At 69.3% G+C, this 98,941-nt stretch carries 90 protein-coding genes and 1 riboswitch (1 of these 91 running past the window's edge); of the genes, 34 read left to right on the forward strand and 56 right to left on the reverse strand.

What is annotated here, in order from left to right; translation table 11 throughout:
- Positions 1 to 155 carry the 5' portion of a translation initiation factor IF-2 gene (infB, locus tag H5399_RS10655; RefSeq protein ID WP_182783003.1) on the reverse strand. The gene continues 2,776 nt to the left of window position 1, outside the view, so the window shows 155 of its 2,931 coding nt (coding positions 1-155); the start codon lies at positions 153 to 155; its stop codon lies beyond the left edge, outside the window.
- A 198-nt stretch (positions 156 to 353) separates the two neighbouring features.
- Positions 354 to 680: a YlxR family protein gene (locus H5399_RS10660; RefSeq protein ID WP_370585747.1), complete on the reverse strand. Its 327-nt coding sequence runs from the start codon at positions 678 to 680 to the stop codon at positions 354 to 356.
- A 34-nt stretch (positions 681 to 714) separates the two neighbouring features.
- On the opposite strand from H5399_RS10660, the gene H5399_RS10665 reads away from it, so the two are divergent.
- Positions 715 to 1,293, forward strand: coding sequence for a hypothetical protein (locus tag H5399_RS10665; protein WP_182783005.1), 579 nt, complete (start codon positions 715 to 717; stop codon positions 1,291 to 1,293).
- 65 nt (positions 1,294 to 1,358) lie between these two features.
- On the opposite strand, the gene H5399_RS10670 is transcribed toward H5399_RS10665, so the two are convergent.
- The 4 genes from H5399_RS10670 to rimP all read right to left on the reverse strand — a co-directional run bounded on the left by H5399_RS10670 (position 1,359) and on the right by rimP (position 5,940).
- A complete protein-coding gene (locus tag H5399_RS10670; RefSeq protein ID WP_182783006.1) occupies positions 1,359 to 2,501 on the reverse strand; it encodes a resuscitation-promoting factor in 1,143 nt (380 codons plus the stop codon).
- Between the two features lie 92 nt (positions 2,502 to 2,593).
- Positions 2,594 to 4,468 (reverse strand): LTA synthase family protein, encoded by a 1,875-nt coding sequence (locus H5399_RS10675; protein WP_182783007.1) that lies wholly within the window; start codon positions 4,466 to 4,468, stop codon positions 2,594 to 2,596.
- Positions 4,469 to 4,480: 12 nt separating this feature from the next.
- Positions 4,481 to 5,455 carry a transcription termination factor NusA gene (gene nusA / locus H5399_RS10680; protein ID WP_182783122.1) on the reverse strand — a complete coding sequence of 325 codons (975 nt, stop codon included), beginning with the start codon at positions 5,453 to 5,455 and terminating at the stop codon, positions 4,481 to 4,483.
- Complete coding sequence (rimP, locus tag H5399_RS10685; RefSeq protein ID WP_182783008.1) at positions 5,455 to 5,940, reverse strand: ribosome maturation factor RimP; 486 nt, start codon at positions 5,938 to 5,940, stop codon at positions 5,455 to 5,457. Before rimP ends, nusA begins: the two co-directional genes overlap by 1 nt.
- Positions 5,941 to 6,005: 65 nt before the next feature.
- On the opposite strand from rimP, the gene H5399_RS10690 reads away from it, so the two are divergent.
- Entirely contained in the window at positions 6,006 to 6,935 is a 930-nt protein-coding gene (locus tag H5399_RS10690) for a hypothetical protein (protein ID WP_182783009.1), read from the forward strand.
- A 3-nt stretch (positions 6,936 to 6,938) separates the two neighbouring features.
- Here H5399_RS10690 and H5399_RS10695 read toward each other — a convergent pair whose 3' ends face one another.
- The 5 genes from H5399_RS10695 to dxr all read right to left on the reverse strand — a co-directional run bounded on the left by H5399_RS10695 (position 6,939) and on the right by dxr (position 13,466).
- Entirely contained in the window at positions 6,939 to 8,708 is a 1,770-nt protein-coding gene (locus H5399_RS10695; protein ID WP_182783010.1) for a proline--tRNA ligase, read from the reverse strand.
- A 214-nt stretch (positions 8,709 to 8,922) separates the two neighbouring features.
- Entirely contained in the window at positions 8,923 to 9,759 is an 837-nt protein-coding gene (locus H5399_RS10700) for a GNAT family N-acetyltransferase (protein ID WP_182783011.1), read from the reverse strand.
- A gap of 10 nt (positions 9,760 to 9,769) precedes the next feature.
- Positions 9,770 to 10,912: a flavodoxin-dependent (E)-4-hydroxy-3-methylbut-2-enyl-diphosphate synthase gene (gene ispG, locus H5399_RS10705; protein ID WP_182783012.1), complete on the reverse strand. Its 1,143-nt coding sequence runs from the start codon at positions 10,910 to 10,912 to the stop codon at positions 9,770 to 9,772.
- Between the two features lie 71 nt (positions 10,913 to 10,983).
- Positions 10,984 to 12,270: an RIP metalloprotease gene (locus H5399_RS10710; RefSeq protein WP_182783013.1), complete on the reverse strand. Its 1,287-nt coding sequence runs from the start codon at positions 12,268 to 12,270 to the stop codon at positions 10,984 to 10,986.
- Positions 12,267 to 13,466, reverse strand: a complete 1,200-nt coding sequence (dxr, locus tag H5399_RS10715) for a 1-deoxy-D-xylulose-5-phosphate reductoisomerase (RefSeq protein WP_182783014.1) — start codon at positions 13,464 to 13,466, stop codon at positions 12,267 to 12,269. Before dxr ends, H5399_RS10710 begins: the two co-directional genes overlap by 4 nt.
- 64 nt (positions 13,467 to 13,530) lie before the next feature.
- Here dxr and H5399_RS10720 point away from each other — a divergent pair, with 64 nt between their 5' ends.
- The gene (locus H5399_RS10720; protein WP_182783015.1) at positions 13,531 to 14,223 is read left to right on the forward strand and encodes a phosphotransferase; all 693 of its coding nucleotides are present in this window, start codon (positions 13,531 to 13,533) and stop codon (positions 14,221 to 14,223) included.
- 165 nt (positions 14,224 to 14,388) lie between these two features.
- Here the strand turns inward: H5399_RS10720 and gdhA are convergent, their stop codons facing one another.
- The 7 genes from gdhA to rpsB form a co-directional block, all read right to left on the reverse strand.
- On the reverse strand, positions 14,389 to 15,729 hold the full coding sequence (gene gdhA, locus H5399_RS10725; protein WP_182783016.1) for an NADP-specific glutamate dehydrogenase: 1,341 nt from the start codon (positions 15,727 to 15,729) through the stop codon (positions 14,389 to 14,391).
- 85 nt (positions 15,730 to 15,814) lie between these two features.
- A complete protein-coding gene (gene rlmN / locus H5399_RS10730; RefSeq protein WP_182783017.1) occupies positions 15,815 to 16,936 on the reverse strand; it encodes a 23S rRNA (adenine(2503)-C(2))-methyltransferase RlmN in 1,122 nt (373 codons plus the stop codon).
- A 25-nt stretch (positions 16,937 to 16,961) separates the two neighbouring features.
- Positions 16,962 to 17,822, reverse strand: coding sequence for a phosphatidate cytidylyltransferase (locus tag H5399_RS10735; RefSeq protein WP_182783018.1), 861 nt, complete (start codon positions 17,820 to 17,822; stop codon positions 16,962 to 16,964).
- Positions 17,822 to 18,379, reverse strand: coding sequence for a ribosome recycling factor (gene frr / locus H5399_RS10740; protein ID WP_182783019.1), 558 nt, complete (start codon positions 18,377 to 18,379; stop codon positions 17,822 to 17,824). Before frr ends, H5399_RS10735 begins: the two co-directional genes overlap by 1 nt.
- Positions 18,380 to 18,407: 28 nt before the next feature.
- On the reverse strand, positions 18,408 to 19,115 hold the full coding sequence (gene pyrH / locus H5399_RS10745; RefSeq protein ID WP_182783020.1) for a UMP kinase: 708 nt from the start codon (positions 19,113 to 19,115) through the stop codon (positions 18,408 to 18,410).
- A 108-nt stretch (positions 19,116 to 19,223) separates the two neighbouring features.
- Complete coding sequence (tsf, locus tag H5399_RS10750) at positions 19,224 to 20,033, reverse strand: translation elongation factor Ts (protein WP_182783021.1); 810 nt, start codon at positions 20,031 to 20,033, stop codon at positions 19,224 to 19,226.
- 30 nt (positions 20,034 to 20,063) lie between these two features.
- The gene (rpsB, locus tag H5399_RS10755) at positions 20,064 to 21,005 is read right to left on the reverse strand and encodes a 30S ribosomal protein S2 (RefSeq protein ID WP_182783022.1); all 942 of its coding nucleotides are present in this window, start codon (positions 21,003 to 21,005) and stop codon (positions 20,064 to 20,066) included.
- Positions 21,006 to 21,292: 287 nt separating this feature from the next.
- On the opposite strand from rpsB, the gene H5399_RS10760 reads away from it, so the two are divergent.
- Entirely contained in the window at positions 21,293 to 22,207 is a 915-nt protein-coding gene (locus H5399_RS10760; RefSeq protein ID WP_182783023.1) for a M23 family metallopeptidase, read from the forward strand.
- A 23-nt stretch (positions 22,208 to 22,230) separates the two neighbouring features.
- Here the strand turns inward: H5399_RS10760 and H5399_RS10765 are convergent, their stop codons facing one another.
- Positions 22,231 to 23,136 carry a tyrosine recombinase XerC gene (locus H5399_RS10765; RefSeq protein WP_220490947.1) on the reverse strand — a complete coding sequence of 302 codons (906 nt, stop codon included), beginning with the start codon at positions 23,134 to 23,136 and terminating at the stop codon, positions 22,231 to 22,233.
- Between the two features lie 101 nt (positions 23,137 to 23,237).
- On the opposite strand from H5399_RS10765, the gene def reads away from it, so the two are divergent.
- The gene (gene def, locus H5399_RS10770; RefSeq protein ID WP_182783025.1) at positions 23,238 to 23,855 is read left to right on the forward strand and encodes a peptide deformylase; all 618 of its coding nucleotides are present in this window, start codon (positions 23,238 to 23,240) and stop codon (positions 23,853 to 23,855) included.
- Between the two features lie 11 nt (positions 23,856 to 23,866).
- Here def and H5399_RS10775 read toward each other — a convergent pair whose 3' ends face one another.
- Positions 23,867 to 24,718, reverse strand: a complete 852-nt coding sequence (locus tag H5399_RS10775; protein ID WP_182783026.1) for an RNA methyltransferase — start codon at positions 24,716 to 24,718, stop codon at positions 23,867 to 23,869.
- Between H5399_RS10775 and H5399_RS10780 the strand changes: the two genes are divergently transcribed.
- Entirely contained in the window at positions 24,717 to 26,438 is a 1,722-nt protein-coding gene (locus H5399_RS10780; protein ID WP_182783027.1) for a chorismate-binding protein, read from the forward strand. The genes H5399_RS10775 and H5399_RS10780 overlap by 2 nt on opposite strands.
- Complete coding sequence (locus H5399_RS10785) at positions 26,435 to 27,391, forward strand: bile acid:sodium symporter family protein (RefSeq protein ID WP_182783028.1); 957 nt, start codon at positions 26,435 to 26,437, stop codon at positions 27,389 to 27,391. The genes H5399_RS10780 and H5399_RS10785 overlap by 4 nt, the downstream gene beginning before the upstream one ends.
- Here H5399_RS10785 and H5399_RS10790 read toward each other — a convergent pair.
- The 5 genes from H5399_RS10790 to H5399_RS10810 form a co-directional block, all read right to left on the reverse strand.
- On the reverse strand, positions 27,382 to 28,563 hold the full coding sequence (locus H5399_RS10790) for an SPFH domain-containing protein (RefSeq protein WP_370585754.1): 1,182 nt from the start codon (positions 28,561 to 28,563) through the stop codon (positions 27,382 to 27,384). The genes H5399_RS10785 and H5399_RS10790 overlap by 10 nt on opposite strands.
- A 69-nt stretch (positions 28,564 to 28,632) precedes the next feature.
- Positions 28,633 to 29,109, reverse strand: coding sequence for an NfeD family protein (locus H5399_RS10795; protein ID WP_370585748.1), 477 nt, complete (start codon positions 29,107 to 29,109; stop codon positions 28,633 to 28,635).
- Complete coding sequence (locus H5399_RS10800; RefSeq protein WP_182783030.1) at positions 29,106 to 29,891, reverse strand: ABC transporter ATP-binding protein; 786 nt, start codon at positions 29,889 to 29,891, stop codon at positions 29,106 to 29,108. The genes H5399_RS10795 and H5399_RS10800 overlap by 4 nt, the downstream gene beginning before the upstream one ends.
- A 198-nt stretch (positions 29,892 to 30,089) precedes the next feature.
- Positions 30,090 to 30,863: an enoyl-ACP reductase FabI gene (gene fabI / locus H5399_RS10805; protein ID WP_182783031.1), complete on the reverse strand. Its 774-nt coding sequence runs from the start codon at positions 30,861 to 30,863 to the stop codon at positions 30,090 to 30,092.
- Between the two features lie 14 nt (positions 30,864 to 30,877).
- Complete coding sequence (locus H5399_RS10810) at positions 30,878 to 31,591, reverse strand: beta-ketoacyl-ACP reductase (RefSeq protein ID WP_370585749.1); 714 nt, start codon at positions 31,589 to 31,591, stop codon at positions 30,878 to 30,880.
- A 67-nt stretch (positions 31,592 to 31,658) separates the two neighbouring features.
- On the opposite strand from H5399_RS10810, the gene H5399_RS10815 reads away from it, so the two are divergent.
- From H5399_RS10815 to H5399_RS10835, 5 genes are read left to right on the forward strand one after another with little or no spacing between them, the layout of a single operon-like run.
- Positions 31,659 to 31,979 carry a DUF3099 domain-containing protein gene (locus tag H5399_RS10815; RefSeq protein ID WP_182783032.1) on the forward strand — a complete coding sequence of 107 codons (321 nt, stop codon included), beginning with the start codon at positions 31,659 to 31,661 and terminating at the stop codon, positions 31,977 to 31,979.
- Complete coding sequence (locus tag H5399_RS10820) at positions 31,976 to 32,791, forward strand: SURF1 family protein (RefSeq protein WP_182783033.1); 816 nt, start codon at positions 31,976 to 31,978, stop codon at positions 32,789 to 32,791. Before H5399_RS10815 ends, H5399_RS10820 begins: the two co-directional genes overlap by 4 nt.
- Positions 32,788 to 33,579, forward strand: a complete 792-nt coding sequence (locus tag H5399_RS10825) for a putative RNA methyltransferase (RefSeq protein WP_182783034.1) — start codon at positions 32,788 to 32,790, stop codon at positions 33,577 to 33,579. Before H5399_RS10820 ends, H5399_RS10825 begins: the two co-directional genes overlap by 4 nt.
- A 25-nt stretch (positions 33,580 to 33,604) precedes the next feature.
- Positions 33,605 to 34,969, forward strand: coding sequence for a glycoside-pentoside-hexuronide (GPH):cation symporter (locus tag H5399_RS10830; protein ID WP_182783035.1), 1,365 nt, complete (start codon positions 33,605 to 33,607; stop codon positions 34,967 to 34,969).
- Positions 34,947 to 36,914 (forward strand): alpha-glucosidase, encoded by a 1,968-nt coding sequence (locus tag H5399_RS10835; RefSeq protein WP_182783036.1) that lies wholly within the window; start codon positions 34,947 to 34,949, stop codon positions 36,912 to 36,914. Before H5399_RS10830 ends, H5399_RS10835 begins: the two co-directional genes overlap by 23 nt.
- Positions 36,915 to 36,948: 34 nt before the next feature.
- On the opposite strand, the gene H5399_RS10840 is transcribed toward H5399_RS10835, so the two are convergent.
- The 11 genes from H5399_RS10840 to H5399_RS10890 all read right to left on the reverse strand — a co-directional run bounded on the left by H5399_RS10840 (position 36,949) and on the right by H5399_RS10890 (position 47,192).
- The gene (locus H5399_RS10840; protein WP_182783037.1) at positions 36,949 to 38,547 is read right to left on the reverse strand and encodes an ABC-F family ATP-binding cassette domain-containing protein; all 1,599 of its coding nucleotides are present in this window, start codon (positions 38,545 to 38,547) and stop codon (positions 36,949 to 36,951) included.
- Positions 38,548 to 38,593: 46 nt separating this feature from the next.
- Positions 38,594 to 39,472, reverse strand: coding sequence for an EamA family transporter RarD (rarD, locus tag H5399_RS10845; protein WP_182783038.1), 879 nt, complete (start codon positions 39,470 to 39,472; stop codon positions 38,594 to 38,596).
- A gap of 55 nt (positions 39,473 to 39,527) precedes the next feature.
- Positions 39,528 to 40,355 (reverse strand): alpha/beta fold hydrolase, encoded by an 828-nt coding sequence (locus H5399_RS10850; protein ID WP_182783039.1) that lies wholly within the window; start codon positions 40,353 to 40,355, stop codon positions 39,528 to 39,530.
- Between the two features lie 58 nt (positions 40,356 to 40,413).
- The gene (locus tag H5399_RS10855) at positions 40,414 to 40,812 is read right to left on the reverse strand and encodes a metal-sulfur cluster assembly factor (RefSeq protein WP_182783040.1); all 399 of its coding nucleotides are present in this window, start codon (positions 40,810 to 40,812) and stop codon (positions 40,414 to 40,416) included.
- 62 nt (positions 40,813 to 40,874) lie between these two features.
- On the reverse strand, positions 40,875 to 41,321 hold the full coding sequence (gene sufU / locus H5399_RS10860; protein WP_182783041.1) for a Fe-S cluster assembly sulfur transfer protein SufU: 447 nt from the start codon (positions 41,319 to 41,321) through the stop codon (positions 40,875 to 40,877).
- A 1-nt stretch (position 41,322) separates the two neighbouring features.
- Entirely contained in the window at positions 41,323 to 42,573 is a 1,251-nt protein-coding gene (locus tag H5399_RS10865) for a cysteine desulfurase (protein WP_182783042.1), read from the reverse strand.
- A 90-nt stretch (positions 42,574 to 42,663) separates the two neighbouring features.
- Positions 42,664 to 43,428, reverse strand: coding sequence for a Fe-S cluster assembly ATPase SufC (sufC, locus tag H5399_RS10870; RefSeq protein ID WP_182783043.1), 765 nt, complete (start codon positions 43,426 to 43,428; stop codon positions 42,664 to 42,666).
- Positions 43,429 to 43,488: 60 nt separating this feature from the next.
- Entirely contained in the window at positions 43,489 to 43,818 is a 330-nt protein-coding gene (locus H5399_RS10875; RefSeq protein ID WP_182783044.1) for a non-heme iron oxygenase ferredoxin subunit, read from the reverse strand.
- Complete coding sequence (gene sufD / locus H5399_RS10880; RefSeq protein WP_182783045.1) at positions 43,815 to 44,993, reverse strand: Fe-S cluster assembly protein SufD; 1,179 nt, start codon at positions 44,991 to 44,993, stop codon at positions 43,815 to 43,817. Before sufD ends, H5399_RS10875 begins: the two co-directional genes overlap by 4 nt.
- Before the next feature lie 64 nt (positions 44,994 to 45,057).
- On the reverse strand, positions 45,058 to 46,500 hold the full coding sequence (gene sufB, locus H5399_RS10885; RefSeq protein ID WP_182783046.1) for a Fe-S cluster assembly protein SufB: 1,443 nt from the start codon (positions 46,498 to 46,500) through the stop codon (positions 45,058 to 45,060).
- Positions 46,501 to 46,511: 11 nt separating this feature from the next.
- Complete coding sequence (locus H5399_RS10890; RefSeq protein ID WP_182783047.1) at positions 46,512 to 47,192, reverse strand: metalloregulator ArsR/SmtB family transcription factor; 681 nt, start codon at positions 47,190 to 47,192, stop codon at positions 46,512 to 46,514.
- 149 nt (positions 47,193 to 47,341) lie between these two features.
- On the opposite strand from H5399_RS10890, the gene H5399_RS10895 reads away from it, so the two are divergent.
- From H5399_RS10895 to H5399_RS10910, 4 genes are read left to right on the forward strand one after another with little or no spacing between them, the layout of a single operon-like run.
- Positions 47,342 to 48,043, forward strand: coding sequence for an ABC transporter ATP-binding protein (locus H5399_RS10895; protein ID WP_182783048.1), 702 nt, complete (start codon positions 47,342 to 47,344; stop codon positions 48,041 to 48,043).
- Entirely contained in the window at positions 48,040 to 48,798 is a 759-nt protein-coding gene (locus H5399_RS10900) for an ABC transporter permease (protein ID WP_182783049.1), read from the forward strand. The genes H5399_RS10895 and H5399_RS10900 overlap by 4 nt, the downstream gene beginning before the upstream one ends.
- Positions 48,786 to 49,712: a heme A synthase gene (locus H5399_RS10905; protein ID WP_370585750.1), complete on the forward strand. Its 927-nt coding sequence runs from the start codon at positions 48,786 to 48,788 to the stop codon at positions 49,710 to 49,712. Before H5399_RS10900 ends, H5399_RS10905 begins: the two co-directional genes overlap by 13 nt.
- The gene (locus tag H5399_RS10910) at positions 49,663 to 51,639 is read left to right on the forward strand and encodes a M3 family metallopeptidase (RefSeq protein WP_182783050.1); all 1,977 of its coding nucleotides are present in this window, start codon (positions 49,663 to 49,665) and stop codon (positions 51,637 to 51,639) included. The genes H5399_RS10905 and H5399_RS10910 overlap by 50 nt, the downstream gene beginning before the upstream one ends.
- Before the next feature lie 251 nt (positions 51,640 to 51,890).
- On the opposite strand, the gene H5399_RS10915 is transcribed toward H5399_RS10910, so the two are convergent.
- Positions 51,891 to 53,825: an HNH endonuclease signature motif containing protein gene (locus tag H5399_RS10915; RefSeq protein ID WP_182783051.1), complete on the reverse strand. Its 1,935-nt coding sequence runs from the start codon at positions 53,823 to 53,825 to the stop codon at positions 51,891 to 51,893.
- 831 nt (positions 53,826 to 54,656) lie between these two features.
- On the reverse strand, positions 54,657 to 57,083 hold the full coding sequence (locus tag H5399_RS10920) for a PEP/pyruvate-binding domain-containing protein (RefSeq protein WP_182783052.1): 2,427 nt from the start codon (positions 57,081 to 57,083) through the stop codon (positions 54,657 to 54,659).
- A gap of 85 nt (positions 57,084 to 57,168) precedes the next feature.
- Here H5399_RS10920 and H5399_RS10925 point away from each other — a divergent pair, with 85 nt between their 5' ends.
- Positions 57,169 to 57,735 (forward strand): DinB family protein, encoded by a 567-nt coding sequence (locus tag H5399_RS10925; RefSeq protein ID WP_182783053.1) that lies wholly within the window; start codon positions 57,169 to 57,171, stop codon positions 57,733 to 57,735.
- A gap of 10 nt (positions 57,736 to 57,745) precedes the next feature.
- Here the strand turns inward: H5399_RS10925 and H5399_RS10930 are convergent, their stop codons facing one another.
- The 3 genes from H5399_RS10930 to H5399_RS10940 form a co-directional block, all read right to left on the reverse strand.
- The gene (locus H5399_RS10930; protein WP_182783054.1) at positions 57,746 to 59,176 is read right to left on the reverse strand and encodes an MDR family MFS transporter; all 1,431 of its coding nucleotides are present in this window, start codon (positions 59,174 to 59,176) and stop codon (positions 57,746 to 57,748) included.
- 54 nt (positions 59,177 to 59,230) lie between these two features.
- A complete protein-coding gene (locus H5399_RS10935; protein WP_182783055.1) occupies positions 59,231 to 60,556 on the reverse strand; it encodes a DUF4921 family protein in 1,326 nt (441 codons plus the stop codon).
- 130 nt (positions 60,557 to 60,686) lie between these two features.
- Positions 60,687 to 61,613 (reverse strand): heme o synthase, encoded by a 927-nt coding sequence (locus tag H5399_RS10940; RefSeq protein ID WP_182783056.1) that lies wholly within the window; start codon positions 61,611 to 61,613, stop codon positions 60,687 to 60,689.
- A gap of 111 nt (positions 61,614 to 61,724) precedes the next feature.
- On the opposite strand from H5399_RS10940, the gene zwf reads away from it, so the two are divergent.
- From zwf to pgl, 3 genes are read left to right on the forward strand one after another with little or no spacing between them, the layout of a single operon-like run.
- On the forward strand, positions 61,725 to 63,254 hold the full coding sequence (zwf, locus tag H5399_RS10945) for a glucose-6-phosphate dehydrogenase (protein ID WP_220489349.1): 1,530 nt from the start codon (positions 61,725 to 61,727) through the stop codon (positions 63,252 to 63,254).
- A gap of 11 nt (positions 63,255 to 63,265) precedes the next feature.
- Positions 63,266 to 64,168 carry a glucose-6-phosphate dehydrogenase assembly protein OpcA gene (locus H5399_RS10950; protein ID WP_182783058.1) on the forward strand — a complete coding sequence of 301 codons (903 nt, stop codon included), beginning with the start codon at positions 63,266 to 63,268 and terminating at the stop codon, positions 64,166 to 64,168.
- A gap of 1 nt (position 64,169) precedes the next feature.
- A complete protein-coding gene (pgl, locus tag H5399_RS10955; RefSeq protein WP_182783059.1) occupies positions 64,170 to 64,901 on the forward strand; it encodes a 6-phosphogluconolactonase in 732 nt (243 codons plus the stop codon).
- Positions 64,902 to 64,925: 24 nt separating this feature from the next.
- On the opposite strand, the gene H5399_RS10960 is transcribed toward pgl, so the two are convergent.
- The 8 genes from H5399_RS10960 to rapZ form a co-directional block, all read right to left on the reverse strand.
- Positions 64,926 to 65,282, reverse strand: coding sequence for an RNA polymerase-binding protein RbpA (locus H5399_RS10960; protein WP_182783060.1), 357 nt, complete (start codon positions 65,280 to 65,282; stop codon positions 64,926 to 64,928).
- Positions 65,283 to 65,322: 40 nt separating this feature from the next.
- On the reverse strand, positions 65,323 to 65,583 hold the full coding sequence (gene secG, locus H5399_RS10965; protein WP_370585751.1) for a preprotein translocase subunit SecG: 261 nt from the start codon (positions 65,581 to 65,583) through the stop codon (positions 65,323 to 65,325).
- A gap of 132 nt (positions 65,584 to 65,715) precedes the next feature.
- On the reverse strand, positions 65,716 to 66,495 hold the full coding sequence (gene tpiA, locus H5399_RS10970) for a triose-phosphate isomerase (RefSeq protein WP_182783061.1): 780 nt from the start codon (positions 66,493 to 66,495) through the stop codon (positions 65,716 to 65,718).
- Entirely contained in the window at positions 66,495 to 67,709 is a 1,215-nt protein-coding gene (pgk, locus tag H5399_RS10975; protein WP_182783062.1) for a phosphoglycerate kinase, read from the reverse strand. The genes tpiA and pgk overlap by 1 nt, the downstream gene beginning before the upstream one ends.
- 100 nt (positions 67,710 to 67,809) lie before the next feature.
- Positions 67,810 to 68,805, reverse strand: coding sequence for a type I glyceraldehyde-3-phosphate dehydrogenase (gene gap / locus H5399_RS10980; protein WP_182783063.1), 996 nt, complete (start codon positions 68,803 to 68,805; stop codon positions 67,810 to 67,812).
- Positions 68,806 to 68,926: 121 nt separating this feature from the next.
- The gene (gene whiA, locus H5399_RS10985; RefSeq protein ID WP_182783064.1) at positions 68,927 to 69,910 is read right to left on the reverse strand and encodes a DNA-binding protein WhiA; all 984 of its coding nucleotides are present in this window, start codon (positions 69,908 to 69,910) and stop codon (positions 68,927 to 68,929) included.
- A 33-nt stretch (positions 69,911 to 69,943) separates the two neighbouring features.
- Positions 69,944 to 70,891, reverse strand: coding sequence for a uridine diphosphate-N-acetylglucosamine-binding protein YvcK (gene yvcK, locus H5399_RS10990; RefSeq protein ID WP_182783065.1), 948 nt, complete (start codon positions 70,889 to 70,891; stop codon positions 69,944 to 69,946).
- A complete protein-coding gene (rapZ, locus tag H5399_RS10995) occupies positions 70,888 to 71,751 on the reverse strand; it encodes an RNase adapter RapZ (RefSeq protein WP_182783066.1) in 864 nt (287 codons plus the stop codon). The genes yvcK and rapZ overlap by 4 nt, the downstream gene beginning before the upstream one ends.
- Before the next feature lie 72 nt (positions 71,752 to 71,823).
- Between rapZ and H5399_RS11000 the strand changes: the two genes are divergently transcribed.
- Positions 71,824 to 73,125, forward strand: a complete 1,302-nt coding sequence (locus tag H5399_RS11000) for an SWIM zinc finger family protein (RefSeq protein WP_182783067.1) — start codon at positions 71,824 to 71,826, stop codon at positions 73,123 to 73,125.
- Positions 73,122 to 75,629 (forward strand): DUF6493 family protein, encoded by a 2,508-nt coding sequence (locus H5399_RS11005; protein ID WP_182783068.1) that lies wholly within the window; start codon positions 73,122 to 73,124, stop codon positions 75,627 to 75,629. Before H5399_RS11000 ends, H5399_RS11005 begins: the two co-directional genes overlap by 4 nt.
- On the opposite strand, the gene H5399_RS11010 is transcribed toward H5399_RS11005, so the two are convergent.
- From H5399_RS11010 to uvrC, 4 genes are all read right to left on the reverse strand, one after another.
- Positions 75,626 to 76,249, reverse strand: a complete 624-nt coding sequence (locus H5399_RS11010) for a CbiQ family ECF transporter T component (protein WP_182783069.1) — start codon at positions 76,247 to 76,249, stop codon at positions 75,626 to 75,628. The genes H5399_RS11005 and H5399_RS11010 overlap by 4 nt on opposite strands.
- The gene (locus H5399_RS11015; RefSeq protein ID WP_182783070.1) at positions 76,246 to 76,941 is read right to left on the reverse strand and encodes an energy-coupling factor ABC transporter ATP-binding protein; all 696 of its coding nucleotides are present in this window, start codon (positions 76,939 to 76,941) and stop codon (positions 76,246 to 76,248) included. The genes H5399_RS11010 and H5399_RS11015 overlap by 4 nt, the downstream gene beginning before the upstream one ends.
- Positions 76,938 to 77,528: a biotin transporter BioY gene (locus H5399_RS11020; protein ID WP_182783071.1), complete on the reverse strand. Its 591-nt coding sequence runs from the start codon at positions 77,526 to 77,528 to the stop codon at positions 76,938 to 76,940. Before H5399_RS11020 ends, H5399_RS11015 begins: the two co-directional genes overlap by 4 nt.
- Positions 77,529 to 77,593: 65 nt before the next feature.
- Positions 77,594 to 79,513, reverse strand: coding sequence for an excinuclease ABC subunit UvrC (uvrC, locus tag H5399_RS11025; RefSeq protein ID WP_182783072.1), 1,920 nt, complete (start codon positions 79,511 to 79,513; stop codon positions 77,594 to 77,596).
- A 31-nt stretch (positions 79,514 to 79,544) separates the two neighbouring features.
- On the opposite strand from uvrC, the gene H5399_RS11030 reads away from it, so the two are divergent.
- Positions 79,545 to 79,934 (forward strand): Rieske (2Fe-2S) protein, encoded by a 390-nt coding sequence (locus H5399_RS11030; RefSeq protein WP_182783073.1) that lies wholly within the window; start codon positions 79,545 to 79,547, stop codon positions 79,932 to 79,934.
- A 796-nt stretch (positions 79,935 to 80,730) separates the two neighbouring features.
- Here the strand turns inward: H5399_RS11030 and uvrA are convergent.
- The gene (gene uvrA, locus H5399_RS11035; RefSeq protein WP_182783074.1) at positions 80,731 to 83,583 is read right to left on the reverse strand and encodes an excinuclease ABC subunit UvrA; all 2,853 of its coding nucleotides are present in this window, start codon (positions 83,581 to 83,583) and stop codon (positions 80,731 to 80,733) included.
- A gap of 25 nt (positions 83,584 to 83,608) precedes the next feature.
- On the opposite strand from uvrA, the gene H5399_RS11040 reads away from it, so the two are divergent.
- The 9 genes from H5399_RS11040 to gcvP all read left to right on the forward strand — a co-directional run bounded on the left by H5399_RS11040 (position 83,609) and on the right by gcvP (position 95,724).
- Positions 83,609 to 84,298, forward strand: coding sequence for a maleylpyruvate isomerase family mycothiol-dependent enzyme (locus H5399_RS11040; RefSeq protein ID WP_182783075.1), 690 nt, complete (start codon positions 83,609 to 83,611; stop codon positions 84,296 to 84,298).
- A 52-nt stretch (positions 84,299 to 84,350) separates the two neighbouring features.
- Entirely contained in the window at positions 84,351 to 86,405 is a 2,055-nt protein-coding gene (gene uvrB, locus H5399_RS11045; protein ID WP_182783076.1) for an excinuclease ABC subunit UvrB, read from the forward strand.
- Positions 86,406 to 86,465: 60 nt separating this feature from the next.
- The gene (locus H5399_RS11050) at positions 86,466 to 87,461 is read left to right on the forward strand and encodes a Gfo/Idh/MocA family protein (RefSeq protein WP_182783077.1); all 996 of its coding nucleotides are present in this window, start codon (positions 86,466 to 86,468) and stop codon (positions 87,459 to 87,461) included.
- Between the two features lie 100 nt (positions 87,462 to 87,561).
- Positions 87,562 to 88,608, forward strand: coding sequence for an iron ABC transporter substrate-binding protein (locus H5399_RS11055; protein WP_182783078.1), 1,047 nt, complete (start codon positions 87,562 to 87,564; stop codon positions 88,606 to 88,608).
- A gap of 77 nt (positions 88,609 to 88,685) precedes the next feature.
- A complete protein-coding gene (locus H5399_RS11060; protein WP_220490948.1) occupies positions 88,686 to 90,146 on the forward strand; it encodes an iron ABC transporter permease in 1,461 nt (486 codons plus the stop codon).
- Complete coding sequence (locus H5399_RS11065; protein ID WP_182783079.1) at positions 90,143 to 91,141, forward strand: ABC transporter ATP-binding protein; 999 nt, start codon at positions 90,143 to 90,145, stop codon at positions 91,139 to 91,141. Before H5399_RS11060 ends, H5399_RS11065 begins: the two co-directional genes overlap by 4 nt.
- 47 nt (positions 91,142 to 91,188) lie before the next feature.
- Positions 91,189 to 91,275, forward strand: a riboswitch (glycine riboswitch).
- 134 nt (positions 91,276 to 91,409) lie between these two features.
- Positions 91,410 to 92,522, forward strand: coding sequence for a glycine cleavage system aminomethyltransferase GcvT (gene gcvT / locus H5399_RS11070; protein WP_182783080.1), 1,113 nt, complete (start codon positions 91,410 to 91,412; stop codon positions 92,520 to 92,522).
- Between the two features lie 11 nt (positions 92,523 to 92,533).
- On the forward strand, positions 92,534 to 92,896 hold the full coding sequence (gcvH, locus tag H5399_RS11075) for a glycine cleavage system protein GcvH (protein ID WP_182783081.1): 363 nt from the start codon (positions 92,534 to 92,536) through the stop codon (positions 92,894 to 92,896).
- A complete protein-coding gene (gene gcvP, locus H5399_RS11080) occupies positions 92,893 to 95,724 on the forward strand; it encodes an aminomethyl-transferring glycine dehydrogenase (protein WP_182783082.1) in 2,832 nt (943 codons plus the stop codon). The genes gcvH and gcvP overlap by 4 nt, the downstream gene beginning before the upstream one ends.
- Positions 95,725 to 95,734: 10 nt before the next feature.
- On the opposite strand, the gene coaE is transcribed toward gcvP, so the two are convergent.
- A complete protein-coding gene (coaE, locus tag H5399_RS11085; protein WP_182783083.1) occupies positions 95,735 to 96,331 on the reverse strand; it encodes a dephospho-CoA kinase in 597 nt (198 codons plus the stop codon).
- 59 nt (positions 96,332 to 96,390) lie between these two features.
- Here coaE and H5399_RS11090 point away from each other — a divergent pair, with 59 nt between their 5' ends.
- A complete protein-coding gene (locus H5399_RS11090; RefSeq protein ID WP_182783084.1) occupies positions 96,391 to 96,546 on the forward strand; it encodes a lmo0937 family membrane protein in 156 nt (51 codons plus the stop codon).
- 56 nt (positions 96,547 to 96,602) lie between these two features.
- Here H5399_RS11090 and rpsA read toward each other — a convergent pair whose 3' ends face one another.
- Positions 96,603 to 98,042, reverse strand: a complete 1,440-nt coding sequence (rpsA, locus tag H5399_RS11095; RefSeq protein WP_182783085.1) for a 30S ribosomal protein S1 — start codon at positions 98,040 to 98,042, stop codon at positions 96,603 to 96,605.
- Positions 98,043 to 98,245: 203 nt separating this feature from the next.
- On the opposite strand from rpsA, the gene H5399_RS11100 reads away from it, so the two are divergent.
- Positions 98,246 to 98,941, forward strand: a 696-nt coding sequence (locus H5399_RS11100; RefSeq protein ID WP_182783086.1) for a class F sortase, incomplete at its 3' end; no start/stop codon positions are given.

Consider the following 98,941-nt stretch of genomic DNA (forward strand, 5'->3'; position numbering starts at 1 on the left):
CTACCCAGCGCTTCCCGGATGCGGCGCACGACTGGTGCCTCCAGCGTGGAGGACGGTCCGCGAACGTACTCGCCGTTCTCTCCCAGCCAGGCCAGAAGGTCTTTGCTTGTCTTACCGATTTCCTTGGCGATCTCGTGGACGCGAGGCTTTGCCACTACTCTCCTTTGCGGCCCGACCTCCAAGGGGCGAACCTTTAGTTGTGCTGAATCATCGTTGGGTTCTCATCGAGTGGTCATGAGCGTGAGCCCACCTTCTGGTTGTCGCCCTGTCGGGCGTGGAACGATGCGGCCACGACAAAGACGTGGGCCGCTGGACATCATATCCTCCCGAAGAGGCTTGATCCAGCCAGAGTGTCAAGCCGCAGGCCAGTGCGCAGCCGGGTCCAGGTCGACGGCTGCACCGAAGGCCCTCCGGACCGCCCGGCGGCGGATCGCCAGTTCCAGGCAGCCGGCGTGAACGTAGGCTCCGCGTCCCGGGAGGCGCGGTCGGGTGCCGTCGACGGCGAGGTCGCCTCGTCGGACGAGCCGAAGGAGCCGGTCCTGATCGTCACGGCCTCGACAGCCGATGCAGGTGCGTTGGGGAGTCATCGGACCCAAGCCTACGGCCACATTGCCAGCAACACCCCAGGCACCGCACAGCGTCCTGACAGGGGGCGGCGGGAAGGTTGATCCATCGGGCATCAGGCCCGAGATCTACTCACCATCAGGAGGACACATGCAGAACAAACTGATCGCCGGCATTTCCGCCGCCGCCATGGCCGCGGGCCTGGGCTTCGGCGTCTCACAGATCGCCACCGCCGACACCACCACCCCCACCCCGAGCGCGTCGGCATCGGCCAGCGAGGACTCCTCGGCCCCCCTCGGATCACGCGAGGGCAAGGGCCGCCACGGCGACCGCGGAATGCCCGGTGCCGACGCGGCCACCCTCGCCGAGAAGCTCGGCGTGGAGGAGGACGCGCTCGAGGTCGCGATGGATGCGGCCCGCGAGGGCCTGGAGTTCGTCCAACCCTCAACGGATGCCACCGACGAGGAACGCGAGGCGGCGCGGACGGAGCGGCAGGCTGCGTACGTGAGCGCGCTCGCGGGCGAACTCGGCATCGACGAATCGAGGGTGCAGGCCGCCCTCGACGAGATCCAGGCCACCCGCACAGCCGAGCGGGCAGAGGCCGACACTGCGATCCTGGACCAGGCTGTCACGGACGGGAAGCTGACCCAGGCCGAAGCGGACACAGTGCAGAAGGCGATCGACGCCGGCATCGTCTCCACCCGCGGCGGTGGGCACCGGGGCCGCTGATCGACACAGACAAGACCCGGTGGCTCAGGCCACCGGGTCTTGTCTGTGCGCCGAGGCGCAGGGTGTCAGGCGCAGCTCCACGGCTGGGTGCCGCGGATCGCGTAGAGGCGGTTCGCCACGGTGATCTGCTCCGCGCGGCTGGCCTGGTGGGGGTAGGACGCGAAGTCCTGGCCGTTGACCGAGCGCCAGGTGGCAAGGTTGAACTGCAGGCCCCCGTAGTAGCCGTTGCCCGTGTTGATGTCCCAGCGGCCGCCCGACTCGCACTGGGCGATCCGGTCCCACATGTCCGCACGGGCGAGGTTGATGGCACCGCCGGATGACGACGTCGAGGAGGACGTGGACGAGGATGACGTGGACGAGATGGCAGGGGCGGACACCTTGGTGCCCACCGTGGTGACCTGCGTCACGGGCTTACGGGTGACCACCCGCTCGTCGAGGGCGGAGCTGACCAGTGTGCCGTCCTCATACACCTCGGTGTAGGTCTCGCTGGCGAGGCCGTTGACTCCCTTGGTGGTGATCTTGCTGGTTCCCTTGGCCAGGTCCGCGGACTTCACCGAGGTCTTCTCGAAGGGCACCGCCACCTCTTTGGTGGCCTGCTTGACCTCAACAGCGACCACGGTGATGGCTAGTCCGTCCTCCAGAACGGTGCCGGCCGCGGGGGTCACCTTGTCGTCGGAATCCGGCTTGACGCCGGCCTGGGCCAGCGCATCCGCGACAGTACCGGCCACGGTCAGCTGGGCGGGCGTCCCCGCCACCGTCAGCGTGACGTCCTTGGCGGTGGCCAGCTCCATCGTCAGCCCCTGGCGGGAGATCGTGGTGGAACGGGACGTGGAGAGCTTCGAGTCGGCGGCGCCCAGGTTGAGCATCGACAGCGCCTCGCCAACGGTGCGGGCGGTGGTCCAGACGGTCCGCTTCTCGCCGTCGACCGTCACTTCAAGCTCGCGGCCGAAGGCGACGCTGATCTCCATGTCGTCGTCGACCTCGGTGTCCGGCCCGGGCAGGACCACATCATGCCGGCCCAGCTCGATGTTCTCCAGCTGCAGCACCTCGGCGACTGTGTCCTCACGCACCGCAATGGTGCGAGAAACGCCGTCGACGACGAGGGTGACGTCGTTCTTGTGCAGGGCTGTCGCGACTCCCGCCGCGGTCACGAGCGCGAGCGCGCAGCCGCCGGCCGCCACGGGGATCCAGAACTTCTTCGCCTTCAACACGAACTCCTCAAGTTTCAGCAGTGTGCTATCAGGCTAACCCGGAAGTTGAGAGAAAACCAAAAATAACCTGAGATTCTCTCAGTAGTGGGCTACTGTCCGGCGCGGTGTGCCTCGTACATCGCCTCGGTGTCGACGTACCACGCCAGCGCGACGTCGCGGAGCTCGCCCATCCACGCCTCATCCGCCGTCGCGGCGAGGTCGTTGAGCTCGAAGGGGTCCGCCGCGAGGTCGAAGACCTCGTCGCGCCGGTCTCCGAAGTGGTGGATGAGCTTGCGGTCACCGTCGATGACCGCCGTGCAGCGCCCCCGCGCGAGGCAGGTGGCCACCAACGGACCTTGGGGCTCTCCGCTGTAGAGCGACGGCTGATACGCGTGCCCGGAGACCAGGTCGAAGCCGAGAGCGTCGACGGCGGTGGGCAGGACTGCCAGCTGGTTCGCCGGCTGCCCCAGCTGCTCTCCCTCCCGCTGGGGGTCGTGCACCAGGAAGGGGATCCTGACGCCCTCGTCGTAGATCGTGTTGTCGTGCTGGAAGACGCGGTGCTCGCCGAAGCCCTCGCCATGATCGCCTGTCACCACGAAGACGGTGTCCTCGTAGAGTCCGAGCTCCTTGAACATGTCGATCACGCGGCCGACGAAGGCATCCTGGTAGTGGATGCCGTTGAGGTACGAGTTGAGGAGCGGATCCTCCACGAAGTCGATCGGCTCGTGGCCCTCGAGCACGTAGTCGTGGTGCCCCGTGACTGTCAGCATGCCGAGCATGAACGGCTCGCCGTCGGTGGTGGCCAGCCAGTCACGAGCGGGTCCGAGCATGATGTCGTCTTCGTAGCCGAAGTAGTTGGCCTTCCCGAAGCCGACCTTCGGCATGCTGTCCACGGAGCGGAAGAAATCGAAGCCGAGGTTGTCCACCGTCCCGCGCCTGCGCTCGAAGTGTTCGGTGGCCGACTGGAGGAACGCGGTCTCGTAGCCCTGGTCCCCCAGCAGTTCGGCCAGGCACGGCATCGGCATGCTGCCTGCCTCGGCCTCGGTGTTGTCGTGGTCAGGAGGTGCGGCGACCCCGCAGTGGACGGCTGTGAGGGCCTTCGAGGTGTGCGGAAGGAGCGAGTAGCCGCGCGACGGCGTGAGGCTGGACTCCGCAAGCGCATCGAGGACAGGGGTCACGGGTTGGCTCGTGGGAGGCAGCGTCGAGGTGGCGCGCTGCGACTCGAGGGTGATCACCACGAGGTTGCGCCCGGAGGCATCGGGCCGGGGCACCAACCGGGTCTCACCGACAGCCTGAGCGACGGCGACCGCACTGGCCGGCTCCGGATAGGCGTCCGCCTCACGGATCGGGGCGACGACGAGCTGAACGGGCGGCGCGAGCGCGAAGGCGGCCGAGACGGTGGGCGCGCTCCAGGCCGAGGCGGCCAGCAACAGAGCGGCCACTGCCACCACCACGAGCCGACGCACCAGCCGCGAGGGCTTCCTCAGGGCCCGCGAGACCAGGGGCCCCAGCAGCAGGGGCGCGACGAGGGTGTTCACCAGCACCCCGACGGCCAGGGCGATCATGCCGGGGGTGATCTGGGATTCCAGGAGACCGTGCAGCTCTCCCCCGCCGCGCCACGCGTACTCGATCTGCATCCAGGTGAGCGGGTTGCCAGTCGTCATCACATAGCTGTGGCTGACCACCAGGAAGAGCCCCAGCACCAGCGTGGCGGCGTGGGCCAGATAGAACGCGATGGTACGCAACCACCCTGGGCCGACCGCCGACAGCACCCCCCACAGGAGCACCCATGCGGACCCGAAGGCCACATCGGACCACACGCGGGCGGCCACCTCGCCGAGGTCGGCGTCCGGGAAGTACGCGCCGGTGCGCGCGAACTTCAGCCACACCCCCATGAGCGCGACGGGCAGCAGGAGCACGACGAGGCGGCCCCACTTGTGGCGGGGCTTGAGTAAACGGGAACCAAACGGGCGGTGAACAGGCATCGTTGGGACATGTTACGCCCCCGGTGCGGTATCGGGCTGAATGTCGATTCGCCACCCGGTGAGGCGGGCGGCCAACCGCGCGTTCTGCCCCTCGCGCCCGATGGCCAGCGAGAGCTGGTAATCGGGAACGATCGCGCGGCAGGCGCGCGCCTGGAGATCCATCACCGTCACCGACAGGACCTTGGCCGGCGACAGGGCCGCCGCGACAAACTTCGCCGGGTCCTCGGAGTAGTCGACGATGTCGATCTTCTCCTCCCCCAACTCGTTGGTCACGGCGCGGACGCGTTGTCCCATGGGTCCGATGAAGGCGCCCTTGGCGGAGACATCCGGGTGGTTCGAGCGCACCGCGATCTTGGTCCGGTGCCCGGCCTCGCGCGCGATCTCCATGATCTCCACCATCCCCTGCCCGAGCTCGGGCACCTCCATGGCGAAGAGCTTCTTGACCAGGTTGGGGTGCGTGCGCGACACGATCACCTGGGGACCGCGCAGTTCACGGCGGACCGCCACCACGTAGACCCTGAGCCGACGGCCGTGCGAGTAGTCCTCCCCCGGAACCTGCTCGGCCAGCGGCATCATCGCCTCGAGCGAACCGAGGTCCACCCGCACCGCCCTGGTGTCGCGGTCCTGCTGGATGGTGCCCACCACGATGTCGCCCTCGGTGCCGGCGAAGTGGCCGTACTTCTGATCATCCTCGGCCTCCCTGAGCCGCTGGAAGATCACCTGACGAGCAGTGGCCGCCGCGATCCGGCCGAAGTCATCAGGCGTGTCGTCGAAGTAGCCGATGATCTTGTCGTCGTCGTCGAACTCGGGGGCGAGCACACTCACCTTGCCGGTCTTGCGGTTGACCTCGACCTTGACCCCGCGCAGGGCGTGCGGGGTCTTGTTGTACGCGTTGAGCAGTGCGTCTTCAAGGGTCTTGATGAGGTAGTCCTCGGAGATCTCCTTGTCCCGCTCGATTGCGCGCAGCGCTGCCAGATCGACGTCCATCATGCTTCCTCTCCGTCATCGTCGGCCAGGGAGCGGTTGAGCTCCACCTGGACGACGGCCTTCCTGATGTCGCTGAGCGCGACGGTGCGGTGCGTCCCCTCGACGTCCAGAGTGACCCCCTCCTCGGTGACGTCGACGATCCGGCCGGTGGTGTCCCCCTCCGCCAGCCACAGCTTGACGAGCCGGCCGGTGTTTCTGCGGTAGTGCTTGGCGGCGGTGAGGGGGGTGCTGACGCCACGCGAGCTCACCTCGAGGGTGTAGGGACGTGTGCCCACGGCGTCGCTCTCGTCGAGCGCCACCGAGATGGACGAGGCTGCGCGGGCGATGTCGTCGAGCAGCGGTCCCCGACCCAGCGGTCCGTCGCCGTCGACGCTGATCCGTAGTACGGAGCGCTTGCCGAGAGGTGTGACCTCCATGCTGTCGAGCTCGAGTCCGTGCTCCGCGAGGATCGGTTCAATGACCGACGCGAGCGTGTTCTCCTGCATCTTCGGCTCCATATCCGGTTGTTGGCCTAATTGTGAAGACCAAGCATACCGATAGGCTGAAGTCCATGAGATGTGGCAGGCGCGCGGTCCTGGCGGCCCTGCTCGTTGCGGGCTGCGGCCTGGACCCCACCATTTCCCAGCCGTCGCTCCCTGCGCCCGAGCCGGATCCGACCCCCAGCCAGACCGCCGAGGCCGCTGAGGCCGCAGCCGCGGTGGCGGGGCTGGTTGCCGCCATCGAGGCGGGTCGTTCCGCCGAGGGCGCCCCGGCGACTTATCCCGCCTGGGCCGACGCCGCCGTAACCGCTCTGGGCGCCGTGCTGGACCGCCTGCGGGCAGCTGACCCGGTGGCGGGGGGAGAGCCCGTCTTCGACCTGCCACCGCACTCCCCCGCGACCCCGCCGCCCGCGGGGCTTGAGGAGTCGCTGGCGGCGGCGTCGACGGCGGCGGAGACCTCGCTGCGCCGCGCCGCGCTGGCCGCACAGGCCCAGCCGCTCAGGCTGCTGTACGCCTCCGCGGCGTGCACGTCCCGCGGATTGACGACGGTGGGGGCAGCACCCGTCGAAGGCGAGGCGGAGCCGCGTCACTTTCAGGGCACCACCGTGGCCGCGTCGCTCCCCATCGCCCTCAGCCACTCCTGGGCGCTGATCTACGGGCTCGGCGTGGGGATCGGCCGACTCGACGGCGACGACCCCCTGCGCGACCTCGGAACAGCCCGGCTGGCCACCGCGAAGGAGTTGCGCAACGAGCTGCGCAACGCGCTCCCGGGGGTCGCACCTGTGCAGCCCGCGACGTTCGAGCTGCCCACGGCGATGACCACCAGCGAGGAGATCCGGGCGGGATGGGGGGCGCTGGAGCTGGGGCTCCTGGAGGGCCTCGGCCGGCTGGTGGCAGCGGGAGGGCCGGGCCGTGAGCGTTGGCTGGAGCTCATGGTCGGGGCCGCCGATTCCGTGGGGGCCATGGGCCGGCCCCTCCCCCACTGGCCAGGCTGGGTCTGAGGCTCAGCGCCCGGCTGCCAGCAGAACCTGGGCAACGATCTCGGCCACGGGCAGCTCCTGCCGCCCGCCGGTTCGCCGGTCGCGCAGCTCCACCACACCGTCGGCCAGTCCGCGACCCACCACGACGATGATGGGCATCCCCATGATCTCGGCGTCGGCGAACTTCACGCCCGGGCTTGCCTTGCGGTCATCGAGGAGGACGTCGACCCCGCGGCCCGACAGCTCTCCCGCGATCCGCTCGGCCTCGGCGAACACCGCCGCATCCTTGCCTGTGGCCACCACCTGTACCTGGAACGGCGCCAGCGCCAGCGGCCAGCAGAGGCCCTTGTCGTCGCAGGTGGTCTCTGCCACCGCGGCCACGGCTCGCGAGACGCCCACGCCGTAGGAGCCCATCGTGACCGTGACCAGCTTCCCGTTGGAATCCAGGACCTTCAGACCCAGCGCGTCGGCGTACTTGCGCCCGAGCTGGAAGATGTGGCCCATCTCGATTCCCCTGGCCAGGGTCAGCGGCCCGGAGCCGTCCGGCGCGGGATCGCCCTCTCGGACCTCCGCCACGTCCAGGACCCCATCGGCCACGAAGTCGCGGCCCGCGGTGACGCCCACCAGGTGCGTGTCCTTGAGGTTGGCGCCGGTGGCCCAGAACGTGCCCTCCACCACCCGGGGGTCCACGAGGTACTCGATGCCGGTGGCCGAATCCTTGCCGAGCACCCGGGTCCCGTCCAGCGACACCGGGGAGATGTAGCCCACCACCAGGTCTGGGAACTTCGCGAAGTCCTCGGCGCCGAAGGGCTCGGCGACGGACGGCTCGAGGGCTGCGGCCAACCGCTTGAGGTCCACCTCCCGATCCCCGGGGAGCCCGACGGCGAGCGCGCGCGTGGACCCGTCGGCGTCAGTGACCCGGAACAGGATGTTCTTGAGCGTGTCGGCACCGGTCCAGGAGCGATCGGGACGGTCGCGGTTGAGGATGTCGACAACGGCGGCGATCGATCCGGCGTCCGGGGTGTCGATCGGCGCCATGGCGGGTGCGTCCTCGACCGGCAGCGGCGCGGGAGCGGCGAACCGCACGGCCTCCACGTTGGCCGCGTAGCCGGCGGGCGAGCGGACGAAGGTGTCCTCGCCGTTGTCGGCCACTGCCAGGAATTCCTCCGAGCGTGAGCCGCCCATGGCGCCCGCCATGGCGGAGACGATGACGAATTCGAGGCCGAGGCGCTCGAAGATCCGCTGGTAGGCGTCGCGGTGCCGGAGGTAGCTCGCCTCGAGGCCGGCGTCGTCGACATCGAAGGAGTAGGAGTCCTTCATGATGAACTCGCGACCCCGGAGCAGGCCGGCCCGCGGGCGGGCCTCGTCGCGGTACTTGGTCTGGATCTGGTACAGCGACAACGGCAGGTCCTTGTAGGAGCTGTAGAGGTCCTTGACCATGAGGGTGAACATCTCCTCATGCGTGGGGCCGAGCAACAGATCCGCGCCCTTGCGGTCCTGCAGCCGGAACAGGTTGTCGCCGTAGTCAGACCAGCGGCCGGTGAGCTCATAGGGCTCACGGGGCAGCAGCGCCGGGAAGCGGACCTCCTGGGCGCCGATGGCGTCCATCTCCTCCCGGACGACGGCCTCCACCTTCTGCAGCACCTTCAGGCCCAGCGGCAGCCAGGAGTACACCCCGGGGGCGGCCCGGCGGATGTAGCCGGCGCGCACCAGCCAGCGGTGGCTGGGCACCTCTGCGTCGGCTGGGTCGTCGCGGAGGGTGCGGACGAACAGGCTCGACAGGCGAGTGAGCATGGGTGGCGCCTTTCTCGGGGTGGACCGGGGGTCAGCCTAGACCATGGCCCTGGGGAACCACTGACCAATCATGTCCCGGCTGCGGCGCACCGGATCGGGCGATCTGCCACCCCTCCATCTGGATATGGACGTCGAGTACACGCACCAGATGTAGTGGCGCCATCTCTTCCCGCCCGGCACGTCCTCACCGAGAACAGCATTGATCAGTGGATCCCTAGAAGTGGACCGTGGCCAGTGCCCCCACCTCGACGAACCCCAACCGATCGTACGCCCTGATCGCGGGGGTGTTGAAGTCGTTGACGTAGAGGCTGATCCGGGGGAAGCGGCGCATCGCCAGGTGGAGCATGCCGGAGAGGGCGGGAACGCTCAGCCCCTGCCCGCGCAGCGCCGGGTCCACCCACACCCCCTGGAGTTGCGCCTGTCCCCCCAGCTTGGGGCCGAGGTCCGCCTTGAAGATCACCTTGCCACGCTCGTCGACGATGCCGTAGGCGTCTCCCTCGACGAGGCGCTGCCTCACGAAACGCTCATAACCGGATCCGTACTTGAACGGCGAGCTGCCGATCTCGTCGGTGTACATGTGGACCGAGGCGTCGAGATAGCTGGCGTAGTCGTCGACGGTCAGCTTCCGGACCCGCTCATCCGCGGCAACCTGCGGGTCGGCATCCAGCAGCATGAGGGGTTGGCGCGCCCTGATGTTGGCGACGGGGCCCCACGAACCACGCCAGCGCTCGGTCAGGCCGAGGTGGAGCCCGAGCACCGAGATGGCCGGACCCAGAATGGAGGTGCAGCGACGCACCGGGCCGAGCTGCCCCACGAACGCGGGCAGGGCCCCGGGATCGAAGCCGGCGACGAAGACGGTGCCGCCGTCCAGCAAGAGGGCTGAGACCTCTCCGCCGCGCTGATAGGCGTAGACAGTTCCGAGGCGACGGCGGTCTATCCCGTAGGTGGCCACCTTGGAGGCGAGGAACAGGTTCTCCACCGGGCTCCGGGCGAGGAACTCCAGGGCCTCATCCCGGTCGGCGCGGCCCAACGCGCGCACCCGGGAAGCCATGGGCGACAGCTTAGGAGACGGAGACGCTCGGCGCGCCCACCTCGCCCATCTCTGCGGCCAGGCGCTGCGCCTCGATGATCAGGGTCTCGACGATTTCGTCCTCAGGTACCGTCTTGATCACCTCGCCCTTGACGAAGATCTGGCCCTTGCCGTTACCCGAGGCCACACCCAGGTCCGCCTCGCGGGCCTCGCCCGGGCCGTTGACGACACAGCCCATGACCGCCACGCGCAGCGGCGCCTGCATGCCCTCGAGCCCCTTGGTCACCTGCTCGGCGAGCGTGTACACATCCACCTGGGCCCGGCCGCAGGACGGGCACGACACGATATCGAGCTTGCGGGGCTTGAGGTTGAGCGACTCGAGGATCTTGAGGCCCACCTTGACCTCTTCCGCCGGAGGGGCGGACAGCGAGACGCGGATGGTGTCGCCGATGCCGCGGCTGAGCAACGCCCCGAACGCGACCGACGACTTGATGGTGCCCTGGAAAGCCGGCCCGGCCTCCGTGACGCCGAGGTGCAACGGGTAGTCGCACTTCTCCGACAGCATCTCGTAGGCGCGCACCATCACCACCGGGTCGTTGTGCTTGACCGAGATCTTGAAGTCGTGGAAGCCGACGTCCTCGAACAGCGAGGCCTCCCACAGCGCCGACTCGACCAGCGCCTCCGCGGTGGGTGCACCATGCTTGGCGAGCAGGCGCCTGTCGAGCGAGCCCGCGTTGACGCCGATCCGCAGTGACACCCCGGAGTCAGCCGCCGCCTTCGCGATCTCCGCGACCTTGTCGTCGAACTGCTTGATGTTGCCCGGGTTCACGCGCACCGCGGCGCACCCCGCGTCGATGGCCGCGAACACGTAGCGCGGCTGGAAGTGGATGTCGGCGATGACGGGGATCTGCGACTTCATCGCGATGATGGGCAGCGCCTCGGCGTCGTCCTGGCTGGGCACCGCGACGCGGACGATGTCGCATCCCGTGGCCGTCAGCTCCGCGATCTGCTGGAGCGTGGCGTTGATGTCCGTGGTTTTTGTGGTGGTCATCGACTGGACGCTGATCGGCGCGTCGCCGCCAACCATGACCTTGCCCACCTTGATCTGCCGGGTCTTGCGGCGGGGGGTGAGAACGGGGGCCGGCGCGGGGGGCATACCGAGGTTCACGGGCATGGCGCACAGCCTACCCGCATCGCGCACACCGCTGGTCGCACGGCGATGCGGTCCGGATCACCGCACCCCTCCTAGAGGATCTGGATCGGCGAGATGATGTCTGCAAGGATCAGCACCACGCCGCCGAGCAGGAGGAAACCGCCGACGAGGTAGGTGACGGGTAGGCCCTTGGCCGTGTCCGTGTGGCCGGGGTCCGGCCGGCCCATCAGGCGGGCTGTGTGCCTGCGGAGCCACTCCCAGATAGCCGCGGCCACGTGGCCGCCGTCGAGTGGCAGCAGCGGCACGAGATTGAGCAGCGCGACGAACAGGTTCACAGATCCCAGCAGCGACAGCCAGGTGGCCGCCTTGTCCGCCACCTCGAGCTCGTCGCTGGCACCGATCTCCCCTGCCACGCGGGAGGCGCCCACGATCGACAGAGGCGAGTTGAGGTCACGCGGCTGCCCGGTCACCAGGTCAGCCGCAACGTTGTAGACCCGCACGGGGAAGCTGGCGAGTGCGACGACCGACTGTTTCGTCATGGTCCACATCTGGGCGGCCGTCGCCGCCACACCTCCACGCCGCTGCTCGATGGTTGGGCTCACCCCCAGGAACCCGGCCTCGACGGTGCGGGAGGGGTCCAACCGGTCAGGCACGAAATTCAGGACGGTGCGGACCTCTGGCAGCTCGATCCGTTGGCCATCGCGCTCGACGACGACGCGCGCCGCGCCGTCGCGGTTGTCCCGGATCAGGTCGCCCATCTGCTCCCAGCCGGTGAGCTCGGCGCCGTTGAACGCGAGCAGGATGTCGCCCGGCTGCACCCCGGCCAGGACAGCGGGGGTCTCCGGGTCACCGGGGCGGCAGGTGCGGTCCGCGCGGTCCACCGGGACGGCGCATTCGGAGACCGAGGCCACCGTCAGGGTTGCCGTCGGGACCCCGTAGGCCAGGTTGATCCCGAGGAAGATGGCGAAGGCGATCAGGATGTTCATCAGTGGCCCGCCCAGCATCACCACGATCTTCTGCCAGGTCTTCTTCTCGTAGAGCAGCCTGCCCTTGTCAGCCGCGGTGATGTCCTCGTACTCGACGGCGCGGGCCTCATCAGCCATCCGGGTCAGCCACCCACCCGGCTTGGCTGAGGGACGCCGGGGCGGGTACATGCCCATCAACCGCACGTAGCCGCCGAGCGGGATGGCCTTGATGCCGTACTCCGTCTCGCCCCGGGTGGTGGACCACAGCGTCTTGCCGAACCCGACGAAGTACTTGCTGACCCGGACCCCGAACAGCTTGGCGGGCACCAGGTGCCCCACCTCGTGGAGAGCGATCGAGGCCATGATGAGGGCGAAGAAGAGGATGGCGAACAGGACCGTGAGCACGGCGGTCATCGCGCGACCGCCAGCTCGGACGCCCTGGTGCGCCCCCACCGGTCCGCGGCGAGGACCGCCGGCACCGTGAGCGCGTCGTCGCCCACGTGTCCGGTCTGCAGGTGCTCCTCGACGCACGCGGCCACGATCCTGGTGATGTCCGGGAAACCGATGGTCCCTGCGCAGAAGGCGTCGACGCACGCCTCGTTGGCGGCGTTGTACACGGCGGGTGCGGTACCGGCCGCCTTGCCGGCCCTGCGAGCGAGCTCGACGGCGGGAAAGGTCTCATGGTCCAGGGGCTCGAACGTCCAGGTGGCCGCGCTGGTCCAGTCGCACGGGGCGGCGGCGTCAGCGAGCCGCTCCGGCCAAGTCAGCGCGATACCGATGGGCAGGCGCATGTCCGGCGGCGACGCCTGGGCGATCGTGGAACCGTCGTGGAACTCCACCATCGAGTGCACGATGGACTGCGGGTGCACGGTGACGACGATGTCGTCGAAGCCGACGCCGTACAGCAGCGCGGCCTCGATCAGCTCGAGGCCCTTGTTGACCAGGGTGGCGGAGTTGATGGTGATCACCCGTCCCATGTTCCAGGTGGGGTGCGCCATCGCCTGCTCCGGAGTGACCTCAGCGATCTGCTCCTGGTTCCAGCCTCGGAACGGGCCGCCGGAGGCGGTGAGGATCAGCCGGCGCACCTCGTCTGCCCGTCCGGCTCTCAGCGCCTGGGCGAACGCCGAGTGCTCGGAATCCACAGCGACGATCTGGCCTGGGGCAGCGGCCTGCACGACCAACCTGCCGCCGATCACCAGCGACTCCTTGTTGGCCAGCGCCAGCGTGCTTCCCGCGGCCAGCGCCGCGAGCGTGGGGCCGAGACCGGCCGCCCCGGTGATGGCGTTGACCACGACGTCGACGCCCGCCCCGGCGAGCTGCGTGGAGGACTCTGGGCCGAGCAGCAGCTTCGGCAGCTGGTACTGGCCGGTGCTCCATCCGCGACGGTCCGCCTCGGCATACAGCGCACGTTGGAGCTCCTGGGCGGCGCTGGCCCTGGCCAGCCCCACGGTCTCCGGCTCGAACTCGATGATCTGGCGTGCGAGCAGCTCCAGATTGCCTCCCGAGGCCGAGAGCGCCAGCACCCGGAACTGGTCCCTCCTGCTGGAGATCACCTCCAGGGTCTGGGTGCCGATGGATCCGGTGGAGCCCAGCAGGGCGATGGTGCGCACCAGGTAAGTCTATGCGCCCGCCGTCGGCTGAGATCCGGCGGCGATGTCGTGCCAAGATCGTCCCATGCCCCTTGCCACCCCTCCCCCCGCCGGAACCCCGGTCCCGTTCGCCATCACCCGATGGGCCGCGCAGAACCGGCGCCGCGTCGACGAGTTGGTCTGGCTCAACGAGCTCGGCGGGCTCACCGCCCGCGTCGTCGGTCCTGACACCACCCCCTTGTTCGCCAAGTGGAGCCCTCAAGACCTCCTCCCGGAGGCCGAGCGGCTCTCGTGGTTGGCCAGCCGGTTCCCGTCCCCCCGGATGGTGGAATACGAAGAACTCGACGACGGCTGGTTGATCGTCACCATGGGGCTGCCCGGTCACTCCGCGGTAGACGCGCGTGGGCAGGCACACCCCGACCGTGCGGCGGCCGCCATCGGAGAGGGGCTGGCGATGCTGCACAGCCTTGATCCGAGCGACTGCCCCTTCGGTCCGGCCGACTGGATCGGTGTGCAGGACGACGTCGATGTGCTGGTGGTGGCTCACGGCGACCCGTGCGCCCCGAACACGCTGGTCGCCGACGACGGAAGGTTCGTAGGCATCGTCGACGTCGGCGACCTGGGCGTGGCGGACCGCTGGGCTGATCTCGCCATCGCGTCATGGTCGCTGGAGTGGAACTTCGGCCCCGGCCACGAAGACGCGTTCTGGGCCGGGTACGGCGAAGCGCCGGACCCTGAACGGATCCGGCGCTACCGCACCCTGTGGGGCGAGCCGTGACTGGGGAACCACTGATCAATCATGTCCTGGCTGCGGCGCACCGGCTCGGGCGATCTGCCACCCCTCCATCTGGATATGGACGTCAGGTACACGCACCAGATGTAGTGGCACCATCTCATCCCGCCCGGCACGTCCTCACCGAGAACAGCATTGATCAGTGGTTCCCTAGACCAGACCGAAGGCCTGCATCGCCGACGCGACCCTCTCGAAGCCCGCGATGTTGGCGCCCACGACATAGTCTCCGGGCGAACCGTAGGATTCGGCCGTCTCGGCACACAGGTCGTGGATGTTGCGCATGATCGCAGTCAGGCGCTCCTCGGTGTACTCGAAACTCCAGGAGTCGCGGGAGGCGTTCTGCTGCATCTCCAGCGCCGAGGTGGCCACGCCTCCGGCGTTGGCCGCCTTGCCCGGACCGTAGAGGATTTTCGCCTCCTGGAACACCTTGATGCCCTCGGGGGTGGTGGGCATGTTGGCGCCCTCAGCGACGGCGATGACGCCGTTGCGGACGAGCGTGGCGGCGTGGTCGCCGTTCAGCTCGTTCTGCGTGGCCGACGGCAGGGCGACATCCACGGGCACGTCCCAGATGGAACTGCCGTTGGAGTGATAGCTCGCGGAGGAGCGGCGCTCGGCGTAGTCGCTGACGCGGCCGCGCTCGACCTCCTTGATCTGCTTGAGCAGGTCAAGGTCAACGCCCGCCTCGTCGATGACGTAGCCCGTCGAATCGGAGAACGTGATCACCGTGCCGCCGAGCTGGTGGACCTTCTCGATGGCGTAGATGGCCACGTTGCCGGAGCCGGAGACGCTGACCTTCTTGCCGTCGAACGATTCACCGCGTGTCTTGAGCATCTCGTCGGCGAAGACCACGGTGCCGTAGCCGGTGGCCTCGGTGCGCACGAGCGACCCGCCCCAGGCGATGCCCTTGCCGGTCAGGACGCCCGACTCGTAACGGTTGGTGATGCGCTTGTACTGGCCGAACATGTAGCCGATCTCGCGACCGCCGACGCCGATGTCTCCGGCGGGGACGTCGGTGTACTCGCCCAGGTGGCGGTACAGCTCCGTGATGAAAGACTGGCAGAAGCGCATGACCTCGGCGTCGGTCCTGCCGCGCGGGTCGAAGTCGGAGCCGCCCTTACCGCCGCCGATGGGCAGCCCGGTCAGGGAGTTCTTGAAGATCTGCTCAAAGCCCAGGAACTTGATCACGCCGAGGTAGACGCTCGGGTGGAAGCGGAGGCCGCCCTTGTAGGGGCCGAGTGCGGAGTTGAACTCCACGCGGAAGCCGCGGTTGACGTGCACCTCGCCCTTGTCATCCATCCACGGGACGCGGAAGATGATCTGGCGCTCGGGCTCACAGATGCGCTCGAGGATCTTGGAGTCGATGTATTCGGGGTGCCGCTTGATGACGGGCTCGAGGCTCTCGAAGACCTCGCGGACGGCCTGATGGAACTCGGCCTCCCCGGGGTTGCGGGCCACGACACTCTGGAAGACGCCCTCCAGTTGTTGCTCCATCGATACTCCTTCGGATTGAGTCAGCGGGACGATAGTAGCTACCTGCCCGGCTGCGTGTGCAGGCGGGTCCTACATCTGGATCGGGCTACTGGGACACGGAGGCGGCCAGCTGGCCGCAGGCGCCGTCGATCTCGGAGCCGCGGGTGTCGCGGAGGGTGACCGGGACGCCCCGTCGCTCCAAGGTCTGCATGAAGGCCCGCTCGTCCTCCTTGCGGGAGGCCGTCCACTTCGAGCCCGGGGTGGGATTGAGCGGGATGAGGTTGACGTGCACCCAGCCCCAGTCGCCGCGCTTCTTCAGCAGCGTCGCGAGCAGGTCAGCCCGCGCCACGGAATCGTTGATGTCGCGCATCAGCGCGTACTCGATCGACACGCGCCGCTTTGTGGTGCGCGCGTACTCCCACGCGGCGTCCACCACCTCGCCCACCTTCCATCGGGTGTTGATGGGCACGATCTCGTCACGCAGCTCGTCGTCCGGGGCGTGCAGGGAGACCGCCAAGGTGAGGGGTAGCCCTTCGGTGGTCAGCTGCTGGATCTTCGGGACCAGGCCGACGGTGGAGACCGTGATGCCGCGCGCGCTCATCCCGAATCCGTCCGGGCTGGGCGCGAGGAGGGTGCGGATGGACCCCAGCACCGCCTTGTAGTTGGCCAGCGGCTCCCCCATGCCCATGAACACGATGTTGTTGAGGCGCCCCGACGCACCGGGCACCGCGCCGGATGCCAGCATCTGGTTGGCCGCCAGAGCCTGCACCGTGATCTCCGCCTGGCTCAGGTTGCGCTGCAGGCCACCCTGACCCGTGGCGCAGAAGGGGCAGGCCATCCCGCAGCCCGCCTGCGACGAGATGCACAGCGTCGATCGGCCTGGGTAGCGCATGAGCACCGACTCGAGGAGGGAGCCGTCGTGCAGGCGCCAGAGGGTCTTGACGGTGGTGCCGCGGTCCGCGGTGCGCTGGGTCACCTGCTCGAGCAGGCGCGGGAAGAGCTGCTCCCCCAGGTCGTCGCGGATGGAGGCCGGGATGTCGGAGAAGCCGGCCACGCTGTCTTCGAGCCTGTCGAAGAGGTGCCGCGAGATCTGGTTGGCACGGAACTTGGGCAGGCCGAGCCTCTGGGTGGCGTCGATCCGCTCATCGACGCTCAGATCCAGCCAGTGCTTGGGCGCCTTACCCCTGGCGGGCGCATCGAAGACGATGGGCAGCTGTGTTCCGGACATTGGTCACCTTTTCGATGGAGAGAGCTCAGCCGCCGAGGGCGAGATGGAGGACGAGCCAGCCGACGGGGACGGCCACGAGCATCGAGTCCAGACGATCCATGACACCCCCGTGGCCGGGGAGGAAGTTGGACATGTCCTTGATTCCGGCGTCCCGCTTGAGCAGGGACTCGACGAGGTCACCAGTGGTGGCTGCCAGGCTCACCAGAACCCCGAGCGGGACACCGACCCACCACGGCGCTCCGAGGAGGAACACCGAGGCGAGGACGGCCACGGCGGTGGTCACCGCGACGCCGCCCACCAGGCCCTCCCAGGTCTTGCCCGGGCTGATGTGCGGGGCGAGCTTGTGCCGTCCGATGAGGGAGCCCACTGCGTAGGCACCGGTATCTGAGGCGACGACGCACGCGATGACGGTGAGGATCCTCAGCTGGCCATCCGGCGCCGCCATCAGGAGCGGCACGAACATGCCGAGCAACGGGATGTAGGCGATCACCAGGGCGCTGGCCGCGACGTCGCGGATGAATCCCTCGGCACCGCGGAACAGGCGAGACGCCAGCGCGACGATGGTGGTGGCGCCCAGGCAGATGATGACGAACGACGTCGGGGTCACCCGCATGTCAGTGACGGCCGCGAGGTAGCCACCGATCACGCTGAGGGCGGTTCCCGCCACGATGGGCAGGATCTCGGCGCGCATCCCCTTCCTCAGGAGCGCCCGATGAACCTCCACGGCCGCCGCGCTCAGCCCGACGGCGACCAGCCCGATGAACAGCCAGGGGAACCAGATGAGCCCCACCGCGAAGGACACGAACAACGCGACGCCCACCCCAATGGCCACCGGGAGGTCCCGGCCCGCCTTCGGGGTGCGAGTCTGGTTGTCGCTGGTGGTCATCAGACCTCGAGCAGCTCAGCTTCCTTGTGCTTGAACAGCTCGTCGATGCTCTCGACGAACTTCTTCGTGGTGGCGTCGAGCGCCTTCTCGGCGCGCGCCAGGTCGTCCTCGCTGATCTCGCCGTCCTTCTGGGCCTTCTTCAGATGGTCCATAGCGTGCCGACGGACGTTGCGCACCGCGATGCGGCCGTCCTCGGCCTTGGCCTTGGCCATCTTGATGTACTCGCGGCGACGCTCCTCAGTCAGCTGGGGGACGAGGATACGCACGGAGTTGCCGTCGTTGCTGGGATTGACGCCGAGGTCCGCGTCGCGGATGGCACGCTCGATGGCGCCGATGGCGCTCCTGTCGAACGGGGTGATCACCATGGAGCGCGGGTCAGGTGAGGTGAAGCTGGCCAGCTGCTGCAGTGGCGTGGGCGCTCCGTAGTAGTCCGCGGTGATCTTGCTGAACATGGCGGGATGGGCCCGCCCCGTGCGGATCGTGGACATGTCCTCGCGGGTGTGGTCCACGGCGTGCTGCATCCTGGTGGACGCGTCGTTCTGGGTTTCGACGATCATGACAGTGCTCCTGAGGTGACTGAGGTGGCTAGCGCGAGACCAGGGTGCCGATCGGCTCCCCGGCGACGACTCGCCCGATGTTGCCCGGTGTGGAGAGGTTGAAGAAGACGATACTGAGGTTGTTGTCGCGCGCCAGCGAAATGGCTGTGGCGTCCGCGACCTTCAGGTCCTCCATGAGGAACTGGTCGTAGGAGAGGCGTTCGAACTTCGTGGCCTCTGGGTGGGTCTTGGGATCCTTGTTGTAGACGCCGTCGACGCCCTGCTTGCCCATCAGCAGCACCTCCGCCCCGATCTCGAGGGCCCGCTGGGCGGCCACCGTGTCGGTCGAGAAGTAGGGCATGCCGGAGCCGGCGCCGAAGATGACCAGCCGCCCCTTCTCCAGGTGTCGTTCGGCACGCCTCGGAATGTAGGGCTCCGCCACCTGGGCCATGTTGATCGCCGACTGCACGCGGGTCTCGATGCCTGCCTTCTCGCAGAAGTCCTGCAACGCGATGCTGTTCATCACAGTGCCGAGCATGCCCATGTAGTCCGCCCGGTCCCGCGCCATCCCGTTCTGCGACAGCTCGGCGCCGCGGAAGTAGTTGCCGCCGCCGACGACCACCGCCACCTGGGTGCCGGAACGCACCACCTCAGCGATCTGCTCAGCGATGTTGGCCACCACGATGGGATCCACGCCGAGCTTTCCTCCACCGAACACCTCCCCCGACAGCTTCAGAAGGACTCGTCGATAAGCCACTGGGCCTCCTCGTTCTGGTTGGGTCGCCTCATGCGCGTGCGCCGCGACCCGAGCGGGTCGCGGCGCACGTCACTCTACTTCACTGTGCAGCGGGCTGCTTGTCCTGGGTCAGGCGCCGACCGCGAACCGCACGAAACGCACGATCTCGGTGTTGCCGGCCTTGAGCGCGTCACCGACGGACTTCTTGTCCTCCCACACGGCAGCCTGGTCGACCAGGACGACGTCCTTGAAGAAGCCACCGACGCGACCCTCGACGATCCGCGGGAGGGCACCCTCGGGCTTGCCCTCCTCCTTCGCGGTGGCCTCGGCGATCCGCCGCTCGTTCTCGACGACATCCGCCGGCACCTCGTCGCGGGTGACCCATTGGGGCGACATGGCGGCGATCTGCATCGCGACCTGGTGCGCGAGCGCCTCGTCGCCCTGGTACTCGACCAGGACGCCGACCTGCGGAGGCAGATCCGCGGCACGGCGGTGCAGGTACAGGTGGGTGGCGCCGTCGAAGTTGGCCGCATTGACCACGGAGAGGTTCTCTCCGATCTTGGCACCCAACTCCTGGACCGCGTCCAGGACCTTGGCGCCCGATGCGAGGGACGCATCGTTGGTGGAGGCGACGTCCGTGGCACCGGAGGTGAGGACAGCGGAGAGGATGTCGTCGGCGAGGGAGACGAACTCGGCGTTCTTGGCGACGAAATCGGTCTCGGAGGCGAACTGGATGAGTGCCCCGTCGCGGCCTGCGACGATGCCGTTGGTGGCCTCGCGGTCTGCCCGCTTGGCGGCCTTCGCCAGGCCGGAGATGCGCAGCAACTCGATGGCCTTCTCGAAGTCGCCCTCGGCCTCGGTGAGGGCCCTCTTCGCGTCCATCATCCCCGCGCCGGTGGCGTCGCGGAGCTTCTTCACGTCAGCGGCAGCAATTGCCATGAGTGGTGTTTCCCGTCTTGTTGGTGTGGATCAGTTGGCGGCGGTGGTGTCGTCAGAGGCGGGAGCCTCGGCGTCGACGGCAGGGGCCTCGGACTCGACGACGGGGGCAGCCTCAGCCTCAACGGCCGGGGCGGCCTCGGCTGCGGGGGCTTCCTCGACTGCGGGGGCGGCGACCTCCGCTTCGACGACGGGGGCCTCCGCCGGGGTGGCCTCGGCGCCGAGGAGCTCCAGCTCCCAGTCAGGCATCGGCTCTGCGGCGACCTGCTCGCCACTGCGGCCGGCGGAGCGCTCGATGAGGCCCTCGGCGACGGCGTCGGCGATGATGCGGGTCAGCAGCGCGACGGAACGGATGGCGTCGTCGTTGCCCGGCACCGCGAAGTCCACCTCATCGGGATCGCAGTTGGTGTCCAGGATGCCCACCACGGGGATGTGCAGCTTGCGGGCCTCGTCGACGGCGAGGTGCTCCTTCTTGGTGTCCACGATCCAGACCGCCTGCGGGGTCTTGGCCATGTCGCGGATGCCGCCGAGGGTCTTGTCCAGCTTGATCTTCTCGCGCTCGAGCTGCAGGAGCTCCTTCTTCGTGAGCCCGGAGCCGGGGACGTCGGCGAAGTCCATGCCCTCCAGCTCCTTCAGGCGCTGGATGCGCTTGGTGACCGTGTGGAAGTTGGTGAGCATGCCGCCCAGCCAGCGCTGGTTCACGTACGGCATGCCGACGCGGGTGGCCTGCTCGGCGATGGCCTCCTGGGCCTGCTTCTTGGTGCCGACGAAGAGCACCTGGCCGCCGCGGGCCACGGTGGACTTGACGAAGTGGTACGCCTTGTCGATGTAGCTCAGCGAGAGCTGGAGGTCGATGATGTAGATGCCGTTGCGCTCGGTGAAGATGAATCGCTTCATCTTGGGGTTCCAACGACGGGTCTGGTGCCCGAAGTGAACGCCCGACTCGAGCAGCTGGCGGGTGGAGACGACGGCCATGGCCGGTCCTTTCGCGGCAGGGCTCCGCCCCGCCTGACTTCGGTGGGCCGAGGCCCACGGTGGTTACGATGACCCCAGCGGGGCCAATGCCTGATGCGCCCGGCGCCGCACCCGCTCCGGAGATCGGGACCACGCGGCCACCGGCGGTCCCCCGCGCGGCGCATGCGATGTCAACCCAGAGGTTGCAGGGTCATCTTAGACGGGTGCGTCCAACCGCGACAAACGCACCTGTCCACAGCCGGCAGCGCCGGCGGGAGATCGGGGCGACCGCTGACGAACAAGAAGACATGCGCCCACTTCTGGTCTCCTTCGCCCTGTTCGCCGTGCTGCTCACCTGCGTCTCCCCCGCGGCCGCTGCTGCCGGCCTGCTCCTGGAGCCTCCGGTTCAGGGACGCCTCGTCCGCGGCTTCGACGCGCCCGCATCGCCCTACGCTGCCGGTCATCGCGGGGTGGACCTGGCAGGCACGGCTGGGACGGCTGTGAGGGCCGCGGCGGCTGGGCGCGTGCACTTCTCGGGCTTCGTGGCCGGCCGCGGCACGGTCTCCATCGACCATGGGAACGGCTGGCGGACCACGTACCAACCGGTCACCCCAGGGGTGGGCGAGGGCGAGGTGGTCGCCGCCGGGAACCGCATCGGCACGCTCGCCTCCGGGCATTGCGACGGGGAATCGTGCCTGCACTGGGGACTGACCGACGGCGAACGCTACCTCGACCCTCTGCTCTACCTCGAGACTGCGGTGGTCAGGCTGCTGCCCGCCGGTTCGGAGCCCAGGCCGATGCCGGAGCTCCCCGCGGCCCGTGCCAGCACCGTCGGGACCCTGCCCGTGGACGGGCCCGTGTCGTCTCCGTTCGGGATGCGCCGCCATCCCGTCACGGGCGTGGTCAAGCTGCACGACGGCGTGGACCTGGCCGCCTCCTGCGGCACCCCTGTCAACGCCCCCAGCGGCGGCGTGGTGGTGGACGCGTCCTTCCACGTGGCCTACGGCTACCGGGTCAGGATCGATCACGGAGGAGGGCTGACCATGTCGTACACCCACCTGCCGGGGCTGGAGGTGCGTGAGGGCCAGCAGGTGGCCGCCGGGGCGCGCATCGGGCGCGTCGGCAACACCGGACTCTCCACCGGGTGTCACCTGCACTGGATGGCGTGGCTGAACGGCAGCCTGACCGATCCGCTTACATTGCGCTCCGGCTCCGGTGGGTGACCGGCTCACCGGCCCGCCATGAGTCAGGCGCGCGGATGCGCCTGACGGAAGGCGTCGCGGAGGCGCTCGGAGGTGACATGTGTGTAGATCTGGGTGGTGGCCACCGACGCGTGGCCCAGCATCTCCTGCACGCTGCGCAGGTCAGCTCCGCCCTCGATGAGGTGGGTGGCCATCGCGTGGCGGAGCCCGTGGGGTCCCACGTCCATCCCTGGGCCGGCGGCCGAGGTGAGGTCATGGACCACCCTGCGGGCCACCCGCGGATCCAGCGCCCCGCCCCTTGCGCCCAGGAACACGGTCTCCGGGCTGCCCACCCGTGCCAGCTGCGGACGCAGGTCGAGCCAGGAGTCGATCGCGCGGAGGGCGGGCAGCCCCACCGGCACTGTGCGCTGCTTGCCGCCCTTGCCCAGCACGCTCAGGGATTGACGCTCCCGGTCGACGTCGCGCAGCAACAGGCCGCACGCCTCCGAGACGCGCAGGCCGCTGGAGTAGAGGACCTCCACCAGCGCGAGATCCCTTCTCGCGAGCGGAGAATCCTCCCCGCCTACGCGCGCCTCCGCCCCGAGGATGCCCGCCTCCACGGCACCCACAGGCAGCACGGTCGGCAGCAGCTGCCTCCGCTTCGGCGCTCGGAGCCGCGCGGCGGGATTCATCGCCACGGGCACCTCGTGCTGCGCCCAGGCGAAGAAACCCCGCGCGCACGCCACCCGGCGCTGCACTGTGGCGGTCGCGGCCCCATCGTCGGTCATCCGGGCGAGCCACCCACGGAGCCGCCCGAGGGTGACGCGGCCCACCTCGACGTCGACGAAGCGGGCCAGATCGGCCAGATCAGTGCGGTAGGCGCGCACCGTGTGGGGCGACAGGCCACGCTCGGCGCGAAGGTGCGCCGAGTACTCGTCCAGCAGGGCGGACCACCCCGGGGGAAGCTCCATACCTGTCAGTGTCGCGCACCGCGCACGCGGGGGCGCAGCACGACACCCGTGCGGCATACTGGGCACCCGAAAGAGCGTGGACGAGCACTGCTGGAGGACACATGGCGCAGGACGATCTCACCCAGGGCGGCTCCGTCCGCCCGATGACCAGGTGGGGAACCCCCGTCATGCACGCCAGAACCGAGCCGGTGATCGAGTTCGGCGAGGAGCTGCACACGCTCATCCGTGACATGTTCGCCACCATGCGCGCCTCGGAGGGCGTGGGCCTGGCCGCCACCCAGGTGGGAGTGGGGCTCGCCGTGTTCATCTACGAATGCCCAGACGGCGACGACCGGCTCCAGACCGGCGTCGTGTGCAACCCGGTGGTCACCATGCCCGAGGGAAGCGACCGCCAGCTGGACGCAGCGGACGAGGGCTGCCTCTCGTTCCCAGGCGGCTACGCCATGCTGGCGCGGCCGGACAAGGCCCGTTGCGTCGGTCAGGACCCGTGGGGCAACGAGATCGTCGTGGAGGGCACGGGTCTGCTCGCCCGCTGTCTCCAGCACGAGACCGATCACCTCAACGGAACGGTCTTCGGCGATCGCCTCTCCGCGCGCTCCCGCAGGCAGCTGGACCGCAAGGTGGCCGAGTTGGCCTGGCGCTATCCGGATGACTGGCCGATCTCCCCGAAGGCCGCCCACGCCACTCCTGTCGGAGAGACTGAGCCCCCGCGGACCTGAGCTCTTCCCCTTCACCGGGACTGGACGCCCGGGCGCAGTCCGTAGGCCAGGATCGCGGCGGCCGCGGCCACGTTCAACGAGTCCACGCCCTGGGCCATGGGAATGGTCACGTGGTGATCCGCGGCGGCCTGCCACGCGTCGCTCAGGCCGCGGCCCTCGGTGCCGAGCAGGAGGGCCACCCTCTCGGGCGTCTCGAACTCGGCCAGGTCCACAGCAGCGGTCGACAGCGTCGAGGCGACGAGCGAGAAGCCGGCCTCGCGGAGGCCGATGAGGTCCGCATCGGAGTCCATCCGGCGCCACGGCAGCGCGAGCGACGCTCCCATCGAGGCCTTGATCGCCCGCCGGTAGAGCGGGTCGGCACTGCCTGGGGAGACGATGACCGCGTCCCAGCCGAGCCCGGCCGCCACCCTGATGATTGCGCCGATGTTGGCGTGATCGACGATCTCCTCGCACACGATGACGCGCCGGGACCCGGCGATCTGCTCCCATGACGCCTCCGCCGGGCGGTCGAAGGAGCCGAGCGCTCCCCTGTGGACGTGGAAGCCGCTGATCCTCTCGATGAGCGCCTCCGTCGACACGTAGACCGGCACCTCTGGCCAGCGCTCCAACAGCGGCTCCACGCCCGGCAACCATCTCGGCTGCACCAGGAGTGACCGGGGGCGGCACCCGGCAGCGAAGGCCCGCTCGATGATCTTGACGCCCTCGGCGATGAATCGCCTCTCATCGGAGCGCCTCAACTGGGCGTCACGGAGGCCCGCGAAGTCCAAGAGCCGTTCGTCGGCGGGGTCGGTCACGTCGATCAGCACGGCCCGACGATACCGCCCGACCCCGGGGAGGCCGATCGGGATAGCCTTGTGCGCCATGGACCCGTTCGTGCTGCTCGACGACGCCCGTCGGGGCAGCGCGACCCTCCTCACCGGACTCCGTCGGGTGGACCCGGTCACGCTGGAGAGCCTCGACGAGACGCTGCGCCACGGCTGGGCGGAAGGGCTGCACGCCTTCGCCTGGCTCCCCTACGACCTGGGCGAGGCACACGCCGGGCTCCGGGACACCGCGCCGGGCGCTGTCTACTGGTTCCAGGATCGGGCGGCCGCGGACCCCGTCGACGTGCTGCCCGACGATGGCCACGCATGGCTGGCCGATGTTGCCCACGACGTGGACCGCGCACACTTCGGAGTGGCGGTGGCGGACCTCCAGGAGGTCATCGCCGCCGGCACCAGCTATCAGATCAACTACACGCATCAGGTCACCGGACGCCTCGTCGGCGACCCGATGGCCCTCTACGCCAGGCTGCGCCGGCGGCAGCCGGCCGCGTACGGGGCACTGGCGCGCCTTCCCGCGCCGGCGGCGCCCTGGACGCTCAGCCTCTCCCCCGAGTTGTTCATCCGCGTGGCCGATGGTTCGGCGGTGGCCAGGCCGATGAAGGGCACGGCGCCGGCCTGGACGGACCCCGTCGCCCTGCGCGAGGACCCCAAGAACCGGGCAGAGAACCTGATGATCGTCGACCTCCTCCGCAACGACCTCAGCCGCGTCGCGGTGCCCGGAACAGTGGCGGTGTCAAGGTTGTTCGAGGTGGAGCGGGTCGGTGACCTGTGGCAGATGACCAGCACGGTCAGCGGCCGCCTGGTCCCCGGCACGACGCCGGCGGACCTCCTCGCCGCCACCTTCCCCTGCGGGTCGATCACCGGGGCGCCCAAGCTGGCCAGCATGCGCCTCATCCGCCGCGCTGAGCGGGACGGTCGCGGGCTCTACACCGGTAGCCTCGGCCTGATCGATCCTGCCACCGACGAACTGGGCTGGGCCATGAACCTCAGCATCGCCATCCGCACCCTGGAGGTCGACGGCGAGGGCAGGGTGCGGCTCGGCATCGGCTCCGGGGTGGTCGCGGACAGCACCCCTGACGGCGAGTGGGCCGAGTGCCTCGCGAAGGCCGCCTTCGCCACCGGCCTGAGACCCACCGTGACATTGAAGGAGACCCTGCGCGTGGTCGATGGCGTCGCGCCGCTCGGCACCAGGCATCAGGCACGGCTGACCGCCTCGGCCCGAGAGCTGGGCTTCGGCCCCGTCGAGGCGGTGGTGGAGGCGGCCGTCCGCGACACTCCAACCGGTGCGTGGCGGGTGGCCATCGACGTGGCCCCCACGGGCGCGGCGTCGGTGACCCGGACCCCGCTGGAGCCCCCGCTCTCCCAGGTGCGGCTCAGGCTGGCCGAAGCGCCGTGGGTCCCCGGGCCGCTGGCCAGGTACAAGACCTCGGCGCGCGGACTCTACGACGACGCCGTGCGTGCGGCCTCCGCGGCGGGGGCCTTCGACACCATCGGTTTCGACGCCCATGGCCGCATCCTGGAAGGGGGACGCACATCAGTGTTCGCTCTCCTCGACGGCCGTTGGGTCACCCCGCCGCTCGACCTGGGAATTCTCGACGGCGTCCAACGCTCGGCGGTTCTCTCCGACCCCGCGCTGCTCGGAGCAGGGTCTGTGGCGGAGTACCCCCTGACTTTGGCGGAACTCCGCCGGGCCGACGCCATCGCCGTCACCAACGCCGTGCGCGGGATCGTGGCGGCCCGTCTGGAGGAGAGTCCGTGAAACTGAAGGTCGACCCCATCCTCGTGATCATCCTCGGCACCTTGGCCCTCGGCCTGCTGCTGCCGGTGAGCGGGCGTCCCGCCGAGATCCTGGACCTGGTCACCCGGGTGGGCGTCTTCGTGCTCTTCTTCGGCTACGGCGCGCGGCTGTCCGCTGCCGAGACCCGATCGGGGTTGAAGAACTGGAGGCTGCACCTGGCCATCCTCAGCACCACGTTCGTCGTCTTCCCGCTGTTGGCGGTCCCCGTGCTGGCCATCCCCGACGCCGTGTTGTCGGCCCCCATCCGGGTTGGGCTGATTTTCCTGTGCCTGGTGCCCTCGACTGTGCAGTCGTCGATCACCTTCACCTCGCTGGCCGGCGGCAACGTGGCCGCCGCCATGGTGTCGGCGACGGCCTCGAACGTCCTGGGGGTGGTGATCACCCCGCTGCTGGCCATCGTGTTCATCCCCACAGCCAGCGGCGGATCGATCGGCTTCGAGCAGGTGTGGGGCGTGGTGGTGCAGCTCTTGCTGCCCTTCGTGCTGGGGCAGCTGTCGCGGGTGGTGACGGCCGGATTCATGGCCCGGCACAAGGCGCGCCTCAAGTTCCTGGACCAGGCGGTGATCATGCTGATCGTCTACGGCGCCTTCTCCGAACTGCGCGTCTCCGGCGTCTGGCAGCAGCTGGCGCTCACCGAACTCCTGCTGCTGGTTCCCCTTGCGCTGGCACTCCTGGCCCTGATGTTCTCCTACACGTGGGCGCTGGGCGGGTGGCTCGGCTTCCCGCGCGAGGACCGGATCGCGCTCATGTTCTGCGGCACCAAGAAGTCGCTGGCCACGGGCGTGCCCATGGCCAGCGTGCTCTTCCCCGGCGCCACCGTCGGTGTGCTGGTGATCCCGCTCATGCTGTACCACCAGGCGCAACTGCTGGCCAGCTCGGTGCTGGCCACGAGGCTGCGCGAGGCTCAGGACTGAGGCCCCCACGGGCTGGACTGCTCCTCGCCGGCCTGCTGGGGTGAAGAGGACGGCTGGGGTGAGGAGGACGAGTTACCGTCCCCGATGGACAGCGGTTCCTCACCGGAGGGCGCCAACGATCTGGGCGTGGTGCTGATGTGCGCCCGCCTCGACGCGGCGCGCCCCGCATCAAGGGCCTGCGCATCGGCGATCGCCTGCTCGACGGTGGCGTTGGAACGCTGACGATCACGCACGGCCTGTTCCTCGATCTCCGCCTGCACGTCCACCATCTCGGGTGCCTCGAACTTCTGCGCGGCCTGAGACACGTAGTCGCGGACCCCGCCAGTCTCGGCCACCTGGCCCAGGCCCTTGAGGGCATCGTTGAGCTCGCTGGGGATGACCCACACCTTGTTCGAATCGCCCTTGGCGAGCTTCGGCAGCATCTGCATGTACTGGTAGGCCAGCAGCGCCTGATCGGGTTCTGCGGCGTGAATGGCGTTGAACACCTTGGTGATGGCCTGCGCCTCACCCTCGGCGTGCAGCATCTGCGCCTGCCTGTCGGCCTGGGCACGCAGCACAGCGGCTTCACGGTCGCCCTGTGCGCGCAGGATCGCCGCCTCCCTGTCGCCACCCGCAGACAGGATCTGAGACTGACGCTGCCCTTCGGCGATGAGGATGGAGGCCCTCTTGTCGCGCTCGGCGCGGGCGCCCTTCTCCATCGCGTCACGGATGGTGGGCGGCGGCTCGATGGCGCGCAGCTCCACCCGGTTGACCTTGATGCCCCACTTGCCGGTGGCCTCGTCGAGCACGGCACGAAGCCGCTGGTTGATCTCCTCGCGTGAGGTCAGCGCGGCCTCGAGGTCCATGCCGCCGATGATGTTGCGCAGCGTGGTCATGGTGAGCTGTTCGATGGCGGCGCGGTAGTTCTGCGCCTCGTAGGCGGCGCGCACCGGATCGACGATCTGGAAGTAGATGACCGAGTCGATGGAGACCATCAGGTTGTCCTCGGTGATGACGCCCTGCGGCGGGAACGGCACCACCTCCTCGCGCATGTCCAGCACGTAGCGGACCTGGTCGAAGAACGGGACGACGAGGTGGGGGCCCGGCTCAAGCGCCTTGCGGAACTTGCCCAGCCGTTCGACCAGCGCAACCTTCTGCTGCCGGATGATCTTGAGTGTGGCCGCCAGCGTCATGACGATGAGGATGACGAGTGCGATGAGTACCCAGAGAGTGATGTCGGGCATGGTTTTTCTCCTAGGAGGTTAGCTGCCGAGCTGACGATGGGTGGGATAGACGATGAGCGTGATGCCGTCGAGGCCGAACACCTCGACGTCCTCGTCGGGGCCGATCACGACGTTCGGGTCGAAGGAGCGCGCCTCCCAGATCTGACCCTCGACCTTCACCTCGCCCCGGCTGCCGGTGATCTCTCCCTGCGAGCGTCCAGATGCCCCCACCAGCTTGTCCAGCGAGGAACGGTAGCCGGGGGCCCGCCGGACGCGTTCGAGGAGGGTGGGGCGCAGCACGAACAGGGTGAGGACGGCGGTGGTGAGCGCGACGAGGACCTGCAGCCAGACGAGACCGGGAAAGATCAGCGCGGTGACGCCGCCCATCACCGCCCCCGAGGCGAGCATGAGGAGGGTGAGGTCCATGGTGAGGAGCTCGGCCGCGGCGAGGAGGGCGGCCAGAATGCCCCAGCCTGCCCACAGGTTGGTCCGGATCCATTCCAGCCACTCGTTCACATGCGGCTCCTCGCGCTCCAGCGTCCGCCGTCGTGGGTGACGCGCAGCGGCATGTCGAAGGTGCGGCTGAGGTTTTCGTCGGTGAGCGTGGAGCTGATCGGCCCGTCGGCCACGATGCGCCCGTCGCGCATCAGGAGGCAGTGCGTGACACCCTGCGGGATCTCCTCCACGTGGTGGGTGACCAGCACCGTCGCCGGGGAGTCGGGGTCCACGCAGAGGGCGGACAAGGTGTCCACCAGCGCCTCCCGCCCGGCGAGATCCAGGCCGCCAGCGGGCTCGTCCAACAGCAGCAGCTCGGGGTCCGTCATCAGCGCCCGGGCGATCTGCACCCGCTTGCGCTCGCCCTCGCTGAGGGTGCCGAACGTGCGCTCACGAAGGTGGGCGACGCGCATCGACGACAGCAGGTGGTCCGCCTGGGCCACGTCGTACTCGTCGTACTCCTCGCGCCACCGGCCGACGATGGCGTAGGCGGCCGAGAGCACCACGTCGCTGACCCGCTCGTCGGCGGGGATCCGGTCCGCGAGCGCGGAGGACGTGAGCCCGATGCGGGGCCGAAGCTCGAACACGTCGACGGTGCCCACCACCTCCCCGAGGATGCCGACGATGCCGTCGCTGGGGTACAGCTGGGCCGACAGGAGCTGGAGCAGCGTGGTCTTCCCGGCGCCGTTGGGGCCGATGACCACCCAGCGCTGCGCCTCGCCGATCACGAGGCTCACATCGTCGAGGAGGGTGGCCCCGCCACGCTTGATCGTCACGCCCGCTAGTTCTGCCACCGCTGCCATGCCACCCAACCTACCGGACGCCGCCAGCGGGTGACTGCAGGCCGGGCGGACGATGAAACGCGCTGGGAGGTGGGGGTGCGGGCCGGGCCGGGTTGGTCGGGCATGTGCGAAGGGGCAGGCGCTTGGGCCACCCCCGGAGTCACGGGCGGGACCGGCCCGCACCACCCACCACGTGCTGTCGGGCCTCCCCGCGACCGCTCAGGCTCCGGTGGAGTGCAGCCCGCCGTCGACGTGGATCATCTCGCCTGTGGTGGCGGGGAACCAGTCGCTCAGCAGCGCCACGACGGCCTTCGCGGAGGGGACGGCGTCCGAGGTGTCCCAGGGCAGGGGGGAGCGCGTCGACCAGGTGTCGTTGAAGGACGATGCTCCCGGGATGGCCTTCTTCGCCACGGTGTCCAGGGGGCCTGCGGCCACCAGGTTGCAGCGGATGCCGTCCGGGCCGAGGTACCGGGCCAGGTAACGCGAGGTGGACTCCAGCGCCGCCTTGGCCACGCCCATCCAGTCGTAGGTGGGCCAGCTGATCCGGGCGTCGAAGGTGAGGCCCACCACGCTGGCGCCGCGGTTGAGCAGCGGCTTGCAGGCCATGGTCAGCGACTGCAGCGAGTATGCGGAGATGTGCAGGGCGGCTCCGACCGTCTCCCAGTCCGTGGTGAGAAACGCGCCCCCCAGGGCTTTCTCCGGGTGGGCGTAGGCGATCGAGTGCACGATGCCGTCCAGGCCGCCGTCGAAGTGCTCGGCCAACACGCCCGGAAGCGCAGCGAGGTGCTCGGGGTCCGTGACGTCCAGCTCAATCAGCGGCGGCACCGGGTCCAGCTTGGAGATGGCCCGCTGGGCCGGGCCGATGGCGCGACCGGCCGCCGAGACCACGATCGTGGCGCCCTCGCGCTGCGCGATCTCTGCGACCGCGTACGCGATCGAGGTCCGCATGGTCACGCCGGTGACCAGGATGTTCTTGCCTTCAAGGAGACCCATCGTCAGGTCCTTTCTCAGTGACCCATGCCGAGGCCGCCGTCAACGGGGATGACGGCGCCGGAGATGTAGCCGGCGTGCTCGCCGGCCAGGAAAAGAGCGGCCTGGGCCACGTCGTCGACGCTGCCGAGGCGACCCGCGGGGATCCGCTTGGTGTAATCCGCGATGGTGCCCTCGGGCAGGACGGCGGTCATGTCGGTCTCGATGAACCCCGGCGCGATCACGTTGGTGGTCACGTTGCGGGACCCGATCTCCCGGGTCAGGCTGCGGGCCATCCCGACGAGAGCCGCCTTCGACGAGGAGTAATTGATCTGCCCTGGCGAACCGAGAAGGCCCACCACGGACGAGATGAGGATGATCCGGCCGAAGCGGGACCGCATCATGGGGCGGCTGGCGCGGCGCACCACACGGAAGGTGCCGGTGAGGTTGGTGTCGATGACCGACTGCCAATCCTCGTCCGACATGCGCATGAGCAAGGTGTCCTTGGTCACCCCTGCGTTGGCCACCAGGATCTCCACCGGGCCGAGTTCGGCCTCGACGGTGGTGAACGCCTGGTCCACCTGTCCCTGATCCGTGATGTCGCACGGGACGCCGAGGACGCCTTCCGGTACGCCGCCTGAGCGGTAGGTGGCGGCGACACGGTACCCGGCGTCGCGGAACGCCTCCGCCATCGCGCGCCCGATGCCCTTGGATCCGCCGGTGACGAGGACCACTCTAGATTCTGAAACCACGGGAGCAACCTACCGCACGCCCCCCGGTTCGAGGGGGTCTCCCGCGGCCCGGACTATGCTGGCGGGCATGGCCAAGGGAGACGACTCGACGCTGATCACCAGCGCCGGTCGCGGACGCACCCTTGAGCTGGAGGAACGCCAGCGGCGTTATCTCATCACCATGGCGGTGCGCACCGCCTGCTTCCTGTTGTTTCTGGTGGTGCCGGGCTGGTGGAAGGTGGTGGCGCTGGGCGCGGCCGCCCTCCTACCTGCCTTCGCGGTGCTGTTCGCCAACAGCGCGGATCATCGCCCCCCTCCGGTGGTGGCGGCAGACGACGACAGGGGTGAGGTCCGGGGCGCCATCACGGGCGGGGACGTGGTGCCGGGCACCGTCGAGGAGGATCATTGAGCAGGCAGGTCAAGCGGTGGATCGCCATGGGCGTCTTCGCCGCGGTGCTGGCCACCGTGTTCGTCATGCTCGGACAGTGGCAGCTGCGGCGGCTCGACGAGCGACGCGAGAACAACGCCGTCGTCGAGGCCCATCGTGCGCTACCTGTGGTGTCCTACGACGAAGTGATGACCGGCGCCATCGACGACGCGGACCAGTGGTACCGGGTCACGGCCACCGGCACCTACACGGGCGAGCAGTTCCAGGTGCGCTACCGCTCGCTCGACGGCGCCTACGGCAGCGAGGCTGTCGCGGTGCTGGACACCACCCAGGGCGAGTCCCTGCTGATCAACCGCGGCTTCCTGGTGCGGCAGCCCGGGTATCCGGACGGGGCGCTGCCTGCCCCGCCCGAGGGTGAGGTCACCGTCACCGGCTTCGTGCGCCGCAACGACCGGGGCGACGAGGGTGCGATGACCCCGCACGAGAACCAGATCCGGCTGATCAGCTCTGAGGCACTCGGCACGGCGCTCGGGAGGGACGTGGTCAACGGCTACGTGGCCCTGCTCGAGTCCACTCCGCCCGAGACGGACGTCCTGCGGCCTCTGGGTGAACCGGACCTGGATGAGGGACCGCATCTGAGCTATGCGCTGCAGTGGTTCGCGTTCACGCTGATCGGGGTGGTCGGGATGGTGGTGCTGGTGCGGGCGGACCTCCGCGACCGCAGGGAGGCACGCGGACAGACGCCGCAGCAGACAGCGACGCAACCTCTCGAGTCGCAGCACGCGCCTCCCGCGACAGCGGCCCCTCAGGGGCAGGAGACGCCCCCTCAGTGAGCGGTCTCGACTGGCTGCGCTGCCCACATTGCGTGCTCCCGTTGGCTCGCACCGACCAGACCCTCCGCTGCCAGGCCGGGCATTCCTTCGACATTGCACGCCAGGGCTACGTCAACCTGCTGGGCCGCGCCGCGCCGCGCAACGCCGACACCCCGTCCATGCTGGAGGCGCGAGCACGGTTTCTCGGCGCCGGCCACTACGCCCCGCTGGCGGAGGCGGTGGCAGCCCAAGTCTCGGGCGCAGCCCGCATCGCAGAGGTGGGCGCCGGGACCGGCTACTACCTCAGCCGGGCGCTGGACGCGAACCCTTCCGCTGAGGGCCTGGCCACCGACGTCTCCGCGGCGGCCGCCCGACGCGCCGCCAAGGCGCACCCCCGGGCGTCGTCGATCGTGGCCGACACCTGGGCGGGTCTCCCCCTCCGCGACGGCGCGGTCGACACCCTCCTCTGCGTGTTCGCCCCTCGCAACCCGGCCGAGTTCACCCGTGTCCTCGCCCCCGGCGGCCGGCTCGTCGTGGCTGTGCCGACTCCCGCCCACCTCGGCGAGGTGCGCGCAGAGTACGGCCTGCTCGGGGTGGCCGACGACAAGGCCGACGCCGTCCTGGCCTCGCTGCCCGGCTGGAGCCTGGAGGCTCTCGACACCCTCGTCCAGCCACTCCACCTGGCGCCCGAGGAGGTGGCGGACCTCATCGCGATGGGCCCTAATGCGTTCCACGGCCGACACGGCGTCACCGTCGCGGCGTCGACCACCCTCGCAGTGAGCATCCTGACTCTGACGCACCCTTCGTGATCTGAGTTGGCCCTAGGGTGGGCCCATGACCGCGACACGCTGGGGTTTCGGGCTCGGCACTCTCGGCCGCGACATGCTTGCGGCGCTGGTGTCGCTGTACCTCATGTTCTACCTCACCGACGTGCTGGACGTCTCTGGCGCGCAACTCGCCGCCGTCACCGCCATCCTGGTGGCGATGCGCGTCTTCGACGCCGTCAATGATCCCGTCATGGGGGTGGTGGTGGACAACACACGCAGCCGGTGGGGGAAGTTCAAGCCGTGGATCCTCGTGGGTGCGGTGCTGTGGGGGGCGGCAAGTCTGCTGATGTTCGCGGACCTGGGCGTCGACGGGTGGGGCTACGTGGTGCTGTTCACCGCGGTCTACCTCGTCTACGAGGTGGCCTACACCATCAACGACATCTCCTACTGGTCGATGCTGCCGTCTCTGACGCAGGATCAGAAGGAGCGAGAGAAGATCGGGGTGGTGGCCCGCATCTGCGCCAACATCGGCCTCTTCGCGATCGTGGTGGCGCTGGTGCCGATCACGGCGTGGCTGACGGGCGTCTTCGGCGATGCCCGGACGGCGTGGTTCGTGCTTGCGGCCGGGCTGGTGGTTCTCATGTTGCTGTTCCAGTCCGTGACCCTGGTATTCACGCGAGAACGTGTGGCGGGCCACCGGGAGACCACGCCGCTGCGCGAGCTGTTCTCCGTGATCGCCCGCAACGACCAGCTCCTGTGGGTGACGTTGGCGATGGTGGCGTTCATGGCCGGCTACCTCACCACCGCGTCGTTCGGGCTGTACTACTTCAAGTACTACTTCCTCGATGAGGGCGCCTACGCGATCTTCGCCGCCATCCTGGGCATCTCCCAGATTGCGGCCCTTGCCCTGTTCCCCCTGGCGTCCAAGGTGCTGACTCGGTCGCAGATCCACCTGCTCGCCACGGCGCTGTGCGCCGCGGGCTACCTCGTGTTCCTGGTGTCCGGCAGATCCCTCCTGGTGGTGGGTGTCGCGGGGGTGCTGCTGTTTGCGGGGCAAGGAGCCATCCAGCTGCTGATGGTGATGTTCATCGCGGACTCGGTCGAGTACGGCGAGTGGAAGCTGGGCCGTCGCAACGAGTCCGTCACCTTCTCGCTGCAGCCCTTCATCTACAAGCTCAGCAACGCCATCGCCAGCGGCGTGGTGGGCGTGACGCTGATCTGGTCCGGCATCGACGTGGCGACAACCCCAGATGACGTCACCGAGGAAGGGCTCGGCATCCTGCGCATGTCCATGCTGGGCCTCCCCCTGGCGCTCGTCCTCGTCAGCTACCTTGTGCTCCGCGCACGGTACAAGCTGAACGAGGAATTTTACGCCACCGTCGTCAAGGACCTGGCCGAGAGGAACGCACGTGCCGAACAAGCTGTTGACTAAGAGCCACACCGTCCGCCAGCTGTACAAGCATCCCGTCGGACGCGACGTCATCGACAAGCTGCTGCTGCAGACCGCGCTGCCCCGCCGTCTCGTCTACACCGTGGAGTGGATGCAGCTGAAGTGGATCGAGCGGCTCCTGCAGCCCCTCACCGGCCCCGGGATGTTGGACGTGATCCTGGACCTGGTCAATTCGGAACGCGACCGCCCCCTGGATGGCCGCGCCCCGCACCCCACTCCCTGGTGGCGCGAGGCCGTGTTCTACCAGGTCTATCCGCGCTCCTTCGCTGACGCCTCGGGCGACGGCGTGGGCGACATCCAGGGCGTGATCGGGAAGCTGGACTACCTCCAGGAACTGGGGGTGGACTGCGTCTGGCTCTCCCCTATCTTCAAGTCCCCCAACGAGGACATGGGCTACGACGTCAGCGACTACCGCGACATCAACGACGAGATGGGCACCCTGGAGGACGTCGACCAGCTGATCGCCGCCTGTCACGAACGCGGCATGCGGCTCATCCTCGACCTCGTCGTGAACCACACCTCGGCGGAGCACGAGTGGTTCCGGAAGGCGGTGGCGGATCCCACCGGCCGGTACGGCGGCTACTACTTCATGGTGGAGGGGGACCCGGACACCCCACCCAACAACTGGACCTCCTTCTTCTCGGGCTCCGCCTGGTCGTGGGTGCCGGAGGCTGAGCGGTGGGTGCTGCACCTCTTCGCCGACGGGCAGGTGGACCTCAACTGGGACAACGAGGACGTGCGCGACGAGGTGGCCGACATCGTCCGGTACTGGATGCAGCGCGGCATCGACGGCTTCCGGCTGGACGTCATCAACTACATCTCGAAGAAGCCCGGTCTGCCGGACGGGCACCCATTCATCGGCAAGCTGTTGGAGTTCGTCGGTGTGGAGCACTACTTTTACGGCCCGCGGCTGCACGAGTTCCTGCGCGGCCTGCGTCGCGACGGGTTCACGCGCCGCGAGCAGCCCGTCTCGAGCCCCCGTCGACGCCGGCCCGACGGCACCCTCGACGAGCCACTCCCCCCGGACATGATCGGGGTGATGGTGGGAGAGACCCCCGGCATCGGCATGGAGCTGGGGCGACTGTTGAGCGGATACGGTCGCGGGGAACTGGATCTGATCTTCAACTTCGACGTGCTCGACAACCCGGGCCACGTGCGGTGGGACTCCTACAGGTACCAGCTCTACTACCTCAAACGGTTCTACCGCGCCTACGACTCGCACCTGGCGCCCAGCGACTGGATCGCGGTGTTCCTGGACAACCACGACAATCCCAGGATGCTCAGCAAGTTCGGCATGGGCCTGGAGAAGGACCCGGCGGTGCGCAGCGCGATCGGCAAGATGCTGGCGACCATCCAGCTCACCATGCGCGGCACCCCGTTCCTGTTCCAGGGGCAGGAGTTGGCGGCCATCAACCAGTCGTTCGCAGGCGTCGAGGAGCTCCGCGACGTGGAGTCGATCAACCGCCACCAGGCGCTCATCGACGGTGGGATGGCGCCCGAGACGGCATGGGCACAGATCCTGGCAGGGTCGCGGGACCACTCCCGGGTGCCGATCCGGTGGAGTCCCGACGGCGGCTTCACCGAGGGCACCGCGTGGCTGATGGGCACCGACACCGAGCCGGGGTTCTCCGCCGAGGAGCAGGTTGCGGACCCCGACTCGGTGTTCTCGTGGCACAAGGCGCTCATCCGGCTGCGGCGGAACCACCGCGCCCTGACCATCGGGGCGTTGAAGTGGGTGCACCCGCACCACAAGTTCTACTTCGCCTACTACCGCAAGCTGGCCGGTGAGGTGTTCCTGATCGAATGCAACACCTCGGCCAAGCAGCGACCGCGGCCGCATGTGGGCGGGACGATCGTGCCGGTGATGGGGGGCCCCCGCCGCCCCGTGATGGAGCCGTGGGAGGCGACCGTCAGCCGCGTGTTCTGAGCGGCGCTCCTCCGGGGCGTACCGCTAGACCTCGCTAGGCCAGGTCGATCAGCTCGGCGTACTCGTCGCTCCAGAGGTCTTCGACGCCGTCGGGCATCACCAGCACCCGGTCCGGCTCCAGTGCCTCGACCGCTCCCGGATCGTGGGTGACCAGGATCACGGCACCCGCGTAGGTGCGGATCGCGTTGAGCACCTCGCCGCGGGAGGCCGGGTCCAGGTTGTTCGTGGGCTCGTCGAGCAGCAGGACGTTGGCGGCCGACACCACCAGCATCGCGAGCGCCAGGCGCGTCTTCTCGCCGCCGGAGAGCACGCCCGCGGGCTTCTGCACGTCGTCCCCGGTGAACAGGAACGAGCCGAGGACCTTGCGCACCTCGGTGTCGTTGAGGTTGGGCGAGGCGGACTTCATGTTGTCCAACACGCTGCGCTTCACGTCCAGGGTCTCGTGCTCCTGCGCGTAGTAGCCGAGCTTCGCGCCGTGCCCCAGCTCGACCCGCCCGGCGGACGGGTCCTCCATCTTGGCCAGAAGGCGCAGCATGGTGGTCTTTCCTGCGCCGTTGAGGCCGAGGATCACCACCTTGGATCCCTTGTCGATGGCCAGATCGACGGCGGTGAACACCTCCAGGGATCCGTAGGACTTACTGAGGTCATGGCCGCGGAGCGGGGTCTTGCCGCACGGGGCGGGCTCCGGGAAGCGGATCTTGGCGACGGCGTCGACCCGACGCTCACCCTCGACGCCCGCCATGAGCTTCTCGGCGCGCTTGGCCATGTTCTGCGCGGCGACGGCCTTGGTGGCCTTGGCGCGCATCTTGTCCGCCTGCAGCATCAGCTGGGAGGCCTTGCGCTCGGCGTTGGCGAGCTCACGCTTGCGTCGCTTCTCGTCGGTCTCGCGCTGGAGGAGGTACCGCTTCCAGTTCATGGAGTAGATGTCCAGTTCAGCACGGTTGGCGTCGAGGTGGTACACCTTGTTGACCACCGCGTTCAGCAGTTCGGTGTCGTGGGAGATCACGATCAGGCCGCCGGGGAAGGCCTGAAGGTAGCTGCGCAACCAGACCACGGAATCCGCGTCGAGGTGGTTGGTGGGCTCGTCGAGGAGCAGCGTCTCGGCGTCCGAGAAGAGGATCCGCGCCAACTCGATGCGGCGTCGCTGGCCCCCGGAGAGTGTCTTCAACGGCTGGCCCAGCACCCGGTCCGCCAGGCCCAGGTTGGCCGCGATGCGCGCCGCATCGGCCTCCGCGGCGTAGCCGCCCGCCGCCACCAGGTCGGCCTCGGCGCGCGAATAGGCCGCCATGGCATCCTCACGCACCGAATCGCTGTGGCTGCCCATGCCCTCCTCGGCGCGGCGCATCCGCTGGATCACCTGGTCCAGCCCGCGGGCGCCCAGAATACGGTCGCGGGCGATCTGTTCCGGGTCCCCGGACCGCGGGTCCTGCGGCAGGTAACCCAGCTGACCGGCGCGCGTCACGGTGCCCGCGGCCGGCAGCGACTCGCCGGCCAGGATGCGGGTGAGGGTGGTCTTCCCGGCGCCGTTGCGGCCCACCAGGCCGATCCGGTCTCCCCCGATCACCTGGAAGGACACCGGCGACAGCAGCAGCCTGGCGCCCGCGCGCACCTCGATGTCCTTGACCTGTAGCACCTTGACAGTCTCCCTGCCAGGCGCGCGCAGGGCAAACCGAGGATGGTCAGCGGCGCCTACGGCTGGCCAGGAGCGCATCGGCGATGAACAACGCCACCGCCGCCCACACCAGGGTGAAGCCGGCCCAGCGCGCGGCCGGCATCGGTTCGTCGAAGGCGAGCCAGCCCACCAGGAACTGCCCGATGGGGGCCAGGTACTGCAGGATCGCGATGGTGATCATGGAGATGCGCCGGGCCGCGGCGGCGAACAGCAGCAGCGGGATCGCCGTGACGATGCCGGTGGTGGCGAGCAGCGCTCCGTAGCCACCGGTCGCGGTCGATCCCCCGGTCGCCGCGAGGTAGGTCAGGTAGGCCGCTGCCACCGGGGCGACGGCGGCGGTCTCGATCGCCAGGCCCGGCAGGGCACCCACAGAGCGTCCTGCGAGCTTCTTCACCAGCGAATAGAGCCCGAACGAGCCCGCGAGAGTCAGGGCGATCCAGGGAACCTGCCCGTACCCCACCACCATCACTGCGACGGAGGCCACCCCGAACGCCATGGCCACCCACTGAAGGCGTCGCAGCCGTTCCCCCAACACGAGGATGCCGAGCCCCGCCACCGCGAGTGGGTTGATGAAGTAGCCGAGAGCCGTCTCCAGGGTCCGCTCAGTCATGACCGCGAAGACGTAGGTGGTCCAGTTGACGACGATGAGGCCGCCCGCCAGGGCGAGCGCCGCGACCGTGCGCCTGTCCGCCAGCGCGGCGCGCAGCAGCCCCCACTGCCGCAGCAGCGCGATGAGGAGCAGGCAGAACCCCAGCGACCACAGCGCCCGGTGCGCCACCACCTCGAGCGCGCCGGAGCGGCCGAAGAACTGGAAGTACAGCGGAAACAGGCCCCACAGGATGTAGGCCGCCAGCCCGTAGCCCAGTCCGGCCCTGTTGTCGCGCACCGGCTGAGCCTATCGCGGGCTGCCCGGCCGGACCCCGGCAGTCGACGCCTGGCGGCTAGAGCATCCCGATGAACCCGATGATCTCCCGCTCCCAGTGCTCGGCGTGCGAGTCGTTGACGCCGTGTGGGCCGCCGTGGATGACCACGAGCTCGGAGTCCGGCACGAACTCGGCCATCCGACGGCTCGACTTGTCGATGGGAACGTTGATGTCTCCGTCGCCGTGGATGACGAGCGTTGGCACGTCGATGGCGCGGCAGTCGTCCCGCAGGTCGGTTGCCCAGATCAGGATCGTCTGCGCCGCGGCATGGGGGCTGGACTGGTGGGCTATCTTCAGTGCCGCCTGACGGGTGTCCTCATCGACCTGGAGGCCGCCGTCGGCGGTGCTGTAGAACCAGGTGATGAACTGGTCGAGGAAACCGTCGCGGTCCGTTGCGCACTGGTCGGACATCCCCTGGAAGCCGTCCATGGGCATAGCGCCGTCCGGGTTGTCGTCGGAGATGCACAGCGCGGGTGTGATGGAGCCGGAGAAGATCGCGGCGGCGATGCGCTCGGAGCCGTGCCTGCTGAAGTAGCGCGCCACCTCGCCGCCACCCATGGAGAAGCCGAGGAGGACGGCGCCCTGCAGGTCCAGGTCCTGGATGAGCGCCTCGAGGTCGTCGGCGAGGACGTCGTAGTCGACGTCGCCGGCGGGCTTGTCGGACTGTCCGAACCCCCGCCTGTCGTAGGTGATCACGCGGTGACCGGCCTCGACGAAGGCCGGGAGGTTGCGTGCGAACGCCTCCCCCGAGAGGGGCCAGCCGTGGACGAGGACCAGGGGTCGGCCCCGGCCGCCCGTGTCGGTGTAGTGGAGCGTCACGTCATCTGCGGTCGTGAACGTGGGCATCGTCGCCTCCTGGTCTCAGTGATCCTTGATCTGAGGCTAGCCCGCGGGAGGCCCGCCGTCAGAGGTTGTAGCCGATTGCGCGCAGCTGCTCGCGGCCGTCCTCGGTGATCGCCTCGAGCGACCACGGCGGCAGCCACACCCAGTTGATGGTCACCGACGACACGAGGCCATCGAGCACGTACTTGGTGTCGTACTCGATCTTGTCGGTGAGGGGGCAGGTGGGTGAGGTGAGCGTCATGTCGATCGTCGCGTTGCCGTACTCGTCGACCTGGACGCCGTAGACGAGGCCCAGGTCGACGACGTTGACCATCAGCTCGGGGTCGACGACGTCCTTCATCGCCTCGAGGACCTCATCCTCCGTGGCCGCGGCTGACGCCGGGGCTGCGGGCTGGGACAGGTCCACGTCGGGGAGCTGGTCCTTGACCAGATCGCTGGGCCGCTGTTCTGGGGTGTACATGGTTCTCCTTGAGGTCGAGGGGGTTTCGACACGATGATCCGGGCTCGAGCCGGATCGTCGGCTCAACCAGCGGGGTGGGCGGTGGCTTGCAGGGTGGCGTCCCGGACCGCGGACCAGCCGAGGAGCGCGCACTTGACGCGTGCGGGGAACTTGGAGACTCCGGCGAACGCGATGGCGTCTTCGAAGATGTCTTCGTCGGGCTCGATGCGGCCTTGACTCTGCATCATCTCCAGGAACTTGTCGTGCAGGTCCAGGGCGTGACTGGCGGGCTTGCCGATCAGCAGGTCCGTCATCACCGAGGTGGAGGCCTGCGAGATCGAGCAGCCTTCGGCGTGGTAGGAGATGTCGGTGATCGTGTCGCCGTCGACGTGCACACGCAGGGTGAGCTCGTCGCCGCACGACGGGTTCACGTGGTGCACCTCCACCTCGTACGGCTCGCGCAGCCCTGAGTGATGCTTCTCGCGGTAGTGGTCGAGGATGATCGTCTGGTACAGCTCGTCGATGTTCACGTCAGCCTCCGAATCGTGGCGCGAAGTAGTTGCGGGTGAACACCAGGGCGTCGGCCAGCGCGTCGATCTCGGCGGGTGTGGTGTAGAGGTACGACGACGCCCGCGTTGAACTCTGGTGGCCGAGCCGCTTGTGAAGGGGGCGCGCGCAGTGATGGCCGCCGCGGATCGCGACCCCGCGGGAGTCCAGGACCTGCATCACGTCGTGGGGGTGCACCCCGGCGATGTTGAACGACACGGCGCTGCCGCGGTCCACCGCCTCGCCCGGACCGAGCAGCACGAGGCCGTCGATGCTGGTCAGCTTCGCCAGGGCGTACTCGGTGAGCTGCTGCTCATGCGCGGCAACCCGCTCCATGCCGACGCCCATGAGGTAGTCGACGGCGGCGCCGAGCCCCACGGCCTGGGCGATCGGCGGGGTGCCGGCCTCGAAGCGGTGCGGCGGCGGGGCGTAGGTGGAGTGGCTCATCTCGACGACCTCGATCATCTCGCCGCCACCCATGTAGGGGGGCAGGTCGGCGAGGAGGTCGTAGCGGCCCCAGAGGACACCGATGCCGGTGGGCCCGCACAACTTGTGTCCTGTGAACGCCACCAGATCTGCCCCCAGTGCCGCGACGTCGGTGGCCTGGTGCGGGACGCCCTGGGAGGCGTCCACCACCATGACGGCGCCGACGGCGTGGGCCTGGGCCGCGATCTGCGCGATCGGGTTGCGGGTGCCGAGCACGTTGGACACCCACGTCAGAGACACCACCTTCGTGCGCTCGTTGATGAGCCCGTCCCGTTCGGCGGCCTCGCGGTCGAGGCGGCCCTCGTCGGTGACGTCGAACCACCGCAGAGTGGCACCGGAACGCTGGCAGGCGAGCTGCCACGGCACGATGTTGGAGTGGTGCTCCATCACGGAGACGACCACCTCGTCGCCCGGCTTCAGCCGGGATCCCAATGTGTGCGCGGCCAGGTTGAGGGCCTCCGAGGCGTTCTTCGTGAAGACGATTTCCTCGGTCCGCCCCGCCCCGATGAACCCCGCGACCTTGGACCGGGCACCCTCGAACGCCTCCGTCGCCTCAGCGCCGAGAAGGTGCATGGCGCGGGCAACGTTCGCGTTGTGCTGCAGGTAGTGCTCGGCGATCGCGTCCACCACCTGCCGCGGCTTCTGGGACGTGTTGGCCGAGTCGAGGTAGACCAGCGGCCACTCCCCCACCCCGCGCTGCAGGATCGGGAAGTCCGCGCGGATCTCCTCGACGTCCAGGGCGTCAGTCATCAGCGATCAGCTCTCCAGCGGGGGACGTGGGTTTCGACGCAGCAGCGGGCGCTACGCGCCGCGGCTGGCTCAACCTGCGCGGGGGCGTCATCATGCGTTCGCGGACGCCTTCACGTAGGCCTCATAGCCGGTGGCCTCGAGGTCATCGGCCAGCTCCTTGCCGCCCTCGGCGACGATGCGGCCGTCGACGAACACGTGCACGAACGTGGGCTCGATGTAGCGCAGGATGCGGGTGTAGTGCGTGATGAGGATCACCGCGCGGTCACCCTGCTCGGAGTAGCGGTTGACGCCCTCGGCGACGATCTTCAGCGCGTCGATGTCGAGGCCGGAGTCGGTCTCGTCGAGGATCGCGGCCTTCGGGTTGAGCAGCTCCAGCTGGGTGATCTCGTGGCGCTTCTTCTCGCCGCCGGAGAAGCCCTCGTTCACGGAACGCGCCGAGAACGTCTTGTCGAGCTGCATCCGGCCGAGCGCGGCCTCGACCTCCTTGACCCAGGTGCGGACCTTCGGCGCGGCGCCGTCGAGCGCGGTCTTGGCCGTGCGGAGGAAGTTGGCGACGGAGACGCCGGGCACCTCGACGGGGTACTGCATGGCGAGGAACAGACCCGCTCGGGCGCGCTCATCAACCTTCAGCTCGGTGAGCTCCACGCCGTCGAGGGTGACGGAACCCTGCGTGATGACGTACTTGGGGTGGCCCGCGATGGCGTAGGCCAGCGTGGACTTGCCGGAGCCGTTGGGGCCCATGATGGCGTGGATCTCGCCCGGCTTCACGGTGAGGTTGACGCCCTTGAGGATGGGCTTGTTGCCCTCCTCGGTGATGACGTCGACGTGCAGGTCGGAGATGACAAGAGTGGACATGGGTGCTGGTTCTCCTGAGTGAATCGAGTTGGGGGTCCGCGGGGGGCTCGCCCCCGTGCGTCAGTAGGTGGTGGCGGGGGCGTCGACGTCGATCTGGACGTCGCCTCCCTCGATGCGGCACGCGAACACCCGAACGGGTGCGGTGGCGGGCAGGTTGAGCGGGCGGCCGGTGGCGAGGTCGAACGTGGAGCCGTGCAGATAGCACTCGATGGTGCCGCCGACGACGTCGCCCTCGCTGAGCGCGACCTTGCCGTGGCTGCACTGATCCTCGATGGCGTAGACCTCGGTGCCGTGGAGGACGAGGGCCACGGTCAGCTCGTCGTCGACGTCCACCGCGAGCGGCTTGGCCTGATCGAGCTGAACGACCTGGGCGACGGTGACGAAGCTCACTCGTGCTCCTTCGTCGCGGTGCTCCCGTGGACCAGCTCCAGCTCCCGCTCCACCTGGGCCAGCAGGCGCTGCTCGATGGCGGGAACACCGATCCGGCGGATGATGTCGTTGAAGAAGCCGTGCACGATGAGGCGCCGCGCCTCGTCCTCAGTGATGCCGCGGCTCATCAGGTAGAACAGCTGATTGTCGTCGAAGCGACCCGTGGTCGACGAGTGGCCGGCGCCGGCGATCTCGCCGGTCTCGATCTCGAGGTTGGGCACCGAGTCCGCCTGGCAGCCGTCGGTCAGCACCAGGTTCTTGTTGGACTCGTAGGTCTCGATCTGTTTGGCGACCTTGCGGATCAGGACATCGCCGATCCACACCGAGTGCGCGCCCTTGCCCTGCAGCGCGCCGCGGTAGTCCACGTTGCTCTTGGTGTGGGGCTCGTTGTGGTCGACGAACATGCGGTGCTCGACGTGCTGGCCGCCGTTGACGAAGTACAGGCCGAACTGCTCCACGGAGCCGCCCGGGCCGGCGAAGCTGGCGCGCTCCGCGATGCGGATGGCCTTGCCGCCCAGGGAGGTGTGGATGGTGCGGACGTGCGCGTCGCGGCCCACCTGGACGGAGATCTGGGCGCCGTGCACCGTGTCCTCGGCCCAGTCGTTGACGTAGACGAGGTTGATCTCGGCGCCGTCTGCGACGCGGAAGTCGTACTTGGCGGCGTACTGGGCGGAGCCCTCGAAGTGCAGCACGAGGGTGGCGCGGGAGTGCCGCCCGAAGTCCGCGATGAACGACTCGGCGGCGGGGCCGCCGCTGCCGGTGGCGGTGAACACGATGGGCTCGGCGATGACGGCCTCGGCGGGCACGTTCAGGTAGACCGCCTCGCCGGTGCGCTGCGCCGCGATAGCTGCGATCCGGTCGACGGGGGGCTCAATGGCGCGTTCCCGCGCCTCAGCCGCCGGGATTGCGCGCATCTCGACGCCGTCGGGAACCTCGCCCGCCCAGTCGAGGCCGCCCAGCGCGTCGCCCTCGGCCAGGAGCGGACGGAGAGCCTTGAGTGGTGAGAAGCGCCAGATCTCCTCGCGGCCGGTTGGCATGGGGTGCTTGGCCACGTCGAAGCTGGGCTCCGGGTGGAGGTGCGACTCGATGGTCTCGATGGCCCCGGCGACGTTGGCGGCGCCGTCGAGGGTGGGCATGGTTGCAGTGGTCAATGCAGCAGTCACTTTCTGGAAAGGTGGGGGTGCGGTCTGAGGGCGGGCGTCAGCCGACCGCGCCTTCCATCTGCAGTTCGATGAGCCGGTTGAGCTCCAGCGCGTACTCCATGGGCAGCTCGCGGGCGATGGGCTCGACGAAGCCGCGCACGATCATGGCCATCGCCTCGTCCTCGCCCATGCCGCGGCTCATCAGGTAGAACAGCTGATCCTCCGACACCTTGGATACGGTGGCTTCGTGGGCCATCGAGACGTCGTCCTCGCGGACGTCGACGTAGGGGTAGGTGTCCGAGCGCGAGATGTTGTCCACCAGCAGCGCGTCGCACTTCACCGACGACGCCGAGTGTGAAGCGCCCGGCTCCACCTTGACTAGCCCTCGGTAGGAGGAACGGCCGCCGCCTCGGGCCACGGACTTGGAGATGATCGAGCTCGACGTGTGCGGGGCGCAGTGGACCATCTTCGAGCCGGCGTCCTGGTGCTGCCCGGCGCCTGCGAAGGCGATCGACAGCGTCTCGCCGCGGGAGTGCTCACCCATCAGGTAGACCGCCGGGTACTTCATGGTGACCTTGGAGCCGATGTTGCCGTCGATCCACTCCATCGTGGCGCCCTCTTCGCAGATGGCGCGCTTGGTCACCAGGTTGTACACGTTGGTGGACCAGTTCTGGATGGTGGTGTAGCGGCAGCGCGCGTTCTTCTTCACGATGATCTCCACCACGGCGGAGTGCAGCGAGTCGGAGGAGTAGATCGGCGCGGTGCAGCCCTCGACGTAGTGCACGTAGGCGCCCTCGTCGACGATGATCAGGGTCCGCTCGAACTGGCCCATGTTCTCGGTGTTGATCCGGAAGTAGGCCTGCAGCGGGATGGTGACGTGGACGCCCTTGGGCACGTAGATGAACGAGCCGCCGGACCACACCGCCGTGTTGAGGGAGGCGAACTTGTTGTCGCCCACCGGGATGACGGTGCCGAAGTACTCCTGGAACATCTCCGGGTACTCCTTCAGCGCGGTGTCGGTGTCCAGGAAGATGACCCCCTGGCGCTCGAGCTCCTCGTTGATCTTGTGGTAGACCACCTCGGACTCGTACTGGGCCGCGACACCGGAGACCAGGCGGGCCTTCTCCGCCTCAGGGATGCCCAGGCGGTCATAGGTGTTCTTGATCTCGTCGGGAAGGTCCTCCCAGGTCTGGGCCTGCTTCTCGGTGGAGCGCACGAAGTACTTGATGTTGTCGAAGTCGATGCCGCTGAGGTCCGCGCCCCAGGTGGGCATGGGCTTCTTCTCGAACAGCTTGAGCCCCTTGAGCCGAAGGTCGCGCATCCAGTCGGGCTCGCTCTTGAGCCCTGAGATGTTGGTCACGACGCCCTCGTTGAGGCCGCGCTTGGCCGTGGAGCCGGCGGAGTCGCTGTCGTGCCACCCCCACTGGTAGTTGGACAGTGCCTCGATGTGTTCGTCCTGCGTGGACCCCAGTCCGGGGGCCAACGGTGCGGTCTGAGTCATATGAGTTGCCGTCACTTTCTTCTCGGGATTTGAGGGGTGGGCAGGCGGTGGGGCACGTTGGTGGTGCACACCCCGTCGCCGTGGGCAATGGTGGCCAGCCGCTGGACGTGGGTGCCGAGCAGCTTGGCGAAGAGCTGGGTCTCGATCTCACAGAGGATCGGGAACTCGGCCGCCACGTGGGCGATCGGGCAGTGGTGCTGAAGCAGCTGTTCGCCGCTGTGGAGCGGCCGGATGGAGGGCGCGTAGCCGTCCGTGGCAAGCGCCTCGACGAGGATCTCCACCGCCGGTCGCTCCGGGTCCGCCTGGCGGGCGGCGTGGAACCGCTCCTCGATGCAGGCGACACGGTCCTCGGCGATGCCCCGGATGGCGCTGGGACCCGCGGCGACTGCGAGCCGCCTGAGTGCGGCGATGGCGAGGTCGTCGTAGGCCTGCCGGAACTCGGCGCGGCCCGCGTCGGTGAGCACGAACACCTTCGATGGCCGGCCTCGGCCCCGTGCGCCGAACACCCGCTGCTCATGGGAGGTCAGAGCACCGCTGGTGAGGAGCACCGCCAGGTGACGCCGCACCGCGGCCGGAGTCAGGTGCAGGCGCTCCGCCAGCTGCTTGGCAGTCTGCGGGCCGTCGTTGAGGATCAGGTCCACGACGCGGCGACGGGTGGGAAGATCGACCGTCTCGATGGATTCAACAGACATGACGCTCCTCCCGCTCGAATTAACCTACGTCAGTCTTTCCAATTCTCCTCCAAGTTTCAAGCAAGGACACCCTAAGTCCACTGTGCGAGACCCCCGGGGGGTGCGCACCGCGAAACAATCGGCTGTGTGGGCGGCGCTAGGCTGTCCCGGTGCCCGTCCTCGATGCCCGCGATCTCACGGTGTCGTTCGGCCAGACCCAGGCCCTCGCCGGCCTCACCCTGCAGGCCGACGCTGGGCGGATCACTGCCCTCCTCGGCCCGAACGGGGCTGGAAAGACGACGTTCATCCGCTGCTGCACGGGGCTCGCGCACCCCGACGCCGGCGAGCTGACGCTCTTCGGCGAGGCGCCCGGCTCTGCGCTGGTCCTTCCCCGGATCGGCCTGATGCCCCAGGCCACCGGCGCCTGGTCCGGTATCACCCCCGAGCGCCTCCTGCGGTACCTCTCGAAGTTGTATGCCACGCCACAGCCGGTGGACGAACTCATGGGCCTGTTGGGCGTCGACGGCTTCGCCCGCACGCCCTACCGGCGGCTGTCGGGCGGCCAACAGCAGGCCGTCAACCTGGCCGGCGCATTGATCGGACGCCCTGACCTGGTCTTCCTCGACGAGCCCTCGGCAGGCCTGGACCCGCGGGGGCGGCGCGCCACGTGGCAGCTGTTGGAGCGGCTGCGCGACGCCGGTGTCGCCGTGGTCCTCACCACCCACGACATGCACGAGGCCGAGGCGTTGGCGGACCACGTCTACATCGTCGACCGCGGGCGCGTCACCGCCCAGGGAACCGTGGCGGCCCTGACGGTCAACGGCAGCCTCGAGGACGCGTTCCTCCACCACACCACCGGAGACCGCCCATGACACTGGACTTCACCCCCTCAGCCGTCGCGGCACCGCTCGGGCGCCGGGTGTGGGCGCACGCTACGACCGAGGCCTCGCTGATCCTGCGCAACGGCGAGCAGGCGCTGCTGGCCGTGGTCATCCCGGTGGCCATCCTGGTGGGCGGACGGTTCTTCGGCGACAGGCTGGGGCTGGCCCTCCAGAACACCGCCCCCTCGGTGCTCGCGCTGGCGATGTGGAGTTCGTGCCTCACCACCCTGGCGATCGCCACCGGGTTCGAGCGCCGCTACAACGTCCTCGAGCGGATGGCCGCCACGCCACTCGGAAAGCCGGGCATCCTCGTCGGCAAGGGACTGGGCATCAGCCTGATCACCGCCGGCCAGGTGACGGTCCTGGCACTGATCGCCGCAGCCTTGGGGTGGCGGCCCGAGTTCACGCCCCTGTCGTTATTCGTGGCCCTCATCGTGACTGTCCTCGCGATGGGCGCCTTCGCGGGGTTGGCCCTGGCGATCGCCGGATCGTTGCGGCCCGAGGCCACCCTGGCGGTGGCCAACCTGCTCTACCTGGTCGGCATGCCGCTGGGCGTCCTGCTGCCGGTGTCGCGGTTTCCCGGGTGGGCCCAGCCAGTAGTTGCGGCGCTGCCGACGGGCGCCCTCGGCGAGACCCTCAGGGCGGCGGCACAGGGCCAGGCCCTAGGCTGGCCGGTACTGGTGGCCGCACTGTGGTGTGCGGCGGCCCTCGCGCTGGCGTGGAAGGTATTCAAGTGGACGTCCTGACCAAACTTGTCGACGGCGAGCGCGCGCTGCGCAGCTGGCTGTGGATCTCCCTCATCTGCAACATGGGCATCATCGTGACCGGCGCCGTCGTGCGGCTGACGGGCTCCGGGCTGGGTTGCCCCACCTGGCCGCGCTGCACCGACGAGTCCTACACCCCTCACGAGGCCTACGGGATCCACGGCGTGATCGAGTTCGGCAACCGGCTGCTCACGTTCGTCCTGATCGCTGCCGCGCTGGGCGCGTTCATCGCCGCCTGGCGCAACCGCGGGGCCCGCTCGAAGCTGTGGTGGATCACGCTCGGCGTGGGTCTCGGCATCCCGCTGCAGGCCATCGTCGGCGGGATCACCGTGCTCACCCAGCTGGATCCGGTGTGGGTGGCGCCGCACCTCCTGCTGTCGGTGGTTCTCATCGTGGTGTGCGTCTGGGCGCTGCGCGTGGGCTACGGGGTCTCCCCCACCCCCGTGGCGCCGGGTGCCCGCTGGTTGGTCGTCGCGACCTTCGCGGCCTCGATGGTCTCCATCGTTCTCGGCACCGTGGTCACCGGGGCCGGCCCGCACGCCGGTGACGCCGCCTCGCCGCGCAACGGCGCCGACATCGAGTCGGTGGCCCGCATCCATGCGCTGTCCGCGTGGCTGGTGGTGGCCCTCGTCGTGGCCTGTGTATGGCTGTTCACCCGCACCCGTCAGGCGCGCCCCGCCCGCGCGGCCAGGCTGACGCTGATCACGGTGGCCCTCCAGGGCGTCATCGGCTACCTGCAGTACTTCCTCGGCCTGCCCGTCGGCATCGTGATCCTGCATATGGTGGGATTGACCGTGCTCACGGCGGCAGTGTCGTGGCTACTGGTGTCGACGACGAGGAGATCCCATGCCCACCAATCCGGTCCTGACGAACGCGCTGCCGTTCGCGCTTCCTGACTTCGCCGCCGCTACCCCGACGGACTACCGCTCGGCCTTCGAGATCGGCATGGCCGAGCAGTTGGCCGGGTTGGCGCTCATCCGCGACGGCGAGTCGGAGACCACGGTCGAGAACGTCCTGGGCGCCTGGGACGATGCCGAGGCCACGCTGCGGCGCGCCCTCAACGCGTTCTACGCCGTGCACTCCTCCGATGGCTCCCCGGATCTGGACGCCATCGACGAGGAGATGTCGCCGAGGCTTGCCGCGCACGCAGACTCGATCTTCCTGGATAGGGCGCTGTTCGCCAGACTGGAGGGGCTGCGCGCACGCATCGACGGCGGCCTGACCCCCGCGGACGAGCAGGACCGCTACGCACTGGACGAGCTCCTCCGCAGCTTCCGCCGGGCAGGTGTTGAACTCGATGACGAGGCCCAGGCCCGGGTCCGGGCGCTGAACCAGCAGCTGGCGGAGTTGTCGACGAGATTCGAGCAGCTCAACCGGGAGGCCCGCAACGCCGGGGGCGTCGTCGTGACAGAGCAGGAGCTGGCGGGACTGGCCGACGACGAGCGGTCCTCCCTCCGCGCGGGCGACGGCTACCGGATCGAGCTGGTCAACACCACGCAGCAGCCGTTGGCGGTGAAGCTCGCCGATGCGGGCGTGCGCCGTCGTCTCTTCGAGGCCTCCACCACCCGGGCCCTCGCCGGCGAGTTCGACACCCGTGCCGTGGTGGTCGCCATCGCCCGCGCCAGGGCCGAACGCGCCACCGTGCTGGGGTACCCGCATCACGCCGCGATCGTCGCCGAGGCTGGGTGCGCCAAGAGCACGGACGCCATCCTGCAGATGCTGGTGCCGCTCGCGCAGGCCGCGCTCGCCAAGGCCCGCGAGGAGGCTGCGGACCTGCGGGCACGCTACGCAGAGCTCGCCCCCGGGGCTGAGTTCTCCGCGGCGGACTGGGGCTTCGTCGAGACCGTGGTGCGCCGGGAGCGGTTCGCGTTCGACGAGGCCGAACTCGGCGAGTTTCTCCAGGTGGAGAAGGTGCTGGCGGCCGTGTACGCCGCGGCCACCGAGCTGTACGGCATCACCTTCGTCCCCGTCGACGGCGTGGTGGGGCACGCGCCGGACACCCAGGTCTTCGAGGTTCGGGACGCCGACGGCACCACCCTCGGGATGTTCCTCATGGACTTCTGGGCCCGCCCCACCAAGCAGGGCGGCGCCTGGATGAGCAACATCGTTGACCAGTCCACGCGCGACTCGACGCTGCCAGTGGTGACTAACAACTGCAACTACACCCGTGCCACCACGTCGATCTCCTGGGATGACGTGATCACGATGTTCCACGAGTTCGGGCACGCCCTCCACGGTCTGCTCGCGCACTCGAAGTACGCGTCCCGCTCGGGCGCCAACGTGTCTCGCGACTTCGTGGAGTTCCCCAGCCAGGTCAACGAGCACTGGGCCTGGACGCCGGGGCGGGTGCTGCCGCCCGAGTGGGTGGCCAAGCTGGAGGACGCCAGCAGGTTCGGCCAGGGCTACGCCACGGCAGAGACCGAGCTGGCATCACTCCTGGACCTGGCCTGGCACATGACCCCCCTCGACGAGCTGCCGTCCTCGCCGGATGAGGTAGAGGCCTTCGAGCGAGCGGCCCTCGAGCGCTGGGGTCTGGTCGACGACCTGGTCCCGCCGCGCTACCGGTCGCAGTACTTCGCCCACATCTGGGGCGGCGGATACGCGGCCAGCTATTACGGCTACGCCTGGGCGAAGGTGATGGACGCGGACGCCGTGGCGTGGTTCGACGAGCAGACCGGCCCTCTGCGCGAGGCCGGGAGCCACTTCCGCAGGACGCTGCTGGCCCCCGGCGGCTCGGTGGACCCGATGGAGACCTACCGTCGCTTCCGCGGCCGGGATCCGCAGCTCGCCCCGCTGCTGGACCGGTTGGGCCTGACCCTCTAATGGTTCGTCTTCGCTAGTTCGTCGGGGGTTCAGGTCCTGGCGGCGGTGCCGGTCTCCTGCCGCTCCCTGGGCGGAAGAGGGTCGCCCGCGAAGCCGGCGTGGCCTCGATTCCCCGCTCCCTGAGGAGGGCCGCCCGCACCACCGCTCCCTGAGGAGGGCCGCCCGCGGAGCGTGGCCTGTCCCCATCGCTCCCTGAGGAGGCGCGCCGCCGAAGGCGCGGGTGCCGTCTCGAAGGGTCGTGACTGCCACCTTCACGCAGTTTTTGTGGTCGGGTGTGGTGAGCCGTGAGCCGATGCCCATGCGGCCGTTGTCCATGTTCTTGAGGTCGCCGCGGACGGGGTCGGTGGTTGGGTTGTTGAGGCCGCCCGGGCATCGTCTCGCGTCTCCCCGCACTCGCCCTGCTTGTGGCGTTGCCTTGTTCCGGGTGCGGGCCGGCAGGGCGGCGTCGGGGGTTGGGGCTGCTTGGGCGGGATGCCGGTGGGGTGGTGGTCGGGTTGGGCACCGCTGCGCAGTGCCGCCCTGCCGTCCCTCACCCTGGCTTTCGGGTGTGGGTTTTCGATTCTTCGAGACATTCTGCGCGGTCGCTGCGCGGCGCGGGAGGTCCCATCCGCTCCCTGAGGAGGGCCGCCCGCGGAGCGGCGCGGGCCGTCTCGAAGGGTCGTAACTGGGCGCTGACAAGCAATCCCTGACGTATCGAGGCCGCTGCGCTCGTGAGCGGGTCGTTGACCCCTGCTGCACTCGCGGATGACGCTAGCCGGCGGAAGCCCAGACGGCGGAGCTGCGGCCGATGAGTTCGTCGAGATCCGGCGCACGGCGCTCAGGCACGATCGGCGAGACCGAGTCAGGCAGGCCGGGGTCGGGTGGGCAGGGTGGTCCCGCCACGCGGGGTGCGAGTTGCTGCAGCCGGTGGCGTTGATGCTGCCTCGGCCTGCGCACCGGATCGATGTGCCGGGGTGGGGTGAACCACGGCACACCTGTGGCGGGGTCGAGGTGAACCTGCCATTGGGATTCCTCTGATTGGCGGGGTCGGGTTCGACGAGGCGGTGGTGGAACGGGCAGAGCAACACGCCGTTGGCGAGGCATGTTGCGCCGCCTTGCCACCACGGAATGATGTGATGCGCCTCACAGCCGGCCGGTGTGGCGGCACAGCCGGGGAACACACAGCCCTGATCCCGCTCGACGAGTGCGGCCCGGAGGGCGGGGGTGAACAGGCGATGCGTGCGCCCCACGTCCAGTGGCCGCGATGGGGTGCCCAGCACCATCGGGATCAGGCGCGCGTCGCAGGCCAGGCGGCGGGCCTCCCCCGCCGACAAACCATCGACCCCGCCGGCGCCGAGGACGCTGACTTCACCCAGCCCGGTGGTGAGGGTGTCGTAGTTGAGGGTGATGTGGACCTGGGGACGGTCCACCCCATGCGAGGGGAGGGTGCCGCCACTGGCGGCGTGCTGGGTCAGCAGCAGCAGGGCGTCGGCGCGGCGCGCGCCGCGGCTCGGGGTCTCGCCGGTGGTGCCGTAGGTGGAGGCGGCTGGCATCAGGGCATCGAGTTGCGCGGTGAGGAGGGCGGCGTCGGCGACGGGGAGTTGGCCGGTGATCCGCATCGACCCGTGGAAATCGGGAGACAAGTGCAGGAACCTGTCGCGCCGCGCGGCGGCCTCTTCCCGGGCCAGACGTGTCGCGTCGTCGGCATCCGACCCGTGGGGGTCGATCACCTCGACCAGCCGCGATGCCAGGATGCGTAGCTCGGTGGGGCCGAGGGTGTCGACGTGGGCCAGGATCAGTTCCTGGCATTCGATCAGCTGGGCGCGGGTCAGGCGCGCCGGGAGCCTCCGCAGCCCGGCGACGATCGCCTCCGCCTGCGCCACCGACACTGAGCCTTCACTCAACGCGGCGCCGATCAGCGGGAACCGGTCCCCCAAATCCTGCGCGAGGCGCAGTGTCGCGGTGGCTTGGGCGGGGGTGGTGCGCACCGACTGCCGCACCCCGTCGATCACCGCGTCCGCGGCGGAGAGCTTGGCTTCGTGGAGCAGGTGCAGCCGCAGCCCGGCCAGTTGGGCCTCGGCCTCGGCGATGGACTCCACCAGCCCGGCCAGGCGTTGCATCGCGATCTGGTCTGCCCCGATGGATGCGGCGGCGCCCCACAGGGCGGCGATGTATCGCTGCCCCAGGTCTGCCACCGTCTCGCTCATGTGAACAATTCTGTCACCGGCCACCGACAAAACCGGGCCCAGAACCCCGCCCCCGCAGAAGAAAGTTCAGGCAATTTCTGAGCACCCCTGACACGAGCCCCTGGGGCTCATCGCAGCCCTGCAGCCAGGTCAAGATTGCTTGTCAGCATCAGTTACGACCCTTCGAGACGGGCCACGCCGCTCCGCGGGCGGCCCTCCTCAGGGAGCTCGGTTCCCGAGGGGCCCCGTCGCGAAGCAACCGAGGAAGTCTCGGAATATGGAAACCCGCACACTAGAACAAGGGTGGGGGACAGCAGGGCGGCACTGCGCAGCGGTGCCCAACCCGACGATCACCCAACCGGCATCCCGCCCAAGCAGACCCAACCCCAACGCCGCCCTGCCGGCCCGCACCCGGGACCTGGCAACGCCACAGGCATGACGAGTGCGGGGAGACGGGAGACGATGCCCGGGCGGCCTCAACACCCCAGCCACCAACCAGACCAGCAGTCGACAACGGCACTCTGGACAACGGCCGCCCGGGCATCGACTCACGGCTCACCGCACCCGACCATGAGATTCGCACGAAGGTGGTAGTCACGACCCTTCGAGACGGGCCTCGCCGCTCCGCGGGCGGCCCTCCTCAGGGAGCGGGAGTCGACCTGCCACGCCGCTTCCGCGGGCGGCCCTCCTCAGGGAGCGGGAGTCGACCGGCCACGCCGCTTCCGCGGGCGGCCCTCCTCAGGGACCGAAAGGGGACGGGGCTCGCCGCTCCGCGGGCGGCCCTCCTCAGGGAGCGAAGGGGACGACCTCGCCGCCAGAACCAGGACCCCAAGGAACCAATGAGGATGCCCCCTAGCCGCCCGGGGTGTCCTCTGCGGCGAGGACCAGACCGTGGTCGCCGTCGACGGTGACCCGCCGACCCGTTGCCAGCGTCGAGGTGCCGTCACCGACCCCCAGCACCGCAGGGAGGCCGTACTCGCGGGCGACGATGGCAGCGTGCGACGCGGGACCGCCGTGATCCACCACGACGGCGGCCGCCACCGCGAACAGTGGCGTCCAGGACGGGTTCGTAGCGGGGCACACCAGCACCTCGCCGGGGCGGAGGGTGGGGAACTCGCTCTGGTTCCTGATGACCCGGACCGCGCCAGTCGCGAGGCCCCCGCCCCCGGGCATGCCCGCAGCGAGGGCCTCACCCAAGGGGCGGCGTGGATACAGCGTCGACGACGCGATGAGGGGGGCGCCGGCGAGTGCCGCGGCAGCGCGTTTCCTCCGCGCGATGGCGTCCCGCAGACTGCCGTCGACGGGGTGTCTCGCGGGATCGGGCAGCCGGTCGACCTCGCTCCACACGAGGAACCAGGCGTCCTCCGGCTCATCGATCGCTCCCTGGAGGGCCAGGCGACGCCCCATCTCGAGCACCGCGCGGCGGACCGCGGGCATGGTCCGGACCAGTTCGAAGTGCGTGTCCTCGCGCAGCCCGATCCCCTCGCGGGCGTCTCTGATCAGAGAGCGCAGTGGGCGCCCCAGGTGGAGCCGACGCACCCGGGGAAGGTCGAGGACCGCGCTCGCTCCGCCGTTGTCCTCCCTCGACTCGGCCGGCTGCCTGGCCAGCACCTGAACCAGGCCGAGGACCGTCGATGGCGAGTCTCCCCACGACGGATCCATCGGGAGGAGGATGCTCCCCGTCTCGCGGTGCCCGAAGCCGGCCATCAGCGCGTCGAGGCCTGTGCGGAACTCGCCATCGCGGGGCAGCGCCTCGACGACGGGGACGAGCTCGGCTGGCGAGAGTGTGGAGAAGTCGCGGGCCAGCGGTGCGTTCGACCGCACGATCTCGGCGAGGGCCTCCAGCGCGGCGTTGGCGCGCATCGTGTCGGTGGTCGCCCCGAGCGCCGCGGTCATCGCGCCCTCTGGGGCACCCAGGCGAGGGAGGATCAGGCTGAGCACCGCGAGGGCCCGCCCACCCGCGGGGAGGTAGCGGCCGCGGAGCTCGGCGAGCTCGACAGCGAGAACCGAGGCCCGGTGCGGGATGGCGGTCAACTCCGCCCAGGTCGCCTGCTTGATAGGAAACGCCTGCAGCTCCCTCCCACGGCGAACGATATCCGGCCATCGAGGGTCGAGGCGCCAGTCCTTCGCCCGGTGCCGCGCGGCCCGCACGAAGGTGCGGACGAGTCGCGCGGGGGTCCTGCGCGTGGGGCGCGGGCTCGGCGGGACCAACTCTCTGAGGATGCCGTCGTTCGCCAGGAGCGCGTCCGCCACGCCCATCCTGACTCCGACGATTGCGTCGGTGAGGCGCTCCAGGTGGGGGAAGACAACCGGCTCGATCCAGGCCGTCAGCTCCATCGGTAGGGGGCGGCGGGGCAACAGCTCGAGTGCCACCGGCCCGGTCAACCGCTGCACGCGGTTGAGCCGGATCGGCGCAGGCGGCAGCGCCGTCATGGGGCGTGACTGAGTGAGAAGGATCGCGTCGCCTGCCAGGGCCCACTCGATGTCCTGCGGGGCGCCGAAGTGCCCGGCCGCCCGTCGGCCCTGCTCCGCCAGGCGGCGCAGGATGGCGTCCGGCAACTCGTGGACGCCCCTGTCTCCCCGCGCCGTCGTCGTCCCGCCACCCGCGGCCGGGAGCACGACCGACTCCCGGTGGCCGATCCGCCGGTCGACGACCGCTCCGTCCGGGCCCACCACCGCGTGGTCCGGAGTCACCGCGCCCGACACCACAGACTCCCCCAACCCCGGGTTGGACTCGACGACGACCCGGTCCCGCGCCCCCGTCACCGGGTGCGCGGTGAACATCACCCCAGCCCACTCCGCGTCGACCATGGTCTGCACCACCACCGCCATCGCGACGGCGTCGTCGGGGATACCGAGCCGGGAGCGATAGGAGATCGCCCGGTCGGTCCACAGTGACGCCCAACAGCCGCGCACCCCGGCGACCACCGCATCGGTCCCGATCACATTGAGAAACGAATCCTGCTGCCCGGCAAAGGTGGCCCCCGGCAGGTCCTCCGCCGTCGCGCTGGACCGCACAGCCACAGGGCCCTCCCCCAGGCTTCGGTACGCCTCCCGGATGGCCGTCTCCACTACATCCGGTATGGGTGCCGCGGCGATCGCCGCCCTCGTCGGCTGAAGCGGGCCGACGGCGAGCCGGTACGCGTCGGTGGTGACCACGAACCCGGGCGGGACGTCGAACCCGGCGCCGATCAACTCACCGAGGTTGGCGGCCTTGCCACCTGCCAGAGCGAGGTCGTCGCGTGTGAGGTCCGATAGCGGACGGCAGAGGCGCACCATGGGGCCACGCTACCCCCGGCCGGGCGCGGCCCGTCGGCTTCGGGAGTCACAGACATCTGCCGGCGCTGAGGGGCAGAATGACGGCATGGACATCAAGGAGATCCTGCTCAACCACCTCCGATCCTCCCGAGAGGCGCTCCTGTGGAAGACCGAGGGTCTGAGCGAACGCGAGCTCAGACTCCCCCGCACCGTCACCGGGACCAACCTGCTGGGGCTGGTCAAGCACTGCGCCTTCGTGGAGCACGGATACTTCATCGACTGCTTCGCCAGGACCTCCCCCATCGTGATCCCGGCACTGGACTACGGCGCCGACCCCAATGCCGATTTCTACGCCACACGCGACGAGCGGGCCGTGGACCTCGTCCGGCAGTACCGCGAGGTGGGCCAGGTAGTGGACAGCGCCATCGAAGAGATGCCCCTGGAGACACCTGGCCGCGTCGCCTGGTGGGGTGAGAGGGGCGAGACCACGCTGGCCAGGGTCCTCGTGCACGTTCTCAACGACATCACCCGGCACGCGGGGCAGGCCGACATCATCCGGGAGGGGATCGACGGGGCCGCCGGACTACTCAGCGGCAACACGAACCTGTGGGTACCGGCCGAAGGGTGGGCGGCCCACCGCACGATGCTGACCCGGCTCGCGGACGAGGCGTGACCGAGGCTGCTCAGTGAGCCGCGGCGACCAGGTTCTCCACGTCGGCAGGCTTCCTGAGGAACAGCCCCGCGACAACGGCGGCGGTCCAGATGGCTCCGGCCGCCATGAAGGCCCACCGGGCACCCACCAGCAGGGCCTCGGCCTCTGAGGCGTCCGTCGGGGCGGCCGCCGCCGACTGGATGGCGAAGATCGTGACGAAGATGGCCGTGCCCGTGGCGCCCGCGACCTGCTGCACCGTGCCCACGACGGCGGACCCATGGGAGTACAGGTGCCGCGGCAGCGAGCCCAGCGCCACGGTGAACAGCGGGGTGAACATCGACGCGAACCCCACGCTCATCACCACGTGGCCGAGCATGATCGCCCACCACGGGGTGGCCAGGCTGATCGTGGAGTAGAACACGAACACGCCCATCACGACGACGCTCGCCGGCACCACGAGAGCCCTCGGCCCGACCCGGTCGTAGAGCCGGCCGACCACCGGCGACAGGAGCCCCATCGCGATTCCGCCCGGCAGCAGCATCAACCCGACCTGCAGAGGCTCAAGCCCGAACGCCCGCTGGAGCAGGAGCGGCAGCATGATGATGGTCCCGAACAGCGCCATCATCGCGATCGCCATCATCACCACCGCCACCGTGAAGGTGGCGTAGGTGAAGGTCCGCAGGTCCAGCAGCGCCGCGCCGCGGGCCTGGAGCGCGGACTGTCGCGCCACGAAGGCCGCGAGGCCCGCGACGCCGATCCCGATGGCCAGCAGGGGCACCCAGAACTCCACCTCGTCGGACCCGACCAGGCTCAGCCCGTAGACCAGAGGGCCGAACCCCAGCAGGGTGAGCGGCACCGAGACGAGATCCAGGGGCGTGTCCTTCGTCTCCCCCACGTTGGTCAATCGGCGGGAGCCGAGCCACAGCATGAGGAGCGCGATCGGGAGCACGACCCAGAAGATCCCGCGCCACGACGCCACCTGAAGGATCACGCCGGACAGGGTGGGGCCGACGGCGGGGGCCACCGAGATCACCATCGAGACGTTGCCCATCACCCGGCCGCGATGCTCCCGGGTGACGAGTTGCATGATGGTGGTCATCAGCAGCGGCATCATAATGGCGGTGCCGGTGGCCTGGATCACGCGCCCCAGCACCAGGAACCCGAAGCTCGGCGCGACCGCGCATGCCAGTGTCCCGAGGCTGAACAGGCTCAGGGCGAGGACGAACACGCGGCGCGTCGGCAGCCGGTCCAGCAGCCAGCCGGTCACCGGGATGACGACGGCCATGGTCAACATGAACGCGGTGGTGAGCCACTGGGCGGAGCGCTCGGTGATGCCGAGATCGGACATGATCGAACTCAGGGCGACGTTCATGGTGGTCTCGTTCAGGATCACGACGAACGCGGCGACCAGGAGGATGGGGATGACCCTGCGGTCGGTGGGCCGAGGCATATCGGTGGACATGGGAGAGTCCCTTCGTGGCGGTCGGAGTGCGTCCCGCCACACTGCAGCGGTTCGCTAGCGGCGGTACCGCAGCGGGTTGGGACGGCCCGGCGCCTCGGAACCGATCGCCAGGCCCGGGGCAATGAGCCTTCGCCCGCGCAGATCGAGGAGAGCGCTGACCACCCGATCACGCAGCGTAGCCGGTGCGATGGTGTTGAGGTAGACCTTCGTGGCCCCCTCGAACCCGGCCAGCGTCGAGATGCGCCACTTCAGCATCACCCGCCACGGCATCGGGAGGGTGACGTCGATCGGGCGGTAGTGCCACTCCTCGTTGCAGGGGATGGCCGACCCTGTGGCGGCGTGCATGGCGTGGATCATGTCCGACATCCCCCGCACCTCGTCGTCGCGCTGCTCCCACGGGTCGGAGGCCTCGCTGGTGGAGTGGATCTCGATGGTGGGATACCGGTGCCCGAATCCCGCGAAGGCGACGGCATAGCCGCTCTCGGCGATGACGAGGTTGCGGCGAGCCGCGTAGTTGGGGCCGGCCTCGTTGAAGAGGTTCGCGTTGCCCCTCAGCCGGGCAAGGGTGGCCTCGTGGTGCGCGCCCCTCTCATCGATGGTCACGAGTTGTTTGTGCAGGTGGTCGAACGAGGCGCCCGCGGGCTTCAACCAGTTCTGGAACACGGCCACGTAGCGCGCGTACCGGTTGATCTCGTAGGCCATCCGGGCCGACTCGATCGTGTAGGCGACGAATCGGGCGTGCTCGTCCGGGGTGAGGGTCCCGGACGAGGCGAGCTGGGAGTCGTCGGTGGCACCGTCGACGAAGTGGCGACGGGCCACGATGAGGTCGTGGCCGCCGCCGAAGAACCCGGAGGCGCGGCCGATCCTCTCCTCCTCGGGGAGGGCCGCGATCTCGGCGTCGGTCATCCCGGAGGCGCGCAGCTTGGCGCCGATGACGCTGAGGACGTGAGCCTTGCCCTCGGCTGAGGCAAGGTACGCGTCGCGGCGCAGGCGCACCCGGTCCGGCAGCTCGAACCCGTAGTTCTGATGCCAGTAGTCGAAGCTCAGGATCTCGAACAGGTTGGGGACGCGCCGGAACTCAGCGACGGTGGCGAAGAGGTCCTCCGCGGGGTTCCGGTAGATCGTCTTCCAGCCACGCTCCCCCAGGATCACGCGGGACTTCTCCGGCGGAGTCTCCAGGTAACGCTCCTCGCAGAACGGGCAGTGCCGGCCGTGCAGCCCGGGATCCACCGGCCGCGGTTCGTGGACGGGAAGGCCGAGCGGGCGGTTGGCCCGCCCCGCGACCGTCCACACCTCGGTGCCGGTGAGGGGATTGATCTGCTTGACGGTGCCATCGCGCAGCACAGTGACGTAATCCGGCTCCCGGGCGAAGGGCTGCATCCCCCGACGATAGTGCGCAGTGGCGGGCTGCGGAGGCTTGCTCGGCAGCTCCTACTGTTCGTCGAGCGAGGAGAACGCGGCGAGGCGCCGCTGGGGCGCCGTCAATCGCAGCGAATTCTGGCGCAGGACACTAGAACAGGAGCGGGTCGATGGCCACCGCGAGGAACAGCAGGGCCAGATAGGTGTTGCTCCAGTGGAACAGCCGCATTGCCTTGAGCTGGGGCCCCTCGGCGCCCGCCCTGGCTCTACGCCACAGCGCCACGGCCTCGGCGAGGAACACCGCGCCCAGCACGCCCGCGACAATCGGGTACAGCGGCCCGGTGGGGGTGACGGGCCACAGCAGCAGCGACACCACGACGGTGGCCAGCGTGTACCAGAAGATCTGAGCGGCGACCCGCGGCGGGGTCGACACCACCGGCAGCATCGGCACCCCGGCTGCCGCATAGTCCTCGCGGTAACGGAAGGCCAGCGCCCACGTGTGCGGTGGCGTCCAGAGGAAGACGACGGCGAACAGGATCAGCGGCGGCCAGGCGACGCTGCCCGTCACAGCTGTCCAGCCGATGAGCGGCGGGAAGCAGCCCGCGATGCCGCCCCACACGATGTTCTGCCAGGTGCGGCGCTTGAGCCACATGGTGTAGACGAACACGTAGAACGCGTTCGCGGTGAGCGCCAGGACGGCGGAGAGCCAGTTGGCGCCGAATCCGAGCACGAGCGTGGCAAGGACTCCGAGCACGACACCGAAGACCAGCGCGTTGCGCGTGGAGACCTGGTGTCGCGGGACGGGTCGGCGGCGGGTGCGCCGCATCACCTCGTCGATGTCCGCGTCGATCACGCAATTGAAGGTGTTGGCCGACGCCGCGGCGAACAGCCCGCCGATCATGACCACCACGATCAGCTCCCACGGCGGCAGCCCGCCGGCCGCCAGGAACATCGCCGGAGCGGTGGTGACGAGCAGCAGTTCGATGATGCGCGGCTTGGTCAGGGCAACATACGCCTTGACCACATCCCAGAAGCGGGCCCCCGAGGACGCAGCGACAGAGCCGACCGCCACATGCACCTCATTCCCTCACCTTCGCTCCCGGCAGTCTATCTCGCCCGATGGGGGGCACCCAAAGCGCGGCGCGGGATCCGTTCCCCCGCTGCCCTCGCAGGGATAGGGTTGGCGACGATGAACAGCTACGAGAACCCGCTGCGCGATCCGCAGGACCGACGGCTCCCCCGGATCGCCGGGCCCTGCGTCCTCGTCATCTTCGGGGTGACCGGGGACCTGTCCCGCAAGAAGCTGATGCCGGCCGTCTACGATCTTGCCAATCGCGGCATGCTTCCCCCCGGCTTCGGCCTGGTGGGATTCGCGCGCCGGGACTGGGCGGACCAGGACTTTGCGCAGGTCGTCCACGATGCGGTGAAGGAGAACGCGCGCACACCCTTCCGGGAGGAGGTGTGGGAGCAGCTCCTGGAAGGCATCCGGTTCGTCTCCGGCACGTTCGACGACGACGAGTCGTTCGAGCGGCTGCGCGGCACCATCCGGGAGCTGGACACTGCCCGCGGCACCGGCGGAAACCACGCGTTCTACCTGTCCATCCCCCCGTCGAGCTTCGAGCAGGTGATGACGCAGCTGCGGCGCCACGGCATGACCGAGCGCTCCGAAGGCAACTGGAACCGGGTGGTCATCGAGAAGCCGTTCGGCCACAACCTGGCCTCGGCGCGCGAGCTCGACGACGTGGTCTCAGCGCTGTTTCAACCCCATGAGGTGTTCCGCATCGATCACTACCTGGGGAAGGAGACGGTGCAGAACATGCTGGCGCTGCGCTTCGCCAACCAGATGTTCGAGCCGATCTGGAACAACCACTACGTCAGCCACGTCGAGATCACGATGGCCGAGGACATCGGCATCGGTGGCCGCGCCGGCTACTTCGACGGGATCGGCATCGCCCGCGACGTCATCCAGAACCACCTCCTCCAGCTCTTGGCGCTGACGGCGATGGAGGAGCCCACCTCGTTCGAGGCCAGCCAGCTGCGTGCCGAGAAGCAGAAGGTCCTCGCCGCGGCCCGCGTCCCCTCGCGATACGACCTGCACACCGCGCGCGGCCAGTACGCCGCCGGATGGCAGGGCGGCAAGCCCGTGATCGGGTACCTGCAGGAGGAGGGCGTGCCGGAGGGCTCGAAGACGGAGACCTACGCCGCGATGCGCGTGGACATCGACAACCGCCGCTGGGCCGGGGTGCCCTTCTACCTCCGCTCCGCCAAGCGCATGCCCCGCCGCGTCACGGAGGTGGCGCTGAGCTTCAAGCGGGCACCCCACCTGCCCTTCACCGCCACTGATACCGAGGAGCTCGGAACCAACGCCCTCGTGATGCGGATCCAGCCCGACGAGGGGGTCACGCTCCGGTTCGGGGCTAAGGTCCCCGGCACCCAGATGGAGATCCGGGAGGTGTCGATGGACTTCGGCTACGGGGGGTCGTTCACCGAATCGTCCCCGGAGGCCTACGAGCGGCTCATCCTCGACGTCCTGCTCGGCGACCCGCCGCTGTTCCCGCAGCAGGAGGAGGTGGAGCTCAGCTGGAGCATCCTGGACCCGGTGATCGAGTACTGGGCCTCCGTCGAGGGTCAACCTGAGCAGTACGCGTCCGGCACCTGGGGCCCCGCCTCCGCATACGAGATGCTGGCCCGTGACGGTTTCAACTGGCGTAGGCCCTGAGGAGGATTGTCATGATCATCGAACTGACCGACACGTCGTCCCGAGAAGTGGCGTCCGCCCTCATCAGCGCCAAGCGCACCGCTGGGGCCAGCGGCCTCGTGCTGACCCTCCTCATCGTCACCACTGACGGGCACTTCGACGAGGTGCTAGAGGCCGCGAAGGCCTCAGCCACCGCCCACCCGTCGCGGGTCATCCTCGTGACCTACGTGGAGGCCGACCAGGCCCGGCTCGACGCGACCATCGAGGTGGGCGAGGGCCTTCCCGGGGATCTCGTCGTGTTGAGGCTCCACGGGGAGCTGCGCCACCACGGGGACTCGATCTGCCTTCCGCTGCTGCTGCCGGACTCCCCGACCATCGTGTGGTGGCCGCACGAGGCGCCGGACCATCTCGCCGACGACCCCATCGGTGGCCTCGCCGATCGGCGCATCACAGACGCGGCCGGCTGTCACGACCCTCAGGATGCGCTGCTGCGCCGCGCCCGCAACCACGCCCCAGGCGACACTGACCTCACCTGGACCCGGCTGACCCGGTGGCGCGCCCTGCTCGCGGCGGCCATGGACCAGACGCGCTCCGAGGTCATCGGCGCCATGGTCTCCGCCGCCCCGGACAACGCCCCCGCGACACTCCTGTCCGCGTGGCTGAGCGACAGGCTCGACGTCCACGTCGAACGCCGTGACGGCGACCAGCCCGGCGTCAACGAGGTGCGGCTCACCACCCTCGAGGGCGACATCACGGTGCGTCGCGTGGCGGAGGGCACCGCCCTCTACCAGGTGCCGCATCAACCGCAGCGCACCGTCGCACTCAGGCGCCGGCCGCTGACGGACCTCCTGACCGAGGAACTGCAACGCATGGACGCCGACGACATCTTCGAGGCGGCCACGAGCCGTCTCGTGGCCGACGCCGAGGGGCGCTGACGTGTACACCCGAGTGGTCCGGATGCCGGGCGCGGACGAGGTGAGCCACCTGGTGGCGCAGCGGTTGCTGGACCGCCTCGTCGAGCTTCAGGACACCCAGCCGATCGTGCACGTCTGCCTGACCGGGGGCAATGCCGCCAACGCCATGTATGAACGCTTCGCCGAGCTGGCCGTGGGCTCAGACCTCGACGCCGCGAAACTGCAGCTGTGGTGGGGCGACGAACGGTTCGTCCCCGCGACGGATCCGGACCGCAACTCGCTGCAGGCGGTGTCGCGGCTGGCCCGAACCGTGTCCATCAAGTCGGCCGACACCCACATGATGGCCGCTCAGGACGGGCGGAAGGACTCGCACGAGTGCGCCGCGGAGTACGAGGCCGAACTGGGTACCACCCATTTCGACATCATGCTGCTGGGCGTCGGGGAGGACGGACACGTCGCCTCGATCTTCCCGGGGCACCCCAGCTTCGATCCCACTACGCGCAGCGTGATCGGCGTCACGGATGCACCCAAGCCCCCGACGGAGCGGATCTCGCTCACCATCCCGGCGCTCAACAGGTCCACGGAGATGTGGATCATGGCCACCGGTGCGGCCAAGGCCGGCGCCGTCGCCGGGGCCCTGCAGGGGGATCGGAGGCTTCCCGCCTCTCACGTGCGCGGGGAGAAGGTCACCCTGTGGTATCTGGATGACGCCGCCGCGAGCGGCCTTCCTGCGCAGTACAGCTGCCCGTTCTGAGCAGGCAGCTGCACCGCAGGGGACTCAGTAGATGACCTCGCCGGAGGCGCGGCGCGCGCGCAGGGCGGACACGGCCTCTTCCAGGATCTGGGCAGCTTCCGCGTCGGTGCGGCGCTCCTTCACGTAGGCCAGGTGCGTCTTGTAGGGGGTGATCTTCGGCGGCGGCGGCGGATTGTCTGCGTCCATGTTCGCCGGGAGCCCGCAGCGGGGGCAGTCCCACGACTCGGGGATCGGCGCATCGACGGCGAAGGCCGGCCGGGTCACATGCCCACTGGCGCAGAAGTACGAGACGTGGAGCCGCGGCGCGGTATCGCCACGCTCTGCCTCACCCATCGGTCCGGCGCCGACACGGCTGCCGCGAATGGCGTTGCCACTTGCCACTTGTGTTCTCCTTGAGACGTGATGAAGGGGTCGTGCCGGGTCAGGCGCCGATGCGGTACAGCACCAGCAGCCCGATGATCGTCAGAAGCCAGACCAGCGACAACACGACCGTGATCCGGTCCAGCCGGCGCTCCGCCGTCGACGCTCCACCCATGGAGGTCGACATGCCGCCGCCGAAGAGATCAGACATTCCGCCGCCACGACTTTTGTGGAGGAGGACGGTGGCCGCGAGGAGGACGCTGAGGACAATCGCGATGATTGAGAGCGTCGTCACCGGCCAAGACACGAGGGGGACAATCACGCCGTACAGACTATCCGACGACGACCGGTTATCCACATTCGCCCCCGCCTGTCCGGCCCTGGACGGCGCGGTGGCCACAACGCAGAGCGGCGCGGGACCTATCGTCCCGCGCCGCCCGCCTGCTTGCGTTACTCAGAGCTGGTAGAACCGCACGATGGCCGCGAACTCATCGGGCTTCAGGGCGGCGCCCCCGACGAGGGCACCGTCGACGTCCGGCTTGCTCATGATCTGCGCCACGTTGTCCGCCTTGACGGAGCCGCCGTACTGGATCCGAACGGATTCGGCCGTGGGCTCGTCGTAGAGTGCGGCGACCTCCTTGCGGATGGCGCCACACACCTCCTGGGCGTCGTCAGGGGTGGCCACCTCGCCGGTGCCGATGGCCCACACCGGCTCGTAGGCGATGACGAGGCCGGCGACCTGTTCGGCCGTCAGGTTGGCCAGCGTGCCGCGGACCTGATCGAGGGTGTACTCGACGTGGCGGCCCTCCTTGCGGATGTCCAGGCCCTCGCCCACGCAGATGATCGGCGTGATGCCCGCGGCCAGGGCCTTGGCGGCCTTGGCGTTGATGATCTCGTCGGTGTCACCGAAGTACTGGCGACGCTCGGAGTGGCCGACGACCACATAGCTGACGCCGAGCTTGGTGAGCATCGAGGTGGAGATCTCGCCGGTGTAGGCGCCGTTGTCGAACTGCGACACGTTCTGCGCGCCCAGCTGGAACGGCAGGCGGTCGCCGTCGATCAGGGTGCGCACCGTGCGCAGGTCCGTGAACGGCGGGATGAGGACGGCCTCGGACTTCGAGGGGTCGTAGTCCTTGTCCAGCAGTGCGTAGTGAATCTTCTCCACCAGTCCAGTGGCCTCGATGTGGTCGACGTTCATCTTCCAGTTACCGGCCATGATCGGCTTGCGGGTCATCAGTTGTCCTCCTCCAGAACGGAAATGCCGGGCAGTTCTTTGCCCTCCAGGAACTCGAGGGAGGCGCCGCCGCCCGTCGAGATGTGGCCGAACTCGTCGTCGGCGTGGCCGAGGACCCGCACGGCCGCGGCGGAGTCTCCTCCACCGACCACCGAGAGACCCTCGACCTTGGTCAGCGCCTTGGCCACAGCGGCCGTGCCGTGCGACAGTGCCTCGATCTCGAACACGCCCATGGGGCCGTTCCAGAACACCGTCTTGGCGCCGGTGATGGCGTCCGCGAACAGCTTTTCGGACTCGGGGCCGATGTCAAGGCCCTGCTTCCCGGCGGGGATGGAATGAGCCGAGACGACGTCCACGTCGCCCTTGACCTCCCGGGCGTCGAAGTCCATCCCGTCGGCGATGCGCACGTCGACCGGCAGCAGGATCGTCTTGCCCTTGGCCTTGGCCTCCTCCAGGTAGCCGCGGCAGGTCTCCAGGTTGGTCTCGTCGAGCAGGGAGTCACCGATCTCGTGGCCCTGGGCCTTGAGGAACGTGAACACCATGCCGCCGCCGATGACGAGAGTGTCGGCCACCTTGAGCAGGTTGTCGATCACCGACAGCTTGTCCGCGACCTTCGCGCCACCCAGCACCACGACGAAGGGGCGCTCGGGGGTCTCGGTGAGCCGACGCAGCACGTCGACCTCCTTGGCCACGAGGTAGCCGGCCGCGTTGGGGAGCAGTTTCGCCACATCGTAGACGGAGGCCTGCTTGCGGTGCACCACGCCGAAGCCGTCGGAGATGAACAGGTCGCCGAAGGCCGCGTACTTGGCGGCGAGCTCCTGGCGGGCTGCCTCGTCCTTGGACTCCTCGGCCGGCTCGTAGCGCACGTTCTCGAGCAGGGCCACCTCGCCGTCGGCGAGCGCGTCGACGGTGGCCTTGGCGGACTCGCCGACGACGTCGTCGGCGAGCTTCACCTCGGCGCCGAGCAACTCACCGAGCCGCTTTGCGACCGGAGCCAACGAGTACTTGGGGTTGACCTGCCCCTTGGGGCGGCCGAGGTGGGCCATGACTACGACGCGGGCGCCGGCGTCGCGCAGGGCGTTGAGGGTGGGGAGCGCGGCGCGGATGCGGCCGTCGTCCCCGATGTTCTTGTCAGCGTCCAGGGGGACGTTGAAATCGCAGCGGATGAGTACCCGCGTGCCGTGGAGATCGCCCAGATCTGCAACAGACTTCACAGTGAGCCTTTCTTTGGTCGGTGTTGTTCGGTGGGGCGACGACGGCCCTGCGACCCCCGCGGGGATCACAGGGCCGTCGTTCAGACCACTGGGAGTCGGATCAGAGCTTCGAGCCGACCAGGACGGACAGGTCGACGAGGCGGTTGGAGTAGCCCCACTCGTTGTCGTACCAGCCGAGCACCTTGACCTGGTTGCCGATCACCTTGGTGAGCTTGGAGTCGAACACGCAGGACGCGGGATCCGTCTCGATGTCCTTGCTGACGATCTCGTCGTCGGTGTAGACGAGGAACTTGCCGTCTGCGGCCGCCTTGACGATCGCGTTGATCTCCTCGACGGTGGTCTCGCGGGCGGCCTCGAAGGTGAGGTCCGTGGCGGAGCCGGTGGGGGTGGGCACGCGCATGGCGTAGCCGTCCAGCTTGCCCTTGAGCTCGGGGAGCACCAGGGACACGGCCTTGGCGGCACCGGTGGTGGTGGGCACCATGTTGAGGGCGGCGGCGCGCGAACGACGCAGGTCGCTGTGTGGGCCGTCCTGCAGGTTCTGGTCCTGGGTGTAGGCGTGGATGGTGGTCATCAGGCCCTTGACGATGCCGATGCCGTCGTTGAGCGCCTTGGCCATCGGGGCGAGGCAGTTGGTGGTGCACGAAGCGTTCGAGATGATCGTGTGCGCCGCGGCGTCGTACTTGTCGTCGTTGACGCCCATCACGATGGTGATGTCTTCGTTCTTGGCCGGGGCCGAGATGATGACCTTCTTGGCGCCGGCGGTGATGTGGGCCTTGGCCTTGGTGGCGTCGGTGAAGAAGCCGGTGGACTCGATGACGATGTCGACGCCGAGGTCCGCCCAGGGGAGCTGGGCCGGGTCGCGCTCGGCGAAGGCCTTGATCTCCTTGCCGTCGACGGTCAGGGCGTCGTCGTCGTAGCTGATCTCGCCGGGGAAGCGACCGAGGATCGAGTCGTACTTGAGCAGGTGGGCCAGCGTCTTGTTGTCGGTCAGGTCGTTGACTGCGACGACATCAAGATCGGCACCCGACGCGACGAGCGCGCGGAAGAAGTTACGGCCGATACGGCCAAAGCCGTTGATTGCAACCTTAACGGTCATGAGGAAATCGATCCCTTTCAGCTACCTTGCGCGAAAAAGCGCATGTGGACGCCTTCATCCTAACCAGTTGTGGCCTCCAGGGAAGGTGGGGGGTCAGTTTCGCCTGACCTCTACTTCGCGGTCATTCGTCGTCGCGGAGATCGGCGGGCAGGCTGGCCTCCGTGGTGGGGATGCCCATGTCTTCTGCCTGCTTGTCCGCCGTGGCCAGAAGCCGACGGATGCGGCCGGCGACGGCGTCCTTGGTGAGGGGCGGTTCGTGGAGGCCGCCCAGCTCCTCCAGGCTCGCCTGGCGGTGCGCGAGGCGCAGTTCGCCGGCGGTCCTCAGGTGCTCCGGGGCATCGTCGCCGAGGATCTCCAGGGCGCGCTCCACCCGTGCGCTCGCCGCGACAGCCGCGCGGGCCGACCGACGGAGGTTCGCGTCGTCGAAGTTGGCCAGGCGGTTCACGCTCGCTCGGACCTCGCGCCGCTTGCGCCGCTCCTCCCAGGCGAGCCGGGTCTCTCCCGCACCCATGCGGGTGAGCAGTTCTGCGATGGCGTCGCCGTCGCGGATGACGACCCGGTCGATCCCGCGCACCTCGCGCGCCTTCACCGCGACACCGACCCGTCGGGCGGCGCCGACGAGCGCGAGCGCGGCCTCCGAGCCGGGGCAGGTGATCTCCAGCGCCATCGACCGGCCGGGTTCGGTGAGCGAGCCTCGGGCCAGGAAGGCACCGCGCCACATGGCCACGGCATCAGCCACAGACCCGCCCACGACCGAGGGCGGCAGGCCGCGGACGGGGCGGCGGTGCTGGTCGACCAGGCCGCTGAGCCTGGCCAGCTGTTCGCCGTCGCGCACCACGCGCAGCGTGTAGCGGGGGCCGCGCCTGACGCCGGAGCCGTTGATCACGAGCAGATCGCTCTCGACGTTGTAGAGCTCGGTGATGAAGGTGCGCAGACGGCGGGCCGCGGCGCCGGTGTCCAGCTCGGCCTCCACGACGATCCGACCCCCCACCAGGTGCAGCCCTCCCGCGAACCGCAGCAGGGCGGCAACCTCCGCGCGGCGCACTGACGGGTGAGGCGCGACGACCGTCGCGAGCTCGGACTTCACCTTCTGTGTCAGCGCCATGCTCGCAGTGTGCCACACCCTTCCGAGCACCCGTCAGCCGCCGATGACCTCACTGAACACGGCCGCCAGCCGGTTGGGGTCGTGCGTGGGAGAGCCGTCGCGGGCCATGATGTCCGCCGTGACGAGGCGTCCCCCGAGCGAGTGGACGTAGGCCGCGAGGTGCTCGTCGGTGTCGGCGAAGCGGCCGTCGGCGATCACCACGTCGAGCCTGAGGCCAGGGGCATGCTCCGCCAGAAGCTCGATGTGGCGCGACGGTGAGAACCCGTCGGTCTCTTCGGCGGGAGCGATGTTGAGGACCAGAACCCGCTGCGCGGAAGTCTCGAGCACGGCGCGCGCGAGGTCCGGCACGAGGAGGTGCGGGATCACGCTGGTGAACCATGAGCCGGGCCCGAGCACCACACTGTCCGCCTCGCGGATCGCGGCGATCACCTCCGGGCGCGCGGGGGGACGGTGGGGAATCAGCCTCACCGACTGGACCGTGGCGCGCGTCTTCGCGACGGTGGCCTGCCCGGACAGGGTGCACACCTCGTCGGGGGCCATCGGGTCCAGCCCCACCACGTCGGCCTCGATCTCCAGCGGCACGGAGCTCATCGGCAGCACCCGGCCGCGGGTCCGCAGGAGGTCCCCGACCATGTCCAGGGCGGCGACCGGATCGTCGAGTTGCTGCCAGAGGCCGGCGATGAGGAGGTTGCCGATGGCGTGACCGCCGAGCGGACCCTCTCCATGGAAGCGGGCCTGCAGCACACTGGCCCAGGTCCGGCCCACGTGATCGTCCGAGCAGAGCGCCGCCAGCGCCATCCGGAGGTCACCGGGCGGGAGGCAACCCAGCTCCTGACGCAGACGACCCGACGAGCCGCCGTCGTCGGCGACCGTCACCACCGCCGTCAACCGGTCGGTGACCCGGCGCAGGGCGGTCAGCGACGCGGCCAGCCCATGCCCACCCCCCAGCGCGACCACTCGGGGAAGCCGCTGAAGGGTCATTCCTTGCCCAGGTCCCGGTGGAGAACCGTGGTGGGGAAGCCCTTCTCGCGGAGCCTGACCGCGAACTCCTCGCTCATGGAGGTGGAGCGGTGCTTGCCGCCCGTGCAGCCGATGGCGACGGTGACCTGGCGCTTCCCCTCCGCGAGGTATCCGGGGGCAACCGTCTCCACCAGGTTGAGCATGGCCCCCAGGAAGTGCTGGGCCGCGTCGTGCTTGAGCACGTACTGCGCCACGTCCTTACTGAGGCCGGACTTCGGGCGCAGCTCCGGGATCCAGAAGGGGTTGGGCAGGAAGCGCACGTCGAAGACCATGTCGGCGTCGATCGGCACCCCGTTCTTGAAACCGAAGGAGATCAGCGCGATCTTCAGTTTGTCCGTCGCCTCGTCACCGAAGTGGTTCGACACCCGTTGGGTGAGCTGCCGCGCCGACAGGTACGTGGTGTCCACGACGATGTCGGCCTCCGCGCGGAGGTCGGCGAGCAGCCGCCGCTCCCGGTCGATGCCCTCGATGAGCCGGTCCCCACCCTGCAGCGGGAGGGGACGACGGTTGGACTCCTGCCTGCGCACGATCACGTCGTCGGCGGCCTCGAGGAACACGCTGGTCACCGAGGCCCCTTCGGACTTCAGCCGCTTGATGGCGTCGGGCAACTGCTCGAACTGCTCGCGCGAGCGCACGTCCGCCACCACGGCGATCCGCACCACCCCGTAGCCACGCAGGGTCTGGGCGAGCGTCGGCAGCATCACGGGCGGGAGGTTGTCCACGACATACCAGCCCAGGTCCTCCATGGTGTGAGCTGCGGTGCGACGGCCCGCGCCGGACAGGCCGGTGATGATGGCGATCTCCTGCGTGGCATCGGTCATGGCGTCAGCCTAGTAGCCGGAGCGCCAGTGAGCGCCCCCACGCTGGGCGAACCCGGACCCTATGCTCGGTCCATGTCGCTGACCTCTGCCGCATCGTCGACCGCCGGGCCGCACTCGGTCTCCCTTGCCGCCGGCCCCGGCATCGGGCCCGCCGGGAGGGTGGAGAGTCCGCACTTCTTCTCCGGAACTGTCGTCGACGCCGAACAGTGCGCTCGGGGGATCCTCGCCGTCGCCGACGTGGCGGCCACCAGCTATTACCGGCGGATCGAGTGGAGTTCGTTGGACCCTGTGGTCACCAGCGACGGGGAGCGCCTGCGGTTCGAGTCGTTCTCTGGCTGCGGCGGGGTCTACGCCCGTTTCGACCTGCTGCCAGAGGCCCTGTCCGGAGCGCCCGGCGAGCTGGGGACAACGAACATCGACGTCAACCAGCCCCTGCGACACGCGCTCGCCACGGTGCGCTCGGGCGAGCCGCTTCGGCTCGAGGTGGGCGCTGACTCGCTCAAGGCGTCCACGGTCACCGGGGAGGTCACCGAGCGCAAGGTGAAGCTGCCGGAGCGATGGATCCGCGGGTTCGGGGAGGCCTCGGTCGCGGCCTCCTCCATGAGACTTCGTGCGGAGGTGGGGCCGGCCGATGCGCTCCGGTTCCTCCGGTCACTTCCGCGCGACGGCCGCCGCCTCTGGATCGTCCCCTCGGGTCGGTCGCTGCGGGTCTCCGCCGTCGCCTCGCCAGGCGCGATCCACCTCGACGGCGTCGCCCGCCTGACCGAGCTGCAGCCGCTGCTGCGCTGGGCGACCGCACTGCGGGTCCACGCGCCTGAGTCCCCCGACGCGTCCCCGACAGCGAGCGCATGGGAGCTGGTCCTTCGGTCGGCCCGGCTGACCCTGACCATCTCCCCCGAGGTCCCACGCGGATTCAGCGGGGAAGGGGCTGTCCTGACGGACCTGGCCGCGGGAGACCCGGAGGATGCCGACGCCGTGCTGGAGCAACTCGCATGGACCCCCGGTGCAGCCTCCGACACAGTGGCGTTCGCGCTCGGCTGGGACGAGTCGCGGGTGGTCCGCGCACTCACGCTGCTGGGCACGTCGGGGCGCGTCGGCTTCGATACGGCAGAGAGCACCTACTTCCACCGCGAGCTGCCGTACGACTCGGCAGCGGCTGCGCGTCGGAACCCCCGGCTCGTCGGCGCCCAGCGGCTCGTCGCCGCGGGCGCCGTGACGTGGGAGGGTGATCGTGCTGTCGTCGACTCCGACGGCACGCTCTACCGGCTGCGCCGTCACGGCGATGGATGGGCCTGCACCTGCCCGTGGTGGACCCGCTACGAGGGCCATCGCGGCCCCTGCAAGCATACGCTGGCCGTGGAGCTCACACGATGATCGACCTGCGGCGGCTGGAGGCAGCCCTGCGCAGCGACGATTCCGCCGCTGTCGCCTCGGCGTTCACCGGCGCCTCCGAGGCGGATCGAAAGCAGGTCCGCCCGTTCCTTCGCGCTCTGCAGAAGGAGCGCTCCGAGTACTGGCGCACCGGACGCCGACCGGCGCGACCGGTGGGGGAATTCGCCCTTGACACCGCGCGGCTCGCCACCACGCCGTCGGCGGAGGGTGCGGCGAGCGTGCTGCGCGGGGGCGACCACCCGGTCCGCACTCAGGTCATCCTGGAGCGGCGGGTGAGCTGGCTGCCGAAGCTTCTCGTTCTGCTGACCACCGTGAGCGTGAGCGCCGAGACTGGGCGCGCGGAGGTGCCGTGGCAGGTGGTCGACGCGCTGCTGGACCGCTGCGGCCTCAGCCACCTGGACACGCCGGACTACGCCTTGAACTATCTGCGGAGGCAGGATCCGCGGCTCGACGCCGCGGCGCAGCTCGCCGTCGATCCCGCGCTGCCACACCTGCTGCTGCGCGCCCTTGAGTCGGATCGCCTGCACGACGCAGTCGTGGCCGACTGGGTGAATCCCCACGCCAAGGGCCGGGAGCGGCGCTGGGCCGAGATCGCCGCGGCCTGGGCCGCCTGGGGCGCGCTGGACCGCGCCGAGCTGCACCGTCGGGTGGTCGCCGCCCTGATCCGCGGCGGGATGCAGCCGCACCTGCGCGTTCTGGTGTGGATCCTCGAGGAGTTGGCTCCTGACCCCGCTGAGCTGCGCCCCCTGCTGCGCGACTATCTGGCACTCCTGGACAGTCGGCAGGGATTCGTCGCCGCTCGCGCCCTGCGGTCGGTCCGAGCCATGGACGCGGAGGAGCACCTCGTCGCCGCGACACTCACCGACGCGTGTGCCCGACTGCTGTCCCGCGCGGACACCTCGCTGCCCCAGGCGGCGCTCTCCTGGCTGCGGCTCCTCGCGGCACGGGAGCCGGCAGCCGTCTCGGAGGTCGTTCGAGCGGCCACGGTCGGACTGGGCCACCCCAAGCGGGCCGTCCAGGAAAAGGCTCTCGCGCTCATCGAGCACCTGGGCCCCGTCGACGACGCCTCATCCGCGGAGGTGGCGTGGGCCTTGGAGGGCGTGGACGCGACGGTGCGCGGCGCCACGGTGCGCGCGTCCGACCTGCTCCCGGAGCGGCCGCCGCTCCCCGCCTGCCCGCCTCTTGAGCCTGTGACCTCCGGCGATGAGCTGGTGGACCTTGCTCGGCGCATCGCGAGCGTGGAGGGGCGCTTCGGCGACGACGAGCGCCTCCTCAATGGCGTCGCCGCGTTCGGCGCCCGGCTCACCCGGGAGCAGAGGGCGGAGCTCTCGCAGCACCGTCCCGGCTGGGGGCTGACCGATCTCCTCATCGACGGCCTCACCAGACCGGCACCCGGCCTCCTCGGGAGGCTCCTGGGTTCCGTGCCTGGCACGCGACGCAACGGAATCACGCGAGGACAGGGCGAGCGGGCCGACGACGTCCTGGCCGCCGTCCGCGCCGGCACGTCCGCGCCGTTGGTGTCGTTCCCCCGGGACGCCTCCGGCCTGGTCGACCCTGACGCCGTGATCGCGGGCCTCGAGCGTGCGCTGTCCGAGCGGCGCCGGGTCCCCGCCACCGACCTGGAGGTCGCCTGGCTCCGGCTCCCCCTGAATCACTCCGCCGACCTGGCCCCCCGGATCGCGGCTGTGGGCGGCCCCGATGCGGCGTGGCTGTCGGCGCAGCTGGGGCACATGCTGGAGCCTCCGGTCCTGGCTCTGCAGAACGTCCAGCGGGAACGCGGCGCCGGTGAGGAAGTCCGCCTGAGAGGTTCCTGGCCCGGGGCGAGGGGGCGCGGCGGAAAGGTGCTGGCCAGTTGGGGGGACCTGCCGGCACTGGACAGGTACGACCTGTCGACGCAGCTGCCCGAGGTGGCGCTCTTCCCCACACAGCGGGAGTTGCTCGCCGCGTATCTCCTCCGCACCGTCGCCTTCTGGATGGGCGACCAGACCCCAGCGCTGGCCCTCCTCCCCCACCAGCAGGGGCCGACCGGTCCCGTGACGGCAACGCTGCTCGCCCTGGGCGCGTCGAGCGATCAGATCCCGGCCCGGGCTGGAGCCATCGACGCCACCCTGGGCCTGCTGGCGAGGGGGCAGCTCACAGGCGACGCGGCGGGCGCCGCCTGGGCGAGGCTCGTCCCCCATCACCAGGTCAAGCTGCCTCGCTGGCACGCACACCTGCGCGACGTGGCGGGCTCCAGCGTCGCCGGAAACGAGTACGTCTGGGACGTGCTCCGGCAGGTGCTCGCGCTCGGGCTCCCCACAGGCCTCGCGAAACGTGCCGGGGCGGCGGACCTGGTGGGCCTGGCTGCGGAGGCTGCGCTGGCCATCGGTGCAGGAGGCGAGGTTCCCGGGCTGGACGAGGTGGCCGAACGCCCGGGTCGAAGCCGAATCGCCACAGAGGCGCGGCGCCTGCGCGACGTCCTCCGTGGCGGCACAGGCGCCGGCTAGGCCCCGTCGTCGGGGAGGCCCCTGGCGTGGAGGGCTTCGCCTGTGCGCTCCGCGTAGGCCACGGCCCCCACCACCACCGGGGTCAGCAGCAGGGCCGGATTGCGGTCCCGGCCGCGGGCGCGGGCGGCGTCGCGCGCGTCGTCGATGGAGCCGATGAGGTACGGCACTGAGCGGATCATCAGGGCGACGGCAAGAGCCACCTGCTGCGGGTCGATCCGCAGCCACCGCACCGGGGCGAGGCCGCGGGCCAGCGCGTCCATCAACACCGGGGTGGAGGTGGTGAGGGTGAGCATCCGCGCAGCCAGGACGGCGACGAGGATGTTGCCGGACTGCACCACCGCCGCTGTCGGATTGAGCGAGATCAGGTGGTAGGCCGCCATCACGGCGAGCAGCATCCAGAGCACCCACCCGATCCGCAGCGCCCGCACGGGCGTGATGCCCGAGGTCCACAGCAGCCCCAGCACCACCGCCAGAGCGGCGGCCGTCACCCACCATGTGCCGGCAGCCAGCGGAGGGATGGTCACCGCGAGAAGAAGCAGGTACTTGGCCCCCGTGCCGAGCCGGAACAACCAGCCCTCCCCTGGCTCGTAGAGCCCCAGTAAGGACGCGTGCGCGTTCACACCACCACCGCCTCGTAGGCCGCGAGCGCCTCGGCGGGGACTCCGTCGGCCACGACGCGGCCCTCGTGCACCACGATCACCCGGTCCGCATCGGCGGCGATGTCGAGGTCGTGGGTGGAGAAGATGATCTGTTGACCCAGCTCGGCGAAGGTCCTGCGCAGCTCCCGCCGGTTGCGGAGGTCGAGGAGGGTGGTGGGTTCGTCGGCGACGAGGATCGACGGCTCGACTGCCAGCACGCTGGTCAGCGCCACCAACTGGCGCTCTCCACCGCTGAGGTCGTAGATGCTCTGGTGCGCCAGGTGCCCCAGCCCACGGGCGTCAAGCATCTCCTGCGCGCGGCGGTTCCGCTCGTCCCGACCCTTGATCCGGCCACGGAGGCTGAGCTCGACGTCCTCGATGGGCGTCGACATCAGCAGTTGGGCGAGCGGGTCGGTGAAGACGAAACCGACCCGCGCACGCACCGCCCTGGCCTCCTTGACGGTGTCCAGGCCGTCGACGGTGACCGTGCCCACCGTCGGACGCCGGAGGCCGTTGAGCAGACGCAGCAGGGTGGACTTCCCCGATCCGTTGGCGCCGACCAGCGCGATGCGCGGCTCGGCGAGGTCGAGGGTGAGGGGATGGAGGAGCACGCGGTCGGCGTCGCCCCGGCGCACGGCCGGGATGACGACGGTGACCCCGCGCAGGCTGATCATCGGCCGAGCAGCCTCGGGAATGCCTTGTGCACGGCGAACGCGATGACGGCGGCAACGATTCCCTTGAGGATGTCGCCGGGCCAGAAGGCCAGGTCGCTCAGCCAGATCTCGCCGATGGGCTTGCCGACCGCGCGCGCGATGCCCGCCACGCCGAGCGGCCAGATGATCAGCACCCGGGCGGCGAAGACACCGAGGAAGAACAGCACGGGCGTCCACCTGCTCAGACCGCGGCGGACCGCCCACTGGGCGACGAGGCCCACCGCGAACGTCGAGAACAGGAAGGCCACGAGGTAGCCGCCGGTGGGGCCGACCAGCACGGCGAGGCCGGCGCGCCCCCCGGAGAAGACCGGCAGCCCCGCGAGGCCGACGAGCAGGTACAGCCCAACCGCGGCGGCGCCGCGCCAGGCCCCGAGGCAGAGCCCGGCAAGCGCCACGCCGAGCGTCTGCAGCGTGATGGGCACGCCCAGGCTGCCGATCGGGATGGGCGGTGTCAGCGCGAGGGCCGCGATCAGCGCCGCGAAGACGGCGACATAGGCGAGGTCCGCCGGGGCGAAGCTGCGGACAGTTGGTGCGGTGGTGGCGCTCATGAAGGGCTCCTGTGGTGAGGTGTCGCCCCATCCTGCATCAGAGTTTGAACGTTGTTCAAATCGGCTCACGTCTCGGTCACCTCGCCGGTGGTGAGATTGATGGCCTCGCCGCCCGTATCGGCCACCGCCGCCTTGACGGTGAGCGCAAGCCGGGGTCCGAATCCGGGGACGGCGGCGATCTCGTCGACGCTCGCCTGCCGCAGCTTGCGCAGACTTCCGAAGTACGTGAGGAGCGCTTTGCGGCGCAGCTCGCCCAGGCCCGGAACGTCGTCGAGGACGGATTCGACGACCTGCTTGGCCCGTCGCGACCGGTGGTGGGTGATCGCGAACCTGTGGGCCTCGTCGCGCAGCCTCTGCAGGAGGTAGAGCCCCTCCGACGCCCGCGGCAGGATCACCGGGTACTCCTCCCCCGGCACCCACACCTCCTCCAGCCGCTTGGCCAGCCCGCAGAGGGCGATCTCGCCGTCGAGGCCCGCCGCGGCCAGCACGGCCGCGGCGGCGTTGACCTGCGGCAGGCCGCCGTCGACCACGATGAGCGCCGGAGGATAGGAGAACTTCGCCGCCTCGCCCGTGGTGGCGTCCACCTTGACCTCCGAGGCGCGGTCGTCGACCAGGCGGCGGAGCCTCCGCTGAAGCACCTCGCTGATGGCCGCCACGTCGTTGGAGCCCTCGAAACTCTTGATGATGAACCGCCGGTACTGGCTCGTGCGCGGGAGTCCGTCCTCGAACACCACCATCGAGCCCACCACCTCCTCGCCCATGGTGTGGGAGATGTCGTAGCACTCGATGCGCAGGGGCGGCTCGGACAGGCCGAGGGCGGCGGCGATCTCGTCGAGGGCCATGTTGCGGGTCGTGAGGTCTGAGGCGCGCCGGAGTTTGGCCTGGGCGAGCGCCATCTCCGCGTTCCTCACCGCCGTGTCCAGCAGCGCCCGCCTGTCGCCGCGGAGAGGGACCTTGATGCTGACGCGCGCCCCGCGCCGCGCGCTCAGGTGCTCGACGAGGGTGTCCTCGGCCTCCACGGAGGTGAGGATGTGCGGCGGGATCTCAAGGTCGTCGGTGTAGACCTGCTCGAGGAACACCTCCAGCAGTTCTGTGAGCTCCGTGTCGTCGGCGCGGTCCGCGATCCAGCCGCGCTCCCCCAGGATGCGCCCGTCGACGACGTGGAAGACCTGCACCGCCACCTGCTGCCCGTCGTCGGCGAACCCGACGATGTCCGCACGGGTGCCGTCGGCCAGCACCACCGAGTTCTTCTCCTGCACCCGCTTGAGCGCCCCCAGCGAATCCCGCAGGACGGCCGCCCGCTCGAAGTTGAGCTCGGCGGACGCCGCGTACATGTCGCGCTCGATCCGGCCGATGATGCCACCGGTGTTTCCGCCCATGAAGGAACAGAAGTCCTCCGCCACGGCCCTGTGCTCCTCTGCGGAGACCCGCCCCACGCAGGGCGCCGAGCACTTGCCGATGTCTCCCAGCAGGCACGGCCTGCCCGAGGAACGGGCGCGGTTGAACACGCCCTGGGTGCAGGAGCGCATGGGGAAGACGCGCAGGAGAAGGTCCACCGTCTCCCGGATGGCCCAGGCCTGGCCGAAGGGCCCGAAGTAGCGGGTGCCGCGCTTCTTGGCACCGCGGCCCACGAAGACGCGCGGGTACTCGTCGCTCATGGTGACCGCGAGCCACGGGTAGGACTTGTCGTCGCGGTACTTGACGTTGAACCGCGGGTCGAACTGCTGGATCCAGGTGTACTCGAGCTGGAGCGCCTCAAGCTCGTTGGCCACCACGGTCCACTCCACCTTGGCGGCGGTGCGGACCATGGTCTGAGTGCGGAAGTGCAGCGCCGACGGGTCAGCGAAGTACGAGTTGAGGCGTTGGCGCAGGTTCTTGGCCTTGCCAACGTAGATGACATTGCCGAACGCGTCGAAGAATCGGTAGACCCCGGGACCTGTGGGAATGCTGCCCTGTGGGGGGCGATAGCTCGCGGGATCGGCCATGCGCGCAAGTGTAGGTGCGTAGGCTGAGGCCATGACCACGCGGAGAGAGCTGATCGCCGGCGGCGCCGCCATCGCCGCTGCCCTCCTGGCCGGATGTGCGGCGGATGAGACGTCGTCCAGCTCGGCCCCCGCCGACGAGGTGACGGTGGCCAAGGATTCGGTGCCCATCGGGGGCGGCCTCGTGCTCGACGGCGGGTTCGTCGTCACCCAGCCCGAGGAGGGCTCGTACTTCGCCTTCTCGTCGCGCTGCACGCATCAGGGCTGCACGGTCTCCGACGTGCGCGACGACGGCATCTTCTGCAAGTGCCACGGCTCGTTGTTCGCGCTCCTCGACGGCACTCCGCTTCAGGGCCCGGCCACGGACCCGCTGGTGCGCGCCACCCTCACCGAATCGGGCACCGACCTGATCGTCACCGCCTGACCCGACGCGGCGGACCGGGAATACCCCCGCGCTGTCGGGGTTGGGACGCCCTGCGAGCCGATCGACGGGGTTCGACAGCCTAAATGTCACTTCTGGTGTCGACTACGGCACCACCTCTGACGTTTAGCGGGAGGAAGTTGGAGGCACGAGCGCTGACCGTCACTTCTGGTGTCGACTACGGCACCAGAAGTGACAGCCAGGCGACAGCGACAGCTGCGGGGCACATTGGAAGACGACGCGAGGGTGAAGGACGGCAGCGTTGGCGCCTGCGGTAAGTCTGGCCGCCAGCGCTACAGCGCCGGCGGCTGAACCCAGGGCAGGCGGCTCCGGGGCGCCTGCGATCTAGCGCAGGCGCCGGGACACAAGCCAGGCGACCAAACGCAAGACAGGCGACCAACTGGCGCCTGCGGTAAGTCTGGCCGCCAGCGCTACAGCGCCGGCGGCCAGATATAGGACAGGCGTCTGGTGGGCGCCTGCGCTGTAGCGCAGGCGCCGAGACATAAGCCAGGCGACTAAACGCAAGACATAAGCCAGGCGACGAGACGGGGACAGCAGGACGGCGGGTGGTGGGGGCCGGGGCAGGTTGGGTGGGCGTTGATGACGGCGCGGCAGCGCGAAGCGCCGCCGCCGGCATCATGGGCGGCCCGACCCCCACCACCCGCCGCCAACCCGACAACACCACACGTCGTCCAACCCGACCCCCACCACACGACGTCGAACGCAGCCCCCCCCCCCACACACACGACGTCCCACCCGACCACAGCACTCGAGGCAGCGGGTCGGGGAGGTGGGGGCGTCAGACGCGGTCGAGGAGGGTCTTGAGGAACGTACCGGTGGCGGACCCCTCGGTGACGGCGATCTCCTCAGGGGTCCCCGTCGCGATCACCTGGCCTCCACGGCTGCCACCGTCGGGTCCCATGTCGATGACCCAGTCAGCCGACTTGATCACGTCCAGGTTGTGCTCGATCGTCACCACCGTGTTCCCGGCGTCCACCAGCCTCTGTAGGACCGCCAGGAGCCGCCGGATGTCCTCGAAGTGCAGGCCCGTGGTGGGCTCGTCGAGGACGTAGAGGGTCCGCCCGGTTGAGCGCTTCTGCAGCTCGGCGGCCAACTTGACGCGCTGCGCCTCTCCGCCGGAGAGCGTGGTGGCGGGCTGTCCAAGCCTCACGTATCCGAGGCCGACCTCCGTCAGGGTGCGGAGGAACCGCGCGATGGACTGGATGGACTCGAAGAACTCCACCGCCTCGCTGATCGGCATGTCCAGCACTTCGGCGATGGTCTTGCCCTTGTAGTGCACCTCGAGTGTCTCCCGGTTGTACCTGGCGCCGTGGCACACCTCGCACGGCACGTAGACGTCGGGAAGGAAGTTCATCTCGATCTTGATGGTGCCGTCGCCCATGCAGTGCTCGCACCGGCCACCCTTGACGTTGAAGGAGAACCGGCCCGGCTGGTAGCCGCGCACCTTCGCCTCCGGCGTCTGGGAGAAGAGGGTCCGGATCTTGTCGAAGACGCCGGTGTACGTGGCGGGGTTGGACCGCGGGGTGCGACCGATCGGCGACTGGTCCACCTGGATGACCTTGTCGATGTGCTCCAGCCCCTCCAGCGACTTGTGCCGGCCCGGTACCGCCTTCGAGCCGTAGATGGCCTTCGCCGCCGCGGTGTAGAGGATGGAGTTGACCAGCGAGGACTTGCCCGAGCCGGAGACGCCGGTCACGGCGATGAACTGGCCCAGGTTGAAGGCTGCGTCGATGCCGCGCAGGTTGTGCTCGCGGGCGCCCTTGACGACGATCTGGTGCCCGTTTCCGGGGCGCCGCACCGCTGGGACCGGGATGGACAGCCGGCCGGAGAGGTAGGCGCCGGTTCGTGATTCCGGATGGTTGAGGAGAGCCTCGACCGGGCCGGACACGACCACCTCGCCGCCGCCCTCCCCGGCGCCGGGGCCGATGTCGACGGCCCAGTCCGCGGCTCGGATGGTGTCTTCGTCGTGCTCGACGACGATGAGCGTGTTGCCGAGGTCGCGGAGCCTGTGCAGGGTCTCGATGAGGCGCAGGTTGTCGCGCTGGTGGAGGCCGATGCTCGGCTCGTCCAGCACGTAGAGCACCCCGACGAGGCCGGAACCGATCTGGGTGGCCAGCCTGATGCGCTGCGCCTCGCCGCCGGAGAGGGTGCCGGCCGCCCGCGACAGCGTCAGGTAGTCCAGCCCCACGTCGAGCAGGAAGCGGAGCCGGGCGTTGATCTCCTTGACGAGTCGCTCGGCGATGGCGGCGTCGCGCTCGGTGAGTTCCAATGCGGCGAGGAAGCTGGACGCTTCACCGATGGAGAGGCTGGACAGGTCAGCGATGGTGCGGCCGGCCACCGTGACCGCCAGGCTGGAGGGCTTCAGCCGCGCCCCGCCACATGCGGCACAGTTGATCTCCCGCATGTATCCGCCCCAGCGGTCCCGTGCCGAGTCGGTCTCCGCCTCTTCGTGGCGCCTGCGGATGAAGGGAATGACACCCTCATACTTTTGTGAGAAGGACCGCACACGGCCGAAGCGGTTGCGGTAGCTCACCACCACATTGCCCTTGGCGCCGTGCAGGAGGAGCTTCCGCGCCGCCGGCGACAGCTCGCGCCACGGCTCGTCCACCGAGAACCCGTGCTCCTCGGCCAGGGAGCGCAGCACGTGCTCGTAGTGTGACTTGATGGTGGGCGTGGTCCAGGGCGCGATGGCACCCTCGGCGACGGACAGCTCGTCGTTGGGGATGAGCAGCTCGGGGTCCGGGTCCAGCAGCGTGCCGAGGCCTGAGCATTCCGGGCAGGCGCCCCATGGCCCGTTGAAGGAGAACTGTCTCGGCTCCAGTTCGTCGATGTTGACATCGTGCTCGTTGGGGCAGCCCATCTTCTCCGAGAAGCGGCGCTCCCGTTCCGGGTCGGTCTCGGGCAGGTCCACGAAGTCGATGGTCACCACTCCGCCGGCCAGGCCCAGCGCGGTCTCCACGGACTCGGTGATGCGCTGCTTGGCGTTGGGCCGCACCACTGCGCGGTCCACCACCACCTCAACGTCGTGCTTGCGGTTCTTGTCGATCGACGGCAGTTCCGTGAGCGGGTATGTCTCACCGTCGATGCGGACCCGGCTGTAACCGTCCCCGACGAGCTGGCGGAACAGCTCGGCATGTTCGCCCTTGCGGCCGCGCACCAGCGGGGCGAGGATCTGGAAGCGGGTCCCCTCGTCCATCGACATCAGCCGGTCCACGATCTGCTGCGGCGTCTGCCGCCCGATCACGGCCCCGCACACCTCGCAGTGGGGTACACCGATCCTGGCGAACAGCAGGCGGAGATAGTCGTAGACCTCCGTGATGGTGCCGACGGTGGAGCGCGGGTTGCGGCTGGTGGACTTCTGGTCGATCGACACCGCGGGTGACAGCCCCTCGATGAAGTCCACGTCCGGCTTGTCCATCTGACCGAGGAACATGCGCGCGTAGGCCGACAGCGATTCGACGTAGCGCCGCTGCCCCTCCGCGAAGATCGTGTCGAAGGCCAGCGAGGACTTGCCGGAGCCGCTCAACCCGGTGAAGACGATCAGAGAGTCCCTCGGCAGCTCGAGGGAGACATTCTTCAGGTTGTGCACGCGGGCACCCCGCACGACGAGCCGATCATTCACGCCCGCCATGGTACGGCTTTGCTAGGTTGGGGCCATGCCCACGAGCCGTGCCCCCTTCGTCGACGTGGTTGCCGCGGTGCGCGAGCACACGTCCCAACTGCTGGGGCGGACCATCGGCCTGTCGGACGAGGATTGGTCCGCGCCGACGGCCTTGCCCGGCTGGACCCGCAGCCACGTGGCCGCTCATCTCGTCGACGGGGCCCGTAGACTCGTGCGCGTCATCGACGGGCTCCACTCCGGGCAGTCGCGGACGATGTACGACTCCGAGGCCGAGGAGCGGCGCACCATCGAGTTGGGCGCCTTGGCCGGCGGATTGGAGCTGCAGATTCAGCTGGACACCACCGCCAGCGAGCTGCAGGAGCTGTTCGGCTCGCTGGAGGGCGATTCGTCGCCGGTGGATCTTCGACCCGGATACCGCATCAAGGCGTGGCAGATCCCGCTGTCCCGGCTCGGCGAGGTGGTCTTGCACGAGATGGATCTCGACAGCCGCTCCACCACCATGGACCTGGCATCTGAGACCGCGGTGTCGCTGCTGGCCTTCCAGGTCGAGCGGCTGGCGCATCGCCACGACCGCCCTGCCGTGCGCCTGGTCGCGGACGAGGGCTACGAGGCCGTCCTCGACGGCGGGGGCGACTTCACCGAGGTGCGCGGCCCCGCCGCGGACCTCATCGCGTGGCTGGCGCGGGGCGTCAATTCCCCCCGCCTGATCCGCACCTTCTCCTGACGGGAGCCTTCCCTCGGGCGGGCTGTCGGTGGGCACTATTACCCTGGCTCTCATGCGTCCTCTCGAAGAGCTTCAGCGCCAGGTGGCGCCGCTGCAGGTGATCTCCGACTACGAGCCTGCCGGGGACCAGCCGCGCGCCATCGCCGAGTTGCAGCGCCGGATCGGGGCCGGGGAGAAGGACGTGGTGCTGCTGGGCGCCACCGGCACGGGCAAGACGGCCACCGTCGCGTGGCTCGCGGAGCGGCTGCAGAGGCCCATGCTGGTGATGCAGCCCAACAAGACGCTTGCCGCCCAGTTCGCCAACGAGCTGCGGGAGCTCCTGCCCAACAACGCCATCGAGTACTTCGTCTCCTACTACGACTACTACCAGCCGGAGGCCTACCTCCCCCAGACGGACACCTACATCGAGAAGGACTCCTCGCTCAACGAGGAGGTGGAGCGGATGCGGCACGCGGCCACCAGCTCGCTGCTCACGCGGCGAGACGTGATCGTCGTGGCCACGGTGTCGGCCATCTACGGTCTGGGTACACCTCAGGAGTACCTGGAGCAGCGGGTCACGCTGCGCGTGGGCGACGAGATGGACCGGGACCAGCTGCTGCGGCACCTGGTGGACATCCAGTACGCCCGCAACGACATCGGCGCGGGCCGCGGCACGTTCCGGGTCAAGGGTGACACGCTGGAGGTGTTCCCGATGTATGAGGAGAACGCGGTGCGGGTGGAGTTCTTCGGCGATGAGATCGAGCGGATCGCCACGATGCATCCCCTCACCGGGTCCGTGATCCGGGAGGAGCAGGAGACCTACATCTTCCCTGCCACGCACTACTCGGCGGGCGCGGACCGGATGGAGCGGGCGATCTCCGGCATCGAGGTGGAGTTGGCGCAGCGGCTCGCCGAGTTCGAGTCGCAGGGCAAGCTCCTCGAGGCGCAGCGCCTCCGGATGCGCACGAGCTACGACATCGAGATGATGCGCCAGATCGGCACCTGCTCGGGCATCGAGAACTACTCGCTGCACATCGACGGCCGAGCCCCCGGGTCGGCGCCGAGCTGCCTGGTGGACTACTTCCCGGAGGACTTCGTGCTCGTCGTCGACGAGTCCCACGTCACCATCCCCCAGATCGGTGGCATGTACGAGGGCGACGCCTCCCGCAAGCGCACCCTCGTGGAACACGGCTTCAGGCTGCCGAGTGCCATCGACAACCGGCCGCTGAAGTTCGACGAGTTCGTGGAGCGGATCGGGCAGACGGTCTACCTCTCGGCCACCCCCGGGCCCTACGAGATGGAGCGCTCGGACGGCTTCGTCGAGCAGATCATCCGTCCCACAGGCCTCGTGGATCCGGAGGTGGTCTTGAAGCCCACCAAGGGCCAGATCGACGACCTCATGGCGGAGGTCAAGCAGCGCGTCGAGCTCAACGAGCGGGTGCTCGTCACCACCCTCACCAAGAAGATGGCCGAGGATCTGACGGACTATCTGATGGACCACGGGATCCGGACGCGGTACCTGCACTCGGACATCGACACGATCCGGCGCATCGAACTACTCCGCGAGCTGCGCCTGGGCGAGTACGACGTGCTGGTGGGGATCAACCTGCTGCGCGAGGGCCTGGACCTTCCCGAGGTGTCGCTGGTGGCCATCCTGGATGCCGACAAGGAGGGGTTCCTGCGCTCGGCGCGATCCCTGATCCAGACCATCGGGCGCGCCGCCCGGAACGTGGCGGGCCAGGTGCACATGTACGCGGACAAGATCACGCCGTCGATGGCGCAGGCGATCGACGAGACCAACCGACGGCGGACCATCCAGGTGGCCTACAACCAGGAGCGCGGCCTGGATCCGCAGCCACTGCGCAAGCGCATCGCTGATGTCTCTGAGATGCTCGCGCGGGAGGACGCCGACACGGATCAGCTGCTTGAGGCGGCCAAGCCGTCGGGCCGTAAGGGCCTGGATCCGACGAGGCTGGCCCAGGACGAGCTGACCACACTGATCGCGGACCTCACGGCGGCGATGCACCAGGCTGCCGCGGAGCTGCACTTCGAGGTGGCGGCGCGGCATCGCGACGAGATCTCGGACCTGAAGAAGGAACTCCGCGGCATGATCGAGGCGACGAAGTAGGCCCTCAGGGCGCGCCCCTAGACTTCACCACACCCCATCACCTTCCTGAGAGAGGCCACTATGACCGTGCGTTTCGGTATCCTCGGCGCCGCCGGGATCACCCCGTCCGCCCTCATCGCACCCGCCCACGCCAACCCTGATGTGCGGCTGACGGCAGTGGCCGCCCGCAACCGGGCCCGCGCGGAGGAGTTCGCCGCCGAGCACGGCGTCGAGCAGGTGTTGGACTCCTACGACGACCTTCTCGCCTCCCCGGATGTGGACGCCGTCTACATCCCGCTTCCCAACTCGGCCCACGCCGAGTGGACCGTGCGTGCGGCGCGCGCCGGCAAGCACGTCCTGGTGGAGAAGCCCTACGCCTCCAACGCCGAGGAGGCCCGGCGTGTCGTCAGCGAGATCGCGGGCCTGCCTGTGGTGGTGATGGAGGCCTTCCACTACCGCCACCACCCCCTCATCCACCGGGTTGAGGAGATCCTCGCCGCCGGCACCATCGGCACCGTCACCTCCGCGAGCGCCGTGTTCGACGTCCAGGTGCCCGACCGCAGCAACATCCGGTACAACTGGGAGCTCGCCGGGGGCGCCACCATGGACCTGGGCTGCTACTCCATCCACCTGCTGCGCACTCTGCTCAAGGCGGAGCCCACCGTCGTGTCGGCCCAGGCCCGGCGGTTTGAGGGGGGCCAGATCGACGAGGCCCTCACCGCGCAGCTGGAGTTCCCGGGCGGCGTGACGGCCACGGCGTCGAGTTCGCTGCTGGAGGACGTCCAGGCCCAGACCGCGCGCCTGGTGGGCACGCTCGGCACCATCGAGTTCGAGGGCTTCGTCAAGCCACACGGCGGGAACAGCCTCACGGTCACGGTGGGAGACCACTCCACGACGGAGACCGTGGCGCCGGATGTGACAAGCTACGGGGCCCAGCTGAGCGCCTTCGTGGCGGCCGTCGAGGAGGGCGGCCCCGTGGTGATCGACGCCGCGGACTCGATCGCCACCATGGAGGTCATCGACGCGTGCTACCGGGCGGCAGGGCTCGTGCCGCGGCGAGCCGTCCCCTGGGCCTGACGCCCCGGTGTCCATGGACTGAACAGAGTTGCCGGGGGTCACCTCGAGGACTTAGCCTTACCTAAGTTACATTTTTGCAATGTTCTTAGGAGCTATTTATATGTCGCGGACCCTTCTTGCTCTTCCCCTTGTGGTGAGCCTGTTCGCTCTGGGGGCCTGCTCCCCGGAAACGCCCGCCACCGAGGCGACGCCGGCGGCCGACGCATCGCTGGATGAGGCCACCACCCTGACGCTGTACTCCGGCCGCAGCGAGGATCTGGTGGCTCCGCTGCTCGAGAAGATCGAAGGTGCCACCGGCGTGACGGTCGAGGTCCGCTACGCCGGCACCGCAGAGTTGGCCGGCCAGCTGCTCGAGGAAGGCGACCGTTCACCCGCCTCGCTGTTCTTCTCCCAGGATGCCGGGGCGCTCGGTGAGCTGAACAAGGCCGGACTGCTGGCCCCGATGCCGCAGGACATCCTGGACACCGTCGAGCCGGCCTTCCGCGACCCCAACGGCAGCTGGGTGGCCACGTCCGGGCGGATCCGGGTGCTCGCCGTCAATCCCGAGACGGCGCCGGAGGCCCTCGGCTACTCGACCATCGACGACCTCCTCGATCCCGCCAACCGCGGCCAGATCGGCATCGCCCCCACCAACGCCAGCTTCCAATCGTTCGTGACCGCGCTCCGCGTCGCCAAGGGAGAGGCCGCGGCCGAGGAGTGGCTCACCTCGCTCACCGCCCTCGAGCCGAAGACCTACGAGAAGAACACCGCGATCCTCGAGGCGGTGGATGGTGGTGAGATCGGCATCGGACTGATCAACCACTACTACTGGCATCAGCTGAAGGCCGAGGTGGGCGATGACATCACCGCCGAGCTCGTCTACCTCGATGCCGGGGACCCGGGAGCGCTGCTCAACGTCGCCGGTGTCGGCATCCTCAACTCGGCCGACGATCAGGAGGCAGCCGCGAAGGTCGCCGCCTTCCTCGTCAGCGACGAGGCCCAGCAGTTCTTCGCCGACGAGACCGCCGAGTACCCGGTCGTGTCGGGCATCACCAGCGAGTTCGATCTCGCACCCATCGACGCGTCGAGCCAGGAGGGCGTCGATCTCAACGACCTCGATTCCCTGGCCGACACCCAGGCACTGTTGAGGAAGGTCGGACTGATCTGAGCGTCATCAGCGTCGCGCTTCAGCGTCCGCACCTCCCGCGCATTGCGCTGTGGGTGTGGACGCTGGCGGTCGTTCTGGTGACCCTGATTCCGGGGATCTACCTTGTCGTCCGCGCCGGCCAGGCGGGGCTCGGCGGGCTGGTGCAGATCCTGGTGGAAAGCCGGGCGGCGGAGCTGCTGGTCAGCTCGTTGCTCCTCGTGGGGGCCGTCACCGCGGTGGCCTGCGTGGTGGGCGTGGTGCTGGCGTTCCTTGTCGAGCGCACCGACCTGCGGGGCCGACGGGTGTGGCGCGTGGCCCTCGCCCTGCCCTTGGCAGTGCCCAGCTACGTGGCGGCCTACGCCTGGGTCTCCACCGTCGGCGCCCAGGGGTTCTGGTGGTCGGTGGTGGTGTTGGGGCTGGGCACCTACCCCTATGTCTTCCTGTCCGTGTCCGCGGCATTGCGCCGCGCGAACCAGAACGCCGAGGACGTGGCCCGCAGCATGGGCCTGTCCGGCTGGGCGGTGTTCGGGCGGGTCACCTTTCCGCATCTGCGGCCATCGATGGCAGGGGGCGCCCTGCTGGCGGCCCTTTACGCGCTCTCGGACTTCGGCGCCGTCTCACTGCTGCGTTACGACTCGTTCACCCGCGCGATCTTCATGAGCTATCGCGCCTCCTTCGACCGGACCACCGCGGCCGTGCTCGCGTTGCTCCTGATGGCGTGCACGCTGGCGATCACCTGGGGGGAGATCCGGATGCGGGGCCGGGCGGCCCGATCCGACGCGGTGGCCCACCGCACCCAGCAGCCCCTGCTCCTCGGGGCCTGGTCGACACCCGCCTCGACCGCCGCCGCCGTCGTGCTCGGCCTCAGCCTCGCCTACCCGCTGAGCGTCGTCACCGGGTGGACGTTCGCCGGGCGGAGCGCCGGCGTGGACTGGGCCGACCTGGGCCTGGCGACGTGGTCCACGCTCTGGATCTGTACACTCGCCGCGGCCGTGATCGTGGCCGTGTGTCTGCCCGTCGGGTGGGTCACCGGCCGCTCCGAGTCGAGGGCCTCGGCGTGGGTCCAGCACAGCCTCTACGTCGCCCACGCGTTGCCCGGTCTGGTGGTGGCCTTGGCGCTGGTCTTCTTCAGCGTCCGCTTCCTCGAGCCCTGGTACCAGCGCACACCGGTGCTCATCCTGGCCTACCTGGTGCTGTTCGCCCCATTGGCCGTGGGGGCCATCCGGAGCGCCGTTCTGCAGTGCCCCCCGTCGCTGGAGGAGGTGGCAGGCTCCCTGGGCCTTGGCCCGCTGGCCACCTTCTTCCGGGTCACCCTCCCTCTGGCTGCCCCAGGGGTGGTCTCGGGGTTCGTTCTGGTGCTGCTGACCGCCATGAAGGAACTTCCCGCCACGCTCCTCCTCAAGCCCACGGGTGTGGACACGCTCGCCACCCGGCTGTGGATGAACACCGACAACCTCGCCTACGCGGCCGCCGCACCCTACGGTGTGGCGCTCGTGCTGGCCGCCGTCCCCGCCACCCTTGCGCTCTCGCTTGCAGAGCGCGGAAGGAGAACCCCATGAGCCTCCAGATCAGCGGAGTGAGGCACGCCTTCGGCGCCAACACCGTGCTCCGCGACGTCGACTTCACGGTGGAACGCGGGCACCTGGCCGCCATCCTCGGGCGCTCCGGCTGCGGGAAGACCACCCTGCTGCGCATCATCGCAGGCCTCACCCGCCCAGACCAGGGCAGCGTCGTGCTGGCCGGTCGGGATCTCACGGGGATCCCCGCGCAGCACCGACGCATCGCGCTGGTACCCCAGGAGGGCGCCCTCTTCCCCCACCTCAGCGTGGCCGGCAACGTCGGTTTCGCGGTGAGAGGGCGGCATCGTCAGAGCCGGATCGCCGAGATGCTTGAGTTGGTGGGCCTGCAGGACCTGGGCGACCGCATGCCGCACGAGATCTCCGGCGGCCAGGCCCAGCGGGTGGCGCTGGCACGCGCCCTTGCGGTGCAGCCGGACCTGGTGCTCCTCGACGAGCCCTTCTCTGCGCTGGATGCGGCCACCCGCACGGCGATGCGCAGCGACGTCCGGCGCGTCCTGCACGACGCCGGCGCCTCCGCGATCCTGGTCACCCACGACCGCGAAGAGGCGCTGTCCCTGGCCGACCACCTGATCCTGATGGCGGACGGGCGTGTCATCCAGGACGGACCCCCGAGTGACGTCTACGACCACCCCGTCAGCCCACAGGCCGCGCTGCTGGCCGGCGATGCGTTCATGATCCACGCGACGGCGCGCGGCATGGCCGCCGATACCTCCGTCGGCCGAATCCCACTCGAGGTGTCCGCGCACGGCGAGGGCATGGTCCTGGTCAGGCCAGAACAGATCACCCTTGACCCGGAGGGTGCGGTGTCGGCCCGGGTGCGCGACGTGACGTTCTACGGTCACGACGCCGACGTCCAGCTCCACGGGCTGCCGGGAGGCATCGAGATGGTGGCACGCGTGCAGCGGGCCACCTGCGCCCCCGGCGACGAGGTGCGGATCAGGGTGTCCCACGCCGCGCTCTTCTGCGCGGCGTGATCCTGGCCGGGGGCCGATGACGCCGGGGCCCTCGATCGCCTAGGATGGGCGCGTACGCGGGAGAATCGGCCGAGGCCGATGCCGAAGGAGCAACCGCCCCGGAAACTCTCAGGCCCCAGGACCGCGCACGCACTGCACTCTGGAAAGTGGCCGCCAGGCCCGCCGACGGATATCAAGATCTCAGGCACCGCGACAGAGGGGGCGCTGACTATTAGGGTGGGACACGCCACCCGACGGCGCCGGTACCCGGCGGAAGGGGCAGAGAAACATGACCTCGTCATTGACCACTGCGCTGCACAGCCTCCATCTCGCCACAGGCGGGAAGATGGTCGAGTTCGCCGGCTGGGAGCTGCCCGTGCAGTTCGCCGGGGTGATGCCTGAGCATCTGCACACGCGGGCGCAGGCCAGCCTGTTCGACGTCTCGCACATGGGCCAGGTCCTGGTCCGCCCCGCCTCGGGTTCGATGGAGGATGCGGCCGCGGACCTGGAGCGGCTCATCCCCTCGAGCATCCTCGGCCTGGCTCAGCATCGGCAGCGCTACGGCCTGTTCACCGATGAGCGCGGCGGCATCCTCGACGACCTGATGGTCTCCCACCACGGCGACCGGTTCCTACTGGTGGTCAACGCAGCGCGGACGGCCCACGACCTTCAATGGCTGGCGCAGCTCGACGGCGTCACCGTCGAACACGTCACCGATCGAGCGCTGCTGGCCCTCCAGGGCCCGGAGGCCGAGGCGGCCCTCGCCACCCTGATCCCCTCAGTGACGCGGTGCACCTTCATGGACTCCCTTCCCATGGAATGGGACGGCCGCGAGGTGTGGGTGTCGCGGTCCGGCTACACCGGCGAGGACGGCTTCGAGATCTCGGTGCCCGACACGGATGCCGAGCGGTTCGCCCGCGCCCTCCTCTCCGTCGACGGCGTGCTCCCGGCCGGCCTCGGCGCGCGGGACTCGCTGCGGCTGGAGGCCGGCATGCCCCTGTACGGGCACGATCTCTCCCCAGACGTGACCCCCGCGCAGGCCGCGCTCGGGTGGGCCGTCCCGAAGGTACGCCGCGAGGGTGGGTCACGCTCCGGCGGCTTCCCCGGCGCTGACGTGGTCCTCGCGGAGCTGCGCGACGGTGCCCCGCGGGTGCGCCGCGGTCTCCGGCCCGACGGCCGTGCCCCCATCCGGGAGGGCGTGCCGGTCTACGCCGACGACGCGGCCACCGAGCCGATCGCCACCGTCACCTCGGGCGGGTTCGGCCCCACCGTCGGCGGCCCCATCGCGATGGCCATGCTCCCCGCGGGCACCGGGCCCACCGTCGTGGCGGAGCTGCGCGGCAGGCGCGTCCCCGTCTCAGTCGTCGACCTCCCCTTCATCACCCCGTCCTACAAGCGTTGAGGAGACCAGCCATGATCAAGTACACCAAGAGTCACGAATGGATCGACACCACCGGGCCCGAGTTCGCCGTCGGCATCACGGAGTACGCCGCCAACGAGTTGGGCGAGATCGTCTTCATCGAGCTGCCCGAGGTGGGTACCGAGGTGACCGCGGGGATCGAGGTGGTGGTCATCGAGTCCGTCAAGGCGGCCTCCGAGATCATGTCGCCGCTGAGCGGGGTGGTGACCGCCGTCAACGAGGAGCTCACCGACAATCCCGCGCTCGTCAACGAGGACGCGGAGGGCACCTGGTTCTTCCGGGTGGCGCCGTCGGATCCCTCCGAGGCCGAGGAGTTCCTCGACGAGGTCGCCTATGCGGCGCACATCGGCGCATGACGGGGGCCTGGCAGAGGGTCGACTACAACCCCGACGACTTCGCTCACCGTCGCCACATCGGCCCCAGCCCGGCAGAGATGCAGCGGATGCTCGAGTCCATCGGTGTCGACTCCCTCGATGAGCTCATCGATCAGACCATCCCTGAGGGGCTGCGCCAGTCTGAGCCCCTCACCTGGGAGCCACTGACCGAGTACCGGCTGACGCAGAAGCTGCGCGCCGTCGCGGCCAGGAACCAGGTGGCCACCTCCCTGATCGGCCAGGGCTACTACGGCACCGTGACGCCACCGGCGATCCAGCGCAACGTGCTGGAGAACCCGGCCTGGTACACGGCATACACGCCCTACCAGCCCGAGATCGCGCAGGGCAGGCTCGAGGCGCTGCTCAACTTCCAGACCATGGTGGAGGACCTGACAGGGCTGCCCATCGCCAACGCCAGCCTGCTGGACGAGGCCACCGCAGCCGCCGAGGCCATGGGCATGGCCAAGCGGACCGCCAAGTCCAAGAGCTCGCGGTTCTTCGCGGCCGAGGACCTGCACCCGCAGGTGCTCGCGGTCCTCGCCACGCGCGCCGAGCCCCTGGGCATCGAGCTCGTGACCGGCCCGGCGGAGGACTTCGTCGCCGACGACCTGTGCGGCGCGATCTTCGCCCACCCCGGTACCCACGGCCACGTGCGTGACCTCACCGCACAGTGTTCCGCGCTGCGCGCCGCGGGCGCGGTGTCCATCGTGGCCACGGACCTGCTGGCCCTCTGCGTGGTGAAGGAACCCGGCGCCATGGGCGCCGACATCGCCATCGGATCGGCGCAGCGGTTCGGTGTGCCGATGGGATTCGGAGGCCCACACGCCGCGTTCATGTCCTGCCGAGACGACCTGAAGCGCGCCATGCCCGGGCGGCTCGTCGGCGTCTCCGTCGACGCGGCGGGCACCCGTGCCTACAGGCTCGCCCTCCAGACCCGCGAGCAGCACATCCGCCGCGAGAAGGCCACCTCCAACGTGTGCACAGCCCAGGCGCTGCTGGCGGTGATGGCCTCGTTCTACGCCGTGTTCCACGGTCCCCTCGGGCTCAGGGCCATCGCCCAGCGCACGCACCTGATGGCCGCCACGCTGGCAGCCACGCTCAGGGCCAACGGCGCTGAGGTGGAGCCTCGGCACTTCTTCGACACCATCACCGTGCGGGTCGGCGTGGGCCAGTCCGGGATCCTGGCCGCAGCCGAGCAGCGTGGCATCAACCTGCGCCGGGTCGGCCGGAGCCGGGTGGGCATCTCAGTGGACGAGACCACGGACCTCGACGTCGTGTGGCGGGTGCTGGACGCGTTCGGCATCGACGAGCGGCCGGACCTGGGCGAGGAGCCCGCCATCCCCGACGAGCTGCTGCGCACCAGCGACTACCTGACGCATCCGGTCTTCCACATGAACCGGGCCGAGTCGGAGATGATGCGCTACATGCGGCGCCTCAGCGACCGCGACCTGGCGCTCGACCGGGCGATGATCCCGCTCGGCTCGTGCACGATGAAGCTCAACGCCGCCGCCGAGATGATGCCACTCACCTGGCCGGAGTTCGGGGCCCTGCACCCCTACGCGCCCTCGCACCAGGCCGCCGGGTACGCGGAGATGGTGGCGGACCTGGAGCAGAAGCTGTGCGCGATCACCGGCTACGACGCGTTCTCCATGCAGCCCAATTCGGGCGCCCAGGGCGAGTACGCGGGACTGCTGACCATCGCCGAGTACCACCGTGCACGCGGTGAGCGGCGCGACGTGTGCCTCATCCCCACCTCTGCCCACGGCACGAATCCCGCCTCCGCGCAGATGGCGGGGATGAAGGTGGTGGCGGTCAAGGCCACCGCAGATGGCGAGATCGACGTCGACGACTTCCGCGCGAAGGCTGCCGCCGCCGGGGAGGCGCTCGCGGCGGTGATGATCACCTACCCGTCGACGCACGGCGTGTTCGAGGAGTCGGTGCGACAGGTATGCGACATCACCCACGAGTTCGGCGGGCAGGTCTACATCGACGGCGCCAACATGAACGCGATGGTGGGCCTGGTGCGGCCGGGCGACATCGGCGGCGACGTGAGCCATCTCAACCTGCACAAGACCTTCGCCATCCCCCACGGCGGCGGCGGCCCCGGCATGGGTCCCATCGGCGTGAAGAGCCACCTGGTGGAGCACCTTCCCTCGGATCCGCGCACCGGTGAGGCGGGGGCGGTGTCGGCCGCTCCGCTGGGCTCGGCGTCGATCCTGCTCATCTCGTGGGCCTACATCCTGCTCATGGGCGGGGCCGGCCTGACCCAGGCCACGCGGGTGGCCATCCTGAGCGCCAACTACCTTGCCACCCGGCTCGGCGGGGCCTTCCCCATCCTCTACCGCGGGGCCCGGGGCCGCGTCGCGCACGAGTGCATCCTGGATCCGCGGGAGTACGCCCACCACGGGATCACCGTCGACGACATCGCCAAGCGCCTGGTGGACCACGGCTTCCACGCCCCCACCATGTCGTTCCCGGTGCCGGGCACCCTCATGGTGGAACCCACCGAGTCCGAGACCCTGGCCGAACTGGACCGGTTCGTCACCGCGATGCTGGACATCGCCCGCGAGGCCGACGTGGTGGTCGCGGGCGGCATGAGCGCTGAGGAATCCCCGCTCAGGCGCGCCCCGCACACCGCCCAGGACCTGGTGGGCGAGTGGGACCGGCCGTACTCCAGGGAGCAGGGATGCTTCCCGCCGGGCGCGTTCCGGGTGGACAAGTACTGGCCCCCCGTCGGCCGGGTGGACAACGCCTACGGCGACCGGAACCTGGTCTGCGCCTGCCCTCCCTGGGAGGGGACCGACGCCTGAGCCTGACGGCTCAGCCGCTGAGAGCGACGAGGGCGGGCCACAGGGCCTCCACCTGACGCACGGTGGAGGCCTGGTCCCCCGAGTTGTCGATCACCCAGTCCGCCGCCGCGCGCCGGTCCGCCCGCGACGCCTGGACCCGGACCCTGGCCCACGCTCGGTCCAGGCTCAGGTTGTTGCGCTGCATCAACCGCCTGACCTGGGTCTCGGTGGGCACGTCAACGCAGATGATGTGGTCGAAGGCCTTGTCCAGGCCGGTCTCGACCAGCAACGGGATCACCTGGACCGCCACCGTGCCTGGCGGGGCGGCTGCCACCAGCTCGTCGGCGCGCTGCCGCACGAGCGGATGGACGATGGCGTTGAGGTCCGAGCGGGCCTCGTCGTCGACGAACACCAGGTCGCCCAGCTTGGTGCGGTCCAGCGTCCCGTCGGCATTCAGCATCCCGGAGCCGAAGCGCTCAACGATGCGGTGCAGCCCATCGGTGCCGGGCTCCACCACCTCCCGGGCGACAAGATCCGAGTCGATCACGACGGCGCCCAGGCGGGCGAGCTCGTCGGCCACCATGGACTTGCCCGAGGCGATCCCGCCGGTCAAAGCGATGCGTGCCATGGCCCGATGCTACTGGGGTTAGGCTGGATGCACGATCATCCCACCTCAGGAGGTAAATCATGGCAAGAATTCTGTGGATCGTGTTCGCAGTCATCATCGCACTCTGGCTCATCGGGCTGATCGCCAAGGTGGCGGGCGGGTTCATTCATCTGCTGCTGCTGGTGGCCCTGGCCATCCTCGTCTACAACCTGATCACCGGCCGGCGCGCACTCTGACAAAGCAAGGAGCCGCCCCCTCTCATCGAGAGGGGGCGGCTCCTTGATGCTACGAGTCAGCGACCGCCGGTGAGCTTGTCCCGCAGTGCCTGCAGGGTCTCATCCGAGGCGAGCTCGCCGGAGCCCTCGGACTCGGTGGTGTAGCCAGCAGCCGCAACCGTGGCCGCATCGCGGTCCGCGGTCTCGGCCGATTCGACCTGACGCTTGTGGGTCTCCCACAGGGCGTGCGCCTGGGCGTACTGGGCCTCCCAAGCAGCGCGCTGCTCGTCGAAGCCTTCCTTCCAGTCGTTGGTCTCCGGATCGAAGCCCTCGGGGTAGATGTAGTTGCCCTGGTCGTCGTAGGACGCCTGCATGCCGTAGAGCAGCGGATCGAAGTCGTCAGCTGCGACGTCGACGCCCTCGTTGGCCTGCTTCAGCGACAGGGAGACGCGACGGCGCTCCAGGTCGATGTCGATGACCTTGACCATGCGGTCGTCGCCAACCGAGACAACCTGCTCGGGGATCTCCACGTGACGCTCGGCCAGCTCGGAGACGTGGACCAGGCCCTCGATGCCCTCGCCGACGCGCACGAACGCGCCGAACGGAACGAGCTTGGTGACCTTGCCGGGGACGATCTGGCCGATCTGGTGCAGGCGGGCGAACGTCTGCCACGGATCTTCCTGGGTGGCCTTCAGCGACAGGGAGACGCGCTCACGATCCATGTCCACCTCGAGCACCTCGACGGTGACGGGCATGCCCACCTCGACCACCTCGTTGGGGTGATCGATGTGCTTCCAGGAGAGCTCGGAGACGTGCACGAGGCCGTCGACTCCGCCGAGATCGACGAAGGCGCCGAAGTTGACGATCGAGGACACGACACCCTTGCGGATCTGGCCCTTCTGGAGCTGGGTGAGGAACGTCTGGCGCACCTCGGACTGCGTCTGCTCCAGGTAGGCGCGGCGGGACAGGACCACGTTGTTGCGGTTCTTGTCCAGCTCGATGATCTTGGCCTCGAGCTCCATGCCCACGTAGGGCTGAAGGTCGCGGACGCGCCGCATCTCGACAAGCGAGGCGGGAAGGAAGCCGCGGAGGCCGATGTCGACGATGAGGCCGCCCTTGACCACCTCGATGACGTGGCCGGTGACGACGCCGTCCTCTTCCTTGACCTTCTCGATCGTGCCCCAGGCGCGCTCGTACTGAGCCCGCTTCTTGGACAGGATGAGGCGACCCTCCTTGTCCTCCTTCTGCTGAACGAGGGCCTCGATCACATCGCCGACCTGGACCACGTCGAACGGGTCCACATCGTGCTTGATGGAGAGTTCCTTGGAGGGGATGACGCCTTCGGTCTTGTAACCGATATCGAGCAGGACCTCGTCCCGGTCGACTTTGACGACGGTGCCAGAGACAATGTCTCCGTCGTTGAAGTACTTGATGGTGGCGTCGACCGCGGCCATGAAGGCCTCTGGGGTGCCGTAGTCATCGACCGTAACGGTCGGTGCCTCAGTGGAGGAGGTCATGTAGTAAGGGCTCCGAAAGTGAATGACAGTGCACAGCAGCCCTGCCGAAACGCGCGGTCCCCACTCCGTCCGAGGGATCGCAGGCCACAATGCCTCCCCAGCCTAGCTTTGATGGGGTTCAGGAGCAACCTGGGTCAGCCCCTGCCACGGTGGGTTGTCTACAGGGCTTCTCGCCGGTCGTGGGCGCTGCCTAAGCTTGGTGTGTGACCACTCCTCCGCAGCAGTCGCGCTCGCGCCTCCCCCTGCTCATCGTCCTTGCCGCGGCGCTCGTGGTCGTTGCGCTGATCGCGCTGATGATTCCCAGGGGCGAGGACACTGACGCCCTCCCCGTCCCGGCCACCTCCACGCCCGTCCCCGCCGCCTCCGCGCGGCCCTCGCCGTCGACGGCTCCCCCGACGCCCTCCGTCAGCCCCTCTCCCCTGCCGGCGAGCTCCTCTCCGGCTGCCGGGCCCCCCACCCTCGGCACCGCGACGCCTGACTGCACGGATCCGGCCGCCGGCTTTGTCCCAACCCGCTTCGCGATCCCGGCCGTCGGTGCTGACGAGCCCGTGGTCTCGCTCAACCTCGACGAAGACGGCAACATAGCCGCGCCGCCCAAGGACGAACCGCGAACCGCGTCCTGGTGGAACGCCGGCCCGATGCCCGGCGGCGACGCGGGGAAGGCCCTCCTCTCCATCCACACGTACCGCACGGGCAAGGCGTTGGGCAACGAGCTGTACGCCGGCGGTGAGCCGCAGCTCGTGGCCGGGGACCTGATCAAGCTGTACGGCGACGACGGCGTGGTCCAGTGCTACGAGTTCACCCGCTCCACCAAGGTGTGGGTGGCGGACTACGACCCGAACTCCGACGTGATGGTGGACTTCGAGGGAGCCCCGCAGCTGGCCATCATCATCTGCTGG

Source organism: Tessaracoccus sp. MC1627, from assembly GCF_014164725.1.
Lineage (GTDB): Bacteria > Actinomycetota > Actinomycetes > Propionibacteriales > Propionibacteriaceae > Arachnia.

Bases quoted from the DNA above. Each gene is read 5' to 3' on its own strand.
- H5399_RS10660 (WP_370585747.1), bottom strand. From the start codon at position 680: ATGCCCGATGGATCAACCTTCCCGCCGCCCCCTGTCAGGACGCTGTGC.
- H5399_RS10665 (WP_182783005.1), top strand. From the start codon at position 715: ATGCAGAACAAACTGATCGCCGGCATTTCCGCCGCCGCCATGGCCGCG.
- H5399_RS10675 (WP_182783007.1), bottom strand. From the start codon at position 4,468: ATGCCTGTTCACCGCCCGTTTGGTTCCCGTTTACTCAAGCCCCGCCAC.
- nusA (WP_182783122.1), bottom strand. From the start codon at position 5,455: ATGGACGTCGATCTGGCAGCGCTGCGCGCAATCGAGCGGGACAAGGAG.
- rimP (WP_182783008.1), bottom strand. From the start codon at position 5,940: ATGCAGGAGAACACGCTCGCGTCGGTCATTGAACCGATCCTCGCGGAG.
- H5399_RS10690 (WP_182783009.1), top strand. From the start codon at position 6,006: ATGAGATGTGGCAGGCGCGCGGTCCTGGCGGCCCTGCTCGTTGCGGGC.
- H5399_RS10695 (WP_182783010.1), bottom strand. From the start codon at position 8,708: ATGCTCACTCGCCTGTCGAGCCTGTTCGTCCGCACCCTCCGCGACGAC.
- H5399_RS10700 (WP_182783011.1), bottom strand. From the start codon at position 9,759: ATGGCTTCCCGGGTGCGCGCGTTGGGCCGCGCCGACCGGGATGAGGCC.
- ispG (WP_182783012.1), bottom strand. From the start codon at position 10,912: ATGCCCGTGAACCTCGGTATGCCCCCCGCGCCGGCCCCCGTTCTCACC.
- H5399_RS10710 (WP_182783013.1), bottom strand. From the start codon at position 12,270: ATGACCGCCGTGCTCACGGTCCTGTTCGCCATCCTCTTCTTCGCCCTC.
- H5399_RS10720 (WP_182783015.1), top strand. From the start codon at position 13,531: ATGCCCCTTGCCACCCCTCCCCCCGCCGGAACCCCGGTCCCGTTCGCC.
- gdhA (WP_182783016.1), bottom strand. From the start codon at position 15,729: ATGGAGCAACAACTGGAGGGCGTCTTCCAGAGTGTCGTGGCCCGCAAC.
- rlmN (WP_182783017.1), bottom strand. From the start codon at position 16,936: ATGTCCGGAACACAGCTGCCCATCGTCTTCGATGCGCCCGCCAGGGGT.
- H5399_RS10735 (WP_182783018.1), bottom strand. From the start codon at position 17,822: ATGACCACCAGCGACAACCAGACTCGCACCCCGAAGGCGGGCCGGGAC.
- frr (WP_182783019.1), bottom strand. From the start codon at position 18,379: ATGATCGTCGAAACCCAGAACGACGCGTCCACCAGGATGCAGCACGCC.
- tsf (WP_182783021.1), bottom strand. From the start codon at position 20,033: ATGGCAATTGCTGCCGCTGACGTGAAGAAGCTCCGCGACGCCACCGGC.
- rpsB (WP_182783022.1), bottom strand. From the start codon at position 21,005: ATGGCCGTCGTCTCCACCCGCCAGCTGCTCGAGTCGGGCGTTCACTTC.
- H5399_RS10760 (WP_182783023.1), top strand. From the start codon at position 21,293: ATGCGCCCACTTCTGGTCTCCTTCGCCCTGTTCGCCGTGCTGCTCACC.
- H5399_RS10765 (WP_220490947.1), bottom strand. From the start codon at position 23,136: ATGGAGCTTCCCCCGGGGTGGTCCGCCCTGCTGGACGAGTACTCGGCG.
- def (WP_182783025.1), top strand. From the start codon at position 23,238: ATGGCGCAGGACGATCTCACCCAGGGCGGCTCCGTCCGCCCGATGACC.
- H5399_RS10780 (WP_182783027.1), top strand. From the start codon at position 24,717: ATGGACCCGTTCGTGCTGCTCGACGACGCCCGTCGGGGCAGCGCGACC.
- H5399_RS10775 (WP_182783026.1), bottom strand. From the start codon at position 24,718: ATGGCGCACAAGGCTATCCCGATCGGCCTCCCCGGGGTCGGGCGGTAT.
- H5399_RS10790 (WP_370585754.1), bottom strand. From the start codon at position 28,563: ATGACGCTGGCGGCCACACTCAAGATCATCCGGCAGCAGAAGGTTGCG.
- H5399_RS10800 (WP_182783030.1), bottom strand. From the start codon at position 29,891: ATGGCAGCGGTGGCAGAACTAGCGGGCGTGACGATCAAGCGTGGCGGG.
- fabI (WP_182783031.1), bottom strand. From the start codon at position 30,863: ATGGGTCTCCTTGAAGGCAAGAACATCCTGGTCACCGGCGTGACCATG.
- H5399_RS10815 (WP_182783032.1), top strand. From the start codon at position 31,659: ATGGCCAAGGGAGACGACTCGACGCTGATCACCAGCGCCGGTCGCGGA.
- H5399_RS10830 (WP_182783035.1), top strand. From the start codon at position 33,605: ATGACCGCGACACGCTGGGGTTTCGGGCTCGGCACTCTCGGCCGCGAC.
- H5399_RS10850 (WP_182783039.1), bottom strand. From the start codon at position 40,355: ATGCCCACGTTCACGACCGCAGATGACGTGACGCTCCACTACACCGAC.
- H5399_RS10855 (WP_182783040.1), bottom strand. From the start codon at position 40,812: ATGTACACCCCAGAACAGCGGCCCAGCGATCTGGTCAAGGACCAGCTC.
- H5399_RS10865 (WP_182783042.1), bottom strand. From the start codon at position 42,573: ATGACTGACGCCCTGGACGTCGAGGAGATCCGCGCGGACTTCCCGATC.
- sufC (WP_182783043.1), bottom strand. From the start codon at position 43,428: ATGTCCACTCTTGTCATCTCCGACCTGCACGTCGACGTCATCACCGAG.
- sufD (WP_182783045.1), bottom strand. From the start codon at position 44,993: ATGCCCACCCTCGACGGCGCCGCCAACGTCGCCGGGGCCATCGAGACC.
- sufB (WP_182783046.1), bottom strand. From the start codon at position 46,500: ATGACTCAGACCGCACCGTTGGCCCCCGGACTGGGGTCCACGCAGGAC.
- H5399_RS10890 (WP_182783047.1), bottom strand. From the start codon at position 47,192: ATGTCTGTTGAATCCATCGAGACGGTCGATCTTCCCACCCGTCGCCGC.
- H5399_RS10900 (WP_182783049.1), top strand. From the start codon at position 48,040: ATGACACTGGACTTCACCCCCTCAGCCGTCGCGGCACCGCTCGGGCGC.
- H5399_RS10910 (WP_182783050.1), top strand. From the start codon at position 49,663: ATGCCCACCAATCCGGTCCTGACGAACGCGCTGCCGTTCGCGCTTCCT.
- H5399_RS10915 (WP_182783051.1), bottom strand. From the start codon at position 53,825: ATGAGCGAGACGGTGGCAGACCTGGGGCAGCGATACATCGCCGCCCTG.
- H5399_RS10920 (WP_182783052.1), bottom strand. From the start codon at position 57,083: ATGGTGCGCCTCTGCCGTCCGCTATCGGACCTCACACGCGACGACCTC.
- H5399_RS10925 (WP_182783053.1), top strand. From the start codon at position 57,169: ATGGACATCAAGGAGATCCTGCTCAACCACCTCCGATCCTCCCGAGAG.
- H5399_RS10930 (WP_182783054.1), bottom strand. From the start codon at position 59,176: ATGTCCACCGATATGCCTCGGCCCACCGACCGCAGGGTCATCCCCATC.
- H5399_RS10935 (WP_182783055.1), bottom strand. From the start codon at position 60,556: ATGCAGCCCTTCGCCCGGGAGCCGGATTACGTCACTGTGCTGCGCGAT.
- zwf (WP_220489349.1), top strand. From the start codon at position 61,725: ATGAACAGCTACGAGAACCCGCTGCGCGATCCGCAGGACCGACGGCTC.
- H5399_RS10950 (WP_182783058.1), top strand. From the start codon at position 63,266: ATGATCATCGAACTGACCGACACGTCGTCCCGAGAAGTGGCGTCCGCC.
- tpiA (WP_182783061.1), bottom strand. From the start codon at position 66,495: ATGACCCGCAAGCCGATCATGGCCGGTAACTGGAAGATGAACGTCGAC.
- gap (WP_182783063.1), bottom strand. From the start codon at position 68,805: ATGACCGTTAAGGTTGCAATCAACGGCTTTGGCCGTATCGGCCGTAAC.
- whiA (WP_182783064.1), bottom strand. From the start codon at position 69,910: ATGGCGCTGACACAGAAGGTGAAGTCCGAGCTCGCGACGGTCGTCGCG.
- yvcK (WP_182783065.1), bottom strand. From the start codon at position 70,891: ATGACCCTTCAGCGGCTTCCCCGAGTGGTCGCGCTGGGGGGTGGGCAT.
- rapZ (WP_182783066.1), bottom strand. From the start codon at position 71,751: ATGACCGATGCCACGCAGGAGATCGCCATCATCACCGGCCTGTCCGGC.
- H5399_RS11000 (WP_182783067.1), top strand. From the start codon at position 71,824: ATGTCGCTGACCTCTGCCGCATCGTCGACCGCCGGGCCGCACTCGGTC.
- H5399_RS11005 (WP_182783068.1), top strand. From the start codon at position 73,122: ATGATCGACCTGCGGCGGCTGGAGGCAGCCCTGCGCAGCGACGATTCC.
- H5399_RS11015 (WP_182783070.1), bottom strand. From the start codon at position 76,941: ATGATCAGCCTGCGCGGGGTCACCGTCGTCATCCCGGCCGTGCGCCGG.
- H5399_RS11020 (WP_182783071.1), bottom strand. From the start codon at position 77,528: ATGAGCGCCACCACCGCACCAACTGTCCGCAGCTTCGCCCCGGCGGAC.
- uvrC (WP_182783072.1), bottom strand. From the start codon at position 79,513: ATGGCCGATCCCGCGAGCTATCGCCCCCCACAGGGCAGCATTCCCACA.
- H5399_RS11030 (WP_182783073.1), top strand. From the start codon at position 79,545: ATGACCACGCGGAGAGAGCTGATCGCCGGCGGCGCCGCCATCGCCGCT.
- uvrA (WP_182783074.1), bottom strand. From the start codon at position 83,583: ATGGCGGGCGTGAATGATCGGCTCGTCGTGCGGGGTGCCCGCGTGCAC.
- H5399_RS11040 (WP_182783075.1), top strand. From the start codon at position 83,609: ATGCCCACGAGCCGTGCCCCCTTCGTCGACGTGGTTGCCGCGGTGCGC.
- uvrB (WP_182783076.1), top strand. From the start codon at position 84,351: ATGCGTCCTCTCGAAGAGCTTCAGCGCCAGGTGGCGCCGCTGCAGGTG.
- H5399_RS11050 (WP_182783077.1), top strand. From the start codon at position 86,466: ATGACCGTGCGTTTCGGTATCCTCGGCGCCGCCGGGATCACCCCGTCC.
- H5399_RS11055 (WP_182783078.1), top strand. From the start codon at position 87,562: ATGTCGCGGACCCTTCTTGCTCTTCCCCTTGTGGTGAGCCTGTTCGCT.
- H5399_RS11065 (WP_182783079.1), top strand. From the start codon at position 90,143: ATGAGCCTCCAGATCAGCGGAGTGAGGCACGCCTTCGGCGCCAACACC.
- gcvT (WP_182783080.1), top strand. From the start codon at position 91,410: ATGACCTCGTCATTGACCACTGCGCTGCACAGCCTCCATCTCGCCACA.
- gcvH (WP_182783081.1), top strand. From the start codon at position 92,534: ATGATCAAGTACACCAAGAGTCACGAATGGATCGACACCACCGGGCCC.
- gcvP (WP_182783082.1), top strand. From the start codon at position 92,893: ATGACGGGGGCCTGGCAGAGGGTCGACTACAACCCCGACGACTTCGCT.
- coaE (WP_182783083.1), bottom strand. From the start codon at position 96,331: ATGGCACGCATCGCTTTGACCGGCGGGATCGCCTCGGGCAAGTCCATG.
- H5399_RS11090 (WP_182783084.1), top strand. From the start codon at position 96,391: ATGGCAAGAATTCTGTGGATCGTGTTCGCAGTCATCATCGCACTCTGG.
- rpsA (WP_182783085.1), bottom strand. From the start codon at position 98,042: ATGACCTCCTCCACTGAGGCACCGACCGTTACGGTCGATGACTACGGC.